The sequence below is a fragment of the Halomonas nitroreducens genome, from assembly GCF_003966155.1.
In the GTDB taxonomy this organism is placed as follows: Bacteria; Pseudomonadota; Gammaproteobacteria; order Pseudomonadales; family Halomonadaceae; genus Halomonas; species Halomonas nitroreducens.
Window position 1 is genome coordinate 55010 of the sequence record NZ_RXNS01000010.1, and the last position, 115343, is coordinate 170352.

The following is a 115343-nucleotide window of genomic DNA, read 5'->3' on the forward strand; positions in this document are numbered from 1 at the left end:
CTGGCGGCACTGGAGAGCGGCGAGACCGGTACCACGGTGGCCAGCGCGGACTCCGAGAGCACCGCGGCCGACGACGAGAGCTGAACTCGCCCTTCCCGGCCATCACGACGACGCCCCGCCCGCGCGGGGCGTCGTCGTGTCGGTCACTCGCCTGAAACGCTCAGGCCTCCTTCTCGCAACTGACCATCCAGGGAATGCCGAAGCGGTCGACCAGCATGCCGAAGCGCTCGGCCCAGAAGGTCTCCTGCAGTGGCATCTGCACCTCGCCGGCCTGCCCCAGGGCGGCGAACACCGCCTCGGCGCGCTCCGGCGACTCGACCGCCAGGTTGAGCCACACCCCGCCGGCGGGCGCCGTGCCGCCGGCGGGGGTATCGGACCCCATCAGCACCCAGTCCGCCACCTCGAGGCGCACGTGCATGACCCGCTCGGGGTCGGCATGCGGCAGCTGCGCGTCCGGTGGGGCCTCGGCGTAGCGCATCAGGGCCCCGATCCGGCCGCCCAGGCAGTCGGCGTAGAAGCGAAAGGCCGACTCGCAGCAACCATCGAGCATCAGGTAGGGGGTCATCGTCATCAGCAGTATCTCCTGGTCGGTCTCGGCCGGCCCGCCAGGGTGCGGGCGCGCCTCCTGAGTTCAGGATAGCCGTCCCCGCCCCCTGTCGGGCCGGCCGTCACCAGTGTTGCCCCCTTGCGCCTGTGCTGCGGCGTCCGTCCCGGTACACTGGCCATGACATCCCGAGACGGAGCCCGCGTTTGACCAGCCGTCATGCCCACGCCGAAACCGCCCCGCCCCGCGAGGGGCGCCTGGCCGCCTTCCTCGGTGTCTTTCGCTACAGCCACCGCGCCCTGGGCCTGGTCTGGCAGACCTCGCGGGGTCTGACCCTGGGGCTGGCCCTGTGCACCCTGGTGGCCGGCGTGCTGCCCGCCGTGGCTGCCTGGGTCGGCCAGCTGATCGTCGACGCGGTGGTCGCCGCCATGGCCCAGCACCGCGATGGCGGGGCGCCGCTCGCCGACCTGCTCGGGCCGGTACTGCGCTACGTGGCGATGGAGGCCGGGGTGGTAGCGCTGATCGCCCTGGCCCAACGTGGCCTGGCGGCCCAGCAATCGCTGCTGCGCGCCCTGCTCGGCCAGAAGGTCAACGTGATGATCCTCGAGAAGGCCGGCACCCTGTCGCTCTCCCAGTTCGAGGACTCCGAGTTCTACGACAAGCTGACCCGGGCGCGGCGGGAGGCCTCGACCCGGCCCCTGGGCCTGGTCAACAAGACCTTCGGCCTGGCCCAGAACGGCATCTCGCTGGTCAGCTTCGGGGTGCTGCTGGTGCAGTTCTCGCCCTGGGCCCTGGGGGTGCTGGTGCTCGGCGCCCTGCCGGTGTTCGTCTCCGAGGCCCGCTTCTCCGGCGACGCCTTCCGCCTGTTCCGCTGGCGCTCGCCCCAGACCCGCATGCAGATGTACCTGGAGACGGTTCTCGCCCGGGAGGACAGCATCAAGGAGGTCAAGCTGTTCGGCCTGGAGCCGTTGCTGCTGGACCGCTACCGGCGCATCTTCGACAGCCTCTATGCCGAGGATCGCCGCCTGACGATTCGCCGCGAGACCTGGGGTTTCCTGCTCGGCCTGCTGGGCACCCTGGCGTTCTACGGCGCCTACGGCTGGGTGGTGGTGGACACCGTGGCGGGCCGGTTGACGCTGGGGGAGATGACCATGTACCTGATGGTCTTCAAGCAGGGCCAGGCGGCCCTCTCGGCAAGCCTCACCGCGATCAGCGGCATGTACGAGGACAACCTCTACCTGTCGAACCTCTACGAGTACCTGGAACAGCCAGTGGCCCGCGAGACCGGCCGGCGCACCCGAGGGGCCCGGCCGGGCGACGGCATCCGCTTCGAGGGGGTGAGCTTCACCTACCCCGGTGCCGAGGCGCCGGCGCTGTCAGGCATCGACCTGCACCTGACGCCGGGCCACAGCCTGGCCCTGGTCGGCGTCAACGGCTCGGGCAAGACCACCCTGATCAAGCTGCTGACCCGCCTCTACGATCCCGGCGAGGGGCGGATCCTGCTCGACGGCAGCGACCTGCGGGAGTGGGACCTGGCTACGCTGCGCCGGCGCATCGGCGTGATCTTCCAGGACTTCGTGCGTTACCAGCTCAAGGTGGGCGAGAACCTCGGCGCCGGCGACGTCGCCGCCTTCGGCGACGAGGCCCGCTGGCAGGAAGCCGCCCGACGCGGCCTGGCGGAGGAGTTCATCGCCACCATGCCGGCGGGCTACCACACTCAGCTGGGCCGCTGGTTCAAGGGTGGTCAGGAACTGTCCGGCGGCCAGTGGCAGAAGATCGCCCTGGCCCGGGCCTACATGCGCGAGGACGCCGATATCCTGGTGCTCGACGAGCCCACCGCGGCGATGGATGCGGCCGCCGAGGCGGCGGTCTACGCCGACTTCCGCGCCCATGCCCGGGACAAGATGACGGTGCTGATCTCCCACCGCTTCTCCACGGTGCGCGCCGCCGACCAGATCCTGGTCATCGACGGCGGGCGTATCCTCGAGCGCGGCGACCACCCGAGCCTGATGGCCGAGGGCGGCCGCTATGCCCGGCTGTTCCGGCTGCAGGCGCAGGGCTACGCCTGATCCTAGCGCACCACCGGCCGGTCCAGGGCGGCGATCAGGGGATCGTCGCGGTCGTAGATGTCCGGCCGGAAGCTCGGCAGGCTGCCCTGCTCCACCCGGGCCGTCCAGTAGTGCAGGGCCAGGGGCACCGGTCGGGCCAGCGACACGTTGCGGGTCTCGCCGCCGGCGATCAGGTCCATGAGATCCCGGGACGTGCCGGTGTCCTCGAACAGCATCCGGGCCAGCTCGATGACGCCCTCGACGCGGATGCACCCGGAGCTCAGCGCCCGCTGCGGCCGCCGGAAGAGTTGCCGGGAGGGCGTGTCGTGGAGGTAGACCAGGTGGTCGTTGGGGAAGCGCAACACCAGCTGGCCCAGGGGATTGGCGGGGCCGGCCCGCTGGCGCAGCATCACGGCTCCGGGCCGCCACCAGTCGATGCGCCAGGGATCCAGCCTCTGTCCCTGGGGGGTGAGAGCCACCATCTCGTGGGCCGCCAGGTAGCCGGGATCGCGACGCAGCTGGGGCAAGATGTCCTCGCGCAGAATGGTCGGCGGCACGGTCCAGGTGGGGTTGAGGGTCAGGTGGGTGATCGAGGAATGCAGCACCGGGGTTGGCCGGCCGGGCTGGCCGACGATGATGCGCGTCCGCCAGGTCTCGCCGTCGGGGCGTCGGTAGCGCAGCCACTGGCCGGGGACATCCACCGTCACGCGATGGTCGGGCAAGGTCCCCGACAACCAGCGCGCCCGCTCGAGGTTGGCGCGGATCGTCGCCAGGCGCTGGGCGGCCGGGACATTGAGCGCCGCCCGGGTACGGGGGCCGACAATACCATCGTCATCGAGCATGTGGCGCCGCTGGAAGCGGCGCACTGCCTCGACCAGCTCAGCATCGTAGTGATGCGGCGCCGGGGCCTCCAGGGCAACATCCGGGTAATGCGCCACGTCCGCGGCCATGACTTCCAGCTCGCCGATCGCCGCCAGGCGCCGGCGCAGCAGGGCCACGTCCGCGTCGACGTCGCCGGGTCTGAGGGCGGTGTCGCGCACCGGCAGCAGTGGCCAGCCACCCAGGCGGACGATGTTGCGATAGCGCGCCAGCGAGCGACGCAGGGCATCGTAGCCGTCGGTGGCAGGCCGCGCCATGGCCAGCACTCTCTGGACCTCGCCGGCCTTCAGGGCCCGGGTGATGGCCATCAGATCCAGCTCGGGCGGCGGCACCGGGATCTCCCAGCCCGGGTAGACCTCGCCGGGATCGAGCCGGCCGCGCTGCAGATGCGTCAGGGCGCGGAGCAGGGTGTCACTGGCCAGCACATCGAAGCGGGCCCGAGCCGCCTCATCGACGCTCGCATCGAGGGCGTCACCCGCCTCGCGTTCCAGCCGGGCGGGGCGATAGTCCGCCGGCGTCAGGCCCTCGTCGTCCAGGGCATGCAGCAGGTCGACCAGCGCGGCCACCTTGTCCCGATCCTGCCAGGCCAATTCGCCCCCACGGCGCACATACAAGGCCGAGACACGCGGCGGCGAGGCGCGGAGGGCGTCCTCCAGGGGAACCGGCAGCGGCTGGGCCAGGCCGACGTCGTCCATGGGGAAGGGCCGCAGCGGCTTGGCAGCCACTCCCGTCCCATCCGCGAAGACGCCCAAGGGAGCCACAAGGACCAAAAATGCCATACTCCAACGGCCTAGCCTCCGTGTTAGAGTGCCCGCTGTTCGCATGAGACCGCCTCCTGCCGCCTGATGGTCGGGAATGGTCTGCCTGGCCGCGATCCTCTTGATACGCGCCTCGAGCCAGCGACTTCCTGACCATCGCCGGGCGTTCATGCGCCAACCCGATTCGAGCAAGCCAATAACTGTGGGACTCCGCATGCCATCGCTGCGTTCGCTTCGCCGAGCGACGGGCCCCCTGCTGGCCGTCGCCCTGATGACCCTGACGCCCCCCGCCCTGTCGGGGAACTTCCTCGCCCAGGCCCATACCCCGGCCGTAGCCCCCTCCTCCCCGCTGGCCCAGCGCCTGACCCGGCTCGCGCCCAACGCCGATCCCGAGGTACTGCGCCTGGCGGCCCGGGCCCTGCACTGTGCCGATCCCGAGGCCGAGCGCCTGGCGGTGATCGACTTCTCCCTGCCCTCCACCGAGGAGCGCCTGTGGGTCTTCGACCTGCGCCGTCAGCGACTGCTGTTCCGCGAGCTGGTCTCCCACGGCCAGGGCTCAGGTGACGCCACGGCGAGCGACTTCTCCAACACCCCCGATAGCCACCAGTCCAGCCTGGGATTGTTTCGCACGATGAACAGCTATCAGGGCAGCAACGGCTACTCGCTGCGCCTGGAGGGCCTGGAGCCCGGCGTCAACGACCTGGCCTTCGAACGGGCCATCGTCATCCACGGTGCCGACTATGTCAGCGAGTCCTTTATCCAGCGTACCGGCCGCCTGGGGCGCAGCCATGGCTGCCCGGCGGTGCGCTCAGAGATTGCCGTGCCGCTGATCGACAGCATCAAGGACAGCCAGTACCTGTTCACCTACTACCCCGACCCCGAGTGGCTCCGCCAATCGGCCTTCCTGAACTGCCCCCGCGACGACCGTCGCCTCGCCATGCAGTGAGGCACCATGGCGGGGCATGGCCCCGCCAGATCTTGCTGCCTTGCACCATCCCCTCTCTGCCGACACCCCGCCCGCCTCACCGGCCATACAATAACCAACTGAAAATATTATAACTTTTTTTAAATGGCAATGCATATGCATGGTCATTGTCAGAGAGTGCCGGACGTGGACCAGGCCCAATCGGGGTACGAGTGCGTCGGACCCGACCTTCAACGGCGAAGGCCCAAGATCGTGTGTTCGAACGTCATTCGACGAGGTATGCCCCATGGAAATCCATAACAAGGCCAACAGGATACGTCTGTTCAACTGGAAGATGCCGCAGATGCGCGCCTTCCACTTCTCCTGGTTCGCCTTTCATATCTGCTTCTTCGGCTGGTTCGGTATCGCTCCCCTGATGGCGGTGGTGCGTGACGACCTCGGCCTGACCAAGACCCAGATCGGCAACACCATCATCGCCTCGGTGGCCATCACCGTGATCGTGCGCCTGGCCATCGGCGTGCTGTGCGACAGGATCGGCCCGCGCCGCGCCTATACCTGGCTGCTGTGCCTGGGCTCCGTGCCGGTGATGTGTATCGGCTTCGCCGACAGCTTCGAGTCCTTCTTCCTGGCTCGCCTGGCCATCGGCGCCATCGGTGCCTCCTTCGTGATCACCCAGTACCACACCTCGGTGATGTTCGCCCCCAACGTGGTGGGTACCGCGAATGCCACCTCGGCCGGCTGGGGCAACCTGGGCGGTGGCACCACCCAGATCCTGATGCCGCTGATCTTCTCCGGCATCCTGATGCTTGGCGTCAACGAGGCCCTCGGCTGGCGCCTGGCCATGGTGGTGCCCGGTATCGTGCTGTTCCTGACCGGTATCGCCTACTACTTCTTCACCCAGGATGCCCCCAACGGGAACTTCGACGCACTGCGCGCCCGCGGTGAACTGCCCGCGGCCGACGGTGAGCACGGCATGGGCGCGAGCTTCGCCGCCGCCGCCAAGGACATCCGTGTCTGGGCCCTGTTCGTGGTCTATGCCGCCTGCTTCGGCGTCGAACTGACCATCAACAACATCGCCGCCATCTACTACTTCGACCATTTCGAGCTCAGCCTGGCCACCGCCGGCATGATCGCTGGCCTGTTCGGCCTGATGAACCTCTTCGCGCGCACCCTGGGCGGCATCTTCTCCGATCTCTTCGCCCGCAACTCGGGCCTCAAGGGCCGGGTGCGCTGGCTGTTCATCGCCATGCTCTGCGAGGGCGTCGCGCTGATGTTCTTCTCGCAGATGCACGTCCTGGCGCTGGCCATCGGCATCATGCTGGTGTTCAGCCTCTTCGTGCAGATGGCCGAGGGTGCCACCTTCGGTGTCGTGCCCTTCATCAACAAGAAGGCGCTGGGCGCCGTGGCCGGCATCGTCGGCGCCGGCGGCAACGCCGGGGCCGTGGCCGCCGGCTTCCTGTTCCGCTCCGAGGCCCTCACCTACCAGGAAGGCCTGTTCTACCTCGGGGTGGCGGTGATCATCGCTTCGCTGTGCGCCCTGCTGGTGCGCTTCTCTCCCGAGGTCGAGGCCGAGGAGAATGCCGCCTATCAGGAGGCGGCCGGCACGCAGCCCTCCGCGGCCCTGTCGTTGCGCTGAGCCACGGCTCGAGGGGGCCTGGAAGGCCCCCACCACTCGCCATGCCACCGTCGCCTCGACGCGTCGGTGGCGTTCGCGTTTGCAGGCAGCCGCGGTTCTGGCCATGCTGGAAGCTGGAAGGGACCTGGCAAAGGAGATGGGCATGGTGAACCGCGTCTTCCTGATCACGGGGGCATCCAGCGGAATCGGCGCGGCCACCGCCCGGGCCGCGTCCCGGGAGGGCTACAAGCTGGTACTGGCGGCCCGCTCCGAGGCACGCCTCACCGGCCTCGCCGAGGAGCTCGGTCCCGAGAACGTGCTGGCCGTCGGCATGGACGTGACCGACATGGCCGCCCAGCAAACCATGGTGGAACAGGCGCTGGAGCGTTTCGGCCGTCTCGATGTGGTCTTCGCCAATGCCGGCCGGGGCGGCTCACCCGGCGGCTTCAGCGGTGCCGACCATACGGCCTGGCGCGACATGATCCTCACCAATATCTATGGCGTTGGCCTCACCGTGCAGGCCACCCTGCCGGCTCTGCGCCATAGCCGCGGCCATGTGCTGCTCACCGGGTCTGCCGCCGGCCGCGCCACCATTCCCGGCTCCATGTACGGGGCCACCAAGTGGGCGGTGACCGGCCTCGGCTACAACCTGCGCGAGGAGTTGCGTGGCAGCGGCATTCGCGTGACCCTGATCGAGCCCGGCATGGTCGATACGCCGTTCTTCGACGAGCCCCCCGAGCATGCCCTGCACGACAGGGACATCGCCGAGGCGGTGCTCTACGCGGTCGGCCAGCCCGAGCACGTGGACGTCAACGAGATCCTGGTGCGCCCCACGCCGCCCCTGAGTGATGACTGACGCCACCGTTTTCCCTACGATCCCCCTACGATCCCCTACGACCACAGGAGCCAAGCCATGACGATCGCCATCGGTGACCGCCTTCCCGACATCACCATCAAGACCAATGGCCCCGAGGGGCCGAAGGACCTGTCCACCGGCGACTTCTTCGCCGGCCGCCGGGTGGTGCTGTTCGCCGTCCCCGGCGCCTTCACCCCGGGCTGTTCCAACACCCACATGCCGGGCTTCGTGGTCCGCGCCGACGACATCCTCGACGCGGGCGCCGATGCCATCGGTTGCCTGGCGGTGAACGATGCCTTCGTGATGGATGCCTGGCAGAAGGACCAGAACGCCGGGCGCTTCACCATGCTGGCCGATGGCAACGCCGAGTTCACCCGAGCCCTCGGCCTGGAGATGGACGCCAGCGCCGGCGGCATGGGCACCCGCAGCAAGCGCTTTGCGCTGATCGCCAACGACGGCGTGGTCGAATACCTCGGCGTCGACACCCAGAAAGGAGTGATCGAGGCCAGCAGCGCCGACACCATCCTCGCCCAACTCAAGGACTGAGGCGCCACGGCCCGCACCGAGGAGACGACCATGCACGATGCCATGACCCTGCGCGGCAGCTGCCTGTGCGGCGCCGTGACCCTGGCGGTACAGGCCGACCGGCAGAACATCGGGGCCTGCCATTGCCGGATGTGTCGCACCTGGGGCGGCGGACCGCTGCTGGCCCTGGAGTCGGTCTCCCGCGTCGAGATCGAGGGCGAGAACAGCGTGACCGTGTTCGCCTCCTCGGACTGGGCCGAACGCGCCTTCTGCCGCCACTGCGGCACCCACCTCTTCTATCGCCTGAGAACCGGCGAGCATTATGCCGTGCCGGCGGGGCTGGTCGATGACGGGGAAGCCTGGACCTTCGATACCCAGATCTTCATCGACGAGAAGCCGCCCTGGTACCACTTCGCCAACGCCACCCGCGACCTGACCGGCCGCGAGGTCTTCGAGGCGTTCGAGGCGCGCAAGGACTGAGCGGCACGCGACATCGGCGGTCCCGGGCACGACATGCCTCCCCCACCGACGGCCCCTTGCCCCCGCGGAGAGGGCCTCGGGTCGTACCCGCCCCGCGACCGCGCCACGACTTCCTTGACCGCAACGGGTTACACCCGCCTTCCAGGCTGGCTATATTAAGAAAGCATGAATGAGCGAAGGCGAGCGACGTCGAGGATGCCCCCCGATCACAGGCAAGGAGACCCCTGATGCGACACCTATTCACCCTGGTATGCCTGGCCGCGGGCCTGATGGCGGGCGCGGCGGGCGTCCAGGCGCAGACCGAGTCCTCGCCCGGCGACGAGCCGGTCACGATCCAGTCCGGGCCACGCGTGGTCGGCGAGGTCTTCGAGTATGCCACCGGCGGCACCAGCTACGAGGGCTACCTGGCGCGCAACGCCAATATCGACCGGCCGCAACCCGCGGTCCTGGTGGTGCACGAATGGTGGGGACTGGATAGCTATGCTCGCGCCCGGGCCGATCAGCTGGCGGCACTGGGCTTCGTGGCCCTGGCGGTGGACATGTATGGCAATGGCCAGTTGGCCGGCCACCCCGGCGAAGCCCAGGAATTCTCCAGTCGGGTGATGCAGGACTGGCCGGCGGCACGCGCCAGGCTCGAGGCGGCGATGGCCCGGCTGGGCGAGCACCCGGCGGTGGCCGATGGCGGCATGGCGGCAATCGGCTACTGCTTCGGCGGCAGCGTGGTGATGAACATGGCACTCTCCGGCATGCCGCTCGAGGCCGCCATCAGCTTCCACGGGGTCCCCACGGTGGCGGTGAACATGCCCCAGGCCTTCGCCGGCAGCGTGCGCATCCACAACGGCGCCGAGGACGGCTTCGTCGCCCGCGAGGACCTGGTGGCGATGGCCGAGGCGCTCACGGGCCAGGGTGCCGACGTCAAGGTGACCAACTATCCCGGGGCCCAGCACGGCTTCACGAATCCCGAGGCCGATGCGTTCGCCGCGCAGCACGACCTGCCGCTGGCCTACAATGCCGCTGCCGATGCCGCCTCCTGGCAGGCGGCGCTGCTGACCCTGGATGCCACCCTCAACGACAACGACTGAACGGACGAGGCCAATCGGGCGTTCCCTCCGTCCGACACGGTTGCGCGGTGATACAGCGCAGCCGCTGGGCGGGGCCGCGGTCGGTCAGCGGAATGCCCATGCCGGCGCAGGCCGCCGCTGCCTCTCGATGCCGTGGTCGAGGAACGCCGCCTTGCCGTCGAGCAAGGGGCCAGTCTGATGACATCAGGCGGCATCGACCCCGAGATGATCGATGATCCAATTGGATTCCTCGAACCGACGCATGGCGTGCTCGGGAGTCCAGCGCTGCTCATCGAGCGTTTCCGGATCCCATTCGCTGCGCTCTGCGGCAAAGAAGTCGCCTCCGTAGATATGAATCGCCGCGGTCAAACGAGGAATCGGGTTGGTCACCGAATGGATGATGTCCGACTTCAGCGGCACGGCGTTACCAGCCGCCAGTGCCTCGGCGCCCACTGCCTCGATGTGCCCGTTCCGGCGTGAAATCCGCCGCCAGAAGATATTGTCTTCGCGACCGGTATAGATGCCGATCACCGCCCACATTCGATGATCGTGCGGCATGAGCGTCATGTAAGGCGCCCACACCATGTTGATGATGGTCAGATCCTCCGAGTGATAGAGCGCGTGGAGCCCACCGCGCTTCGGCTCCCCGAGTTCCTTGAGAATGGCGGCCGGATCGGAAACCGCTCTCGTGACCACTTCGCGCACCAACCGGGGGGATTCGTCGGCGGCAAGCGCGCTGCGACAATCGGCGATGAACTGCTCGGTGTCAAACATGATGGGCGCCCTCCTTTACCGTGCACCTCGACCGCCGGCCCCGGTGCTGCCGCGGGAGACATTCAGGATCCCACGGCTTCCCGGACGGTCGTGAGGCCCTCGTGGAAATACGGGCAATGAAGTGAGAGATCCCGTAACTTCATCATCGGTCGCCTTGATTGATACTTCCAATACCTTCATTTTTTAAGTATGAAAGGTCGTGATGCCCCGTCGCCGCCGCCGGGCTGGGCTGGTCTGGGTCTGGGTCATGCTCACCACGCTGCCCACCACGATCAGGCACGGCGACGGCAGCGGCTCGGCGGCGAGCTTGCCCGGCATATCGGCCAGGGTGCCGGTGAGCGCCGCCTGGTCGGGCAGGCTGGCGTTGGCCACCAGCATGATCGGCCAGTCGTCGGGCAGGCCGGCGCCACGCAGGCCGGCGCAGATGGCCGCGACCTTGGCCAGGCCCATGTAGAACACCAGGGTCTCGTCGCGGCGGGCGAGCGCGGCCCAATCGGGCGTTCCCTCCGTCCGACACAGCTGGGCGGTGATGAAGCGCAGCTGCTGGGCGTGGCCACGGTCGGTGAGCGGGATACCCATGGACGCACAGGCCGCCGAGGCGGCGGTGATGCCGGGGACGATCTCGGCCGGCACGGCGGCCTCGGCGAGCGCGGCGAGCTCCTCGCCCATGCGCCCGAACACCCCGGGATCGCCGCCCTTGAGGCGCACCACCGACTTGCCTTCGCTGGCCAGCTTGACCAGCAGGGCACCGATCTCGGCCTGGGGCACGCTGTGATGGCCGCTGGCCTTGCCCACGTAGTAGCGCTCGCGGCCGGCGGGCACCAGCGCCAGCACCTCGTCGCCGACCAGGCGGTCATAGACCACGGCATCGGCCTGCGTAAGCAACCGCGCCGCCTTGAGCGTCAGCAGCTCCACATCGCCGCTGCCGGCACCCACCAGATAGACACTGCCACGGCGGCACTCGCCGCGCAGCGGCAGGCTCGGTTCGCTGCCGTCCGCCCCGGGCCCCTTCAGCTCGGCCAGGAAGCGGGTGGCGCCCATCCCCAACCGAGCCAGGCCACCCAAGGCGTCAGGCCACTTGCACTGTTTCAGGCTTCTGCTCAGAACGCGCATGAGCACCCTCCTCTTCGATCAGGGACTTGAGTTCGGGGATACAACTGCCGCACTGGGTGCCGCAGGCGAGTCGCGCACCCAGCGCCTCGACGCTGGCATCGCCGGCGCGGATGGCGGCGACGATGGCGGCCTGGCCCACCTGGTGGCAGCTGCAGACCAGCGGCCCGCTGTCGGCGGCGCCGTCATCGCAGCCGGCCAGCAGCCGCCGGCGGCGCTCGCTGGCCAGGGACCGGCCCTCGGCCGCCTCGGCGAAACGCACATCGAGCCAGGCCAGGCCCGGCAGCTCGGCGGGCGGCCCCACCATCAGCCACCAGCGCAAGCGGCCGTCCTCGAGGCCGGCCGCCCGCCAGCGGCCGGTGGCGGGATCGTCGCACCACAGCGAGGCCGGCACCGGCAGGCTCTCGGTGAGGCGCGCCAGGCCCGCCTCGCCCTCGTCCCAGGCCAGCTGCCAGCGATCGGCATGGGCCAGCGGGATCCGCGTCCAGTAGTCGGCGCTCTCGCGCACGGTCCCGGCGACGGCGAGATCCCCCGCCACCACCAGGGTGGCCTCGCAGGCCGCGGCCAGCGGCGTCACCGCCACCGCGCCATGCTTGGCCTCGGGCTGGCCGGACAGCGGGTCGACATGGGCCGCGAGCAGGCGGCCGGCCAGGGCCCGGGCCGAGAAGCGATCGGTCCAGTGGATGGGCACGAACACCTCGCCGCGCCGCTGCCCCCGCGACAGCCGCAGCCGGCCGCGATACTCGCCGGTGGCGCTGGTCACGCGTGCCAGCTGCTGGTCGCCGAGCCCCAGCGCCCGGGCGTCTTCCGGGGCGATCTCGATGAAGGGTTCGGCCCGGTGGTTCATCAGCCGTGGCGACCGGGCGGTGCGGGTCATGGTGTGCCACTGGTCGCGCACGCGTCCGGTGTTGAGCCGCAGCGGATGCGCCGCGTCGAGCGCCTGGACGGGCCCCCGCGGCCGCACCGGCAGCAGCCGGGCGCGCCCGTCGGCGGTGGCGAAGCGACCGTCCTCGAACAGCCGAGCGGTGCCGCGCGGGGCGGCGGCGGTCACCGGCCACTGGATCGGCGCCAGGGCGTCGTAGCCCTGGCGATCCAGCGCCGCCAGCGCCGAGATGTCGAAGACGCGCTCGCCGGCGTTCTCGAAGCCGGACAGGCGCGCGTGCTCGGCGAAGATCTCGCCGGGATGGGCATAGGCGAAGGCCTCGCCGTAGCCCAGCCGCCGGGCGACCTCGCTGATGATCCACCAGTCGTGGCGCGCCTCCCCGGGCGGAGGCAGCAGCCCCCGCTGGCGGGAGATACGCCGCTCGGAATTGGTCACGGTGCCGTCCTTCTCGGACCAGGACGTGGCCGGCAGGACGATATCGGCATAGGGCAGCAGGTCGGTGTCGGCCATGCATTCGGAGACGATCACCAGCGGGCACTTGGCCAGGGCCGCCCGCACCCGGTCGGCGTCCGGCAGGCTGACCACCGGGTTGGTGGCCATGATCCACAGGGCCCGGATCTCGCCCCGCTCGATGGCCTCGAACAGGGCTACCGCCTTGTGCCCGGGGCCCTCGGGCAGGGTCGGCACCAGGTGCTCGGTGCGCCAGAAGCGCGTCACCCGGTCGATCGCTCCCGGCGAGTCGTAGTCCATGTGGGCGGCCAGCTGGTTGGCCAGGCCGCCCACCTCGCGGCCGCCCATGGCGTTGGGCTGCCCGGTGATGGAGAAGGGGCCGGCGCCGGGCAGGCCGATCTTGCCCCCGCCCAGGTGGCAGTTGAGGATCGCCTGGCACTTGTCGGTGCCGCTGCTCGACTGGTTGATGCCCTGGGAATAGAGAGTCACCACGTGCAGCTGGCTGGCGAACCAGTAGAAGAAGGTCTCGAGGCGCTCCGGGTCGATATCGCAGTCGGTGGCGATCGCCTCGATGGACGTCTCGTCCTCCCGGGCCGCGTCCAGGGCCTCGTCGAGGCCCCGGGTATGGCGCTCGAGATACACCCGGTCGAGCTTGCCCCGCTCGGCCATCCAGGCCAGCAGGCCGTTGAACAGCCGGGCATCGCTGCCGGGCTTGAGCCCCAGGTAGAGGTCGGCCAGTTCGCAGGTGTCGGTGACCCGCGGGTCGATGACCACCACGCGCAGCAGGGGGTTGCGGGTCTTGGCCACCCGCAGGCGCTGGAACAGCACCGGATGGTTCCAGGCCAGGTTCGAGCCCACCAGCACCACCAGCTCGGCCTCTTCCAGGTCCTCGTAGCAGCAGGGCACGGCATCGGCCCCCAGCGAGCGCTTGTAGGCGGCCACTGCCGAGGCCATGCACAGCCGGGAGTTGGTATCCAGGTGGGGTGTGCCGAGAAAGCCCTTGAACAGCTTGTTGGCGACGTAGTAGTCCTCGGTGAGCAACTGCCCGGACAGGTAGCCGGCCACCGCCTGGTCGCCGTGGTCGCTCCGGACGTCGCCGAGGCGCCGGGCCACGGTCGACAGGGCGGTGGACCAGTCGACCTCGACCCCGTCCACCCGGGGGCGCGTCAGACGCCCCTGCTCGCCCAGGGTCTCGTGCAATGCCGAGCCCTTGACGCACAGGCGGCCGAAGTTGGCCGGATGCGTGGCGTCGCCCTCGACGCCGACCATGCGGCCGTCGTCGATGTCGGCCAGCACGCCGCAGCCGACACCGCAGTAGGGGCAAGTGGTTCGCGCCTGATCCATAACGCACTCCTCGATCGTGGGTCCCAACGACGACGCCCACCGCCATGCTGATGGCCAGCGCGGCGGTGGGCGTCGTTGCCTGGGGCCACCGTCGTGGCGGCCCGGGAATGATTGTCCAGCATCAAGCAAGCCACGTGCCAACAAGCGCCATCCCCCGCCGTGGCAGGGCATCCCGACCGGCGGCCGACGCATATCCGCGCCAGCCTGCACCAGGCGGGACCGCCGGCGCCCCATCCCGCACCGCTGCGGTGCAACAATCCCCCGGCGGACGCTGGCGATGACGACGAAGCCGGCCTGCGGCGCCGAACCTTCCCGCCTCGCGGCGCCTGGAATGTATCTTGCATTGCCTCCTGCAAACGACCGATGCAACGAGCCACGCCCTATGCCCCAGCCCTTGAAGATCCTGCTGGTCGATGACGAGATCGTGCGCGCCGCCATGGTCGAGGAGGCCCTCGCCCAGGAGGGCCATGAGGTCGTCTGCCGCCTGCAGAGCCCGGCCAGCCTCAACGAGATGGTCGCACGCCACGCCCCCGACGTGGTGATCATCGACATGGAGTCCCCCGATCGCGACACCCTCGACAGCATGTCCCTGCTCAATCGCGAGAACCCCCGCCCGGTGGTGTTCTTCGCCGACCAGCATGAGCCCGACACCATGCAGGCCGCCCTGGAGGCCGGTGTCAGCGCCTATGTGGTGGACGGCCTGGTACCCAGCCGGGTCAAGGCGATCCTCGAGGTCGCCATCGCCCGCTTCGCCTCCTTTCAGTCGATGCGCAGCGAACTCGACAAGGCCCGCGGCCAGCTGGCCGACCGCAAGCGCATCGAGCGCGCCAAGGGGCTGCTGATGAAGCACCAGGACTGCGACGAGGAACAGGCCTACCGCATGCTGCGCAAGCTGGCCATGGACCGCGGCCAGCGCATCGGAGAGGTGGCCGCCAACGTGATCGATATTCTCGAACGACTGGAGAAAGGCCTATGACCGCGAGTCGCACCGCCGACCTCGAGCGCCTGACGCTGGGCTTCATCCCCCTGCTGGATGCCGCCCTGCCGATCATCGCCCGCGAGGGCGGCTTCTTCGCCGCCGAGGGGCTCGACGTCGCGCTGTCACGCGAGAATGCCTGGTCGACCCTGCGCGACAAGCTCGCCGCCGGCTTGCTGGATGGCGCCCACATGCTGGCTCCGCTGCCTCTGGCCATGAGCCTGGGCATCTCCGGCGCCGCCTGCGAGACCCTGGCCCCGCTGGTGCTGGGGCGCAACGGCAACACCCTGGTGCTGTCGAAGCGCTGGAGCGAGGGCATGCCCTTGCCGGATGCCCCCGCCCCGGAGGGAAGCGCCACGGCCCCCGCCGTCAGCGCCCGCGACTTCGCCCGTCGGCTGCGCCACCGGGGCGGACCGCCGCCCTGCCTGGCCATGGTCCATCCCTTCTCGTGCCAGCATTACCAGCTGCGCGAATGGCTGGCCCTCGGCGGCATCGACGCCGACCACGAGGTCAAGCTGGTGGTCCTGCCGCCGCCCCGCATGGCCGAGGCCCTGGAGGAAGGGCGCATCGACGGCTTCTGTGTCGGCGAGCCCTGGGGTAGCCTGGCCCAGCACCGGGGAGGCGGTCGCATCGTCGCCAGCGGCGCCCAGCTCTGGCCGGACCATCCCGAGAAGGTGCTCGGGGTCACCGCGACCTGGGCCGAGCGCCATCCCGAGACCCTCGCCGCCCTGCTCCGTGCCCTGGCCGGGGCCGCCGACTGGCTCGCTGCCTCGCCCGAGCATGCCCGCCAGGCACGCGACTGGCTGGCCCTGCCGCCCTACCTGGACCGGGCCGTCAGCCACCTCGAGACGCTGGCCCCCGGCACGGAGCCGATACGGCAACGGCTCGATGGCGACCTGCGCCCCTCCGCCGAAGCCATGGCCCCCATGGCCAACCATATCGACCAGGCGCTGCGCGCCCAGGGCGGCCGGCTGGCCCCAGAGCGGCTGTCGGCCTGTTACAGCCCCGTGCATTTCGATGCCACCACGCACCAGGACCGTGCATAAGGCACGCCCAAGGGGTGGCGGCAAGGCCGCTGCCGCCCTCTCAGGAATCTTCAAGCGACTGCTTTAAAAGGAATTAACCGCCACCTGGCCTGATTATTGAAAGGGCAGGATGACAGGAGCGGGCCCCGGCCCCTCCCTCGCGGTCAACGGCGATCGCACACCGAATTCCAGACGAAGACGTCTCAGCGCTCCCGCTGCCAGGGGGTGCGGAGGCGTCTTTTTGCGTTTCAGGAGGTTTCGACATGTGCCCCGATGCCCTTACCGGGTCCATCACGACACAGCATCCTATTGAGCACCTGGTGATTGTCGGCAACGGCATGGCCACCCAGCGCCTCGTCGAGACGCTCGTTCGCCAGGTCAATGCGCCGCGCCGCATTACCGTGGTCGGCGAGGAACGCTGCCCGGCCTACAACCGCATCCTGCTTTCCCCCTGGCTCGCGGGCGAGATGACCCATGACGACCTGCGCCTGCCCGAGATCGCCGACCGGGCCGGCATCACCCTGAGCACGCGCCTCGGCGAGCGGGTGACCCGCATCGACCGGGACCGGCGCCGGATCCTGACCGAGGGTGGCGAGGCCATCGCCTATGACCGGCTGGTGCTGGCCACGGGCTCGCGAACCGCCCTGCCCCCCGTGCCGGGGATCGAGTTGGCCGGGGTCAGCGGCTTCCGTGACCTGGACGACGCCGAGGCCCTGGCCGAGGCCGCCGAGCGCGGCGGCCGCGGCCTGGTGGTCGGCGGCGGCCTGCTGGGGCTCGAGGCCGCCGAGGGCCTGCGCCAGCGCGGCATGCAGGTCCGCGTGCTCCAGCGCAGCGACCGTCTGATGAACCGTCAACTCGACGCCACCGCCGCGATGCTGCTGCAACGCGAACTGGAGGGCCGCGGGCTGGAGATCGCCACCGGCGTCGAACTGGCCGCCCTGGAGGACGACGGACGCGGCCATGTCGTCGCGGCGCGCCTGGCCACCGGGGAGCGACTGCCCGCCGAGCGCGTGGTCATTGCCGCCGGCATCACGCCCAATGCCGAGCTCGGCCGGGAGGCCGGCCTGGCCTGTGACCGCGCCATCCGGGTCGATGCCTGGCTGACCACCTCCGACCCGGCCATCCATGCGCTGGGCGAATGCTGCCAGGTCGGGCCCCGCACCTTCGGGCTGGTGGAGCCGATCTGGCAGCAGGTCGAGGTGCTGGCCCGTCACCTGTCCGGGGAAGCGACGGCGGGCTTCGCCGACGCCCCGACCGCGACCAAGCTCAAGGTCGGCGGCGTGTCGCTGTATGCCTTCGGCCCCACCGAGGCCGCGCCGGGCCACGAGGCGCTGACCTATCACGATCCGCAGCAGGGCGAATACCGCCGCCTGCTGCTGCGCGATGGCCGCCTGGAGGGCGCCGTGCTGTATGGCGATACCGCCATGGGGCCCTGGCTGTTCACCCAGGCCCGGGCCGGCACCCGGCTCGATGCCGCCCGCCAGGCCCTGGCCCTCGGCCAGGCCGATGTCGAGGCCCTGCTTGCCGAGCAAGAGAGCCCGCTCAAAGACACCGACAGCCCCGAGAAGGAGGCCGCATGAACACGCCCCAGTCCGAAGCACAACACCTGATCATCATCGGTAACGGCATGGTCGGCCACCATCTGGTCGAACAGCTCGTCGAACGTGGCGCCACCGCGCAGTACCGCATCACGGTCTTCGGCGAGGAGCGTCACCGCGCCTATGATCGCGTCCACCTGTCCGAGTACTTCGCCGGTCGCGACGCCCAGTCCCTGGCCATGTGCCACGCCGACTTCTATGCCGAGCACGGCATCGAGCTGCGTCTCCACGAGGCGGTGACCGCGCTCGATCGCGACAAGGGCGAGGTGGTGACCGACCAGGGCCGCTACGCCTACGACCGGGTCGTGCTGGCCACCGGCTCCTACCCGTTCGTGCCGCCGATCCCCGGCAACGACCGCGAGAACTGCCTGGTCTACCGTACCCTGGACGACCTGGACGCCATCCGCGCCGCGGCCGAGAACGCCACCACCGGCGTGGTGGTCGGCGGCGGCCTGCTGGGCCTGGAGGCGGCCAACGCCCTGCGCGGGCTCGACCTCGACACCGCCGTGGTCGAGTTCGCACCTAGGCTGATGCCGATGCAGGTCGACACCGAGGGGGGCGAGCTGCTGCGCGAGAAGATCGAGGCGCTGGGGGTCCAGGTACTCACCGGCCGCGCCACCCAGCACATCGAGGATGGCCAGGCCAGCTTCCACCGCATGGTCTTCCAGGACGACAAGGTACTGGAGACCGACCTGATCGTGTTCTCCGCCGGCATCCGTCCCCGCGACGAGCTGGCCCGGGAGGCCGCCCTGGAGATGGGCGAGCGCGGCGGCGTGGTGATCGACGACCGCTGCCTGACCAGTGACCCGGCGATCCTGGCCATCGGCGAGGTGGCGCTGTGGAACGACAGCATCTTCGGCCTGGTGGCCCCCGGCTACCAGATGGCCAAGGCGGCCGCCGACACCCTGCTGGGCGGCGAGTTGACCTTCGCGGGCGCCGACATGAGCACCAAGCTCAAGCTGCTCGGCGTCGACGTGGGCGCTATCGGCGATGCCCACGGCAACCAGAACCCCGGCGCGCGGATGTTCCGCTACCTCGACGAGATCAAGCAGGAATACCGCAAGCTGGTGGTCTCCAGCGACGGCAGGAAGCTGCTCGGCGCCATGCTGGTGGGTGACAACGCCTACTACGACACCCTGATGCAGTACTACAGCAACGGCCTGGAACTGCCTGAAGACCCGGCGGCACTGATCCTGCCCTCCACCGAGGGGGCGCCGACCCTGGGCGCCGATGCCCTGCCCGAGGGCGCGACCATCTGTTCCTGTCACAACGTCACCAAGGGATCGATCTGCGCGACCCTCGATGCCGGTGCCACCGACCTGGGCAGCGTCAAGGCCGAGACCAGGGCCAGCACCGGCTGTGGTGGCTGCGCGGCCCTGCTCAAGAGCGTGGTCGACCACGAATTGGAAGCCCGCGGCGTGGAGGTCGACCGGTCGATCTGCGAGCACTTCGCCCACACCCGCCAGGAGCTCTTCGACATCGTCCGCGTCGAGGGCATCAAGACCTTCGGCGAGCTGATCGGCAAGCACGGCCAGGGCCTGGGCTGCGACATCTGCAAGCCGGCGGTGGCCTCGATCCTGGCGTCCTGCTTCAACGAGCCGATCACCGACGCCGCGCATATCCCGCTGCAGGATACCAACGACACCTTCATGGCCAACATGCAGAAGAACGGCACCTACTCGGTGGTGCCGCGTGTCCCCGGCGGCGAGATCACCCCGGACAAGCTGGTGGTGCTCGGCGAGGTGGCCCAGCAGTACGGCCTCTACACCAAGATCACCGGCGGCCAGCGCATCGACCTGTTCGGCGCCCGCCTCGAGGACCTGCCCGACATCTGGGGCGCGCTGATCGAGGCCGGCTTCGAGACCGGTCACGCCTACGGCAAGTCGGTGCGTACCGTGAAGTCCTGCGTGGGCAGCACCTGGTGCCGCTACGGGGTGCAGGACAGCGTGGGCATGGCCATCCAGCTGGAGCACCGCTACAAGGGCCTGCGCTCGCCCCACAAGCTCAAGTTCGCGGTCTCCGGCTGCACCCGCGAGTGCGCCGAGGCCCAGAGCAAGGATGTCGGGGTGATCGCCACCGAGCATGGCTGGAACCTCTACGTGTGCGGCAACGGCGGCATGCGCCCGCGCCACGCCGAGCTGCTGGCCACCGACCTCGACGACGCGCAGCTGATCCGCGCCGTCGACCGCTTCCTGATGTTCTACGTGCGCACCGCCGACCGCCTGCAGCGCACCTCGGTATGGCGCGAGAACCTCGAGGGCGGCCTGGACTACCTCAAGGCGGTGGTGCTGGAGGACAGCCTGGGGATCGGCGACGAACTCGAGGCGCAGATGCAGACCGTCATCGACAACTACGAGTGCGAGTGGGCGGGCGCCATCAACGACCCCGAGAAGCTCAAGCGCTTCCGCAGCTTCGTCAACGACGCGCGCCCCGATCCGGACATTATCGTGACGGAGGAGCGCGGCCAGCTCCTGCCCGCCTAAAGGAAATGGCTGCGCGAGCGAATCGCGTCGTTGCGCGGCACCCCGAAGGCTCGCCTAACAACCCGTTATGTCTCGCCTTCGGTGCGCCGCGCGCCTAGCGCTTCATCTCGCTCGCCGATTTCCCGATACCTTTGCGGGGAAGCTTGTTCACTCCCGATCATCGGGAATTGGTCCCCACAAGCTCCCTGGCGAACGAGAAATGAGAGGAACTTGCCCATGTCCACCGCAACCGCAGAAGCTACGACCATGACCCAGACCTGGCAACCCCTGTGCACCAAGGCCGACCTGGTCGCCTTCTCCGGCGTCGCCGCCTGGATCGAGACGCCCGAGGGACCGGCCCAGGTGGCCCTGTTCTACCTGCCCGGCCATGCCACCGAGCTCTATGCCGTGGACCATCACGATCCCTTCTCGGGCGCCAACGTCATCGCCCGGGGCATCGTCGGCGACCTCTCGGGGGCGCCGGTGGTGGCCTCCCCGATCTACAAGCAGCATTTCCGGCTCGACGACGGCCAGTGCCTGGAAGACGAGGCAGTACGGCTGCGCTGCTGGGCGGTCTGCTTCAAGGGCGACCAGGTGATGCTCCGGGCGTGACCCCGCCCTCGGCCGCCGTCCGCCACGTGCCCGCCCCCTCGCATGCCGGGGGCGGGCGCGCGTCGGCAGGGCCTCCCCGCCGCCCGGCGGCGGCATGGCGTGCCGGTCAGCGGCTGAGCACGCTGCCGTCGTCGTCGTACAGCGGGTAGCTGCCCTGCTCGTCGTGATCCTCGGGGCCGACCAGCGACGGTGTGAAGACGCAGAGCACGGTCATCCCCTCGTCGCTGCTGAGGACATGCTGCTGGTGCTTGTCCAGGGCATAGAGCACGCCGGGGGTCAGCGTCCAGCGGCCGCCTTCGGTGAGGTCCTCGATGGTGCCCTTCCCCTCCAGGCAGAGCACCGTCTCGCGGTGATTCCGGTACCAGATGTGCAATTCCTGGCCCGGCTTGATATAGGTCTCGTGGAAGGAATGGCCCATCCCGTCGGCACGCAACGTGTAACGACGGCTGATGAACTTCTCCTCGTCGATGGCGTTGTTCTCGGCGTCTTCGCGGGTGCGCACGATCATGCGGGAGCTCCTCGAACGGTGTGCGGACGGTGGCCAGTGGCGACTCAGGCGGGCTGGGACGGATCCGGCACCGTGGGAAAGCGCGGCGGATGGGCCGCCATGAAGGCGTGACAGGCCCTCAGCACCCGGCAATCATCGAACTTGCCGCCGGCCAGCTGGAAGCCCACCGGGAGGCCGGCATCGGTGAATCCGCAGGGCACCGAGGCCGCGGGCTGCTGGCTGAGGTTGAAGGGATAGGAGAACGGCGCCCAGTCTTCCCAGTCCTTCATGCCGCTGCCGGGGGGCACCTGCTGGTTGATCTCGAACGGCGAGATGGGCACGGCCGGCGTCATCAACAGGTGGTACTCCTGGTTGAAGTGCTCGAGTCGCTGGGTCAGGAGCGCCCGCTCGGCCAAGGCGCGAAACAGCTCGACGGCCGTCCAGTCCTGCGCCTCCCGGGCATTGGCCACCAGGCCGGGGTCCAGGCGTTCGCGCTGGTGCTCATCGAGCCGCGACCATTGTTCCAGCGATGCCGTGAACCACAGCTTCTTGAAGACATCCAGAGGCGAGGCGAAGCCGGGATGGATCTCCACGATTTCGGCGCCCAGATCTTCGAGCTTGCGTGCGGCCTCGGCCACCCGGTCGGCGATCTGGCGATCGACCCGGGCGTAGCCCAGGGTGGGGGAGTAGGCGATGCGCAGCCCCCGCAGGCCCTTGTCGAGATCCTCCCCCCAGTCGTCCGGCTGCCCCCGGGTGGCATAGGGGTCGCGATAGTCATAGCGGCCCATGACATTGAGCATGCTGACGGCATCGCGCACGTTACGGGTCAGGGGGCCCAGGTGGGAGAGCGTCGGCTCCTTGGCGGGCGGCCACTGCGGCGTCCAACCGAAGGTGGGCTTGAAGCCGAAGACGCCGGTGAAGGCCGCCGGGATGCGGATCGAGCCACCGGAATCGCCGCCCTGGTGGAGAACCCCCAGATTCAGGGCGGCGGCCACGGCGGCACCGCCCGACGAGCCGCCGGGCGTCAGCCGCGTGTCCCAGGGATTGGTGGTGGCGCCAAACACCCGATTGTCGGTGACCGCCTTCCAGCCGAACTCCGGGGTATTGGTCTTGCCCAGGATGACCGCCCCCGCCTCTCGCAACATGCGGGCGGGCGGCGCATCATTGTCACAGGGCGTGTCCGGGACGGTGAGCGACCCCTCGCGACAGGGCATGCCGGCGACCTCGGTCAGGTCCTTGAGCGACACCGGCATCCCGTCGATGGGGCTCAGCGGCGTGCCCTGCCCCCAGCGACGAGCCGAGGCCTTGGCTGCCGCCTCGGCGCCTTCGTGATCCACGTGGACGTAGGCATTTACCTTGTCATTGAAGCGCTCGATGCGCTCGAGCGCTGCCCGCGTGGCCTCCAGTGGCGAGGCCTCGCGCGACCGGAACAGTGACTCGAGACGTGTCGCATCCATCAAGCCCAGATCGGACTCGCTCATGTCGCTCTTCCTCCAATCGGCGCCCCGTGCCTCCCTGCCCACCCTAAAACAGCCATTGGCGTGTTCCAATCGTCGGAGCCCGACGACGCCCCGGCCATGCCGGGCGAGCACGCCGCACGGCTCCCGGTCGGGCGGCAGGCAACCGCCGCAGCGTTGAGGGCGGAAATTGTGCACAGCGGCAAAGATGGGCCATGCTGGAAGCCAAGTGGCAAGTATTGCGGTCATATGACAACGGGAGGTGATCACCACAAGACCGTCAGACCGGCACGTCGCGCCCTGTCACGGAACTGACATCCCGCGCTGACAGTGTCGACATCGAGGCGTCATCTCTGACGTCGATCCGGTGACAATCAGGAGAGCTGCGCCGATGGTACGCATCGACAAGAAGGCCACCCGGCTTTACGTGCTGGACACCAACGTCCTGATCCATGATCCCGCCGCCCTCTATCAGTTCGATGAGCACGAAGTGGTCATTCCCATGACCGTGCTCGAGGAGCTCGACAAGCACAAGAACGGCATTCGCGAAATCGCCCGCACCGCCCGGCAGGTCAGCCGGACCCTCTCGGACCTCACCGCCAACGTCGACATCGGCCAGATCCACGATGGCATCCCCATCAGCCGGCTTACCGGCCCCGAGGGTCGGCTGCGCCTGCTGTGCTACGACAACCTCTCGGTCCCGGACAACCTGGAGGACAGCCCCGACAACCGCCTGCTCGCCGAGACCTGCCGGCTGCGCGACGAGCGCCCCGACGCCTCGGTGGTCCTGGTGACCAAGGACATCAACCTGAGGGTCAAGGCCGCGGCCCTCGGTGTGCCGGTGGAGGACTACCTCACCGATCGCGCCTTCGACGACAGTGATGCCATGCTCGGCGGCGCCCGGGTCTATCCCGAGGCGGGCCACGACGGCAACGGCCTGTGGGAGACGCTCAAGACCGAGGTCAAGGTGAAGCGCGAGGACAGCCGCGTGATCTACCGCCTGACCGGCGATATCCCCACGGACTGGCACCTGGGCATGCTGGTGTCGGACAGCGACGATGAGGCGAGTTTCGAGGCGGTGGTCCGCGACCTGGGCCCACACCATGCCCATCTGGAGCTACTGACCAACTACCGCCATGGCGCCAGCGTGTGGGGCGTGCATGCCCATGACAGCCGCCAGAACTTCACTCTCAACCTGCTGATGGACGACGACATCGACCTGGTGACCATCGCCGGCAGCGCGGGCACCGGCAAGACCTTCATGACCCTGGCCGCGGCGTTCCAGCAGACGCTGGACGGCAAGCGCTTCGAGCGCGTGGTCTTCACCCGGGCCCCGATCTCCATGAGCGAGGACATCGGCTACCTGCCCGGCACCGAGGAAGAGAAGATGTCGCCCTGGATGGGCGCCTTCCATGACAACATGGACAACCTGCTGCGCGACGAGCATGACGGCAGTTCCACCTGGAACCAGGAGGCCACGCGGCAGCTGCTCGGCTCGAGGGTGCAGATCCGCGCCCCCGGCTTCATGCGCGGCCGGACCCTCAACGACACCTTCCTGATCATCGACGAGGCCCAGAACTTCACGCCCAAGCAGCTCAAGTCCCTGATCACCCGGGCCGGACGCAACACCAAGATCGTTTGCCTGGGCAACGTGGGACAGATCGACACGCCCTACCTCACCGCCAACACCTGCGGCATGGCGGCGGTGGTGCAACACTTCCGCGACTGGCCCCATGCCGGCCATGTCACCCTCCAGAGCGTGGAGCGCTCGCGCCTGGCGCTGGCTGGCGAGGAGCTGCTCTGAACGCGGCGGGCCGACGCCACCGGCGTCGGCCCGCCCGACTCTTCGCCCTCAGGGGCCGCGATTCACCGCCTTCTCGATCAAGGCCTCGCTCTTGCTGCCAGGCCCGTGGTGGAGCACCGTCTGGGCCTCGTGATAGAGGCAGACGAAGCGCTGGCAGGAGGCGCAGTGCACCTGGTCGTCGGGGTTCTTGACGCTGGAGACCCGCATCAGGTGGCTACCGCAGTTCGGGCACGCCACTGGCAGGCGGAAATCCTCGGAGAGTGACATCGGCGTCTCCTTTTGCAGGGTAGTGATGACAGTATGCTGCCCCATGGGACAGCGACCTGGCCAGTCAGTGCCTCAGGTCACCGCCTCGGGACCGACGATGCGGTTGCGGCCCGCCCGCTTGGCCCGGTAGAGCGCTCGGTCGGCCCGGCTCAACGCCTCGCCGAGATCGCCGCCGGGCGCGAGGAAGGCCATGCCCAGGCTGACCGTGAAATGCAGCGTCTCGCCGCCCAGCACCAGCTCGCTGTCCGCCACGGCCTGTCGCAGGCGCTCCAGCACGCTGCAGGCCTCCTCCGGCTCGCTATCCACCAGCATGAGCGCGAATTCCTCGCCGCCGACGCGGCCGATCAGGTCATAGGGCCGCAGGCTGTCACGGCAGATCGTGGCGAAGCGCTGCAGGGCGACGTCGCCAGCGGCATGGCCGTGGGTGTCATTGAGCACCTTGAAGTGATCGAGGTCGACCATAGCCACCGGTACCCGGCGACCATGACGGGCGGCATGGGCCAGCACCGCCTCGCCATTGGCGAAGAAAGCCCGCCGGTTGAGCAGGCCAGTCAGCATGTCGGTGCTGATCAGGTGCTCGGTACGCCGCTCCGCCTCCTTGCGCCGGGTGACATCCTGCAGCCATCCCTCCCAGAGCGTGCCCCCCTTGGACTCGCGCCGCGCGCTCGCCGTAGCCTCCAGCCAGCGCACGCCATCGGCAACCTCGATGCGAAAGGCCAGCTGCAACGGCTCGAGGCTCACCGATGACTGGGCCAGGGCATTGCTCAGGGCCTCGCGATCATCGCCGACCAGCCGGTCGAGCAACCGTGAGGGGGAAGCCATCACGGCGTCAGGGGTCAGGCCGCACAGTGCGCTGAGCCCCTCGCTCAGGTAGCCGAAGGACAGCGCCCCCCGCGGGGCCTGGTGCAGCTGGAAGACCACGCCCGGCAAGCCGGCCACGACCGCTTCCAGCCGGCCGAGCCTCGCCCGGTCGGCGATGGCCGGTTCGAGCAGCGGACCGACATCGTGCTGGATGAGCAGCAGACGAAGGGTGTCGTGGGGCCCCTCGACCAGGGGCTGGACAAGGGTATCCAGGTAGAGCCGGTGACCGTCGGCATGGCGGCAATGCAACAGGCCACGCCAGGCGCTGCGCTGCTGGACGCATTCAGCCAGTGCCCGGGACACGGGGCCGCGCAGCGGCTGTTCGTCCAGGATGGTAACGCGTTGCCCCACCAACGACGCGGGGGCATGCCCCGTGGCTTGCGCCACCGACGGGTTGGCATCGAGAACCACTCCATGGGCATCCAGCAGCATCACCGCGCCCGGAAAATGCGCGTAGAGCCGCTCGGGCAGGCTGGCGCCCGGCGGGGTTCGTCGACGACGCCACTTGTCCGGAATCCATGACATGCCCCGCATCCTTGGGGTCTCCGCATCAACAGGGAATGGTGCCGCTATCGCTCTACCCTAGCCCAGTCGTTGCCGGGGCACACGCCCGATCACCGACAAAGGGCCTACAGGCCCAGTCGTGCGGCCACGTAGTCGGCATCCTTGTCGCCTCGTCCTGACAGATTGACGAGGATGTGCTGGTCGGCGGACAGGGTCGGTGCCGTGCGCATGGCCCAGGCCACGGCATGGGCGCTCTCCAGGGCCGGGATGATGCCCTCGACCCGTGACAGGGTCAGGAAGGCCTCCAGACACTCGTCGTCGGTGGCGCTGACGTAGTCGACGCGTCCCTGCTCCTTGAGGTAGCTGTGCTGGGGCCCCACTCCCGGGTAATCGAGCCCCGAGGCGATGGAGTGCACCGGCATGGGCTGGCCCTCGGCATCCTCGAGCACATAGCAGGCCATGCCGTGGATCTCGCCGGGCTTGCCCAGCGTCAGGGTCGCCGAGTGGCGCGGCGTATCCAGGCCCTCGCCAGCCGGCTCGATCCCCACCAGGCGGACCTCGTCGTCCTCGAGAAAGGCGGTGAACATGCCGATGGCATTGGACCCGCCGCCGACGCAGGCGGCCACATGATCGGGCAGGCGGCCATGGCGGGCCTGGAACTGCTCCCGGGCCTCGCGGCCGATGATCGACTGGAAGTCGCGGACCATCTTGGGGAAGGGATGCGGCCCCACCACCGAGCCGATGGCATAGATATACTGCTGCGGGTCCTTGAGGTATTCCTCGAAGGCGCTGTCCACGGCGTCCTTGAGGGTCGCCGTGCCCCGGGTCACCGCCACCAGATCAGCGCCGAGGATCTTCATCTTGGTGACGTTGGGGTGCTCCTTCTCGATGTCCACCTGGCCCATGTGGATCTCGCAGGGGATGCCCACCAGGGCGCAGGCGGTGGCGAGTGCCACCCCATGCTGGCCGGCGCCGGTCTCGGCGATCACCTTGGTCTTGCCCATGAACTTGGCCAGCAGCGCCTCGCCCAGGCAGTGATTGATCTTGTGGGCGCCGGTATGGTTGAGGTCCTCGCGCTTGAGGTGGATCTGGGCGCCGCCCAGCTGCTCGGACAACCGCCGGGCATGGAAGATCGGGCTGGGACGCCCCACGTAGTCGGCGAACAGGTCGGCGAGTTCCTGGCGAAAGTCCTCGCGGACGCGGATCTCCTCGTAGGCGGCGTCGATCTCGTCCATCACCCGCTTGAGCTCGGCGGGAATGCGCTGGCCGCCGAAGCGACCGAAGTGTCCGGTGGTGTCGGGAAGGTCGGCAAAGGGAGACTGGGGCATGCTGGGATCCTGGATAGCCATGGGGACATCATCGAACCTTCATGATGCCCCGCTGCCGGGCCGCCGTCGAGCCGCCACGGGGTCGGGTTCAGCCGGCCAGCCAGAGTCCCAGATTGAGCAGCGCCAGGGTGCCGAGCTGGACAGCCACGTTGGCCCCCAGCCAGGGCACGAGCGCCGCCTCGTCGTCATCGTTCAGCCGCCACAGGCCGCGCACCAGCCAGGCGACCGCCGGCAACAGCAGCCAGGTCAGCCAGGCAGTCGCCGGCAGGAGGCCCACCGCGCCCCCGGCCGGCACCACCAGGAAGGCCGCCAGCACCAGGACGCCCGCCAGCCGCACGGCCCGCCGCCGGCCCAGCAGGATCGCCAGGTGACGCCGGCCGACTCGGCGGTCGGCGTCGATATCCGGCACCTGGTTGAGCAGCAGCAGCGCGCTGACCAGCAGGGTCGGCACCAGGGAAACGGCCATGGCCAGGGACGAGAAGTGTCCGCTCAGCGCCTGGTGCGCCCCCACCACCATCAGGGTGCCGAAGCCCAGGCCCGGCGCCAGCAGGCACAGCAGCGGACGCTGCGTCAGCACTCCGGTGTAGGCCACCACCAGGCCAAGGCCCAGCAGGCCGTAGAGCAGCAGCCACGGTCCCGACCGCCACACGAACCAGCCGCCGATGATCACCACCCCGGCCAGGCAGGCGACGGCGGCGCGCTTCACCAGCGGGGCCGCCACCGGCTGGGCCGGCAGGGCGCCACTGCCCCCGGAGAAGGGGGTGCGTCGGGTGGTGGCATCCAGGCCGCTGACGAAGTCATGGTGCTCGTTGAAGAGGTTCACCGCGGCATGGGCCAGCAGCGCGGCCAGCAACACCAGCAGGGTGTCCAGCCTGGCCACCGGCGCCCCCTCGAGGCGAGCCGTGAGCACCGCCAATCCGGCACACAGTGGCGCCAGCACCAGGAAATTGGGGCGAGCGCTGCGCAGGCAGGCATGCCAGGCTCCCTGCCGCCGGGTGGTGTCATACCGCGATGCGTCCATTCCGTGCCCTTCCCAGCCTCGGCGTCAACGCGCCAGTCGGTCTGACAGCCAGCGGCCGATGTCGGCGACCTGCTGAGGGCAGACCGCATGGGCCATCGGATACTGGCGATAGTGGACCGGGTATCCCATGGCCGAGAGCCGGTCGCGGGCGGCCCGGCCGAGGGCCTCGGGCACCACCGGGTCGAGGCTACCATGATGGATCTCGATGGGCAGGTCGCGATTGGCCGGAGCCGGCTCGAGGCTCTCGGCGGTGGCCAGGTAGGTGGACATGGCCAGCAGGCCCCCGAGGCGCTCGGGGAAGGTCAGGGCCGCCTCGTAGGCTACCGCCCCGCCCTGGGAAAAGCCGGCCAGGATGATGCGCTCGCCGGGGATGCCATGCTGGATCTGCTCGCGGACCAGCGTCTGGATGCACACGGCGGAGTCCTTGAGCTGGGCCTCGTCCACGCGGCGGTCGAGACTCATCTCCTTGATGTCGTACCAGGCCGGCATCACCATGCCGCCATTGATGGTCACCGGCAGGCGCGGGGCATGGGGCAGGATGAAGCGCACGCTGGCCGCCTCGGGCAGCGTGAGCGCCGGCACCAGGGGCTCGAAGTCATGGCCATCGGCGCCGAGACCATGGAGGATGAAGACGCAGGCATCGGCGGGCTTGCCGCCACGGGGCTCGATGATCAACTCGTCGGGTTCGCTCATGGGGTCGTCTTCCTGGGCAAAAGCGCCACCCTAGCGCAAAGCGCTGGCCACGGCGAGGGCCGCCCCTAGAACGGCCAGACGAGGGGAATCAGCACCATTGCCACCACGGCGCTCAGCAGGTTGAGCGGCGCACCGACCCGCAGGTAGTCGCTGACCCGGTAGCCGCCGGGCCCGTAGACCATCAGGTTGGTCTGATAGCCGATCGGCGTCAGGAAGCTCGCCGAGGCGGCGAACATCACCCCCACCACGAAGGGCATGGGACTGACACCCAGGCTCTCGGCGCCGGCCATCACCACCGGGAAGGTGATCACCGCGGCGGCGTTGTTGGTAACCAGCTCGGTGAGCAGGGCCACCACCAGGTAGCTGCCGATCAGCAGCCACCAGGGGTTGCCGTCGACAAGGGCCATCGCCGCCCCGGCCAGGCTGGCGGCCGCTCCCGAGCCTTCCAGGGCCGCCCCCAGGCCAAAGGAGGCGGCGATGGTCAACAGCACCTGAGTATCCAGGCCACGCTTGGCGGCGCTGATCGAACAGCAGCCGGAGAGCACCGAGGCGGCGGCCCCGAGCATGGCGGCATTCATCATGCTCATCGTCCCGGTGGTGGCGAGCAGGACCACCCCTGCCAGGATGCTCCAGGCCAGCCAGGCGCGCTCGTGGGCCGGTCGTGCCGCACCATTGACCTGGCTGATCAGCAGGAAGTCCCGCGACTGGCGGTGACGCTCGATGAACGGCGGCCGGGCCTCGAGCAGCAGCACGTCGGCGGGCTGCAGGCGAATCTGGCCGAGGTTGCCGGCCACCCGCTCGCCGCCCCGGCACACCGCCAGCACCGCCGCGCCATAGAGGGTGCGGAAGTGACCGTCACGGATCCGTCGGCCGATGAACTGGCACTGGTCGGAGACCACCGCCTCGACCAGGCGGCGCTCCTTGAAGTCCTTCTGCAGGCTGGACTCGCCGTGGTGCGAGGGGATCAGCCCGCGGATCTGCTGCAGCTCCACCGCCCCGGCAGAGGTACCCGCGAATACCAGCCGGTCACGTCCCTTGAGGCGCTCCCCCGGGCCGACCACGCTGACCACATTGCCGTCGCGCTCGATCTCCACCAGGAAAAGCTCCTGCAGGTGGCGCAGCCCGGCCTCCTCGACGCTCTTGTCGACCAGGGGGCCGGCCGGGTCGACCTCCATCTCGATAGTGAATTCCCGGGGGTTCTCGAAGACCTCGGCGGCCCCCTGGCGAGGCGGGAGCAGGCGCTGGCCGACCAGCAGCAGGTACGCCAGCCCCGCCACCGCCACCGGCACGCCCACCCAGGCGATGTCGAAGAGCCCCATGGCCAGGTCCGGGTAGCGGTCGATCAGCAGGCCGTGGACCACCAGGTTGGTGCTGGTGCCCAGCAGGGTGATGGTGCCGCCGAGGATGGAGGCGAAGCTCAGCGGCATCAGCAGCCGATGGGCCGGCAGCCGCAGCCGCCGGCTCCAGCTGAGTACGGCCGGAATGAAGGCGGCCACTACCGGCGTGTTGTTGAGGAAGCCACTCAGCGGCGCCACCGGCAGGATAAGACGCGCCAGGGCGCGCCGCTCGCCCTGGGGGCGACCCAGCACGTAGCGGATGATCAGGTCGATACCGCCGGTCTCGCGGATGCTGGCCACCAGCACGTACATGAAGGCCACCGTGAACAGGCCGCTGCTGGAGAAGCCGCCCAGGGCCTGCTGGGGATCGACGATGCCCAGGCTGACCAGCAGGATCAAGGCTCCCAGCAGCACCATGTCGGGGCCGACACGCGTCAGGGCCATCAGCGGAAAGACGGCAACGACGACGATGAGTGAGATCCAGGCGTCCGGGGACATGGGCATTCCAGCAGGAGTCGAAACCGACCCATTGTGACGGCCCGGGCATATTCTAAAAAGTTATTTTTAGAAATTCATTTATGCAAAAAAGCTATTAAGGAGAGGCGCCCACAACGAAACGGGGCCCGCGAATGCGGGCCCCGTCCAGCCGCCCGGAGGCGGCACATCAATGGCGATCGAGCTTAGTCGATGACCTTGATGTTGGAAGCCTGGAGGCCTTTCTTGCCCTGGGTGACGTCGAAGGAGACCTTCTGACCGTCTTGCAGGGACTTGAAGCCTTCGGCCTGGATCTCGGAGAAGTGAGCGAACAGGTCGTCACCGTTGTCGTCCGGAGAAATGAAGCCGAAGCCCTTGGTGTCGTTGAACCACTTGACAGTACCGGTAGCCATTATCGAATTCCTCGAATAGCGTGATGTGTAGCCGGGGAGATACCCGAGTTGCAGTGGGTAAAACAAGAAACTTTCACCGGGCGACCGACGCTATTGAGCTTTCGATGACCACTTGCGATGTGCGACTTGCTAACCAACTGCGGGCAGCATGCGCCCTTGAAGGGCGCAGGTCAAACACTATTTTCGACAGATGACAGCATCATGACGCCCGACCGAGGATCCACCCCGCCGCCTTCTCCGCGATCATCAGGGTCGGGGAGTTGGTGTTGCCACTGGTGATGGTGGGCATGATGCTGGCATCGACGACCCTCAGGCCCTGGATGCCTCTGACGCGAAGCTGGGAGTCCACGACCGCCATGGGATCGTCAGCCCGGCCCATCCGTGCGGTGCCCACCGGGTGGAAGATGGTGGTACCGATGTCACCCGCCAGCCGCACGAGGTCCTCGTCGCTCTGGTACTGCACGCCAGGCTTGACTTCCTCGGGCTGGTACTTGGCGAACGCCGGCTGGCCGGCGATGCGCCGGGTGACCCGCAGCGAGTCAGCGGCCACCTGTCGGTCCTCGGGGGTGCTCAGGTAGTTGGGCGAGATGGCCGGGGCCTGGCGAGGATCGCGGCTCTTGATGCGCACCGTGCCGCGGCTGGTGGGGTTGAGGTTGCAGACGCTCGCGGTGATCGCCGGGAAGTCGTGCAACGGCTGGCCGAAGGCCTCGAGGCTCAGCGGCTGGACGTGGTACTCGAGATTGGGATGCTCGTAGGCCTCGGAGCTGCGCGTGAAGGCACACAGCTGTGACGGTGCCATGCTCATGGGCCCGGATCGCCTCAAGGCATATTCCAGCCCAATCCTGGCCTTGCCCATCAGCGAGCTGGCCATGGTGTTGAGGGTGTTGGCTCCCTTGACCTGGTAGATCGAGCGAATCTGCAGGTGATCCTGCAGATTCTCGCCCACCCCGGGCAGCGCGGCTACCACGGGAATGTCGTGTTCAGCGAGCAATTCCGCCGGACCGACCCCGGAGAGCTGCAGCAGCTGGGGGGAGCCGATCGCGCCCGCGGAGAGGATCACTTCCCGTGCCGCCCTGGCCATCGCCACCTCGCCGGCCCGCTGGACCTTCACGCCGCAACAGCGGGGTTCCCCAGTCTCGCTCTTCTCGAACTCGAGCCCCAGCACCTGGGTCGAGTGCCAGAGGGTCAGGTTGGAGCGTTTTTCCACCCCGCGCAGGAACGCCTTGGACGTGTTCCAGCGCCAGCCGGAGCGCTGGTTGACCTCGAAGTAGTCGACGCCCTCGTTGTCGCCGCGGTTGAAGTCCCGCGTGCGCGGGATGCCCGCTTCCACGGCAGCGGTGGCAAAGTCATCCAGCACCTGCCACTTCAGGCGCTGCTTCTCGATGCGCCACTCACCTCCGTGACCGTGGTAATCGCGGTGGGCGGCATCCGCATCGCCCCCTCGGTCGAGGCGATAGTGATCCTCGTGGCGCATGAAGTCGGGCAGGCAGTTATCCCAGCGCCAGGCGTCGTCGCCGGTCAGCTCGGCCCAGCCGTCGTAGTCGCGGGCCTGGCCGCGCATGTAGAGCATGCCATTGATGCTGGAGCAGCCACCGAGTGTCTTGCCACGTGGAAAGATCAGCGAGCGGCCGTTCAGCCCGGGATCGGCCTCGGTTCGGAACCGCCAGTCGGTGCGCGGATTGTCGATGCAGTAGAGGTAGCCCACGGGAATATGAATCCAGTGGTAGTTGTCGCGCCCCCCCGCCTCGATCAACAGCACCCGATTGGCCGGATCTGCGCTCAGGCGGTTGGCGAGCAGGCAGCCGGCAGTGCCGGCGCCCACCACGATATAGTCGAAGACTTGGCTATTGTTGGTCTGTTCAGCCATGACATGCACTCGTTGGGGATGCCGGCCGTACCGCTGGCGAAGCTGCGGTATTCGGTCAGCGGGCGGCTACCCGCTGACCGGCCAGCATGCCTGTCGGTCGTTGGAGGAGACGTTACTTGGCGGTCGGCATGACGAATTCGGCACCGCCATCGATGGAATCCGACCAGCGCTGCATGATCGACTTCTGCTTGGTGTAGAAGCGTACCCCCTCTTCGCCATAAGCATGGGTATCGCCGAACATCGAGCGCTTCCAGCCGCCGAAGCCGTGCCAGGCCATGGGCACCGGGATCGGCACGTTGATACCCACCATGCCTACCTGGATGCGGCGGCCGAACTCCCGGGCCACACTGCCGCTCTCGGTGAAGCAGCTCACGCCGTTGCCGAACTCATGATCGTTGATCAGCTGGATCGCCGTGGCGATGTCCGGGACCCGCACGCAGGCCAGCACCGGGCCGAAGATCTCCTCCCGGTAGATGGTCATCTCCGGCGTGACGTGATCGAACAGGGAGCCGCCCATCCAGAAGCCCTCGGCGCAGCCGTCCCCGGTCGAGGCCGGGTCGAAGTCACGCCCGTCCACCACCAGCTCAGCCCCCTCGGCCACCCCCTTCTCGATGTAGCCGGTGATGCGCTGGTGGGCCTGCGCGGTCACGATGGGCCCCATCTCGGCATCCAGCTCCAGGCCGTTTTTCACCTTCAGTGCCCGGGCCCGCTCCGCCAGGCGCGGCACGATGGTGTCGGCCACATCGCCGACCAGCACCGCCACGCTGATCGCCATGCAGCGCTCGCCGGCCGAGCCGTAGGCCGCCCCGATCAGGGCGTCGACGGCCTTGTCGAGGTTGGCGTCGGGCATCACCACCATGTGGTTCTTGGCGCCGCCGAGGGCCTGGACGCGCTTGCCGTGGCGCGCACCACGCTCATAGATCAGGTTGGCGATCGGGGTGGAGCCCACGAAGGAGAGCGCCTTGACGTCGGGATGGTCGATCAGCGCCTCCACCGAGTCCTTGTCCCCCTGCACCACATTGAAGACGCCATCCGGCAGGCCCGCTTGCTTGAGCAGGTCGGCGATCAGCAGCGAGGCGCTGGGATCCAGCGGGCTGGGCTTGAGGATGAAACTGTTACCGGCGGCAATGGCCAGCGGGAACATCCACATCGGCACCATGGCCGGGAAGTTGAAGGGGGTGATGCCGGCGACCACGCCCAGCGGCTGGCGCGTGGTCCAGTTGTCGATGCCGGTGCTGACCTGTTCGGTGTAGTCGCCCTTGAGCAGCTGCGGAATGCCACAGGCAAACTCGACGATATCGATGCCACGAGCCACCTCGCCCTGGGCATCGGTGAATACCTTGCCGTGCTCCCGGGTGATCGCTTCGGCCAGCTCGTCCTTGTGGGCATTGAGCAGCTCAAGGAACTTGAACATCACCCGGGCACGGCGGATCGGCGGGGTGTCGGCCCACGCCGGGAAGGCGGACCGCGCAGAGGCCACGGCCGTGTCCACATCCGCCTGGGACGCCAACGCCACCTGGCCCGTCACCTGGCCGGTGGCCGGATTGAACACCTCCTGGGTCGTGTTGGATTCCCCGGCTGTCATTTGCCCATTGATATAATGCTGGATGCTAGCGTTGCTCATGGCCGCCTCGTCTTGTCGTTGATCAGATCATCGCCAGGAGCATGATTGCCTGCCCTGAAACGGATGCCATGGGCACCAAGATAGCGGGATCGTCACCATGATCAATTGAGAAATCCCTAAGCGTGATATAATTTTTACAAATATCTAAAGGGGCAGGAGGGGGTACGCCACCATGCAGGACCTTCAGAACCTGCGCGCCTTCGTCAGCGTGGCGCGGGAAGGCAGCGTCTCCCGTGCCGCCGAGCGCCTGCACCTGACCCAGCCCGCGGTCAGTCTCAAGCTCAAGCAGTTTCAGGAGAACCTTGGCCTGACCCTGTTCCGTCGTCGCCCCCAGGGGCTGTCATTGACCGAGGATGGTCACGCCCTGCTGCCTGCCGCCGAGAAGGCACTGGCCGCCATGGCGGCCTTCGATCAGAACGCCCGGGCGTTGCACAGCACGCTGCGCGGACGCCTGAAGATCGGCACCATCGTGGATCCGGAATTCATTCGCCTGGGGGGCTTCCTGCACCGCCTGGTGGAACGTGCGCCCCAGCTCGAGACCGAGCTGCAACACGGCATGAGCGGCAGCGTGATGGACTGGATCCGCCGCCGCGAGCTGGATGTCGGCTTCTATCTTGCCGCTCCAGGCGAGGGACCGGGCCCCTGGGCGGCGGAGATCGCCCATCGCGAGTTGACCCATTTCCACTATCACGTGATCGCTCCGGCCGGTTGGGGAAACCGCCTGGGGGGAGCCGATTGGAAAAGCCTGGCCCGCCTGCCGTGGATCACCACGCCAGTGAATTCCGTCCACCATCGCCTGCTGCATGGCGCCCTCGATCCCTTGGGAGTGGCCCCCAACGGCGTGGCTCAGGTGGATCAGGAAGCCTGCATGCTGGACCTGGTGCGTGCCGGAGTGGGGCTCAGCCTGGCCAGGGATGCCCTGGCCATGGCCGAGCGCCAGGAGCGAGGCCTGGAAGTGGTCGAAGACATCCGCCTGCCCTGCGCGCTGAGCTTCATCTGGCGCCGGGACCGCGGCGAGGAGGCGGTGATTGCCGAGGCCCTGGAGGTACTCGCCAGCGTCTGGGGCCCTCCGGCGGACTGAAAGCGATCAGAGGTCGTGTCCCAGCACCACGCGGCAGATATCGGCGAAGCTTCGCGCCTCGGGGACGGTCGACATGTCGGTTCCCAGCGCCCGGCCGATATCGGCGGCCGAGATCACGCCGCGGATCTGCAGGCCATGGCGGCGATCCCGCTCGGTGACCAGCAGGTGCTGGTCGCCGAAGCTCTCGAGGTCGCGCATCAGCTGGCCGATGGTCAGGTTGGCCAGCCGCTCCATGGACAGGGCCCGCAGCTCCTGGCACGGAGTCTGTACCATGCCAGCGGTCACCTCGGCGCGCGGCAGGGCGCGGTTCTGCATGGCCTGGGTGGTGCGCCGGCCGCCGATCACCTCGCGGGCGGTGAGCACTCCCAGACAACGTTTCAGGTCGTCGACGACCAGCAGCAGGCGCACACCGCCGTGCTGCATCACCTTGCGGGCATCGAGGATCGGAGTGTCGACCGAGATGGTCAGCGGCGGGGTGAGGGAAAAATCGGTCAGCACCGTCAGCGCCGGGCTGTCGGGGGACAGGCGCGTGCGCACCGGCTTGACGATGAGCGGATGGCCGCTGAGGGCCTCCAGGCGCTCGGGGGAGGAAGTCAGGGTTGTCATGGTCACTACTCCTTTGCGGTGGCGGGCCGGACGTTCTTGGCGGCGTCCGTATCCCGACTCCCATCCTTGGGCCCGCCACCTTAAGGAATCCTTAATGGCGGGCCACGATCCTCGACGGCTCCGGCCACGCCTGAGCGCCCGCGTTTGACAGCCGCCTGGCCGGCACATGCAATGGCAAAGACCCATCCGCAAGGAGTGCGACATGCATCGACTGCCCCGCCGCTATGCTAGCTATGTCCTCAGCCTGCTGGGGCTCGCCGTCAGCCTGACCGGCCTGGCCAGCGCCCCATCCTGGAGCTGGGGCCTGGGGGCGCTGGCCTTCGGCGGGCTGACCGCCCTGGGCACCCACGACCTGTTGCAGCGCCGTCACACGATCAGTCGCAACTATCCGATCACGGCCCACTTGCGCTACCTGCTGGAGTCCTTCGGTCCCGAGATCCGCCAGTACTTCATCCAGCGCGACACCGAAGAGGTGCCCTTCTCCCGGGAACAGCGCAGCCTGGCGTACCGGCGCGCCAAGGGGACCCTCGACAAGCAGCCCTTCGGCTCACTGCGTGACATGCAGGCCCCGGGCTACGAATGGATCAACCACTCCCTGGCCCCGGCGCCCATCGGCGACCACGACTTCCGGGTGACGGTCGGCGCCGGCCGCCTCCGGCCCTATGCCGCCAGCGTCCTCAATATCTCGGCGATGAGCTTCGGCGCCCTCTCGGCCAACGCCATCAGCGCCCTCAACGACGGGGCCCGGCGAGGCGGCTTCTACCACGACACCGGCGAAGGCGGCATCTCCCCCTACCACCGGCGCGGCGGCGACCTGGTCTGGGAGATCGGCTCCGGATACTTCGGCTGCCGGGACAGCGACGGCCGCTTCGACGCCGAACGTTTCCGCGACGCCGCCATTACGGACGCGGTGAAGATGATCGAGATCAAGCTCTCCCAGGGCGCCAAGCCGGGCCATGGCGGCATCCTGCCCGGCGCCAAGGTCACCGCCGAGATCGCCGCGACCCGCGGCGTGCCGACCGGCCAGGATGTGGTCTCCCCCGCGGCCCACAGCGCCTTCGCCACGCCCCGGGAGCTGATCGGCTTCATCCAGCGCCTGCGCGAGCTATCGGGGGGCAAGCCGGTGGGTATCAAGCTGGCCATCGGCCACCCCTGGGAATGGTTCGCCGTGGTCAAGGCCATGCTGGCGGAAGGCGAGCACCCCGACTTCGTGGTGGTGGACGGCGGTCAGGGCGGCACCGGGGCCGCCCCGCTGGAGTTCGTCAACCGCCTGGGCATGCCGCTCACCGATGCCCTGCTGCTGGTCCACAACACCCTGGTGGGCGCCGGCCTGCGCGAGCGGGTCCATGTCGGCGCCTCCGGCAAGGTGATCAGCGCCTTCGATATCGCCCGGACCCTGGCGCTGGGCGCCGACTGGTGCAATTCCGCCCGGGGCTTCATGTTCTCGCTGGGCTGTATCCAGGCCCGAACCTGCCATACCGACCGCTGCCCCAGCGGGGTCGCCACCCAGAACCGCCTGCGCGGCAGCCGGCTGGACATCCCGCTCAAGGCCGAGCGGGTCGCTCGCTTCCATGGCCGCACCCTCGAGGCCCTGGCCGAGATGCTCTCCGCCGCGGGGCTCGCTCACCCCGGCGATCTCGGCCCCGAACACGTCATCCGGCGAGTGTCCCGCCATGAGGTGAGAAGCCTGGCCACGCTGTTCGACTTCCTTGCCCCGAACGAGCTCAACGAGGGCGGCGCCTGCCGCCACGCCGTGTTCAACGACTACTGGGATGACGCCGACGCGGACAGCTTCGCGCCGCCCGCCTCGGTGGTGCGCCTGCGCCAGAGCAAGCTCGTGTAGGCGACCATGACGGGGATGCGTGCGCCCCGCCAAGCTGATAGGCTTTGCCGATCGTTGGCATGGCTCGAGACTATCACCGCGGTCATGCCCACCCTACCCTCGTTGGGGAGTAGCCGGCTCGCACCGCGCGTGCGAGAGCGCCTGTCAACATAGTCGGCCAGATGCCGTGGCAGGGGCGCCTTCGGGTTGGCGAGACCATCGACGGTACGACGCCCGTGGCCGGGCGCGTCGTGCCGTCGTGGTGAATCGCCCGGCCTGGATGCTGAACCGATGACGCTGCTTTCTACCACCCTGCTGGCCTTCTCCATGTCCACCGATGCCTTTGCCGCCGCCATCGGCAAGGGAGCGATGATCGACCACCCGCGCTTTCGCGAGGCCCTGCGCACCGGCCTGATCTTCGGCGTGGTCGAGGGCCTGACCCCGCTGCTCGGGTGGGCCATCGGCCTCGGGGCCTCCCACTATATCCAGGCCTGGGATCACTGGGTGGTGTTCATCCTGCTGCTCGCCCTGGGTGTCCGCATGATCCGGGGGGGACTGTCGGCGCCCGACGTGGAGGAAGAAGCTGCCTCCCCGCGTCGGCATGCCTGGTGGCTGGTCGCCGCCACCGCGGTGATCACCAGCATCGACGCCCTGACCGTGGGCATCGGGCTGGCTTTTCTGGAAACGAACATCCTGCTCACCGCCCTGGCGATCGGCCTGGCGACCACCCTGATGGCAACCCTCGGGGTGATGCTGGGCCGCCGCCTCGGCGTGCTGATCGGCCAGCGGGCGGAGGTGCTGGGCGGGGTGATCCTGATCGGCATCGGCACCACCATCCTCACCCAGCACCTGAGCCTCTGGTAGGCCCGCCTCAGTGGCGGTGGCGAGGCGGCTCGCTGTGCTCGCAGGCGCCCGCGTCGGCACAGCGGTCGCCGGACTCGAGCTGGATGGTGGCGTGCTCGATGTCGAAGCGCTCGAGCAGCACCGCCTTGATCGCCACCAGGGTCTGCTCCCGATCGGCATCTTCCTCGAGGGCGGCATGCAGCGACAGCAGGTGGCGCCCCGGGGTCAGCGACCACGCATGCACGTGGTGGACGTCGCGCACCTCCGCCAGGCGCTCGGGGATCTCCCGTGCGATGCGGCCCACGTCCACCTCGTCCGGCGTGCCTTCCAGGAGGATATGCCCCGACTCCCGGGTCAGCCGCCAGGCGCTGCGCAGGATCAGCGCCGCCACCAGCAGCGAGAGCAGCGGGTCGATGGGCACCCAGCCGGTGGCCAGGATCACCAGGGCGGCGACGATGGCCGCCACCGAGCCCAGCAGGTCGCCGAGCACGTGCAGCGCGGCCCCTCGCACGTTGAGGTTGTCGCGATCCCCCAGGTGGAGGATCAGGAACACCACCAGGTTGACCACCAGCCCCAGGCCGGCGATCACCAGCATGGTGCCCCCCGCCACCGCCAGCGGAGAGACCAGGCGACGGATGGCCTCGACGGTGATCCAGACGACGATGGCGATCAGCGTCAGGCCATTGACGAAGGCCGCCAGGATCTGCACCCGGTGGTAGCCGAAGGTGCGCTGGGCATCGGCGGGACGTCGGCTGATCCGCGCGGCGAACCAGGCCAGCGTCAGGGCCGCGGTGTCGGTGAGCATGTGCCCGGCATCGGCGAGCAGCGCCAGGGAGCCGGACAGGATCCCCCCCACCACCTCGGCCACCATGAAGCCGCCGGTGAGCAGGATGGCCCAGGCCAGGCGTCGCTGGCTGTCTCCTGGATGATGGTGATGGCCGTGACCGTGCCCCACTGGACTCGCTCCCTCTGCCTGACAGGGAATCAGCCTACCACGGCGCCGGGTGCCCCGCGCCAGCCACGGTGGGGAGACGGTGCGACCGGCGGGCCGTTGCAGCGTGGCGCCGACCTTGTCAGAATCCTTATTCCCCTGAAGATATACTAACGATACTTTTTATAATGAAAACGTATTTCGCCAAGATGCGCGGCACCCGCACCCGCCGTGGCACCGTGGACTGGCGCGATGCCAGCTGGTCGTGGCTGGGTGCCTTCACCGGCATGAGCGCCGTGACCTTCCTGGGTGATCACTGGCTTTCCCAGCAACTGCTGATCGTCGGTTCCTTCGGCGCCACCTCGGTGCTGATCTACGCTGCCCCGGAGAGCCCCTTCGCGCAGCCCCGCAACGTCCTGTTCGGCAGTCTGCTCTCGGCCCTGCTGGGCGTGGCCTGCTTCCAGCTGCTGGGGGCGACGGCCCTGGCCGTCGTCCTGGCCGTGTCCCTGGCAGTACTGGTGATGCAGCTGACCCATACGGTGCACCCTCCGGGGGCCGCGGCCGCCCTGATCGCGGTGATCGGTGGCCCCGATATCCATGCCCTGGGCTGGTGGTTCCCGCTGATCCCGGTGGGCCTGGGCTGCGCGGTGATGGTGCTGGTGGCCATCCTGGTCAACAACCTCGCCCGCCACCGCCGCTATCCGCTGCAGTGGTAGCCCGCCAGGGCTCCAGCGGCCGAGCACCTCCGGGGCGACGCCCCCCCATGACAGGGAGGCGGGAACGGCGTCCGGCACTGTCCACTCTGCCCGACCATGACGGCTGGACCACGCATCAGACGGCCCCCTGCCGTCCGGCGCCCGCGGGGCAGCGGGATCGGGATACCCTCGCCGATCCGGCTGTTGCCGGCAGGAGACTCCCGGGCGGGGGGGCATCTCGACTACCATGGCAGGAGGTGGCGGTCGGTCCCCGGCCCATGCCTCGCCTTTTCGCCGGACAACACAAGGACGCTGCAGATCGACAATGACGTCTCCCGACATCCCCAATGAGTCGCTACCCGATGTGCTCGCCGGCCCCCTGCTGCGTCGCCTCTCGCCGGAGCGCCTGCGGATCTGGCTGGTGGCCAGCCGTCCGCTGGCCCTCAAGCTTTTCCTGCACCCCGAGGGCCATGGCCCCCGGCGGCTGACGCTGGGCGGCGATCGCCTGCGCTGCCTGCCGCTCGGCCGGCACGCCCACCTGCACCTGATCGACCTGACCCTGGAAACCCCCTTGCCGCTGGGGGTGCGCATCGACTACGACCTGCGCATCGTCGACGACCAGGGGGACGCCGGCATCGCCGACTGGGCGCCGCACCTGCTGCACGCGGGCGCCCGGCGACCGGCCTTCGTGCTCTGCGACGGGCACCACCGGCTGCTCCACGGCTCCTGCCGGCGCCCCCACCATGACGGCCCTGATGGCCTGGTGCGCGCCGATGCGTGGCTCGCCGAGCGCCGTGATACGCCCGAGGCATGGCCGTCCTGGCTGCTGATGACCGGCGACCAGATCTACGCCGACGATGTCGCCGGCCCCATGCTGGTAGCGATCCACGCGCTGATCCGACGGCTGGGCCTGTTCGACGAGTCCCTGGAGGGGGCCACCGTGGCCGACAGCCAGGCACTCTATGCGGCCGAGGCGACCTACTACCAGCGCGAAGCACTGCTGCCCGACATGACCAGCAGCGCCGACCTGCGCGAACGCTTCTTCGGCGGGGTCAAAAAGCCGGTCTTCACCTCGGCCAACGCCCACAACCACCTGATGACCTTCGGCGAGATCATCGCCATGTACCTGCTGGTGTGGTCACCCACCCCCTGGCGCCTGGTGGAGGTGACGGCGCCCTCCCTGGGCGACGAGAACGCCGCAACCTTCGCGACGGAGCAGGCGGTCATCGAGCGCTTCGTCGAGGGCCTGCCCGCCGCCGCCCGTCTGCTCGCCCACCTGCCGTCGCTGATGATCTTCGACGACCACGACATCACCGATGACTGGAACCTCACCGCGGCCTGGGAGCAGACCGCCTACGACCACCCCTTCTCGCGGCGCATCATCGGCAACGCCCTGCTGGGCTACCTGCTCTGCCAGGGCTGGGGCAACGACCCGGATCGCCTGGCCACGTCGCTGGATGAGGTCGCCGCGCTGCTGGAAGGCGCGATGCCGGGGGGCTGGCTGACCGCCGAGGAACAGGACACCTGCATCCAGCACCTGCTGCGCTTCGAGGGCTGGGAGTTCCAGGTCCCGGGCCCGCCCAAGCTGGTGGTGCTGGACACCCGTACCCGGCGCTGGCGCAGCGAGCGCAACCCGCGCCGCCCCTCCGGGCTGATGGACTGGGAGGCGCTCTCGGACTTCCAGCAGGAGTTGCTGGACGCGCCCTCGGTGATCATCGTCTCGGCGGCACCGATGTTCGGCGTCAAGCTGATCGAGGCCATCCAGAAGCTCTTCACCCTGGCCGGCAAGCCGCTGCTGGTGGATGCCGAAAACTGGATGGCCCACCGCGGCGCGGCCAGCGTGATGCTCAACATCTTCCGCCACTCGCGCACGCCGGGGCATTACGTGATTCTCTCCGGCGACGTACACTACTCCTTCGCCTACGACATCCGCATCCGCCAGCGCCGCCAGGGCCCCCAGCTCTGGCAGATCACCTCGAGCGGCATCAAGAATGCCTTTCCCGACACCCTGCTGGACTGGTTCGATCGAGCCAACCGCTGGCTCTATGCGCCGCGCTCGCCGCTCAACTGGTTCACGAAGCGCCGGCGCATGCGCATCCGCCCGCGCGACCCGGATCGGGCCCGGGCCGGCGAACGCCTCTGGAACGGGGCCGGCATCGGCCTGGTGGAGCTGGATGACCAGGGCCGTCCCAGCCGGATTGCCCAGCTCGATGCCCGCGGCTTCGACGTGGAGTTTCCCCCGCCGCCGCCAGGACGCGACTGACCCCGGGCGCGCCCCGCGACGCGGCGAACTATGCTTGCGCCACCGCCCGGCGCACCGCCGTCAGGCCGGCGGTCGAGACCAGCCCCAGGTCATGGGCATGCGCCGCCATCTCGGCACTGTCGTCGGTGAGCACCAGGTGACAACCGTCCTCGGCGACCTCGCGCGCCAGCCGGGCAATCTCGTCGTCCCGTGCCGACGCGCGGTGCACATGGCGGATGTAGATGGCTTTCACGCGCCCGGGGTGCTCACGCACCACCCGGGCATAGGTCTCCGGGTCATGCTGCCCGCTGTCGCCGATCAGCACCAGCGGCTGTCGTGCATAGAGCGCCAGCATCTGCTCGATCAGCCGGTACTTGTGCTCCCTGGCCCGCCGCGGGAGCGGACGCTGCAACGTGAGTCCCCATTCACGCAGGAAGAGGATGGGGCCGATGGGAATGCGGTTGCGCTGGAAGAACTCCTCCAGCACCTCGTAGAGCCCCCAGGGACCCCGCGAGACATACAGCATGGGCCGATAGCGATGCCCGTCGGCCCCGGCAAACAGGGCCCGGTAGAACTCGGCGACGCCGGCAAAGGCGGTGCGCTGGTGGGCCTGACGAAGGAAGAGCCGATACATCATCTTGAGCTTGTTGGCGACCCCGGTGCGCATGACGGTGTCGTCGATGTCGCTGATCACCACCAGGTCCAGGGTGGGCGGCGGCACGTAGATCTCGGCCTGCGAGCCGACGCTGTGCTCGCCACGGATGACGGCATCGAGTCGTCCCCGGTGCCAGATCCGCTCGGACACCAGGGGGGCCGCCAGCGCCATGTGGATATCGAAGTAGCCATCGCGGTCGGTGGTCACGGTCTGCCGCTGGCCGTGAAGCTCCAGGGTGACGGGAATCCCCTTGATGCCCCAGCGCAGGCCGCGTCGCAGCACGTCCAGCAGGTCCCGGCGGAGGGAGCCTTCCGGGGCCGACACGCCCAGGGGCAGCTGGCGGAATACTCGGCCCATCACCTCGACCCGCGTCGCGGCCCCATAGCCCCGGAAGGCATGGACCACGACGCCGCCCCGCCCCCGGTCACTCTTGACCGGCCGGGCGATGACCTTGAGGGCACGATGCAGCATCCGGCCGAGAGAGCGATGCGGGGCGCGCATGGCAGGGCTCCTGGGACGATTCCACGGGACGTATGCAGGACAGCCTGACAGCACAACGCCCGCGCCGTGAAGGGCAGGCATTGTGCGGCTCGCGCCCTGGGTCGTTCACGCCGCCCGGGGCGGGTGACGCCTCTGGCTCATGAGGTCCATGGTCTACGACGCCTGATCAGCGTGACGACCTTCCAGGATCTCCCCGACCAGGGTGTGGCAGAAGCGATCGAGGTCCCGGGGCTGGCGGCTGGTCACCAGGCCATGGTCGACCACGACCGGCTCGTCGACCCAGGACGCCCCGGCATTCTCGAGGTCCTGCTTCACCGAGGGGTAGGACGTCAGAGTGCGCCCCGTGACGACCCCGGCATTGATCAGGATCCAGGGAGCATGGCAGATGGCGGCCACCGGCTTGCCGGCCTCGACGAAATGGCGCACCAGCGCCAGGGCCCGTTCGTCCTGACGCAGGGCATCCGGGTTGAAGAGCCCGCCGGGCAGCACCAGCGCATGATAGTCGGTGGAGTTGGCCTCATCGAGGGACTTGTCGACCGCGTAGGTCTCCCCCCAGTTATCCTCGGCCCAGGCCCGAATGCCCTTGGCCTCGGGCGCGACGACTTCCACCACGATGCCCGGGGCATCCAGCTTGGCCTTGGGCACGGCCAGTTCCGACTCCTCGAAACCGTGAGTGGCCAGGATGGCGACGCGTTTGCCGTCGACCTGTTGGCTCATGCAGAACTCCTTGCAGTGGTTGTCACCTGACCCACCACGGGTCAGGTGACGCACTCCCCCACCCTTGGGGTCTGCGTCCGGGGCCACAAGCCCCTCTGGCGTAACGAAATGCATCCCGACACCTCAGCCAGGCTGGGGGCGACGCCAGAGGGCCAGGCCACCGGCCACCACCAGCCAGGCCATGGCCGCGGCCACGCTGTCGTCGAGCACGATGCCGACGCCCCCGGGGAGCGCCTCGGCCAGGGCCACTGGCAGCGGCTTGATGATATCGAAGCCCCGATAGACGACGAAGGCACCGAGCAGGGCAGCGGGATGGCGGGCCGCCGACAGCCCCAGGACCGCCAGGGGATAGGCGACGATCTCGTCGAGCACGATGCGTCCGTCGTCCTTGAAGCCCAGCACGACCGCGGCCTGGTGGCAGAGCGGCATCGCCGCCACCAGCAGCCCCGCCGCCAGAGCCAGTTGCGCGCGTCGAGCCCGGCCCAGCAGCCACCAGGCCAGCGGCAGGCCCAGCAACGAGCCGAAGGTCCCCGCGGCCAATGGGGCCAGGCCCAGGCCCAGGCCGGTGGCCAGCCACATCAGTGTCATTTCCATGATCGCGGGCCTCTCAGGCCGGCATCACCGGCACGCCGATCAGCACCCTGTGCAGCCAGAAGGCGAAGACGGCATAGGCGCCAACACCGATCACCAGGCTGGCGAGGGTGGCACTCATCGCGGGAGGCGCGGAAGCCGGCGCCGGCGCCGGACGACGGCGGGCGGCGCGGAAGTCGAGTACCGCCCACAGCAGGAAGGCACCGAAGAAGACGATATCGCCCAGCCGGCCGTTGGCCAGCAGGTGCGCCAGGGCCCACACCTTCACCCCCAGGATCATCGGGTGACCGAGCTTCGCCTTGAAATGGTTGCGCGGCACATAGGCCGCCACCAGCAGGATGAACGCCGGAATCATCAGCAGTGCCACCAGGTGGCGCATGGCCACTGGCGGCGTCCAGACGACCAGCGGGTCGAGGCGCATCAGGCCGAAGCCCCAGATCGCGATCCCCAGCCCCACCAGCGATGCCAGGCCGTAGAGCGCCTTCCAGCGTGCCTCGCCCCATTGGGCGATGCGTTCACGCCGCCAGTCGTCGGCGACGATGCGCACCGAGTGCACGCCGAGGAAGATCACGAGGCCGAGAATCATCACGGTCATGGGGGGAAGCTCCTTGAATCAGGGGGTTGTCGGACTCAAGGCAGCGTAGCCGCCGGGGCGGGTCGACACCAGCCCCGGGGCGAGAGGATCAGCCGCGGGTGACGTACTTGAGGATCTCCACCACCTCGGCCGGGGTGGTCGCCCAGGCCATGGCCGCGGCATCGACCTCCTTGAGCGGATGCACGATCTGTTCGCCGTGAAGGGTCACATAGGGCTTGCCCAGGGCGGCGCAGTAGCCGGCATCGAAGGCCGCATTCCACTGCTTGTACTGGTCGCCGAAGCGCACCACCACCAGGTCGCTTTGCTCGATCAACGTCTTGGTACGGATGGCATTGACCTTGGACGACTTGTGGTCGCGCCAGAAGCCCTCGCTCGACGGTCCCAGGTGGTCACCGGCCGCATCGCTGGCCGCGTGATCGGTGACCGGTGCGGTAAAGACGATATCCAGGCCGGCGGCCTCGGCACCGCGCTGGATCTCCTCACGCCAGTCGGTATGGATCTCGCCGGACAGGTAGACATGAAAGCTCATGGGGGCTCTCCTCGATAACGGTAGGGGCAAGCGTGGAAATCCATCTTACGCCATCCGTTTTTGTATACAAGAGCCGACTCGCCGGCCTGGGCTCGATCACCTTCGACAAGCTCGCCCCGACATCGCATCATGGGCGTTTGCCTGCTCCGACGGGCACGCACCGCCACATGGGCTCGACACATGGTCCTCGACACCACCCAGCGCAACCGACGCATGACCCACTTCGACGATCACGAGGCGATCTGGCTGTTCGGCTACGGCTCGCTGATCTGGAAGGCGGGCTTTGCCTACCTGGAACGCCGCCCGGCCCATATCCACGGCTGGGTCCGTCGTTTCTGGCAGGGCTCCCACGACCACCGCGGCACTCCCGAGGCCCCGGGACGGGTCGCCACCCTGCTGCCGAGGCCCGGTGCCGTCTGCCATGGCATGGCCTATCGCATCACCCCCGAGACCCTGCGCCCGCTGGACGTGCGCGAGAAGAACGGCTATCTGCGCGAGATCACGACCCTGCACTTCGCCGACGGCGACACCGCCCAGGGCCTGACCTATATCGCCACCGAGGACAACGCCGCCTTCCTGGGCGAGGCCGAGCCGGCGGCCATGGCCCGCCAGATCGCCGAGGCCCATGGCCCCAGCGGTCCCAACAGCGACTACCTGCTGCACCTCGCCGATGCCCTCGACGCCCTCGGCGTGGCGGACCCCCATGTGGCCGACCTGGCCCGGCGCGTGCGCGCTCACTCACCGACCGACGACAGGCCCCAGGCGCGTTGACGGCCGTCCCGCCGAAGTGAGCAAGCATCCCGGGGGCAGACTTGTTCCCGATCACCGTAACGCCGGACCGGCGCGGCACCCGGCCCCCCTTCCGGTCAGAGCGTGTAGAATGACAGGTGACTCTCAGGGAGCCCGATGCCGCGACGACGGTGTCGACAGGGCCGAGGTCCGGGCCTCATCCGGATGGTGAGGTCGGCTGACTCCACTAGTGCGATACAGGAAGGAATGATGAGCGACAAGATCAAGGTGGCAGCCCCCCTGGTCATCCTGCATGGCGACGAGATGGCCCAGGTGGCCTTCGAGAGGATCCTCGCGACCTTCGTGACCTCACGGTTGGACATCGACCTGGTCGAGATCGACCTGACCGCGGAGAACCGCCTGGTCACCAACGGCCAGGCGGTGATCGACGCCATCGAGGCTCTCAACCACCATGGGGTGGGCGTGAAGAACGCCGGCATGACGGTCAACCGCGAGCAGCGCGACGCCCTGCTCGCCCGCCACCCCGAGCTGGCGGTCGAGAGCCTGCATCCGCTGGCCACCAAGTCGCCCAACGGCGCGATCCGCAAGGGCATCGGCGGCAACATCACCCGCGAGGACATCGAGTTCCGCAACCTCAAGGTCGACAAGCCGCAGTGGATCGGCCGTGACATCGAGGTCGAGACCATGGACACCGGCGGCATCAAGGACAGCTACAACACCCTGTCCAGCGCCACGGGGGTGGTCAAGCTGGTGTTCGTCGGGGCCAGCGGCGACCCGGTGGAACTGCATCGCCGCGAGGTGAACAAGGGCGATCCCTGGCTGCTGGCCACCAACGACATCGACACCGTCAGGGCCTGGGCGCATCGCTTCTTCCAGCGCGCCATCGACGAGCAGCGCGACATCTACCTGGGGCTCAAGGACACCGTGATCGCCGGCTATGACGGTGTGATGCGCGCCGCCATCGAGGACATCTACCGCGCCCACTACCAGCAGCAGGCCGAGTCGCTGGGACTCGCCTACCACTACGAGCTGATCGATGCCCAGGCCGCCCGTATCGTGGCCAACCCGCCGCAACGGGCCTTGTGGGGCGTGCCGGACAACACCACCGGTCGCAAGCTCTACAAGCTGGTGGAGCAGCTCAAGCGCTACGGCATTCCCGAGCGCAAGGCCCAGGTGTCGATCTCGCGGATGAGCGCAGGGGGCGGCGACCAGTACGGCAGCTACAACATGCCCGCCGCCGAGGACGGTATCCTCAAGGTGATCGTCGATGGCGACGAGAAGCATGCCCGGCACGTCAAGCAGGGCGACCCCATCCTGCTGATGTCCAACGACCGGGCGGCGATCAAGGACTGGGTACTGCAAGTGTTCCGTGACGCCTCGCGCAAGGACAAGGAGGTCTACTTCGGCCTCAAGCGCGAGTACATGGACTACGACGAGGTGTTCAGCGACGTGATCACCGAGGCACGCCGCGAACTGGCCAAGGCCGACACCCCACCGCCCTCCTTCATGATCATGCGACCCTCCAGTCAGCTGATCAAGATGATCACCGACCCGCCCCGCAACGCCCTCTACCCGGCGCAGAACCTGGACGGCGACATCTTCTCGGACATCTCCGCCGCGCTGGGCGGCAGCCTGGCCACCGCCAGCTCGATCATCGAGAGCAAGAACGGCACCATGCTGTTCGAGGCCCCTCACGGCACCGCCCATGACCTCTACGTGACATACCTCGAGAGCGACGGCCGGGAGGCGCACTTCAACTCCTCGGCGCTGATCTACGCCGTGGCCAATGCCCTGGAGACCCTGGCGGAGCGGGAAGACAACACGGCGCTGGGCGACTATGCCGGCCGCCTCAAGGAGGCCCTGATCGGTACCGTCGGCGATGGCATTGTCACCGGTGACCTCAAGGGCAAGACCACCGACCCGACCACGGAGACAGTGGTGGACATGCAGGGCTTCCTCGACGCCGTGGCGGCGCGTCTCTCGGCGTGACCGGCGGCCTCGGCGACGGCGTCCGCCCGGCGTGATGACCGTGCTGCTCTACGTCGCCGCCGCCCTGGCCGAGATCGCCGGCTGCTTCAGCGTCTGGGCCTGGTGGCGGCTCGACAAGTCCGCGGCCTGGCTGGCCCCCGGCCTGGTCAGCCTGGCGCTGTTCGCCTGGCTGCTCAGCCTCTCCGAGGCAGACTATGCCGGCCGTGCCTACGCGGCCTACGGCGGGGTCTATATCGTCACCTCCCTGATGTGGCTGTGGCTAATCGAACAGCGGGCACCGGACCGCTGGGACTGGCTGGGGGCCGCCCTCTGCCTGGTGGGTGCCGGGGTCATCCTGATGGGCCCGAGGGCAAGCTGACGTAGAGGGCAGGTGTCGCGTGGTGCCGGCTTCACCCATTGCCTCGCTGTCCTGCGCGTCAACGGACAGGAATTGGCTGACCGTTTGTTCAACTAATTCCCCGGGGTTGTGGCCGGCAATCGCCTGGCGTTACCCCGAAAAATACCGCCATGAAGGCGGGGTGTTTCGCATCCTCATCATCTTGAAAAACACCCCGTAACCGACAAGAATAGTGGCATCAATTGATGCAAACTCTATGTATATATACTAATTGAATGTGCCCGCCCGATGGACCTTCCCGACCAGCCTTATATTCTCTTCTCTACCGCTCCTCAAGACCATCTGGTGTTGCTGTGTCCCTGTGGCAACAGTGAAGTGTCGAAGCAGCAGGCCACCTGGGCACGCTTCACCCCGGACTTCACCCGACAGGCCTGCCTATGCGGCGAGTGCCAGACAAGCCTCCCTCTTCGAATCAACGATGATTCGCATTTACACTTCAAAAAATACTGATACGCGAGGCCCCTGGAAATCCCGCGCCGTCGTCCCGACGCCTCATCCCGGCAGTCCGGCCAAGGCGCCACGGCCGTGCCTCCCTCGAGACCTCCATGGGCTGGTGAGCCACTCGCATGTTGCTTGCCACCGGCAACACTAGATAACGCCACAGTTCTGCAGCGTCAGGGCCACCAGCAGCAGGGCCGCCAGGCCGATCAGCCGACTGGTCATGTTGGTGCGTTTCTTCTTGTCCATGCTGTCTTCCCTAGCTGATCATCTCGGCCTCAGGCCATGCACACCCTGTCTCGCCCATGGCGCTTGGCCTCGTAGAGCGCCCGGTCGGCGCGGTGAAATACCTCGGCATAGGTCTCGCCATCGGCATGCTCGCTCACGCCGACGCTGATCGTGATCTGCAGCTGCAGATCATCGCGAATGCGGATGGTCCCGGCCCCGGCACTCTCCCGAATGCGCTCCATCACCCGCCGGGCCTCGCCAGCCACGGCATTGCGCACCACCACCACGAACTCCTCGCCACCGATGCGAGCGACGATATCGCCCTCGCGCAGGCAACCGGACACCGTCGACGCCAGCCACTGGATCACGGCATCGCCGGCCTGATGGCCATAGGTATCGTTGACCGCCTTGAAATGATCGATGTCCAGCACGGCGACCGAAAAGACCTCCCGGGAGTCGCCGCTGACCTGGGTCAACGCGTCCACATGCTGCTCGAGAAAGGGACGATTGGGCAGGCCGGTCAGGTAGTCCCGCATGGCCCTGTCGGCCATCTGGTCGCGTTCCCGGCGGATTCTCTGGATTGCGGCGTCGTCGGTGATGACCCGCTCCACGGCGTCGGCGATCAGCCGAACCAGCTCGACCTCCACGTCGCTGAAGGCATGGCGGCGACTGCAGGCGCTGGAGAAATTGAGCGTCCCCCAGACCCGGCCGTCGATGCGAAGCGGCATGCCGATATAGCTCTCCAGGCCGAAGGCCTGGTAGCAGGGGTGACCATTGATCCGCGCATCCTGGCCGGCCGCCACGGTATGGAAGACATCCTCCTCGTCGAGCATCAGCCGGCAGTAGGTGGCGCCCAGAGGAAAGGTATCGCCAGGGGCGACGGGGGCCACCTCCGAGGCGGCCCAGTGCACGATGTACTGATCGCCGATGATGCGGCTGACGATGCCGATATCCAGATCCAGATACTCGAGCGCATCGCGCAGCAGCATGTCGACGGTCGCGCGGGTGCTGATATCGGTGCGGTTGACGCCGGTATGGACATCCCGCAGCAGCTGGATCATGGCCCGATATTCGGAAATGTCCTGAATGATGGCGTAGAACCCCAGCACCTCGCCGTCGAGCACGTCGGGGAGATAGTTGACCTTGAAGAAGATGCGGCGACCGTCCCTGAGGGCCAGCTCCTCCTCGTAGCGAACCTCCTCCCCCGCCAGCGCCCGCTGAAACTTTGGCCAGATCTTGTCGTAGGACGCGGCATCGAGTACCGAGGACACCGGCTGGCCATACAGCGCCTCACGGCTGAGACCGACGAAATCCACATAGGCCTGGTTGTTGAAGCGGAAGCAGGCCTCGCGGTCGACATAGGCCACCATGACGGGCAGTCGGTCGGCGAGACGGTCGGTGACATCCCTGGCAGAAGCCAGATTCCCGGAGAGGCGCGCGACGACACTGCCGTCGGCCAGGCCTTGCAGTTGGCAGGTCCCCTTGGCAAAGGCCTGGGACGCGGCCTGCCCCCCGCCACCCCCTGCAAGCAGTGACGTGATCTTCTCCCCGAAACGGACATGGAGGGCGTGCACGTCTTCTAGCGGCCGACCGACCAGGCGCTCCGCGCTCTTGCCGAGGTAGGGACGGGTATCGCCGACGGCATCGACGATACGCTGGTCAGACGAGATTCTCACGAACGCGGTGCGGCTTTCCCTCAGGGCCTCATCCAACCATGACTGCTGACTCAATCTCTCCCCTCCCGATCTGGCATGAATGGTGCCGGCCGTCTGGCCCCGCACAGCGACGAGCCCGAGCCTGACCGGGCCCTGGGCTGCGGCATTCCCCCGGCTCCGCATGCTCGACGCCGGCGGCCACCGACGCCCCCACGGAGCGCACCCAAGGAATCTTATCGGCCGATGCCGGAAAATCTTTCGTCACCGCATCTCCAGAACCGGCCACGCGGGGCCACGATGAACGCGCCACATCCGGGCGAGCCTGGCTTTCGCGATCTCTAACATAGCGAATTCGACTGCAAGACACACGCGAACGCTGCGGATGGACAGGCAGGCGCCGGTTGGCCCGCCAGGCTGCCACCAGCCGGGCGACCGCCGGCTGACAGGCTTGCATCTCATCATGCCACCGATCTAAGCCAGGCGTTTTCACCATGACTTAGCCACATTGACGGGATAATCCCCCATCGATATAGACGATGCTAGAATGCGGCGCGACCTGCGGGCGCTCCCTGGCCCGGGAGGCGGCGCTGCAGCCGCTCGCCCGGGCCCGCGCCCGGCAGGCGCGGGTGATCGATCGCCCGCGCCGCGACACCCGCCCCCACCCCGTAACCTCGAGAGACGTTCCATGATCGCAACCGTCCACACCCTGTGTCGCCCGCTGCTGCGGCTGGGGCTGATCGCCCAGACCGCCATCGGCATCGTCTGCGGCATCCTGCTCGCCGCCTACTCCCCCGCCATGGCGCAATCGGCTGCGCTGCTGGGACAGGTCTTCATCTCCGCTCTCAAGGCGGTGGCGCCGGTGCTGGTCTTCGTGCTCGTGACCGGGGCAATCGCCAGCCACCGGCGCGGCCAGCCCACTCATGTCCGCTCGGTGCTGATGCTCTACCTGATCGGCACCCTGACCGCCGCGCTGGTGGCCGTGGTGGCGAGCTTCGCCTTCCCTACCACCCTGGCCCTCGATGCGCCCCAGGCCAGTGGCAACCCGCCCGGCGGCGTCGACCAGATCCTCCGCAACCTGCTGCTCAGCGCTGTCGCCAACCCGGTCAGTGCGCTAATGGAGGCCAATTTCATCGCCATCCTGGTCTGGGCCTCGGCCCTGGGCCTGATGCTGCGCCAGGCCAGCGAGACCACGCGCACCCTGCTCTCGGACCTCGCCGAGGCCATCTCGCAGATCATCCGCCTGGTGATCCACATCGCCCCGCTGGGCATCTTCGGCCTGGTGGCCGGCACCATGGCCACCGCCGGCCTGGGGGCCCTGCTCGACTATGCCCACCTGCTGCTGGTGATCGTCGCTTGCATGCTGTTCGTGGCCCTGGTCACCAATCCGCTGATCGTGTTCGCCAAGACCCGGCGCAATCCCTATCCGCTGGTCTTCGCCTGCCTGCGGGGCAGTGCCATCACGGCCTTCTTCACGCGCAGCTCGGCGGCCAACATTCCCGTCAACCTGGAACTGTGCCAGCGCCTGAAGCTCCACGCCGACACCTACTCGATCTCGATCCCCCTGGGGGCAACCATCAACATGTCGGGCGCGGCAATCACCATCACCGTGATCACGCTCTCCGCCGCCCACACGCTGGGCATTGGCGTCGATTTCCCTACCGCCCTGCTGCTGTGCATCGTCTCGGCCCTGGCGGCCTGCGGCGTCTCCGGCGTGGCCGGTGGCTCGCTGCTGATCATCCCCATGGCCAGCAACCTGTTCGGCATCTCCACCGACGTGGCCATGCAGGTGGTGGCGATCGGCTTCGTGATCAGCGTGGTACAGGACGCCACCGAGACAGCGCTCAACTCCTCCACCGACGTGCTGTTCACCGCCGCGGCCTGTCAGGCATGGGACGCCGACGCCTGAGACGGCCGTCCCGGATGATGGTCAGTTAGTCCGGGGCGGGATCGCCCCAGGCGGGATTCGACCGCTTGTCGGTCACGCCCGCCGGGGCATGGACAGGTGCACAGGGCGAGCCGGCTTCGCAACAACCTCGGGCCCTCCCCGCGGGCCACCGGCCAGGCTGTCGCGAGCCATGCCATGTCGACCACCGCGGACCTCGGACACCCGGCGTTGCACGCCCTAGCCCTGCTGGCGTGCCGAGGGCAACAGCCGCCCCATGAGAAGACGCTGCAGGTGCTCGCGGACCCGCAGCACGAAGCGCTCCTGGAACATCACGCAGAACAGCACGGTGACCAGCAGGAAGACCGGATACAGTATCAGCGAGCTGTCACCGGCGGCCTCCAGGCAGCCGCGAACGTCATCGAGACAGCGCGAGGGCTCGCCGGCGAGGACCTGCTCGATCCGGGTGAAGATCACGTAGAGGGGCACGTGCAGCGCGAACATCGGCAAGGAGGCACCGCCCAGGCGCCTGGCCAGCTGTCGCAGCCGCGGATCCGCGGGCGAACGCACCCGGGTCATCAGCAGGATCAGCATCAGCTGCGACGGCAGCAGCAGGCCATTGTGCAGCAGGTAGTACCAGGCGTGTCCCTGGCCCAGCAGCCATACTGCCACGACCACCGAGACCGCCACCCACAGCGCCATCGCCAGGCACAGGCCCCGGCCAGGCCGGTAGCCGGCCCGTCGCCACCGCGAGTAGAGCACGCACAGCAGGATGCCGGCGATGAACTCGGGGAGGCGAATCAGGGGATTGCGGTGCAGGATGCCCGTCTCGGGCATGCCGTAGTCGGTCAGGGCGATGACCACCAGGGGCGGCAGCAGGTAGAGCAGGTTGGTCAGCGCCAGGGCCCGGCCGACATGTCGCACCCGGAACAACCGCGGCGCCGCCCAGGGAAAGACCAGGTAGAAGCCCATCAGCGCCGAGATCGACCAGGACGGTGGGTTGAAGGTCAGGTAGAGGGGATTCCAGGCATGCAACAGGCTGACGTTGAGCGCCAGGTTGACCGCCAGCTCGGAATCGCTCATGTAGTGACGCAGCGCCTCGGGATCGGTCTGTCCCAGGTCGTTGTTGACGTCGTAGATCACGAAACGGATCGAGGCGGCAGCGTCCTCCGGGGTGATGGCCAGCTTGCCCACGGCGGTCGACACCAGCATGGCCAGCAGCAGCGCGCCGATATGGATCGGGTAGAGGTTCGCGAACCGCTTGATCCAGAAGCTGCGCGCCGGCTCGCGCAGCGACTGGTGGTGATCCAGGTAGACGTGCGCCAGCAGGAAGCCCGAGAGCACGAAGAAGGAGCTGGTCGAGAAGAACCCGATATCCGTGATGTAGTGCGACCAGCCCGAGATCGACGGGTAGTTGTGCAGGGTGTGGAAGATGACGATGTACAGCCCCAGCACGAAGCGCAGCCACTCCAGGCCGATGAAGCGCTCCTTGGACGGGGCCTGGACCCGGTCGCGTGACCCGGCGTCACGCGACCGGTCGGCGGCCGAGCCACTCATCCGCTGGCCTCCTGGCCCCACGCCGGCCCCTCCAGGCTCGGCATCCGGGTGCGGCCTGGCTCACCGCTCGCCTCCCGGGCCTTTCCCGGCACCTTCAGGCTCGGCGCCCGGGGCAGGCCCAGCTCACGCCAGGCGGGATGGGCGTCCGGTTCGGCCCACACCCGGAAGTGCAGCATCGACAGCAGCACCGGGTCATCGAGCAGGCGCAGCCGCTCGCCCGGGGAGAGCCGGCGCGGGTCGCTGCTCACCGCCTCGGCCACCCGCTCCTCCCGACGCTGCCGCAGCAGTGCCGAGCGGCCGTGGCGGCTGGTGGCCAGTGCACAGCCCAGCGCATTGGCCACCGGGTCGACCACCGTCTGGGTGAAGGTCGGCGAGGCGGGCCAGCGGGTCATGCGCTTCAGGTGGCGCACCATGCGTCGCAGTACCCGGGGCGGACGGGTCTCCTCGGGGATCCGGAACAGCCGTGCACGCTGGCTGCGCAGGCCCAGCGACACCCGGCTGGAGAACACCGAGACCGGGATGGACACCATCAGCGCGCCGACGATGGGCGCCAGCCACCACAGGAAGGTCGGCTCGAGGGCGTAGACTCCGGCCGCCCAGACGGCGCCGATGACGGTCTGGACGCCATGGTTGCGCACGGCATCGCCCCAGGTCGTGTCGCTGTTGTCGCGGGACGGCGAGCGCCACTGGATTCCTCGCCCCAGCAGGGCCGCAAGCACGAAGCGGGTATGGAAGAGCATGCGCACCGGGGCCATCAGCATGGAGAAGAGCGACTCCACCACCATGCTCAGCCAGACCTTGCCGGCGCCGCCGAACTCCCGGGCCCCTTGCCAGCTGATGAGAATCACGCTGAGCACCTTGGGCAGGAACAGCAGGGTCGCCGTGGCGGTGAACAGGCCCACCGCCAGCCCCGGGTTCCACTGCGGCCAGACCGGGAACATCATCCCCGGCTCGGGGAAGTACTGGGGGGTGCCCAGGGTGTGCACCGCCAGCAGCGCCGTGGAGAGGATCAGGAACAGGCACCACAGCGGCGCGGAGAGGTAGGACATCACCCCGGTGAGAAACACCGCCCGGTGCACGGGGTGGATGCCCCGGGCCAGGAACAGCCGGAAGTTCATCAGGTTGCCGTGACACCAGCGACGGTCCCGGTTGAGCTCGTCGAGCAGGTTGGGGGGCATCTCCTCGTAGCTGCCGGCCAGGTTGTAGGCGATCCACACGCCCCAGCCGGCGCGGCGCATCAGCGCGGCCTCGACGAAGTCGTGGGAGAGGATCTCGCCGGACAGCGAGCCCTTGCCGGGCAGCGGTGCCAGCAGGCAGTGCCGCATGAAGGGCGCCATGCGAATGATGGCGTTGTGCCCCCAGTAGTGGGACTCGCCCAGCTGCCAGAAATGCAGCCCCGCGGTGAACAGCGGCCCGTAGACCCGGGTCGCGAACTGCTGCATCCGCGCGTAGAGGTTGTGCCGGCCTGACGCCTTCGGGGCGGTCTGGATGATGCCGGCCTTGGGGTTGGCCTCCATCAGGCGCACCAGCCGGGTCAGGCAGCTGCCGCTCATCACGCTGTCGGCGTCCAGCACCAGCATGTAGCGATAGTTGCGCCCCCAGCGGCGGCAGAAGTCATCCAGGTTGCCGCTCTTGCGCTTGACGCGGCGCTGACGGCGGCGATAGAAGACCCGATCGAAGGCCCCGAGCTCCCGGCATAGCGCCAGCCAGGCGTGGGTCTCGGCGATCGCCACGTCGGGGTCGTTGGTGTCGCTGAGGATGTAGAGATCGAAGGCCGCCTCCTGCCCGGTATCGCGCAGCGACTCCAGGGTGGCACGCACGCCGGCGAACACCCGGGGCACGTCCTCGTTGCAGATCGGCACGACCAGGGCGGTCCGGGCGCCGGGCTCGAACGGCGCCTCGTCGTCCACCTCGCGGGCATTGATCACATGCTGGTCACGCCCGCGCAGCAGCTGGAAGAAGCCCATCAGGGCCGTCCAGAAGCCCGCCGACACCCAGCTGAACAGCAGCACGAACAGCGCCAGGATGGCGATCTCCAGGGGCCGGGTTCCCTGATAGGGCAGCACCGTGCTCATGTATTGCGCGGCCACCAGGCTCTGTCCGACCGTCAGCACCAGCAGCACCAGCCGCCGCAGCTGGCCGACCCGCCGCCAGCGCGGCGTGCGGCCGTGTCGTGCGGGACCGGTATCGGTACCGGTGCCGGTCATCCCACGCCACAGGCGACGCGACCAGCGCACCAGCGGCCCCTTCGCCCAGGGCTCCGGCGCCAGGGGAGTCCGGGCCAGCGGCGGCATCGTGCACAGCCGGGTGATGCCCCGGGGGTCGGTCGACAGCGGCGGCGACGGGGCCAGCGGCGGCGACGGATAGCCCAGCGCCAGCCGTGGCCCCACCGACACCGCGGCGGGATCCTCTTGCGGCGCCGGCTGCTGGCCGAGGCCCTCGTGCAGGGCCGCCAGGCCCTCGGCATCAAGCTCGCCGGCCATCAGCTCACGACGCGCCTGGTGCGACTCGGCCTCGAAGGCCAGGCGTTCCAGGTACTCGGCGGCCCGGTCGGGGGAGGCGTTGCGCTCAACCATTGGCCGGGAGCCGGTAGTACCAGGTTTCCGACAGGGGCGTGTCGCCGTCCTTCAGGGTCGCGCGGATATCCAGCGGCTGATCCTCATCGCCGCGCTTGACGCGCAGGAAGACGCGCCAGCCGCCTTCGGCCTGGTTGGCAACGGCCCGGCTGGCGACCAGCTCGCCGTTGTCGCCGACGCTGGCCTCCACCTGAAGCCCGTTGTTGCCGCGATAGGCCTCCAGGGCCGGGCCCTGGAAATCGAGCACGAAGGCGATGGAGCCATCCGGCTCGCGCACCAGGTCGTTGCGGCGCACCTCGCCCCGCGACCGGCGCGTCTCCTCGACCCACGACAGATTGGGGTCGAGGAACTTGTCCTCGGTGGTCGTCCAGAACATCCGGTAGTTGAGGTTCAGCGGCTCGCCGGTCGGCGGCAGCGACTCGGGCTTCCAGAACGCCACGATGTTGTCGTTGGTCTCGTTGGGGGTGGGGATCTGGATCAGTTCGACCTGGCCGGCGCCCCAGTCGCCCTGAGGCTCGATCCAGGCGCTGGGACGGCGGTCGTAGCGATCGACCAGGTCCTCGTAGTCGCTGAAGTCGTGGCTGCGTTGCAGCAGGCCGAAGCCCTTGAGGGACTCGACGGGGGCCTCGTCGACCATCAGCTGGGCCGGGTTGGCCAGCGGCCGCCAGGTCCAGCCGTTGCTGGCATCGTGGATCAGCAGGCCGTTCGAGTCGTGGATGGCCGGCCGGTAGTTGAGGTTCTCCGAGGGCTGGCCGGGGCCGAACAGGTACATGCTGGTCAGCGGGGCGATGCCCAGCTTCTCGACCTCGCGGCGCAGGAACAGGCGTGACTTGACGTCCACCACGGTGTCATCCCCCGGGCGCAGCACGAAGCGATAGGCACCGGAAAGGCTCGGCGAATCGAGCAGCGCGAACACCGTCAGGTACTGGCTCTCCGGGGTGGGCTTGACCACCCAGAACTCGCGGAAGGCGGGGAACTCCTCGCCGGTCTGCAGCGCGGTGTCGACGGCCAGGCCCCGGCCCGACAGGCCATACTGCTGGTGACGGCCGAGTGCCCGGAAATAACTGGCTCCCTGGAACACCATGAGCTCGTCCATGGTGTCGTCCCGGTTGAGGGGATTGAGGATCTTGAAGCCGGAAAAGCCCAGGCCCTCGAGCTGTTCCTCGGGAATCGACAGGTCGCCGTAATCGAAGGCCTGGGGATCGAAGCCCACCTCGCGCACCTCGTTGTCGACCACGGTGTTGACCTTGACGGCACTGTCGAAATGCATGCCCTCGTGGAAAAAGGTGAGCTGGAAGGGCAGGTCCTGATCACTCCAGAGGGCCTGGTCGCGACGGTACTGGATCTTGGCGTAGTCCTCGTACTCGAGCTCGCGCAAGGCGTCGGGAAGGTTCGTTTCGGGCGGCTCGTAGGCCTTCTCGGACAGGGATTGCGCCTTCTGCGCCACGTCCTCGAAGCCGAAAGCCATGAGGGTCGGCGAGGCCAGGCCACCCAGGGCGCCGAGCAGGCCCGCCAACAGCCAGGGACGGACGCGTCGGCCGGACCCCGCGGAAGACGGGGACAATCGTACGGATGCTTGCACTTTCACACTCCTTCGCATTGGCCGAGGACTCGACCATCGTCATGCTCGCCGTGCAGACATAACACACCGGCCGAGCTCGCCCTCGGGTGTCCGGCGCAAGGCCGAAACGGGTATCAGGCTGATGAGACGATACGGGAACCTCCGTGCTCCCGGCGGTTATCCTCCAGAACCTCTCCTTGCACAGTCAAGACCATGGCCGCTCGCAGCACCAGAGCTCGACGGGAGAAGCGGGTTCCTGGTGCCCTGCGACTGCGGGGGGGCGGTCAAGGTTCAGCCCTGGAGGCGGCCCCAGGCCATCGGCGACGCTTCCCCGAAGTAGCGCTGTCGCCGCATTACGACGCCCGGCAGCGAAGTGCGGATTCACGAGCCGCGCAACGGCGCCCTCCCCCGTCCGGCGGCCGGCCACCACAGGGCATGATGACGCTCGCCGGCGGCGGCAGCGAGAGGGGATTCCCCAAGGGATATCGATCGTCTTACTTGAATGTAGGAAGAGCCCTACATTGCCCGAGTGCGCCTTGGCCTAGGATGGAGGGCATCAGCGAGGCCACGGCGATGGGTGCCATCATGATGGGGCTGGACTCAGCTAACCGACGGGGGACGGGCTGCCACTGCGGGGCCGAAGGTCGGCTGGAGAGCCCGACGGGACGGCCATCGAGATGAAGGGGCCATGGCTCGCGCTGCTGCTGGCCGGCCTGCCCCTGGCGGCCCCGGGCCAGGTCTACCGCTGTGACCTCGACGGGAGCACCCGCTACCAGGCCTCGCCCTGCCCTCAGGGGGAAAGGCTGCGCGAGGATGGCGCCATCACCACCTACCCGCCCCCCGACCTCTCGGCCTTCCCGAGCCTGCCGGGGGCCGACCCGCCTTCCGACCGGCCGAGCGGCCGCAGCACCCGGGACTATCTCTCGACCCTGGACCGGCGCAACGCCAAGGCCCGCGCCCATGGCAGGGGGCATCTCGTGGCGGGCATGTCGGAAAACCAGGCACTCACCATCCTCGGCGCGCCCGACAGCGTCGGGCGTGTCAGCCATGCCGACGGCGAGACCTGCAAGACGCTGCGCTGGGACGACCCGCCCTTCGTGGACGGTCGCCATCGCGCCACCATCTGCGATGGCAAGGTGGTCCGTCACAACCGCCAATGACCCGCAGCCGACCTGCCGGCCCACCATATCCGCCACTCTCTGCTCCCTGGTCCCCCGCCTGAAGACAGGCGCCAGCCTGGCGCCGCCGCGCGGTCGCGGCCGTCCCCCTCGCCGGGCTTTCCTGCCATCCGGGTCGCCCCTCTCATCCCACGGTCGAGGGCACCCGTGCCGCTGGGCGATGGAGCGACCGCCACATGGTCCAGGGCGGCTGGCCCACCTTGACAGCTCCTTGTTCCTTTTATAGAACGTTCCATATAACGAACACACTTCGCCTCGCAAGGCATGGAGCGCTTCATATGGACCGGCTCTCGCTCGGCACCCTCGGCCAGCACCTGCAGCGGCTGCGGCTGGAGAAGGGGCTATCGCTGTCGCAGCTGGCGGCTGCCGCCGGCATCGCCAAGTCGAATCTCTCGCGCCTCGAGCAGGGCAACGGCAACCCGACGCTGGACACCATCTGGCGGCTGGCAGTGCAGCTGGACGTGCCCTTCGGCACCCTGGTGGCACCTATCAGCGTGCCCCTGGGCGAGGAAGGCGTGCAGGTGCGGCTGCTCGACCAGGGCCAGGACAGTCCCCAGGTGGATGCCTACTGGATGCGCTGCGCTCCCCACACCACCCGCCATGCCGAGGCGCACACGCCGGGCGCCCGGGAATCGCTGACCCTCATCGAGGGTCAGCTGGAGGCGGGCCCGGAGGGCGAGACGCGACACCTGAGCGCCGGCGATACCCACGGCTTCCCGGCCGACCGCCCCCACCTCTACCGCACCGGGGAGAGCTGGGCGACGCTGCTGCTCAGCGTCGTCTACGCCGAGGGAGGCCCCACCTCATGACCCTGCAGGCCACCTCATCGCTGCCTCGCCCCTGGCTGACGGGCATCCGCGAGGCCATCCCCCTGCTGGGCGGCTACGTGCCGGTGGCGATCTCCTTCGGACTGGTCGCCATCCAGGCGGGCTTCAGCACCTGGGAGGCAGTCATCATCTCCACGCTGTTCTACGCCGGCGCCTCTCAGTTCCTGTTCGTCGGCATGATCGCCGGCGGCGCGCCCCTGTGGCTGGTGGTCGTCATGACGCTGCTGATCAACCTGCGCCACGTGGTCTATGCCCCCAACCTGGCGCCCTGGCTGACCGCCAGCCGCTGGTGGCCCTGGCTGATGCACACGCTGACCGATCAGGTCTTTGCCCTGGCCCACCATCGCCTGCCGCAGCTTCCCGAGGCGGCACGGCTTGGCTGGTTCACCGGCGCGGCGCTGCTGGCCTGGGCGAGCTGGGTCGCCGGCACGGCCCTGGGGGCTATCGCCGGCGACTGGCTGATGGCTCAGTGGCCGCTGCTCGGCGAGATCCTGCCCTTCGCCCTCCCGGCCCTGTTCCTGGTGCTGGTGATGCCGCGCTTGACCGGCCGGCGCTGGAGCCTGGCGCTGGGGGTCAGCATCGGCCTGGCCATGCTCGGTACCCTGGCCGGCTTCACCAACCTCGGCATCCCCCTGGCGGCCGCCTGCGGAGCCCTGTGCTTCTATCTGGTGAAGTTCGATGTCGGCAGCAAAGGAGTCCCGCGATGAGTAGTGCACTCTGGCTGGCCGTGCTGGCCGCGGCCCTCGGCACCCTGCTGCTGCGCCTGGTGCCGCTGCTGTGGATGCAGCGGCGGCTCAGGAAACTCGACGGCGAACCGGGTGCCGACGCCATGCCCCAGTGGCTCGGCATACTCGGGCCCTTGATGGTTGCCGCCGTGCTCGGCGTCTCCCTGGTGCCGCGCGATCCCGACGCCACCTCCTGGCTGGCCACGCTGATCGGCGTGCTGGCGACCCTGGCCGTCTGGTACCGGCGGCGCTCGCTCGGCTGGCCGGTGGTCGCCGGCGTGGCGGCCTACGGCGCGGTGGTGATGCTGGCGGGGCTCGGGATGTGAAGTGTCTCTCGCATGCCGTCTGGACCGTGGACAGGGCACAGACCGATCCCGAAGGATGGACGTTGGTCGCGCGCCAGAAGGCGCCATGTGCCTGGCACCCCATTACCCTAGCCTGCCCGCGCACCACGGGCGGCAAGGGGCCATCGGCGATGGCCCCCCCCCCCCCGGGCTTCCTCTCGGCCAGGACAACGGGCCGCTGATAAACGCTGGCGGTGAAAGCCAGGGCCAGCGCATCGCCGGCGCCTCGGGGCGATGGGGATCAGCGGGATCGCGGTCGAGACTGGCGGGCCGTCACGGTGAACGTCATCCCGGGCTCCCATAGCCGCTCGCGCGGGCCAATCCACGCATAGGCCAGCAGGCAGGGGGCCAACTGGCCCGTGGTGATGCGATGCTCGTCGCCGGGACGATTCAGCACCAGCGAGCCCGGGGCGTAAACGGCATTGTCGTTCTCCGACCAGGCACCCGCGATGGAGATATAGCTCTCCTCGATGCCCGCATGGCTGTGCTGCGGATAGGTCGTATTGGGCGCAAACAGCAGGATGAGATCGCTCGCCTGGACGGGACCGCGGGGTCCCAGGATCTCGGCATAGGCGTATTTATTCCCGAGCGTCCGGGAAATCTTCGAATACCCCAGCTCCCAGGTCAGCAGCGGCGCCACGCGCTCCAGGGAACGCCCCATGCTATCCAGCGATCCCCTTCTTGCCAGGTCCAGGGCCCTGCCGAGGTGCGCGACGACGGGCAAGCGGGCAGGCTTTCTCGCCTCGACGGGCGAGTTGGCCTCGATGATCGCGGACAAGGCTTCCCGGACACGGCGTCGGTGGGAGCGAATCACCTTGCTGCCCCCTGCCGAACCGTGGCGGTAGAGGGCATCATACTCCCGAAGCAGGTACAGCCAATCGGGAGCGTCGTGAAGCGGTACCGACATTGCCTAGCCCCATCGCTGCGGTTGAACGTGATCCCGAAGGGGAGCCTTCCGAGAGCGGCAGCCTTGCCGCAACGCCCGCTCCCTCCCGAGCCCCCACGAGCTTCGGGGACCCACCTCCCAACCCCGGCGGAGGCGAGCACGCCACCAACGTCGCGCAGCGATGTCAGGAATTCAAGCACTCACTCATTCGAGCCCGCTTGCCTATGGACGGTGCAAGAGCGGCCAGCGAATCGGCTCTGGTGTCTCGGGGAGCGACAGTGTGAACAGCAAAGGCAATGAGTCGCTCGGGGAGGAATTCGAGAGGAAGCAGTAGATCTGGTGGGCCCAGCAGGACTTGAACCGGAAACCAAAGGATTATGAGTGCAACCAAGTAGCCTTGGGGAACGCGCCCGCAATGCGATTAAACTTAAAAATCAATCAGATGAAGCGTTCCACCATTTACACCCACCACGCCGTTTACTCGCAATAAGCAACCAAACCGCAACCAAGCTGCCCAATCGCTTCAGTCTCCTGGCCATATCGACCGCTCTGAACGATGCATGAGCGCTCATTTCGGAACGGGCAAAGCGCCCCAGGGTGTGTCTACTGTTGCTGGGCAAGATCAATCTGGCACGCCATGCGATTCTGCAGATAGTTCGCTTCCCCCTTGGCATTGCGCGTGCGGAAGAAGGCCGTGAACTGGCCCGGAATTCCCGAAGTTTCCAAATCTTGAGAGGATGGAGTCATGAACACAACAAACCGGTGTTTCCCTGAGGTACTTCAGCGGGCAGTCCGCATGGTCTTCGACCACGAGGCCGACTATCTCTCCCTGTGGGCGGCCATGGGCGCCATTGCCCCCAAGATCGGCTGTACGCTAGAAACTCAGCGGAGCTGAGCCCGGCAGGCCGAGCGTGATGCGGGTCGTCGTGGAGGCACCACGACGTCAGAACGTGAGCGGATCAAGGCGCTGGAGCGCGAGAACCGGGAGTTGAAACAGGCCAACGAGATCCTGAGCAAGGCGGCCGCGTATTTTGCCCAGGCGGAGCTCGACCGCGCCAGAGGTCCGTGTCGATGCGTTCCAGGCGGACGGCTCGTGAAATCAGACCTCCTCGACATCAAGAAGTGGCGGGCGCCCGCCACGGAAAGGCCCCTCCAGAGTGGTATGGTCCACCACCAGTGTATTCCCCCACAGCGGCAGGCAGCGCCCCGAGCCGCCAGTGTGGCGCAACAACGCCGCTGTAGGGTGAAGAGGACTCCATCCCATTGCTTATGCCTGTCGGATTTACGTCATGGCATTCCGTGCAAGTATCGGGCTTCGATGATTGGCGCCATCTCACCCCGCCATACCGCCTCGTATCCGCGTCCTGTTCGTCAGGCCAGCGTTTTGCCTCGAGCTGCGTTGGCCCCCTCGCGGAAGACACCCTTGCCGTCGGCTAGCACTTCCCCTTGCCGGGCGGGCAGGGGACTTTCACCCCCAAGTCACCCCGAGCCCCCGGAACAGCGCCAGTCAGGCGCTGCGCGCCATGCCTGGCGCACACCTTTAAAATTGGCCGGACAAGCGGCCAGAGATAGGTCGTTAGGGGGGCGGTCGATGACCCAAGCCCCATCCGGTAAGGCCTGATTTAGTCCGCGGCCGCCACGTACCAGCTGTCAATCAAGTCACGGTTATCGTGGATCCAACCTCGCGCACCCTCGGCGGGATCACCGACCTCCTCGATGCGGGCCATCAGGCTGCCCAGGCTGTCGTCGTCCATCTTCCAGGCGTTGAGCAGAGAGGTCAGCCAGGGGTCATCCGCATCCAAGTCGGGACGCGCCATCCAGTAAATGTCCTCGTTGTCACCATAGACACCCTGAGGGTCCTCGAGGTACTTGAGGTCGTACTCGGCGAAGGCCCAGTGAGGGCTCCAGAGGGTGACGACCAAAGGCTCACCACTCCGGTAGGCACTGTCCAGCGCCGCCATCATCGCCGGCCCGGAGCTGTTGATCTGATTCATGGGCAGCTCATAGGCCTCGATCGCCTTCTCGGTCAGGCTGGCGATCGCCGAACCTGGATCAATGCCGAGGATCGCCGACCGTCCCTGATACTGGTACCGATCGGCCTGCGCCGCGAGCTCGGGGATGCTGTCGATCTCGGCATAACTCGGCACCACGAGGCCAAGGCCGGTCCCCTCGTACCAGACGTCGTGCACATCGATGCTGTCGCGATGGGGCTCCAGGAAGGGTGCATCGGTGGTCGGCAGCCAGATCTCCAGCGACAGGTCGAAGTCGCCATTGGCGAGGCCACTATAGAGCACGCTCTTGCCGACATCGGACAATTCGACGTCATAGGCATGATCCTCCTCCAGGAGAATCTTCCACATGTTAGCCACGGCGATGTTCTCGGCCCAGTTGTTGGTGCCGATGACCAGTGACTTGTCGCTCGCCTGCGCCGCACCTCCCGAGGCCATCACCCCCAGTGCCAGCAGGGTCAAGGAAGTCTTCTTCATCATCATCCTCCTGATGTGGTGGTCGGAATCATTCATAAAACACAGCCTACCATGGGATTTCGGCGATAATGTCGCCAATTTCTCATGCCCTTGATGAGAAAAATGAATGAGCCTCTCTACGCCGGGCAGGGAGCCGGGGCACCTGGGTCCTACTCCAACAGACGTGCATCGAAGGGGTAGTCGGATAACAGCTCCACCTGGCCGTCTTCCCGAACGTAGAGCTGCTCTTCCAGCTTCACTCCTTCACCGCCCGCTTCATGGCCGATGAAGCTCTCAACACACAACGTCATGTTCGGCGAGATGATCCCGTCGTAGCCCTTATCGTCGATATCCTCGCGGTGCACGATGTAGGGATATTCCCCGTTCATGCCCACCCCATGGGCCAGGGCAAAGTAACGACGCGCCTTGTACGCGGGCGGAATCTCCCAGGCTCGCTCGGCGTATTCCTTGAAACTCACGCCCGGTTTGAGGTTGGCCATGTTGGTCTGGATCTGGTCGTAGGCCATGCGATACAGGTCCTTCTGAGCCCGAGTCGGCTCCTCCCAACCGCACAGGAGGGTCCGCGAAAAGTCGGCATAGTAGCCGTATCGCCCCACCACGTCGGTGTCCAGGGCTACAAGCTCACCTGCCTGAATACGCCGGTCGGAACATTCCTGGAACCAGGGATTGGTCCTGGGCCCCGAGTTCATCAGCCGCGTCTCGACGAAGTCCGCATCGGTGGCAATGATGTGCTGATGGAGCTTCGACCAGACCTCATTCTCGGTCACCCCGGGGCGAATGGCCGCCTCCAGCTGTCGCACGCCATCTTCGACCGCGCGAAGCGAGGAGCGAATCATCTTGATCTCGTTGGGGACCTTGTAGGCCCGCGCCTGCTCGAGGGGCTCCTGGGCATCCAGGACCCGATAGCCGCGCTCCGTCAGGGCAAAGGCTGCCTGGGGGGTGGCGCTCTCCAATGCCACCTTGCCGCCACCACCGCATTGCCGCCAGATCAGATCATCGATCTCGTCGGCCCAGGCCTTCGTCACCGCATGCGTATTACGCTCGTTGAAGTAGTACGAAATGGCCTTGGCCGGTCGAATCTCATCGATGGTCGGCAGGTGTGAAGCGAGGTGCTCACAACCAGAAAACTCGAACAGCACTACCGGCCCTTCCGCCGGCACGAAGGCATAGCGCGCCGGGTTTCGGGAGCTGTAGACCTGCATGTTGCGAGAGCCGGTGGCATAACGCACGTGAGCCGGATCGAACAGCACAGCGGCGGAGATGTCACGAGCCTTGAGTTGCTGTCGCACCCGCGCCAGGCGATCACATAAAATTTGTGTGATCTCCGCCTGGGTCGGTTCGCAATCCTCGGGGCGATGGGTCGGGGCGAGGATGCCCAGAGCTTCCAGATCCATTTTCATCATCAATTCTCCGTGTCGGTCCATTGGCGGAGTGGGGCTCAATCGAGCAGGCCATCGGCACGCTCAGCCCGGTCTTGCTCGGCCTGGATATGCAACTCCGATACCCGTCCATACAGCTGGCGAGTGCGTTCCAGGCGGCCGACCACTCCCGGCGACTGGGAGTAGGCAAAGATCGCCGTAAGCCGGGGCGTAGCTCCCTCGACACGTGTCACGCGATGTAAACTGAAGCGGCCCTTGAACAGTTGGAGATCGCCGGGCCGAAGGTTGAGACGACGAACGCGGTCGCGGTCCTCGTCACGGATCACGGCCCCGACTCCGGCGTAGTTCTCGTCCTGGGGGGTGCGAATGTCCGGGCAGTACTCGAAGACCCCGCCCTCTTCCGGGGCCTGAGTCATCATGGTGACGATGAATTCGTTGGTGTCGTAGTGCCAGGGTTGCTCAGTGCCCTCGGGCAGGACGTTCAGCACCAGCCCGGCGTAGGGATCGGCATACTCGTAGACCTGATCTTCACCCAGACAGCGTGCCACCAGGGACTTCATCGCCGGCGAGACATACAGCCGCTGCATGATGCGGTCTGCTGTGATCATATCTCGGGTAACGAAGCCACTGGTGCGGGTCATGAACAGACGACGCGGATCGCCCTCGGGCAGCGCCGGATCATCGGCAGTGAAGTAGGCGTTGACCTCCCGAGTGTTGTAGAAACTCTTGCTCGCCAGCTCCTGGCACTCCTCGCGCATCTGGGTCAGGCGATCTTCGCGCAGGAAACCGCGCAGGACCGCACAGCCTTCCCGGTCCAGGTCAGCCCGCGCCTCTTCGATCGCCGCCAGCAGTGTCGGATCATCGGGCCGGTCGAGCGGATAACGCTCGGTATCGACCAGGTTGGACAGGTCATGGCGCTCGGCGTCGGCCAGTTGCATGGCAGTCAACATAGGGGGGGGGCTCCTCTCTCGCACGGAACGAAGACGGCCAGCCGCCGCTGGTCTCATCTCGCGATGAGCGGCATAGTGGAGAATCCCGAAGCATCGAGGAAACGATTCGTTCCGATGAATTCCATCGACAACTCCGATTGCCATAACCTGCCGATCCTCGACACCGAACTGCTCAGCGCCTTCGTGGCGGTGGTCGAGAACGGCGGTTTCACGGCGGCAGCGCGCCAGCTGCACAAGACGCAGTCGACGATCAGCCAGCGCATCCGCACCCTGGAGGAGCGGATCGGGGTGTCGCTGCTGCATCGCACCAGCCGGCAGCTTAGCCTGACCCCGGATGGCGAGACCTTCCTCGTCTACGCTCGTCGTCTGCTCCAGCTGCAACGGGAGGCCATCAGCTCGCTGGGACACGGCGACCGAGAGGGTGTGATTCGCTTCGGCTTGCCCGAAAACTACGCGGAGGCCTGGTTGCCGCGCTTGCTCGATCGTTTCGCCCAGCGACACCCGCGTGTCCGGCCGCATATCCACTGCCGGATGTCCAGCGAGCTTATCGAGGCCCTCGAAGGCGGTGAACTCGACCTGGCGCTGACGGTGCGCCACGCCAACCACGGCAATGGTGAAGCCTTGGGGGCCGAGACACTGGTATGGGCCGCCCACCGCGACTTCCGCCAGGACCCGAAGGCGGCGCTACCCTTGGCACTGTTCCCCGATCACTGCCCCTACCGTCAACGCGCGCTGGACAGCCTGACCCGCCAGGGCCGCCGCTGGTCCCTGCAGTACACCAGCCAGAGCCCCACCGGACTGCGTATGGCCGTCAACCAACGCAATGCCGTGACCGTTGTCGATCGCCGCACCCTGCCTGCCGACTGGCGAATCCTGGATGAAACAGACGGCCTGCCCCCCCTGCCGCCGGCCCAGCTGGAACTGCACCGCTCTCCCAGTTGCCAGCACCCCGCCGGAGACGACCTGATCGACCTGCTACGCGACCTGCTCGCCGCCGAGCTGCAGCCGGCCGATGCCGGTCGTCACCTGTGATGCCTGCGAGCCAGTACTAGGCGGGCGGATCGTCGATTTCCTGGCGCAGCCAGCGTCGAAACAGCCCCATGTTGGCAGACTCCTGGTGTCCGCTGCGGGTCACCAGCCAATAGGACTGGTGACCGGTCACCTCCACATCGAGCAACTGCACCAGATCACCGCGCATCAGCTCGCGGGCGATCATGTGCCGATCAGCGATCGTCACACCGACCCCGTTGATGGCCGCCTGAATGGCGAGCTCCAGTACATCGAATGCCATACCACCTGAGGTATCCACCCCCTGGAGACCCGCCGCCTGGAGCCAGTGCTCCCAGGTGTGAAAGCGATAGTCGTCGCGCAGGACGTGCAGCAGGGTATGCCGGGTCAGGTCGACCTCGCGCCCCCGGCGCCCCTCCAAGAGGTGTGGGGCGCACACCGCCACATGGGTCTCCTGGATCAGCAGCTCGGCGTCGACTTCCGGCCACTCGCCAGCACCGAACCGGATGACCCCATCCAGCTCGTTGTTGTCCAGCAGGGCATCCTCGAAGCGCGTGGTGATGGACAGTTCGAGGGACGGATGCAACGACTTCAGTCGACCCAGCCGCGGCACCAACCAGCGGCTGGCGAAGGTCGGCGGCACATTCAACTTCAGGCGTGACAACGTCTCCTGATCCCTCAGTCCTCCGACCGTCCAGGCGATCCTGTCGAAGGACTGACGCAAGACCGGCAGCAGGCGACTCCCGGCCGCCGTCAACTTCAGGTGCCCACCACTCCGATCGAACAGCACCACCCCCAACTGTTCTTCCAGCAACTTGACCTGGCGACTCACCGCACTCTGCGTCACGCAGAGCCGCGTCGCGGCCTGGGTGAAACTCTGGCATTGAGCGGCGGCCTCGAAGGCCTTGAGGGCATTGAGTGGTGGAAGCGAACGTTGCATGAGCACCCCTACAAAAACTCGTGACAAATGATAATAAACCCGGGCAGACACCCTGATCACAGAATGCGCCATGACTTTTAAGAATACCATAGCTGCATAATCATCGTTTGTTGCGCTTCCGGGCTCCCCCTAGGCTGAGCAGCACCGAATACGACCTAGGGAGAACGACACGATGAGCGACCGCTCCTTGAGCGACTGGCAACGCCATGCCGCTGAACTGCCACTGCCGAGCCAGGCCTACCTGGGCGGGACCTTCTGCGATGCCGCCAGTGGCGCCACCTTCCCCGCCGAGAACCCGGCCACCGGCGAGGTGCTGACCCGAGTGGCGGCCTGCCAGGCGGAGGACGTCGATCGCGCCGTCGACATCGCCCGAGCCACCTTCACGGCGGGTACCTGGCGCGAGTTGCTACCTGTCGAACGCAAGGCCAGGATGCTGGCCTGGGCCACCCTGATCGAAGACCACGCACAAGACATCGCCCTGCTCGAAACCCTCGAGACCGGCAAGCCCATCTCCCAGACCACCAGCGTCGACGTCCCGGGGCTGGTCGGCGGACTGCGCTTCTATGCCGAAGCCCTGGACAAGCTCTATGGTGAGACCGCCCCGAATGGTCCCTCCAGCGTCTGCATGATCGACCGGGAGCCGGTGGGCGTGGTCGCCGCCGTGGTGCCCTGGAACTACCCGCTGATCATCGCCGGCTGGAAGATCGGCCCGGCGCTGGGGGCCGGCAACTCGCTAATCCTCAAACCCGCTGAGCAATCCAGCCTGGCCACCCTGCGGGTCGCCAGCCTGGCCCGCAAGGCCGGCATCCCCGAAGGGGCCTTCCAGGTGGTCACCGGGCTTGGCGCCGAGGCCGGCGAAGCCCTGGGCCGGCACATGGACGTGGACGCCATCGGCTTCACCGGTTCCACCGAGGTCGGCAAGCGTTTCCTCGCCTATGCGGCGGAATCCAACATGAAACGGATCGGCCTCGAGTGTGGCGGCAAGAGCCCGCACATCGTCACCCGGGACGTCGAGGACCTGGACAAGATCGCCATGTATGTCGCCTATGGCGTCTGGTACAACCAAGGGCAGACTTGCCATGCCGGCACCCGCCTGATCGTCGACCGCCAGGTCAAGGAAGCGCTGCTGGAACGCCTGGAAGCCTGGGCGGAGAAGCTCCAACCCGGTGATCCCCTCGACCCTGCCAGCCAGATAGGGGCGATGATCGAGGAGTCCCACCTGGAGAAGGTCCGCGGCTATCTGGCCGATGGGCAGCGCGAAGGGGCCCGGCTCCGCTTCGGCGGCGAGCGTGTTCGCCACGAGAGCGGGGGCTACTACCTCACCCCGGCGGTGCTGGATGACGTCACCAACGACATGCGTGTAGCCCGCGAGGAGATCTTCGGGCCGGTGCTGGTGGTTCTCACCTATGACGACCTGGACGACGCCCTGGCCATCGCCAACGACACCGATTACGGCCTCGGAGCCGCCATCTGGACGGACAACCTGAGTGACGGCCACCGCGCTGCCCGGGCACTACGGGCCGGTACCGTGTGGGTCAACTGCTACGACCACTCGTCCATCAACGCCCCCTTCGGTGGCTTCAAGCAGTCCGGCCAGGGCCGCGACAAATCCCTGCATGCCTTCGACAAGTACACCGAACTCAAGACTACCTGGATCGAATTCTGAGGAGCCAAGCATGCATCACGACTATAAGAATGGACGCCAGGCCCCCGTCATCGCCGGACCAGGCTGCTTGGCACGCTTGCCGGCATTGCGCCGGCAGCACGGCGCCGAGCGCTACCTGCTGATTACCGATGCCGGCCTCGAGGCTAGCGGCCTGCTGGCCCCGTACCTGGCCGAGCTGGAGCAGGATGCCGAGGTCATCCGTTTCATCGCCCCCGCCGGCGAGCCCAGGGTGGCAACCGTTGATCAGGGGGCGCAGGTGGTCCGCGAGCTGGAGGCCCCGCTGGTACTGGGCATAGGCGGCGGCACTGCCCTGGACATCGCCAAGCTGGTGGCGGCGCTGGCCGTAAGCCCGGGCCGAATGGAGAATTACCTGCTGGCCCAAGAGTCCTGGGTCGGCAAGGCGCCCGCGGTGATGATCCCGACCACCTCAGGCACGGGCAGTGAGGTCACCCGCACCTCGATCCTGGCCGATGACAGTGGTCGCAAGCTGTGGGCGTGGGGCGATGAACTCCTGCCCGAAGCCGTATTGCTGGACCCGCGACTCACCCGCTCGGTGCCGGCGCCCCTGACGGCCGCCACGGGGCTGGACGCCTTCGTGCATGCCCTGGAAGCCACCACCGGGCGCAGCCGCAATCGTCTGATCGAGAGCCAGGCCCTGGCCGCGATTCGCCTGATCGGCGCGGCCCTTCCGGAGGCGGCCCACACCCCGGATAACCTCGAGGCCCGCCAGCAGTTGCAGGAAGCGGCCTGTCTGGCTGGCATGGCGATCGACAATGGCGGAACCGGTATCGCCCACAACATCGGCCATGCCCTGGGTAGCCTCTACCACCTGCCGCACGGCGTCGCCGTGGCGATCGCCGCGGAGGCCTCGCTGGCCTGGTCGATTGAAGGCCATGAAGCGATCTTCGCTCCCGGCGCTCATGCCTTGATGCCAGGCAGTGCGGCAAGCGAATTGCCAGGGCTGGTAACCGAGCTGACCGATGCCAGCGCCTTCGATCAGTCCTTGGCGCCCTTCGCGACCCTGGAGATGGAAGTCTCGGCCCTGGCCGAGGTGATGCAGGCCGAGGAGAACGCCCCGATGGCCAACAATGCCGCTCGCATCCCCGAGGGCGACGACTGGCAACGCCTGGCCGAGCTCACCGTGGCTACCTTTCAGCGCCGCCGGGCGCGCCTGCAGGCGGCCCAGTCAACGACCGAAGAGGGGGCCATCGCATGACGACTCTGTTGAACGACGAGCGCACCCCGCTCTTCTCGGCCCCCGGCCGACAGAGCCGCATCGCCCGCATCGAGATCAGTCACCACCAGTTCGAGCTCGACCCGCCCTTCCCCGCCGCCTGGGATAGCCAGCCGCGCCGGCAATTTCCCGCGACCCTGGTCAGGGTGATCGACAGCGAGGGGCGTGAGGGGATCGGCTCAGGCGACGTGATGTACGGCTTCGATGACTTCCGTCACCTGTTCATCGGTGAAGATCCGCTGGATCTGGAGCGGCATGCCGGCGTCATCGACAACATCGGCTTCCATGCTGGCCGCTGTTGGCCACTGGAGGTGGCCCTCTGGGATCTCGCCGGAAAGATCCTCGAGAGCCCGGTCTGGCGTTTGATGGGAGGGGTCTCGAACCGCCTGCGCGCCTACGCCTCCAGCGGCACCCATCGTCCGCTGGAGGAAGTCGTGGCCCTGGCCGAACAGGTGCGTGATGCAGGCATCCCAGCCTTGAAGCTCCGCTTCGGGCGTGCGCACCTGGAAGAAGACCTGGCCGTGCTGGGTGCCGTACGACAGGCCGTCGGAAGTCGTCTCGAACTGATGGTCGACTGCAATCAGGGCTGGCGGATGCCCTGGGATGTCAAGACGCCCTGGCAGTATGCCCATGCACTGGAGGTGGCCCGGGAACTCGAGCACCAGGATGTCTACTGGATGGAGGAGCCGCTGTATCGCGGTGACTACGCCGGCATGGCGCGTCTGGCCGAGGAAACGAAGCTACGGATCGCCGGCGGCGAGATGACCCGCGAGCCCTACGAGTTCCGGGAGATGCTGCGCCAGGGTTGCCTCGACGTCTATCAGCCCGATGCCGTCTGCTCGGTGGGCATGCTGGGGCTAGCTCGACTGGCCCGCGAGATCGTCGCCGCCGGCAAGGCCTTCACGCCACACACCTGGGGCAATGGCATCGGGGTGGTCGCCAACCTCCACCTGACCGCCGGTGCCGTCGGGCCAGCGGGGGCGCCCTACCTGGAGTACCCCTTCGACCCGCCCGAGTGGACGCCGGAAAAGCGCGACTTTCCCCTCGCCGCCCCCCTGCTGGCGGATAGCGACGGCTGGCTGACCCTGTCGGAGGCGCCTGGCCTCGGCCTCACACTGGACGAGGATCGCCTGGCTGCCACCCGCGCCACCCAGGCCACCTACCAGTAGCAGTAGCGCGCCACGCAAGTCGGAGGTGATCCGTCGTCCCGGTCGCTTCCGGCTTGCGACTGCCGTCCCCCCTGGGCAGGCACGGCACTCCGAAGCCGCTGCCATGGAGGTAGCCCGCTACGGCCCGCCTTGCCCCACCCCAACAAAGGAATCGCTATGTTCCAACACCTACGACCTCTGGTCTTCTGGCCCCCCTTCATTCTGCTGTTGCTGGCGGTCGGCGCGAGCCTGATCGACCTGGAAGGCTTCCTGGCGATCACCGGCAGGCTCAACTCCGCCATCCTCGAAAACGTCGGCTGGCTGTTCTCTCTCACCTCGCTTGCCATGGTGCTGACCTGCCTGATTGTCTTCCTCTCGCCACTGGGCCGTACCCGCATCGGCGGCGAATCCGCCGAGCCGATCCTTTCGGCCTGGCGCTGGTTTTCCATCACCCTTTGCACAACCGTGGCAGTAGGCATCATGTTCTGGTCCACGGCCGAACCGCTCTATCACCTGCACTCGCCCCCTGCATCACTGGACATCGCCGCCGACAGCCTGGATGCGGCCCGATTCTCCCTGTCGACCATGTTCCTGCACTGGTCGTTCACGCCCTACGCCATCTACACGGTACCGGCGTTGATGTTCGCCATCGCCCACTACAACATGGGCAAGCCCTTCTCGCTGGGCTCCTTGTTCACGCCCATCCTGGGCGATCGTCTCATCGGCCGGCCGGGCCGGCTGCTGGATGCGCTGGCGTTGTTCGCGCTGGTCTGCGGCATGGCGTCATCGCTGGGAACCGGGGTGATGACGCTGGCCGGCGGCGTCGACCGCTTCCTCGGCACCGGCACGGGCCCGCTGGCTCTCGGGGTGGTGACCCTGGCCATCGTGGCGATGTTCACCGCCTCGGCCGCCAGCGGCCTGCAGCGCGGCATCGCCGTGCTCTCCGCCCTGAACGCCCGTGCCTTCTTCGCCTTCATGGCCTTCATCTTCCTGTTCGGGCCGACACGCGACATCCTCGGCTACGGAGTCGAAGCGAGCGGCGCCTACTTCGGACAATTCCTGGAAAAGAGCCTGTTCACCGGCACCCTGGCCGACGACCACTGGCCGCAGAGCTGGAGTATCTTCTACTGGGCCAACTGGATGGCCTGGGCACCGATCACGGCACTCTTCCTCGGAAAAATCTCCCGCGGCTACACGGTACGCCAGTTCATGCTGATCAACCTGGTGGCCCCGGCGCTCTTCGCCATCGCCTATGTCTCGGTGACGAGCGGCAGCATGCTGCACCTGGATCTGACCGGCGACGGCGCCATGTACGGCCTGCTGCAGGAAGCTGGCCCGGGAGCCATGCTCTATGCGCTTCTCGATGAGCTGCCCTTGGGCGGCATCAGCGCCGGGATGTTCCTGGGCATCGCCTTCCTGTCCTACGTGACCGCCGCCGACTCCAACACCGAGGCGATCAGCCAGCTGTGCAGCAATGACAGTCAGGCCGCCCTGGCCGGCGACGGCCAGGACGAGAACGCCGCCCGCCGACTGCCGTTGAAGCTACTCTGGGGAACGACCATCGGCGCCGTGGCCTGGATCATGACCAGTTTCGTCGGCGTGGATGGCATCAAGATGCTCTCGAATCTCGGTGGCTTTCCAGCGCTACTGATCGTGATCCTGGCTACCGCCTCGCTGCTGCGCCTCGTCAGCCTGGGCACGGCTGGCGCCGGCATGGAGCGCACCCCCTCCCGCACCTACTCCGAGGAGGCACACGTGCGATGGCGGCAACGACGGCGCCGAGCCGAGGCATGACAGACCTGATGCATCTGAACGCTGTCCGCCCTATCAGGCGGACAGTTCAGGTGAAACTGATTCGGCCCTACGCGTTGGGCAGCTCGAATTGGCTGTTTGCGGATTCGCTTCGCAATGGCCAACGCGCCGCTAACACATCAGCCTGAGCCGGTCCGCCAAGCTGAATGGCCATGGGCCCTCGCCTACCTGAAAAATGTGCTGGCTCGGCTGTCGAGGCAAACAGCCAGAGCCACGAACTACTGCCCCAACACTGGCAGCGGAGCGACTGAATACTCGCGAAGAGTGATCGGCATTGCTTACGAAAGGTCTGCAACACGGCTGACCGAGGTGGGCCCAGCAGGACTCGAACCTGCGACCAAGGGATTATGAGTGCAATTTTGCTAATATTTAGGACCGCGCCTGCCCCGCGGTTATTCTTTAAAAACAGAGAGTTGAGAATTTCCACTGCTTACACTAACCACACCTATTCCTCGCAATCAGCAACCAACCAGCAACCAACCAGCAACCAACCAGCAACCAACCAGCAACCAACCAGCAACCAGCAACCAGCAACCAGCAACCAGCAACCAGCAACCAGCAACCAACTTAAGCGTCCACCGAACAACGCTGGCGCATAGTTAGGCGTTTTTGCCAGTACTGCGGCATGCGTTCGTGGAGATCGCTGGCCTTGTGAGTCATGAGCCCCTCCAGGACGTCATTCAGGTAGGTGTAAAACTCATGGCCATGCAGGTGTCAGCCATCACGAAGGCCAGGGGCGGCACGAGGTGCGAAGTCGGGCACGGCAGCAGTATGGCGTCAGCCGTGCAGGCTGGGGTTGGCCTGGCGCGTAAGAGCGGGGGCCAAACTCCAAACTAACGACCAAGAGCTGTCAGACATCAGCCCGCCTTATTCATGAGGGCGGTCTGAAAACGAAGATTGAAGTTGACCCGGTTTGGTGGACACCCGACCCTTTGAGGAGGAGGAGTCCACCATGCCCAAGTCCCGAGCCCCTTATCCTGCTGAATTCCGGCAGCAGATCATTGAGCTGGTCCGAACCGGCCGAACCCCGGAAGAACTGGCCAAGGAGTTCGAACCCACCGCTCAGACCATTCATAACTGGGTGATGCAGGCCGACTGTGATGCGGGGCGTCGCCACGAAGGGCCGACCAGCGACGAGCAGGAAGAACTGCGACGCCTGCGCCGTGAGGTCAAGCAGCTCCGCGAAGAACGCGAGATCTTGGCAAACCATTTCGGGTGATCACCCGCTTGTCGGGTATAGATCAACCGGCTACCCAGCGGCCGCACGACGTTGAAGAGGGCCGATACCAGCAACCCCTTGGCTCAACACCCTCATTCGGCACCCTGATGAATGAGGCGGGATATTTGCTTTGGAGGTCGTCATGGCAACCCCAGAGGCTTCGGTGAGAGTGAAGCCACATGCAGGGAAACAGGCTACAGCTCGGTCGTCCTGCATCAGTTCTGCAGACGTTGGAGGGCCGGCAGTTAGCGGTTTTGAGCGCCTGAAAGCTCATGAAAAGCTCCATAAGAAAGCCATGGGGACTGTCTGCCGCCATCGCCAAGCCCTCGGCATCATGTAACGGTAGCGAGCATTTTCCCGCGTCCCTGGTCTGCCTGTCCCAGCCTCGAGGCGTCCATAAACGCCTTCAGTGCCTCGGCCCTCACAGATTGAACCTGCCTATATCACCTATGATCACAGGGCGCTCCATGTCACTCGCAGCCACGTCTCGCGTAGTGAGTACAGGTTTCCTTGGGAGATGATTTGCAGCGGTGATCGACCATTGAAATATTCGTTGTGGTTTATCATCGACATGAACCCGTACACGTTCTTTGGGTTGTCGAGGATCACCCGTAGCGCGGCATGGATGTTCAGGATGTAGCTGATCCGGGTTAGCTGGTCTTCATCTAGATTGACCTTCCATTCAGGATCACGGCGTCTGGCACGCGCATAGGTCTCAGGGGAGACACGCAGTATCGCTACGCCCTGCTCACTGCTGGCCCCCCACTTTCCCAATATCGTGACGGCTACTTGTAGCCCCGTGGTGGCCTTGTCCTTGTTCTCCATAGCCCCCCCCTATACGATTGTTCATCCCCAAACCATGGCACGGCCACCACTGGTTGCGCCATGCCCCCCACCCAGCCAGAGGAACTGAGGGCTTGCACTCGCGAAAAGCGCCCGCTACACGGCCAGCCCTGGCAAAGCGCGACCCAAAGCCCCCACTTGGCCAGGGGTACTGAGGGCATGCACTCGCGAAAAGCGCTCGCTGCACGGCCAGCCCTGGTAAGACGCGACCAAAAGCCCTACTTGGCCAGAGGAACTGGGGGCATACACACACGAAAAGCTTCTGGAGCGTCATGTCGCGACCTGGCACGGCCACTGCTTTGAAGCATGGGGTAAAGAAAACGAATGTTTGTGTTCGCTTTTGGGCGCCCTGATAATACGTGAAGACAGGCCGAACCTGTCAAATGCAGGTGGCCTGTGTAACGCATTGACGAAAAAGGATTATCATATTTTATCAGAAATCCGATAATTGCCGCTAATTGATGTTACCCATCGGCCACCAGATGGCCAGTTCTAGTCCTCGAGGCTCGCCACGAGAGACAACCTGCAACCTGGCCTGCTCGGCGAAATCAGCGATTGCCCACTCGCCCGGTTCGAATCGAATGATCTTCCCCGCCGCGGTCGCCACCATAGCGCCTTTTGCGTGTAGGCTGGATGCGTAATCGAGGAATCGTGAGCCTAGGTTCTGTCTGAAAAGTCCGCACTCAAAAAAAGGTCATCTATTCAGCCCAGGCATACCATCGCCCGGAATCTGCTGTCGAGCTTGTCGCGGCGCGTGAAGCCAGGCGCAGTTCCTTGCTCCGTCCGATACACCGCTCGATGACGTTCCTTGCCCCAGTAGCGCGGTTTGTCAAAACCTCTGGGCGCCCCTGGCAGTGGCTTCGGCGCATCATCCGCCGGGTGATAATCGGCTTCATCCGATGGCTGTCGCAGTATTGGCAGAGGGGATCACTGTCATAGCCCTTGTCTGCCACGATATATCGGAAACGCTTACATGGTCGTCCCTCGGGCCCGGGAGGGTGGAGGTTTTCATGGTGGGCATGCAGTGGGGGGTATCCGAAATCTCCCCCGATGACACGGTAAATCTCAGTGGCCTGCCATGCCGATCGCAGACCATGTGGATCTGAGTGGTCAGCCCACCTCTGCTCCACCCCAGTGCATGGTCTACGGGTTCTTTCGGTGGCGTCATTAATGTCGGTTTTCACGGTGCGTCCAGCAAATGGCAATTGCGTACCACCGTCTGAAGATCGTCCGCCAAGGTCGTGTCGCCATATTGGCCAAGAAGATGGCCAGGCCGGACTCCACCACCTTGGCGATCAGATCTCGTCCCCCTAGATGCAACAACTCGCGCAACGGGTCGAGGTCTCGGATTCTGGCAGTGACAGGGCTCGGAGGGTAGGATCGGCCATGGCGTATCCGCTCTTGTTGATTGAGATCTTGGTCGTAATTGATTGAATCGTCCCTTGGTCTGTGCCCACTTCACGCCGATCTGCGAAACATCTGATACAGCGCTCTAGTCAGCTCAGCCCTCGGTCAAGCGCTGATATATGCAGTCCCGGAGGCGACAGCTTCCGGCCTCCACTCGCAGCACCACCAGGCATTGTTGGGGATTGGCAAAGCCGAGATGAGTCAGCGAGACGCGCCCCTCGTCGAGCAGCACTTCCAGCGACCCATGATCGACCAACCACTCCAGCATCAGACTGTCGCTGACCTGATGGTGGACCACCAGGTCATGGGGATAGTGCACATCGAAGGCCTCGTGCCCGTTGCGGCCCCGGCGATGGTGCTCGACATGCAGTCCATCGTCGTCTCGGGTCACCCGTAGCCACTGCTGCCCCCCCTGCTGCAGGTCCAGTTCAAGGCGAGTGTCCGCTGCGAGTATTAATTGCAGTCGTCCGCGGGTTATCGCCTCATCCGCCTCGACCAACCGATATTCCCCTACGGCTCGCTCGAGTGGGCCTGCAAGCGCGGTTACGGCCCCGCCAGGTACGCCCACCAACTCCCGGGCAAAGGCCTGCCGGAGTCGCACCCCGCCGGGCGTGGCTACCAGCGAAAGCTCGCGTGGGTAGCTCATGGCTCCCCGCCAGCCTGCCTCGGGAATCTGGTTGGCGTAGAGCCAGTTGTTCAGCCAGGCGATGGCCAGTCGCCGCTCATCCGCATCGGGCAGGTCCGACCAGCTCTGGACGGCATAGAAGTCGCGCCCCTCGTCCATCATCAGCACGCGGTCGGCGGGATTGTCGTTGTGGAAGCGCTCGCCGTCGAAGTCACCGACGAAGTACTGGGTGAAGGAGCCGAAGGGATTGTCGTCACTGGCGCCGATGCCCACCACCAGCACCCAGCGCGACGCCGGCTGGTCCTCGCCGTTGCCGGCCACGGGCAGCTCGAAGAGGTCGGGACACTCCCAGGGGTGCCGGGTATGCGCGCCCTGGTCCTCGCCGAAGGTACTCACCAGCCGCCAGCTCAGCAGGTCCTCGGAGACATGGAACTGGATCACCTGGCCGCAGGCCAGCGCCATCACCCAGCGCTGGCTGGGGGCGTGCCAGATCACCTTGGGGTCGCGGAAGTCCCGCCTGCCCGGATTGGCCATGATGGGATTACCCTCGTACCTGTGCCAGCTGCGACCCCGATCGCGGCTGTAGGCCAGGCACTGCTCCTGGACATAGACCTCGGGGTCGTCCGGCGCGGTGCGGTGTGCAGTATAGAAGGCCAGTAGCCCCGGCTCCCCCTCGAACAGGCCGCTGGTGTCGTGCCGATCGACGATGGCGCTGCCCGAGAAGCACATGCCCGCCTCGTCCGGGGCCAGCGCCGGTGCCAGGTGCTGCCAGTGCACCAGATCACGGCTCACCGCATGGCCCCAGTGCATGGGCCCCCACACCCGGTCATGGGGGTAATACTGGTAGAAGAGGTGATACTCGCCCTCGAAGAACACCAGGCCGTTGGGATCGTTCATCCATCCCGCGGGTGGCGTGAAGTGCAGGACGGGACGAGCGGGTGCCGGGCAAACGGCGGCCGGGTGCGAAGCAGCAGGCGGGGACAGGGACGTCATGGCGACTCCAGTGGGCGTGTGTTTGAAAGCCATCTTAATCGTTTAAGTTTCTTTACCAAAGCATCTCGTCAAGCCGAACCCGACCAAGGTGGCGATACCGGGCCGAGTCGGCATGACGCCCGCCCTTGGCGGGCGAGCGTCATGACCGGGTCAGGCCAGATCAGGCAACCATCCGCGATGGGCATCGATCAGCGCATCGGCCAGTGCCGAAAGCTCATCCAGGGGCAGCTCGGCGGCGGCGTGGGGGTCAAGCATGATCGCCTGTCGCACCAGATCACGCTTGCCCTGAGCCAGCGCCTCCAGGGTCAGCTGCTGGACATTGATATTGGTCTGCATCATGGCGGCAAGCTGGACCGGCAAGGCGCCAATCCGCGTCGGCTGGATGCCGTTGTGATCCACCAGGCAGGGCACCTCCACGCAGGCCGATTCGGGCAAGTTAGTGATCAGCCCGCGGTTGGCGACGTTGCCGTTGATCACCGTGGGCGTACCGGTGATCTCCGCCTCGACGATGCGCGAGGCGTACTCGTGGCTGCGTTCGACTTCCAGGCCTTTGCCCGAGAGCAGTTCTCGCTCCTGGCTCGCCCAGTTGGCGAGCTGCTCCTCGCAGCGTCGCGGGTACTCGTCCAGGGGGATATGGAAGCGCTCGAGCAACTCCGGACGATGCGACTTGATGAACCAGGGTACGTACTCGGCGAAGTGCTCGGATGACTCGGTCACGAAGTGACCGAAGTGCTTGAACACCTCGTAGCGCACTCGGTTGGACTCTGGCATGTCGCCCCGTTCCAGCACCTCGCGGATGCGCGGATAGAGGTCCTCCCGGCTGCCGTCGGCGCGCAGGCGCTCGAAACCGAGGTAGAAGGCCATGTGGTTGATGCCGGCGCAGCGGTAGCGAATCTCGCCCACGGGTACCCCGATGTCGGTGGCCAGCTCCTCGGCCGTGCCCTGCACCGAATGGCAAAGGCCTACGCTGCGCACCTCGGGCACCAGGCGGTCCAGCGCCATGCAGTTGATCGCCATGGGATTGACGTACTGCAGCATCAAGGCATTCGGGCAGAGTTCCCGCATGTCACGGGCGATATCCACCAGCACCGGAGCGGTACGCAGGCCGCGCATCACCCCGCCCACTCCCAGGGTATCGGCGATGGTCTGGCGCACCCCGAAGCGATTGGGCACCTCGAAGTCGATGACGGTGCCCGGCTTGTAGCCGGCCACCTGGATCATCACCACCACATAATCGGCGCCGTCCAGGGCACGGCGGCGGTCGCTGGTGGCCTCGATCTCGGGCGAGGCGTCGAGCGCCTCGGCGATCTTGCCGGCCACCAGCCGAGAGCTGGCCAGGCGCTGTTCATCGATATCCATCAACGCGACCCGGGCGTCAGCCAATTGCGGAATCTGCAGCAGGTCGCCCAACAGGTTCTTCATGAAGACGGTGGAACCGGCCCCGATCATGGCGATTTTGTAGCGTCTTGTGGTCATGACATAGACTCCTGTCTGTTGGGCCATGTGTACGGTGTGACGCCATCATCCCGAGCAACGCGCCGCCGCAGTAGACGAGGTTTGTGCCATGAAGGGTAATTTTGTGCTCAATCGGATCCGAACCGGGGGGCCCGCCATGCAGGCCGTCCCACTGCTCCGGGATCGCTATGCATTGCCGGTGCTGCCCAGCGGCGTCGGCTACGATCGGGTCGCCGACGAGCGCTATCGCTGGCACGGCCTGGAGCGCGGCGACACGCCCTTCGCCATCGTCCAGCACACCCTCGCCGGGGAGGGCTGGCTGCGTTTCGAGGGTCGACGCCTGCGGCTCGGTCCCGGTGACTGCATGCTGGTCACGGTGCCCCATGACCACAGCTACTGGTGGCAGGCGGACGGCGCGCCTTGGGAGTTCCTCTTCATGTCGCTGCACGGCCATGAGGCGCTGCGCCTGCAGCGCCTGTTGATCGGCGAGCGCGGCCCGGTGGTGCGCCCCCGCCCCGTGGCGCTGGAGATACTGGCCGCCGGTGTCGCGAGGCTGCTCGCCCCGCCCTTGCCCGACGCCGGCGAGGCCTCGAGCCTGGCCTATCGGCTGCTGATGACCCTGCATGACGCCGCCCCCTCTGCCACCGACCGGCCCACCGCCCCCCCGACTGGGGTGGCCCGAGCCCTGGAACACCTGCAGGCGGCCCTGCATGCCGACCCGCCCGATGCGGCGCGACTGGCCGAGCTAGATGTCAGCGCCCTGGCCCGGCTCGCCGGGCTGAGCCGTGCCCACTTCACCCGCCGCTTCGTGCGGGCGGTTGGGCAGGCGCCTGGCGAGTACCTGCTGCAGGAACGCATGCGCCGCGCCGCCGAACTGCTCGCACGGCGCGAGGTGTCGGTGAAGGCGGTGGCCCTGTCACTGGGTTTTCACGACCCCAATTACTTCGCCAAGGCGTTCCGCCGCAGCTTTGGCGTATCTCCTCGAGAGTTCCGCTCCAGCGGCATGTACTTCGATGCCCGTCGCCAGCCAGCGGATACCGGGTCGCGTCATCCCCTTCTGAATCGCGAATAGCAACATGATCCTCGCGACAGACTTCGGCTTGCTAAAATGTCAGACATTTAATAGGCTACTTCCATCGTCCCTTCCAGGAGCCTCCGTCATGACCCTCGATGGCCTTCCCCCCCACCGCGGTGGTGCCGAAGAGCTGGCCCGACTGCTGGCGAGGGCGCTGCTCGCGGGCCGCTGGCAACCCGGCGCCGCCTTCCCGCGGGAGCTGGACCTCTGCGCCCACTTCGATGTCAGCCGTAACCAGGTGCGCAACGCCCTGGCGAGCCTCACCGCTACCGGCCTGATCGAGCGCACCGCGGGACGCGGCACCGTGGTGCGCGAGATCAACGACTGGCACCTGCTCGACCCGCAGATGAGCGAGTGGATGGTCGGGCTGACCCATCCCGATCCGCAGCTGGTGCGCGAGATCTTCGCCTTCCGCTACTCGGCGGAGCCGGTGGTCGCCCGCCTGGCTGCCCAGGCCGTCGAGACACAGGACCTCGAGCGCTTGGAGAGCGCCTTCCAGGGCATGACCCGTACCGCCACAGATCCCGAGGCACGCAGCCTGCACGTGGAGTACGACGTGGCCTTCCACGACGCCATCTACCTTGCCAGCCACAACCTGGTCTGGCGCCAGATGGGACACTTGCTGCGCCCCTCCATCATCGCCCTCATCCAGGGGTCCCAGGCCCAGGTCCATCAGTTTCAGGCCGGGCTGGAGGACAGCCTGGATCGCCACGGCCAGGTGTTGGAGGCAATCCGCCACCGTGCTCCAGAGGCCGCGGAGAGCGCGGCCCGAGAGGTGCTCAGGCGCACCGCCATCGACCTGGGCATCGTCACCGATAGCCCCCTGCAATCCGCCACCGCCTCGCCGGCCGACGCCGAAGGCTGAACCGAAGGAACCCGCAGATGAAGATCACCCGACTCAAGACCTGGCAGGTCCCGCCCCGCTGGTTGTTCCTCAAGATCGAGACCGATGCCGGCGTCTTTGGCTGGGGCGAGCCGGTCATCGAGGGCCGGGCCGCCACCGTGGAGGCCGCCGTCCATGAGCTCGCCGACTACCTGGTCGGCCAGGACCCGCATCGCATCGAGCACCTGTGGAACACCATGTACCGCGCCGGCTTCTACCGCGGCGGGCCGATCCTGATGAGCGCCATCGCCGGCATCGACCAGGCGCTGTGGGACCTCAAGGGCCGCGACCTGGGCGTGCCGGTGCACCAGCTGCTCGGCGGCGCCGTGCGTGACAAGATGCGCATGTACGCCTGGACCGGCGGCGACCGCCCCAGCGACGTCGGCGCGGGCGCCAGCGCCCTGGTCGAGCAGGGCTTCACCGCCTTCAAGATGAACGGCACCCCGGAACTGCAGATCGTCGACAGCCATCGCAAGGTCGACGAGGCCGTGGCCCGCGTCGCCGAGGCCCGCGACGCCGTGGGCCCCGACGTGGGCATCGGCATCGATTTCCATGGCCGGGTGCACCGACCCATGGCCAATGCGCTGCTGCGCGAGCTGGAGCCCTTCCACCCGATGTTCGTCGAGGAGCCGGTGGCGCCCGAGCACCTGCCCTGCCTCAAGCAGATCGCCGGCGGTCTCGGCTACCCCCTGGCCACCGGCGAGCGGCTGCACACCCGCTTCGCGTTCCGCGACCTGCTCGCCGACGGCATGATCGATATCATCCAGCCCGACCTCTCCCACTGCGGCGGCATCAGCGAGGGTCTCAAGATCGCCGCCCTGGCCTCGGCCCACGACGTGGCGCTGGCCCCCCACTGCCCGCTCGGCCCGCTGACGCTCGCCACCTCGCTGCACGTGGATACAGTCAGCCACAACGCCTTCATCCAGGAACAGAGCATGGGCATCCACTACAACCAGGACAACGACGTCCTCGACTACCTGGTCGACAAGTCGGCGCTGGCCATCGAGGACGGCTTCTGCGCCATTCCCCAGGGCCCGGGGCTGGGCGTGGAGATCGACGAGGCCTTCGTCGAGGAACGCGCCAAGGTGGGCCATCGCTGGCGCAACCCGGTGTGGTCCCACGAGGATGGCTCCATCGCCGAATGGTAAGGCGTGCGCAACGAGGAGAAACGTATGAGTTTCAGCTTCACTGACCTGAGCTTCGGCGACCTGAAGGGCCAGAGCGTGTTCATCACCGGCGGCGGCTCCGGCATCGGCGCTGCGCTGACCGAGGGCTTTTTGTCCCAGGGCGCTAAGGTGACCTTCGTGGGTCTCAGCACTGCCGATGCTTTCTGTGACGCCATGCAGGAGAAATACGGCAACCGACCGCTGTTCATCGAGTGCGACATTCGCGACGTCGAAGCGTTGCAGGATGCCATCGCCCAGGCTCGCGAGGTCCATGGCCCCATCGGCGTACTGGTCAACAATGCCGCCCGGGACACCCGCCACCGCCTCGACGACTGGAGCGTCGAGCAGTGGGACGACTCGCTGGCCACCAACCTGCGCCCGCAGTTCTTCACCGCCCAGGCGGTGGCGCCGGACATGCGTACGCTGGGCGGCGGCGCCATCATCAACCTGTCGTCCAACAGCTACCTGCTGGGGCTCGGCGGCTACCCCAGCTACGTCACCGCCAAGGCCGGGATCATGGGCCTGACCCGGGCCCTGGCCCGCGAGCTGGGCCCCGACGCTATCCGCGTCAACTGCCTGATCCCCGGCTGGGTGATGACCGAGCGCCAGAAGGAGCTGTGGGTCAACGATGCCGATCTCCAGGAGTGCCTCGAACAGCAATGCCTCAAGGAGCCAATCCCGGTGGAGGACATGATCGGCCCCTGCCTGTTCTTGGCCTCGAGGGCCTCGCGGATGATGACCGGCCAGGAGCTGGTGGTGGACGGAGGCCGAGCATGAGCCGAGCCCATGACATTGCCCGCCGCCTGGCCTGGATCGCCGTGGACTGGGGCTCGAGCAACCTGCGCGCCTGGGCGCTGGACGCCGATGGCGAGGTGCTGGCCAGCGCCAGCCGCGACAAGGGCATGCTCTCGCTCACTCCGGCGGACTACGAGCCCACCCTGCTCGAGGCCGTCGGCGACTGGCTGCCCGCCAGCGGTCGCATGCCGGTACGGGTGTGCGGCATGGCCGGGGCCCGCCAGGGCTGGCGGGAGGCCGCCTACCTGCCCGTCCCGACCCGCCTGGATGGCCTCGGCAACGGCGCCGTCTCCCCGGCGGTGCAGGATCCACGCCTGCGGGTCGCCTTGCTGCCGGGGCTCTGCCAGACCGCCGATGGCGCCTTCGACGTGATGCGCGGCGAGGAGACCCAGCTCGCCGGCCTGGTGGCCGACCAGCCGGGCTTCTCGGGGCTGGCCTGCCTGCCCGGTACCCACGCCAAGTGGGCCCGGCTCGAGAACGGCACCCTCGAGCGCTTCACCACCTTCCTGAGCGGCGAGCTGTACCGCCTGCTGGCCAGCCAGTCGGTGCTCAGGCACTCCACCGGTGACGATGACCTGACGACCCCTGGCGACCGTGACGCCTTCCTGTCGGCGGTGCGGGAGGTCAACGACGCCCCCCGCGCCTTCAGTGCCCGCCTGTTCGGGCTGCGCGCCGCCGACTTGCTGGACGACCGCCTGCCGGACGGCGAGGCCCGCGGGGCACGGCTGGCTGCCCGCCTCTCGGGGCTGGTGATCGGCCTGGAACTGGCCGGCATGGGCGAGGCACTGGCCTCCACCCCGATCACCCTGATCGGTAACCAGACCCTTTGCGCCCGCTATGCCCTGGCCCTCGAGGCCCTGGGCCATGAGGCCCACCGGCTAGACGGCGAGGCCGCCGTGCTGGCCGGCCTGGGGCTGGCCAACGCCGCCCTCGGCACCTGACGATTCCCAAGGAGACGCCTAATGACCCTGCCCCTGATCGGTATCCTGCGCGGCGTCACCCCCGGCGAGGCGGTGGCGGTGGGCGAGGCGGTGCTTGCCGCCGGCATCACCCGGCTCGAGGTGCCGCTCAACTCCCCCGACCCGCTGGACAGCATACGCCGCCTGGTCGATGCGCTGGGCGATCGCGCCCAGGTGGGCGCCGGCACCGTGCTGACCGTGGCCCAGGTGCGCGACGTGCATGCCGCCGGGGGCCGGCTGATCGTCTCGCCCAACTGCCGCCCGGCGGTGATCGAGGAAACGCGTCGCCTGGCGATGGCCAGCTGGCCCGGGGTGGTCACCCCCTCCGAGGCGTTCGATGCCCTGGATGCCGGCGCCAGCGGGCTGAAACTGTTCCCCGCCGTGCAGGTGGGCATCGCGGGCATGAAGGCGGTACGCGCCGTGCTGCCCCCGGGCACCCTGATCTACGCGGTGGGCGGCATCGGCACGGACAACTTCGCCGCCTGGCGCGCCGCCGGCGTGGACGGCGCAGGACTCGGCAGCGCCATCTACCAGCCGGGCCAGAGCGCTGAGCAGGTAGGCGACCAGGCACGCACCTTGATCGATGCCTGGCAGTCCGCGGGAGGCGAAACATGAGCCTGCCCACCTGGACGGCCGACCTGGCCGTGGATTGTCGCTGCGAACTGGGCGAGGGTCCCCAGTGGCACGCCAGCCAGGGGCGTCTCTACTGGTGCAATATCCTCCAGGGTCGGATGCACTGGCTGGACGCGGCCAGCGAAGAGACCGGCCGAGTCGACATTGGCCATATGATCTCGCTGCCCGCCCCACTGACAGATGGTGACCTGCTGCTGGTCGGCGAGGATCGCCTGAGCCGGTTCGATCCGCGAAGCAGCTGTAGCGAGACACTCTGCGGCTTCGAGGCCGACAACCCGCTGACCCGCAGCAACGACGCGCGGGTCGACCGCCACGGCAGCCTATGGCTTTCCACGATGGGCAAGGCCGCCGAATCCGGTGCCGGCAGCCTCTACCGCCTGCACCGCGGAGAGCTCACCCGACTGCGCACGGGCCTGACCATCCCCAACGCCCTGTGTTTCTCGCCCGGCGGCGAGCTCGCCTGGTTCACCGATACCGCCACCGGGATGGTGATGCGCTGGGCACTGGACTCCGCGGGCTGGCCGGTGGGCGAGCCCGCTCCCTGGGCGGACTTCTCGGCCCACGATGGCAACCCCGACGGCGCCGTGGTCGACGCCGCCGGCCATCTTTGGCTGGCCCTGTGGGGGGCCGGCAAGGTGGTGCGTCTGGACCACGACGGCCGCATCGTCGCCGAGGTCATCCTTCCGGTCAGCCAGCCCTCCTGCCCCGCCTTCGGCGGCAAGGCCCTCGACCGGCTGTATATTACCACCGCCCGAGAAGGCCTCTCCCCCACCCGCCTCGCGGCCGAGCCCCACGCCGGTTCGCTGTTCGTCGCCGAGGTGGGCGTGCAAGGCCTCGTCGAGCCGCCGCTGCGCCTGAACTGAACGCTTCACCGGTCTTTCAGGCGCTCACACACATCGGCATTCACCATATAAAGATCAACCGCACCAGATAGGCCGCGCTGCTGGCGCGGCTTGTCGCGCTCCTGATGACACGCCAGCCCAAACAACTACAGGGCGCCCTGCTGTTTCCCTCCCCCATTTCCCTTTTCCTTTCCCTATTATTTTCTTCTTCTCCCTTTTCTTCCCATACCTCGACACTCCTTTGCTTTCGTTATTCGCCCCCTTTCGCTCACAACTCCCCTACCCTCCCGCCTAAAACTCTTTCCTTAACGCACTCTTTCTTTCGGCCAACACATCATAGACATTAGTCGCAATCTGGAGAATATCTGACTTTCCCGTAAATATATGACAAAAAGCCAGAAGCGTTAAACACCCCGCATCATTACTCTCTATAAAACACCAAATTAACAAAAAGGATGATGGAATAACGGCAAGGATCTGCCTGAAATCACCGGTAATTTTGCCGCAATAACAATTCAACTGGAGGATGCAACACATGACGTCCATCAAGCGCCACCTGCCCTTTTCCCTGGCACCTCTGTCCATCGCCCTGAGCCTGGCGAGCCCCGTCATGGCAGGCATGACCTACGAGGGTGACAACGGGTCACTGTCCTTCGCGGGTGACGTCGAGCTCGATATCAATGCCTATAACAGCCAGGAAGCGGCCCGAGGCTCGATCTTCTTCGCCGAGGAGATCGAAACCCGCGACGAATACAACCAGACCGGCCGCGTACTGTTCGAGATCGCCGGCGAACGCCGCTCCACTGAGGGCCACTATGCACGCTTCAAGGCTCAGCCCCTGCTGGGTAGCGATGGTGGCGTCGGGGTCGACGACGCCTGGCTGGCCATCGGCAATGGCCAGGGCGGCGAGGTCAAGGTAGGCCGTTTCGAGGGCTATGACCTCTTCCCATTGCAGGACGTATTTATCGAGCACAACGGTGATACGGCCAACAACCTGTACCGGGACGGTAGCGGATACATCTATCAGGTCAAGGAGGGCCGTGGCCGCGGAGCCAGTGCCGGCCAGGTGCTGATTAGCCAGCAGGTTGGCGACCTCTATGCGGAACTAGGAACGCTGTTCGGCGATCGCTCTAACCTCTTTGATTCCGACACCTACCACGGCTTCTCCATCGACCGGGACGACACCAAGAACTCGGCGATCCTGCGCCCGGTGCTGGCCTGGACGCCGGGCCCCTGGACCCTGGCTGCCGGGGCCGAGACCAACGTGGTCAGTGATGCCGTGGTCGACGAGCGCGGTGTGGATATCAGCGACCGAACCGGCTATGGCATCCGACTCTCCTATGCCGCTGGCGACCTGTCGGTCAATCTCAACCTGGCCTACCTGGACGCCCACGAGGAGAGCAATGCCACCGTCGGCGTGAATGCGCTCTGGCGCCGTGTCGGTCTCGGTTATATCCATGCAGACAACGAGATCGGAGAGGTCAACCCCGCCGCGGACCCGGAAGCCGTTACTCCGGAGGGCAACTACACGGCGGATACCATCTACACCTCCTATCACTTCCCCGACGTACTTGGCATCGAGGACTTCCACACCTACCTTGGCGCCTTCTACAGCATGATCGACCACGATGCGAACGGAGATCTGAGCGATGCCGACCGCTATGGTGCCCGACTTCGCCTCAAGTATCACTTCTGACGGGTAACTCAGTCGCGGCATGGTCTGACTTTGGCAAAACTGCGTCGATCCTTTCCCGCGGTTCCATACCGCGGGCTTTTTGCAATGGTGTAAGGAGTTCAACATGCGTACCGACGCCCCCCTTCCTGCCTACCACCCCGACACCCGGCGTTACGACCGTCTTACCTATCGCCGCTGCGGTCGAAGCGGGCTCAAGCTGCCTCCGCTGTCGCTGGGACTATGGCACAATTTCGGCGGGATCGATTCGCTGGAGACAGCCCGAGCCATGCTGCGCCGGGCCTTCGACCTGGGCATCACCCACTTTGACCTGGCCAACAACTACGGCCCGCCTTACGGCAGTGCCGAGACCACCTTCGGCCGACTGCTCAAGGAAGACTTCCGTGCTCACCGTGATGAACTGGTCGTCTCCACCAAGGCGGGATACGACATGTGGCCGGGCCCCTACGGCATCGGCGGCTCACGCAAGCACCTGATGGCTAGTCTCGACCAGAGCCTGTGGAGAATGGGGCTGGAATACGTCGACATCTTCTATCACCACTGCCCGGATCCCGACACGCCGCTGGAGGAGACGGTGGCGACTCTGGATCACATGGTGCGCGCGGGAAAGGCGCGCTACGTGGGCATCTCCTCTTACAGTCCCGAGCGAACCGCCGACACCGCCCGGCTGCTGCGAGACATGGGGACTCCGCTGCTGATTCACCAACCACGCTACAGCATGCTCGATCGCGGCCCGGAGACCTCGGGGCTCTTCAACACCCTGCGCCGCGAGGGTCTGGGTGCCATTGTCTTCTCGCCCCTCGAGCAGGGCATTCTCACAGACAAGTACTTGGCCGGTATTCCCGAGAGGTCACGTGCCGCGCGCCACGAGCAGGTCCATCTGTCATCCGACGACGTAACCGCCAGGATCGAGAAAGCACGCGCCCTCAACGAGATCGCCACCGCACGCGGCCAGCGCCTGGCGCAAATGGCACTAAGCTGGGTAATGCGCGATGAGGTAGTGACCAGCGCCCTGATCGGTGCCAGCCGCCCAGAGCAGATCGAGCAGTGCATCGGCGCGCTGGAAGCCGCCCCCTTCGGGGAGGAAGAGTTGGCCCGCATCGATGCCATACTGGGGAGCTAGGGCACCAGTGCAAGAGCGAGGCAGCGACGGGGCTTCCCCTAAGGCGACCCACCGCTGCCGTGATGCTGCTTGCGGAAAGCGCTCGGTGGCATTGCCAGCTCACGCTGGAACACCTCGTAGAAGCGACTGCTGGAACCGAAACCCACCGCCAGGGCGATATCTAGGATCGGTCGGTCGGTGTCGATCAACAGCGCCTTGGCCTGATTGATACGCAGCCCATTGATGTACTGCTTGATCGAGGTGCGCATCACCTTCTTGAACTGCCCCATGGCGTAATGGGGGTGAAGCTCGGCGGCGGCGGCCACCTCGCCGGCAGTGATCGGCTGGTCGTAGTGGGCGGCGATGAAGGCCAGCATCTGCTGCACCTTGCCCAGTCGCGGGTCATGCACGCCGCCCCCCCATGCGGCGGAAAGCTCCGGTAGCAACAGCGCCTGCCAACCATAGCGGGTCAGACGACGCAGCATCAGCTGCACCTCCTCGGCGATCACCCCACGCAGGGTGGCATCGTCGCCGCGAAAGTCCTGGAGCCAGGTATCGAACTGGTCGACGGCCAACCCATAAGGCTCGCGGGAGGCCAGCACCGCCCCGCCCATCAGGTCGCCGATCAGGGCCTCATCCAGGGGCCAGTTCATGAACATCTGGATGGGCACATACACCAGCAGCATGCGATGACAGTCGCCGCGGCGGATCAGGCGGTGGGGCATGGCGGCCCAAAACAGGCCGAGATGACCGGCCGGGAGATGAAGCTCCCGACCATTGATCAGGTACTCGACCCCGTCGCCCAGCGGCAGGTTGAGTTCCACATGGCTGTGCCAGTGGTGGCAGCGCATGTTGTCCGGTCGCCCCGCCTCCAGGTAGACCTGATCGGGACGATAGTGGAAAAGCGTCGGCCGATCGAGCAACTGCTCATCCAGAGACTCGATCTCCTGGATGCCCCCGCGCTGTGCCATGGACGATCTCCCCAAGGCCCGCCCCGACCGTGGGCTCGGCCGGGTAGTGTCATGGTTCATGCTAGCGGGGTCAGCACGTGCTGCCAACGCCCGCCGCATGGCCCGGTCGACGTTCGGCCAGGGGCGTCGCTCAGACACCCTCGACCTCGATCAGCATGGCAGCTTCCGGATGGAGGACCGGGAGCTGCAGGCCGACGGTCTGCAACAGTTCGCCGGAGAAGACGCCGCCTTCCTCGTCCAGCAAGACGTTGGGCTCGCGCTGAGGCCCGATGGCCCCCTCCGGCAACCAGAAGCCCACCCGGTATTGACGCTGTGGGTCCAACCCCGCCAGTCGCAGGGGCGGAAGCAGGAACTGTTTCGGCAGCGCCAGGGTGGTGGCAGCGAACAGCGCCCGACGGCGGTCTTCGTCCACCACACCGTAGGCCTGCAGGGCGTCGTCGGCGGTGTCGAGTCGCGTGAAATCGCCGCGGTGCAACAGGTCGCGATGCTGCCGGTAAAGCTCGACCAGTCCGCGTACCTCGCGCTGCTCGGCCTCGGTCATTCCACGCACGTCCAGCTCCAGGCCCATATGGCCGAACATGGCGGTGATCAACCGGTAGCCCAGCGAGTGCCGGCGCCCGGTGGTGTGACTGGGGCTGGCGCTGATATGCGAGCCGAGGATCTCCGGGGGCAGGAACAACGAGGCGGCGTACTGCATGCGCTGGCGCTCCAGCGGGTCGATGCAGTCCGACAGCCAGACCCGCTGGGTATGGCGCAGTACCTCGAAGTCGATGCGCCCGCCGCCGGAGGCGCAGGTCTCGATCTCCACCTCGGGGTGGGCGGCGCGCAGACTTGCCACCAGGCGGTAAAAGGCCTGGGTCTGGCGATGCACGCTGGGCACCCCACCACTGCCCGGCTGCACCAGGTCGCGGTTCATGTCCCACTTGATATAGGCGATGTCGTAGGTCGAGAGGAAGTGATCGATCCGCTCGAAGAGGTAGTCGAACACCTCGGGCCTGGCCAGATCGAGGACGTACTGATGGCGCCCCAGTGGCTGATCGTAACCCTCCAACTGGAGGATCCAATCGGGATGGGCGCGGAACAGCTCGGAGTCGGGGTTGACCATCTCCGGCTCGAACCACAGGCCGAATTCCATTCCACACGCCTTGACCGCGTCGATCAGGTAACCGAGCCCGCCGGGATGCTTGCGCTCGTCGACGAACCAGTCACCGAGGCCGGCATGGTCATCGTCCCGCTTGCCGAACCAGCCATCGTCGAGGATGAAACGCTCCACCCCGACTCTAGCAGAGTGCTCCACCAGGTCGAGAAGCTCATCGGGTCGATGGTCGAAGTAGAAGCCTTCCCAGGTGTTGAGGTGTACCGGGCGCGGCTTGCGGGTCACATCCAGCTCCATCAGGCCCCGCAGGCAGCGATGGAACTGCTGGGAGAGGCGGTTGAGGCCCTGGCCGGACCAGCTGGCATAGACCTTGGGCGTGGCGTAGGACTCCCCCTCGGCCAGGCGCAGCTCGCCAGGGTAGAGCCATTCGGCCGCCTGAATATGTCGCGGCCCCTCGACCAGCCGCTCGGCGACCAGGCGATGGTTGCCGCTCCAGGCCAGGTGAATGCCCCAGGCCTCGCCACGTTGTTCCCCGAGGCCGGTCCCGCCGGCAATCAACGCCGGGAAACTGTCGTGCGAGGTCTTGCCTCGACGGTTCTCGCGCACCAGCTTGCTCATCGGCCAGGGTTGGCGCTGGGTGAGGAACTCCTGGATCCAGCGACCGTGGAAGCTGATCAGTTCCGCGGCGCGCGCGGGCAACGGCAGCGTCAGGCCCAGGTGATCCAGGTCGAAGGGTGCCGCGGCCAGATTGGTCAGACGCGCCTTCAGGGTCACCACGTCGCAGCTCGGATCCATGGCTACTTCGATGACCAGTGCCAGGTCTGCGATGTCATCGCGGCAGTGGAAGCGCAGGGCGACGTCGCCGAGTTCTTCGACGTCCATCAGCGTGAACTGGCCACCCCAGCGCTGGCGGTCGGCATGGCCCATCAGCCCCGCCTCACCGTGGAAGCCACGCCCCAACTCGGGCACCAGGCTGAGATGGGGAACCGTGTCCATGACGCTGCCGTTGGGACTCGGCAGGTCGGTCAACCGAGCGAGATGCGCGAGCGGCGTATCGTCGGCCAGGCGGGCGCCCCAGTGCACCACACGAGGCAGCTGACCATCGTCGCTGCCGACTACCAGGCTGCTGTGGGTTCCCTTGAGGTGATACCAGTCTTGCATGTCATGACTCCTCTGGGCTGCGGGTGGGACCCGCGGCCGGTTGAATGCCTGTAAATTGGGTCGGGGAGACGTCAGGCGGCCTCGTCGTCGAGACGGACCTCGAAGGCGGCCTTGATCAGGCGCTGGGTATAGTCCTCCTCTGGACTGACCATCACCTGCTCGGTGGGACCGGCCTCGACCACGCGACCGGCCTGCATGACCATCACCCGCTGGCAGAGCGCCCGCACCACTCGCAGGTCATGGCTGATGAACAGGTAGGAGAGGCCGTACTTCTTCTGCAGGCCCTTGAGCAGCTCGATGATCTGGCGCTGCACGGTGAGATCGAGCGCCGAGGTGGGCTCGTCGAGCAGCAGGAACTCCGGCTCGAGGGCGATGGCGCGGGCGATGGCGATACGCTGACGCTGACCACCGGAGAACTCGTGGGGGAAGCGCTCCAGGGCGAACTCGCCGAGCCCGGCATCGCTCAACGCCTGGGCGGCTAGACGGTGGCGCTCGGCCCGGGTCTCGCCGATGCGGTTGATCTCCATGCCCTCGTGGATGATCTGGCGCACCGTCATGCGCGGGTTGAGGGACGCAAAGGGATCCTGGAAGACGATCTGCATGCGCTTGCGAAGTGGGCGCATCGCCTCACGGCTCAGCGAGTGGATCGGCTGTCCGTCGAAGATCACCTCACCATGACTTTCGGCATCCAGCAGGCCGAGGATGGCCTGGCCCAGGGTGGTCTTGCCCGAGCCGCTCTCGCCGACGATACCCAGGGCCTCGCCCCGCTTGAGCGCCAGCGAGATATCGTCCACCGCCTTGAGACGCGGGCGTGGCTTGGGACTGAAGAGCTTCTTCTTGCCGATGCGGAAGTTGACCTGCATGTTGAGCGCCTCAAGCAGCAACGGGCTGTCTGCCGGAATAGGGTCGGCGCTGCCGCTGGGCTCGGAGGCCAGCAGCATTCGGGTATAGCGATGCTGCGGGCACTCGAAGATGTCATGGGTGGCCCCCTCCTCCACCACCTGCCCCTTCTCCATCACGTAGACCCGGTCGGCATACTGCTGGACGATGGTCAGATCGTGAGTGATCAACAGCACGCTCATGCCGTGGCTCTTCTGCAGGCGGCGAATCAACTGCAGGATCTGCGCCTGGACGGTGACGTCCAGCGCCGTGGTCGGCTCGTCGGCGATCAGCAGCTCGGGCTCGTTGGCCAGGGCCATGGCGATCATCACCCGTTGGCGCTGGCCGCCGGAGAGCTGATGAGGGTACTGGTCGAGGCGCTCCTCGGGCTGGGGAATGCCGACCTCGGTGAGCAGCGCCAGGGTGCGCTCGCGGGCCTCCTGCTTGCTCACCCGCCGATGGGCACGGATCATCTCCCCCACCTGGCTGGCGATGGTGTAGACCGGGTTCAGCGAGGTCATCGGTTCCTGGAAGATCATGGCGATGCGATTGCCGCGCAGCTTCATCATCTGCTTCTCGCCGTAGCGTGAGATCTCCTCGCCGTCGAAATCGACGCGGCTGTCCGCCTCCAGGCGAGCACTCTGGGGCAACAGGCCCATCAGGGTGCGGGCGGTCACCGACTTGCCGGAACCGCTCTCGCCAACCAGGGCCACCAGCTCGCCCTTGCCGAGGGTGAAGGAGACGTCGCGCACGGCGTGGACTCGCCCTCCTTCGGTGCGGAAGGAGACATTGAGGTGGTCAGCAGTCAGAAGCGGTTGAGTCGGGGTGATCATGTCGGTCTCCTCACGCATTGCCGTAGGGGTCGATGGCGTCACGCAGGCCATCGCCGATGGCGTTGAATGCCAGCACGGCCAGCAGGATGAACAGCACCGGGGAGAGCAGCCAGGGATAGGCACCCACCGCCTGAAAGTCGGCTGCGGCATTGAGCAGCTGGCCCAGGCTGATCAGCGGTGCCTGGATGCCCACCCCCAGGAAGCTCAGGAAGCTCTCGGCCAGGATCACGTTGGGGATCAGGATGGTGGAGGCCACGATCACGTGGCTCATCACGTTGGGCAGGATATGGCGCAGGATGATGCGCCTGTCGCTGGCGCCGCAGGCGATGGCCGCCTTGACGTAGTCGAGCTGAGCCAGGCTCAGCGCCTTGCCGCGTACCTCGCGGGCCAGCTGGGCCCACTTGAGCACGCTGAGGATCGCCACCATCAGCAGGAACAGCGTCGATGGCTGGGCGGCCTGGGGCAGGATGGCGATCAGCGCCAGAAACAGCGGAAGCTCCGGGAAGGCCAAGAACAGCTCGGTGACGCGCTGGATGAGGTTATCTTTGCGCCCGCCGAAGTATCCCGAGGTAATGCCCACCAGGGTGCCCACGGTCACCGACAGCGCCACCACCAGCACCCCCAGCAGCAGCGTCAGGCGTGCGCCGAACAGGATGCGGCTGAACAAGTCGCGGCCCAGGGCGTCGCTGCCCATCAGGTACAGCGGCGAGCCGTCCTCCAGCTGGAAGAGGTGGGTCTCCAGGGGAATGCCCAACCAGCGGTACTCCCAGCCCGCGGCGAAGAACTCCACGTAGATCCGTTCGCTGGTGTTCTCCTCGAGGATCGGCTGGTAGGTGACCGGGTCATAGCTCTCCTCGAGGGGATGCACGAAGGGGCGCAGGCTGAAGCCGCCCTCCTCGCTGTACCAGTTCAGGGTCTGGGGCGGGCCGTAGCTGTGGTCGCTGCTGCGCGCGGTGGGATCCATGGGGGCGAAGAAGGGGGCGAAGACCGCCACCGTCACCAGCAGGATCAGCATGGCCAAGCCGATCAGCGCCAGCTTGTTGCGGCGGAAGCGGCGCCACACCAGCGTCGGGTAGCTTTCCCCACCAGCCACGTGATGAGCGTCGAGCGGGGGCTCGGACACCCCCTGAGAGAGTTGTGCCGTTGTCATCTTGTCATTCCTCATTGCTTGCGCAGCCTCGGGTCGATCAACGTCAGCAAGGCATCGGCAATGATGTTGCCGATCACCAGGGTGACGGCCAGCAACAGCATGAAGGTCGACACCACGAAGACGTCCTGGGCGTTCATCGCCGAGACGATCAGCGGCCCCACGGTGGGCAGGGCGAAGACGATGGCGACCTCGAGTTCGCCGGCAATCATGTAGGGCAGCGCCACGCCCTGGTACATCACCAGCGGGTGGGAGGCATTTGGCACGGCGTGCTTGAGCACCACTCGGCGACGGGACAGGCCCTTGGCGCGAGCGGTCTCGACGTACTGGGCCTGCAGCACGTCGAGCATGTTGCTGCGCATTACGCGCAGGTTGTAGGCCATGCCGCCGAACACGGCGATCAACAGCACCGGCCAGATGTGAGTCATCAGGTCGACGAACTTGGCCAGCGACCAGGGCTCGAGGATGAATTCGGGAGAGAACAGGCTGGAGACGTTGGTCAGCCCCAGGCCGAACACGAGCCAGTAGAGCAGCACCAGCGCCATGATGAAGCGTGGGGTCGTCATGCCGATGAAGGAGATCAACCCCGAGACGGTGTCGCCCAGCTTGTACTGCCGTGTGGCGGCATAGATGCCCAGGCCCGCGCCCACCAGGGTGGCCAGCACGTGGCTGAGGCCGGCGATGAGCAGGGTGATCGGCAACCGCTCGGCGACCAGTTCGCTGATCGGCTTGTTCTGGCTGAAGGAGTAGCCGAAATCGCCGTCCAGCAACATGCCTTTCATCCAACTCAGGTACTGCACCACCAGCGGCTGATCGAGACCGTAGCGCTCCCGGTAGGCATCGGCCATGGCCTGGGCGTCTTCGCGGGACAGGCCACCCATCGACATGGCCTGAGACTGCAACTGGTCGGCATAGTCGCCGGGGGGCAACTGGATCAGGGCGAAGGAAATGATGCTCAGCGCGATCAACAGCGGGATGGCGCCGAGCATCCGTCGAATCAAGTAGGTCATGTCCTGGCTCCTGGGCGAGCGGTTCGCGCCGGACACCGCGCAGGGTGTCCGGGCTCGTCGGGTTGGGGATCAGTCCCGGCCTACCGGCAGGGTCTCGGGGCGCAACTCACCGAGCTGCTGATCTTCCGGCGTCCACAGACGCTCACGGATGAGGGCGTCCTCGGCCCACTGGTAGGTGCGGATCGGGGTGCCCGCCGGCACGTTCTTCAGGCGCTTGTTGACGATCAGGGCACCCGGCGCGCTGGTCAGACCGATCTGGTAGAGGTTCTCTGTGAACACCCGGTTGAACTCGCCGATCAGCGCCGCCTGACGCTCGCCGTCGGTCTCGCGCTGATAGGTAGTCATCAGCTCGGCCAGGCGTTGCTCGAAAGGCATCAGCTCGCGCGGGAACTCGTCACTGCCCAGATGCCACACCGGGGTTCCCTCATGGAGGGGCGCGAAGATATCGCCGGTCTGGATCGGCACGATGTGGTCGTCGGCGCGACGGATCAGCATGTCGAACTGGGCGCTGCCCTCGCGGTTGTCGAAGGCGGTACCGCTCATCGGCCGCGGGATCAGGCGAATGCCGATGTCACGGAACATGGCGACCAGCCCCTCGGCCAGGGTCACGTCGGTGGGATACTCGTTGACAATCTGAAGGGTGATCTCCAGGTCCTCGCCGGCCATGGGACCCTCGGTCCAGTTACGCAGTCCGGAGCCGTCGGTATCCTTCAGTCCCAGGTCGTCGAGCAAGGCGTTGGCCAGTTCCGGATCGTAGCCGTAGAAGACCACCGAATCGGCGTCCACCGCGGGGCCTTCCGGGAAGACGCCTCCGGCAAAGGCATGCGTGAAGGGGCCGCGCACCAGCGACTGGCCCAGCGCCTGGCGGTCGATGGCGTGACTGAGTGCCTGGCGGAACGTCAGCTGGCGGTTGAGCTGACGGATGGCACGTTGACGGTCGTCGTCGGTGCCCATCTCCTCGGCCAGGTTGAGGTCAAGGGACCAACCCACGGTGCGGGGGCCGAACTCCAGTCGGGCCGGGGCCTCCTCGGCATGGGCGCGCTGCAGGGCGCTGACGTAGTTGGCCGGATTCTCCATGTTGGAGAAGTCGGCGCTGCCAGCCACCGCCTGCACCGTGCGATCCGACCAAGTGGTCAGCTTAAACTGCATCTCGTCGACATAGGGCAACTGGTTGCCGGCACTGTCGACCTTCCAGTAGTAGGGGTTGCGACGCATCAGCACCAGCTCGTCGCTGCGGTACTCGGTGGGTACCCAAGCGCCCATGGTAGGAATCGGCAACTCGTCGACGGGCAAGGCGTTGACGTAGTCATTGTAGCTGTTTGCCTCGTTGTAGCGCGGGTGGTGTTCCTTGAGCACATGGGCCGGCCCCGGACAGAACGAGAAGAAGGCCATCTGGAACAGCACCTGGGCGGAGGCGGGATCCTGGAAGGTCCAGCGCACGGTATGCTCGTCCACCACCTCGAGGGTCGTGCCCTCACCATAGGTCCCTGGCGAGGCGAAAGTGGCAACATTGGGATCGAGGACGTTGTCTTCCCAGTAAAACCTGACGTCTTCGCTGGTGAAGGGAGCCCCGTCGGACCAGTGCGCCCCCTCGACCAGGTGCATGGTCAGTTGGCGGCCGTCCTCGGACCACTCCCAACGGCGTGCTAGGTTGGGCAGGGGCTCCTGTTCGTCCGGCGGCAACATGAACAGCGGGCCGGTGCGGGTCAGGCATTCGGCGACGGTGTAGCTGATCCCCCCCCAGCCCTGGGTCTGGCCGGCTGCCCAGTTCCAGCCCTCCGGGCGGCCGCCGATCACGTGACGCAACACGCCGCCGTAGACGCCGATGCCGTCGGGCATGCCGGCCTTTTCGAAGACCAGCGGTTCGGCGGGCAATCGCTCCTCCACGGGCGGCAGCACGCCCTTCTCGACCTTCTCGCGGACCCAGGCGGGTTCCTGGTATTGCTCCAGCGCCCGGAAATCGAACAGCCGGTCGCGGGGCAGGGTCTGGACCTGGCCCCGGGCCTCGAACTCGGGGGCAGGCGGCAGGCTGGTTGGGTTGGCATCGGCGGCGATGGCGGCCTGGGAGGCCATCAGCAGGCCAACGGCAAGGGGCGTAAGGCGAAAGACATGAGTCATGGCAGGGTCCTCCTTGTCACCTTATTGTTATGGAGACTGTCGTGCGGGTATCGACGCAGACTAGGTGACCCTGAAAGGGGCGGCTTCTCGCTTTTTGTCTGACAATTCCGGAAAACTCAGAAAACTGACGCGAACGTGACTAAAGTCTAGTACTGATGCTCCGACAATATCGCTGGCTGCACAAGGCCGAAATGACACCTTGAGATGCCATACAGCGAAGCTGTGCTGATGGCCTCACTCACGTAGCGTTGAGCCCGGCTTATCCATGAGACCGGCCTGAAAACGAAGATAGCGGATGGTATTCTCTTGAGAAATCAGAACGTTCCGGCAAGAACCTGATTCCAGAGGACCATCCGCTATGCGTGAAAGCGTATCTCCCTGGATTCCGTCCTGCAACGGGTCCATCCGCGTTGAGCTCGACGGCCAGCGCACCACCAGCGACAGCGGCGCTCTGCTGCTGCGTGAAGCCCTCGACAACAGCGGCGTGATCAATGCGCTGGAGGACAATCTGGTCGATCGGCGCCACCCGCTGCGAATCCGCCATTCGCTGGCTAGTCAGCTGCGCACCCTGGTGCTGCAGCGCTCGATGGGCTGGATCGACCTCAGCGATACCGACACGTTGCGTCGTGACCCGCTCTGGCAGCTGGCCTGCAGCGATGCTCGCGGGACGACGCCATTGGCGCAGGACCGACCGTCTCAAGCCACGCTGTCGCGGCTGCTGACCTGCCTCGGGCGCAACGACAACATCGATGCCGTGCACGAAGGCCTGCTGCGACTGGTGGTCTGGCGTCTGACCTCGTTGAAGCATGGCGAACGCCCCGAGCAGCTGACCCTGGACATTGACGGCCTGCCGATCGAGGTCCATGGACACCAGGGCGGTTCGGCGTTTCATGGTCTTTACGGTGTACGGATCTACTCGCCGCTGGTCGCCTCGCTGGCCGAAACCGGCGACATGGTGGGTGGCCTGCTGCGCGAAGGGAACGCCGGCCCGGCCGAGAACGCCGACACCTGGATCCCGCATCTGGTACGGCGACTCAACGAGAGCACCGGGGCCCAGGTGCGGGTGCGCATCGATGCCGGTTTCACCGACAACGACACGCTGGAAGCCCTGGAAGATCGCAGCATCGAGTATCTGGGCCGGCTGCGCAGTCACTCGGGGCTTCAGAAGCTGGCGGCGCCGTACCTGAAGCGGCCGCGAGGCCGCCCACCCGAGCAGCCTCGGGAGTGGTACCACGACCTTGAGTACCAAGCCGGTTCCTGGCCGGCGCCGCGACGCGTAGTGCTGGTGGTGCAGGAACGCCCCGATGATCTGCTGCTGCATGCCTTCTTCCTGGTCACCAACCTCGGCAAGTTCGACTGGCCGCCGGAGCAGGTCTTGGCGCTCTACCGCAAGCGCGGCAGCGCCGAGGCACACATGGGCGAGGTGAAGTCGGCGCTCGACGTACACCTCTCATCGACGGATCGGGGCGCCTCCACCGTCCAGGACGTGATGGCTCGCAACGAGGTAAGTCTGCTGCTGAGTCTCTACGCCTACCAGGTCCTGCATGGGCTGCGGCGCTTGCTGGAGAGCCGCACGCACCAGGGGTGGAGTCTCATGCGCATGCGTGAGCAGGTGCTCAAGGTGGCGGCGACGTTGTCGGTGCACGCCCCGCGCATCACTGTTCACCTCGGCGATGCCGCCGACAAATGGTGGCGCACCTTACTGAAGGGGCTGCCGGGGTTGACACCCCTGGCCTGATCCCCGGCGTCACCACGACCCACGCAGCAGGCAAGGCGGCCACCACGATGGTCGGCGATCACGGCTGCTCTGATGGCCGGAATCAATTCCTGAGGATTATAAAAACGTGAGGAGAAAGCTCTTTCAGGGTATATGGCAGCAAATTCTCACGTCGCAAATGCTGCTCCTTAGGGCCGGTGCCGGCAACTCGCCTCTTCACGCTGCTCGATCAGCGACCTCATGAATGAAACGGGTTCAAGCTATCGAGATAGAGGGCATCAGGGGGCATAATCTAGCTCCCAGGCTATAACGCCTCAGGCTCTGTGGATGCTCACCCTGATGCCAGAGCCTGCTGGTAGCTAATCAACAGCCCCCGGAGAGACACAAGGATACCAATCTCCCTGCTAATCTAGCGCTGTCTGATGGCCAAGTCATAGTAGGTGTGGGGCTAGTATTATTGGGTCTGGGTCAGCTGTCGGTATCTCATGCCCTGCTTCACTTTGGACGCTAAAGCAGGGGATACCGGCTCTTCCCCTCCTGCTTTCATCGGGTGGTCCAAATCACTGCGGTTATTCTATGAGTCCAGGACACACAAATGATATGTGTACCATCCACCCCCCATTATTCTCCTTAGCTTCATACTTATTTATTCAGAGATTTCAAAATATAATGGTGCACTGCTCTCAATTCGTTGGGCAACAACTTCATGCGCTCCTCTCGCTCGAACAGGTCCATCATGTGGGAAGGCAACTTAATCTGATTGCTTGGTAGAGCACTAGCCACCGCCTCAGGAAATTTCGCTGGATGAGCTGTAGAAAGGCAAACCATCGGCTGCTCCATAGACCTTCGCACCTGGCGAGCGGCCTCAACCCCAATCGCAGTGTGGGGATCAAGCAGATAACTGCAGGAGTCATGCATTCCGCGAATCACCTCCAAAGTTCGCCTGTCATCCACCCTATAAGAGGTAAATACTTCTCTTGCCTTCCCCAAGGCCGTTTCACTTAAGTGCATAGGAGACTTTTGATCCTCTAGCAACTCTGACACAGCACTACCATTCTTACCGTATAGGTCAAATAGCAGTCGCTCGAAGTTACTGGACACCATTATGTCCATGCTTGGTGAAAGGCTGCGCACAAGTGGCCTAGGCGTATGATCATTCTCACTAATGCAGCGGTGCAAAATATCATTGGCGTTAGTAGCAATTACCAATTGGTCAATAGGCAGCCCCATCTCACGCGCCAGGTAGCCAGCGAAGATATCTCCAAAATTTCCAGTGGGCACTGAAAAATTTACCGTTTTAGCTGGTGCACCTAGCCGCAGCGCAGCATAGAAATAGTAGACAATTTGCGCCATAATGCGCGCCCAGTTGATAGAGTTGACTGCTACCAGACGACGCCCATCAGGGAGGAAGGTCTGGTCAGCAAAGCTGGCCTTAACTATATTCTGGCAATCGTCGAAATTTCCCTCCAAAGCTATATTAAATACATTGTCTGACAGCACAGTGGCCATTTGTCGACGCTGGACTTCGGAAATTCGATTGTGTGGATGCAGGATAAATATATCTATATTCTTGCAATGTCGGCACCCCTCAATTGCAGCAGAACCTGTGTCACCAGAAGTAGCCCCCATCACGACCATCCGCTCGTCGCGCTTCTTAAGTAAATGATCGAATAGCTGGCCAAGAAATTGCAAGGCGAAATCCTTGAACGCCACCGTTGGTCCATGAAATAGTTCTAGGATCCACTCATTGGTGCCAGTCTGCACCAATGGTGCCATAGCGCTATGACGAAACCCCGCGTAAGAGCGCTCGATAATGCATTTCAACTCTTCATTAGTTAAAGCATCACCAACAAAGGGACGAATAATACGAAAGGCTAGAGTGCAGTAATCAAGCCCTGCCATTTCTTCAATTTCTTTTCGAGAGAATGAAGGCAGCTGTTCAGGGACATAAAGGCCGCCATCACTAGCAAGGCCAGCCAATACTGTGTCAGTAAAATTTAGAGCTGGTGCGACACCGCGCGTGCTTATGAATTTCATATCATTTCCTCCAAAAGACTTATGGTTTTCAAGCTCATTATTTCAAACGCTTTACTTTGAAACACCTTGACCATAACGACCCAATTTAGAGCTATTGAATAGCAGGGCTCGATATTTAAAGGACCCATCTAAATTATTATAATGAATGGCGAGCCAAGCCTCAAAAAAACTATCAGTCCCGGGCAGCTACCAAAAAACCTAATACCAACATTACAACTCCAGACACCTTGGTAAGCAAACGCCCCGTTGAAACCTTAGAATTACTCACGTTAGCAATATTGCTTGACGCAAAAACGGCGGCAACATCTACCATGCTATTCAGCAAGACATAAATAGTGCCAAGCATGACAAACTGAGGAGCCACAGCATACTGATCAGAGATAAATTGGGGTAGGAATGCCAGAAAAAACATGGCAGTCTTTACATTGAGAAGCTCAACTATAAGACCATCCATCAAAGCACTACGACCACCAAATTTATAAACACAAGACGTCCGCGTAGACTCACCTCTTGACAGCAGGATCTTGATACCAAGATATACCAAGTAAGCGACCCCAAGATACTTCACTATACTAAAAGCCAAGGCAGACTTAGCAATTACCCATGACAAGCCTAATGCTGCAGCCAGCACATGAATTAAGCCACCAACAGCAGCACCCAACGTAGACGTAATACCTTCAACTTTGCCACCAGAAACGGTGCGTGCAATGATATAGACAACGCCAGGACCAGGAGTAATAGCCAACAATGTTGCCGCAACTAAAAATGTAGCGGTTGGAAACATGACCGCATCCTATATCGATGATTGACACTTGAAATCAACCAGCTTCGAGTCGATGGCTGCTGTTGGCATCATGCAACGCAGCCCTTTAACAAGCTGCTCACCAGCATCATGCAGCGATTCAAGCGGCATGGCCGGAAGGCTCTCCAGGATAAACCACATCTTGTCTGCATCAGTACTCAGACGAGTTCTTGTGCCTTGTCGCCAATTCCAGCGCCGACAGGTCACTCCGATATCGTCCCTCCAGACTATCTCTCCCGCTTTTGGAGACTCTTCAACCACTACTCCATTCTTCATGGTATCGAATGATTCCGTGCCATCCGCAATCACCAGTCTGGGCTCACCTACATAGGCCACTATATTTTCGCCCCCCACTGGTACGGCATACTCGATGCTGACAGCGTTATACAGATCAACTATAGGGTCGATGCTCGGCAGGGAGCCATCACGTAAGACTCTCTTGCGTAAGGCGGCGGCAGAGCAGGGTGTGCGCTGCGGCTTAGCACCGAAGGCCCTAAACACCTCAGCCCAAGCTGACAAGTGAGGTTCCGACCAAGCCACATCCCCCGTGGTCAGTGCCCGGCAGGCACGCGACAAGGCTTCAGCTGCAACACCTGTGTCGACAACCTCTGCAGCCTCCACACTGATGCTCAGTGCGCGAAAACCCGGCGCGATACTGGCTATCCTAGGATCCATTGACGGAAGAACAGCAAACATTGGAAAATCTCCTAATGACCATTTCACAACATGATAGTGACCGATGACCAAAAAAGTCAATATACTGACCAGCCCAGGTGCCGATGCGCAATCTGTTAGCCTGGCCATCGCCTCCAAGCTCAAAGCGCATAGGAAAGATCAGAAGCTATCACTTGACGAGCTCGCCCGTCGTGCGGGGATCAGCAAGGGAATGCTGGTTGAAATGGAAAAAGGGCTCGCCAATCCCAGTATCGCAATCTTGTGCAAGGTGGCCACATCACTCGGGATATCAGTGGCCGATGTTGTCAATGTCACCAGTGCTCCTCCAGTGCACCTGATTGAGGACAAGGACATTCCCACCCTGTGGACAGGCCCAAAAGGGGGAATAGCCCGATTGCTTGCAGGAGCGAGCGGCCCCAACATGATTGAGCTTTGGCGCTGGGAAATACAGCCGGGAGAGAAGTTTGAGTCACCTGGCCACCCTAATGGTACCATCGAGCTATTGTATGTGGAGCAAGGAGAGCTGGCCCTCAAAGTGGCTGATGATGAATTAACCATTTCTTCTGGGTGCTCAGCCGTGGCCAGAACGGATGTACCGCACTACTATGCCAACAAAGGGTTACCTAAGCTCATCTTCACGATGACTGTTGTAGAACTACACTAACAATTTCCCGCATCAGTATACTGTATCAGTGCCAGCACAACTATATAATCTTTAAGAACACCATGAGCCGTTAGAGTTACCCCGCCCATAAGGCGGGGCAATCAAGTCAATGGCTTAATCTCAGCCGACGCGAGCACCTAACGGAGTATTCTCAAACCTAGCAGACGGTTTGATACGGACAATACGGATCCCAAAAAAGGCATACGTGATAGCTAAGCCAACATTGATCAGGTTGAAGAAGACGAAGGGTAAGTAGCTCAGGGTTGCCACGCCCAAAGTAGCCGCCATATAGGCTCCACAGCTGTTCCAGGGAATCAAGGGCGAGGTGATTGTGCCACCATCCTCAGTCGCCCGAGACAGATTCACTGAAGCTAGGTTACGGCGCTGGAACTCTGCCTTGTACATACGACCCGGTAAAGTTACTGAGAGATACTGATCGCCAGTGACTAAGTTGGAGACAAAACAGGTCGCTATGCAGCGGATTACCAAGGAGCCTGCAGTGCTAGCACCAGCCACAAGACTGGCCACCAAACGATCAAGCATCCCCAAGCGTTCAATAACACCTCCAAACGCCATAGCCGAAATCACCAGCCACAGCGTGGTCAGCATACTGCTCATGCCTCCCTTGCTCAGCAGTGCATCAATAGAGGCATTACCGGAGTCTGATACATAGCCATCAAACAGCACTGTCCATACGCCTTTGACTAAGGCCTCCAAAGTGGGAATTGAGTCACTTCCAAGGAACTGAAATACTGCTTCCTGCTGATACAGAACAGCAAAGATAACTCCGACACCTGCACCGATTGATACAGCAGGCAAGGCAGGCATCCGAGCCACAGACAATCCGAGCAAGACCAAAACAGGGATCAGCAGATGAGGTCCTAGGTTAAACTGAGAGGCTAAGCCTTCGCGCATGGCTGTAATTTGTTCCGGCGTATGCATGTCAGTGCTACTGTCAAGGCCAAGCACCAGGAAGGCAACTAGGGCCAGACCGATACTCGGTAAGGTCGTCCACATCATTTGGCGAATATGTGCGAACAGATCAGCACCCACCGCTGCAGGTGCGATATTTGTAGTATCGGACAATGGCGACATCTTGTCACCAAAATAGGCGCCAGACACAATAGCCCCTGCAGCAATCGGTAACGAAAGTCCAAAGCCTTCAGCAATACCAATTAAGCCCAAGCCAATGGTACCAGCTACCGACCAAGAGCTGCCAATACTAAGAGATACCAGGGCACACAAAAGACAGCAGGAAGCGTAGAAATAGCTAGGTGACACAAGCTCCAGACCATAGTAGATCATGGCAGGAACAGTGCCCGCGAGGATCCATATCCCAATGAGACTACCAACTGTTAGTAGAATCAGCATGGCAGGAATTGCCACATAGATGCCATCAGCAAGGCCAGCTTCAATGCTCTTCCAGCGATACCCGTTCTTAACGCCAAAGCCAGCAGCCAGCAGAGTACCAACTAGCAACACAATTTGGGCCGGCCCCCAGGCGGCATCAGCACCAAATAGCATAACCGCTGCTATCAATAGCACCACAGTAACCGACACTGGAAAAAGAGAATCAAATACCGATAATGACTTATGAGATTGCTCTATATCTTCAGTCATAAAACAGCCCTCTACATCTTGTTGTTGATTAATGAAGTACTGGGCCAGTCCTCCACCGCACCCCAAACGCCCAGAACAGACAACTTACATGCTTAAATCTTTATTTTTCTCGAACTGACCATCCTACTCTATTTGGCATCCAGACATCCGACCGCCTAGATTTCATAGAGATATTTAAAGATAGAAGTTAATACAACCCTATCGTATTCTCACCTTACCTTATATAGTAAAAGCAATGTATAATAGTGCCACTTAACTGACTATCAGCTTGTAGTAAATCGCCCACATGCGTCATAGACGTGTAGCAGCAATAGATCAAAAACGATTTATGCAGACCACTTTGGTCTGCGTCATGTCTTCAAAGGCAAAATGCACCCCTTCACGGCCAAGACTGCCGTACTTAAACCCGCCAAAAGGCATAGCATCAAAGCGATAGTCTGAACTATCGTTTACCATGACTCCGCCAGCCTCTATCTGTGAAACAGCATCAAGTGCTGTCTCAAGGCTCCCTGTAAATATTCCAGAATGAAGGCTGAAATCAATAGCATTTGCAAGGGCAATTGCCTCATCAAAAGTGTCAAACTTCTCCAGAATCACAACTGGAGCAAATGCCTCCTCACGCCACAAGGATGAATCATGTGGAACATCTATAAGAACAGTAGGAGCATAGAGTGCTGCTTGCCGCCTATGACCGGCAAGTACCCTTGCCCCTTGGTTAACAGCTTCACTGACTCGCGTCTCAGTGCGCTTGGCCGAAGCTTCTGTTATCATCGGCCCTACATCAGTTTCCTCTGAGCTAGGATCACCTAGGACAAGCCCCTCAGTTGCAGCGACGAATCGGTCACGAAAATCAGAAAAGATAGAATGATCAATCAAAATTCTCTGAGTGCCGATACAATTCTGGCCTGCAGCCCAGAAAGCACCCGATATGCAGGCCTCAACAGCTTTATCCATGTCAGAGTCAGCCATGACAATGACTGGAGCATTCCCCCCCAAATCCATAGCTAACTTCTTGAGCCCTGCAGAAGAAGAAATTGCCTCTCCAGTTTGGAACCCTCCAGTGAACGAGATCATTCTCACATCACGTTGAGAAACAAGAGCATGGCCAAGTTCAACCCCACCAACTACAGGAGTTATGACAGTATCAGGCAACCCCGCTGAAACAAGCACCTCGACTAATGATAGCGCAGATAGCGGGGTGAGCTCCGAAGGCTTCAATAAAACAGCATTGCCTCCAGCAATTGCCGGGCCCAACTTGTGTGCCACAAGATTTAGAGGATCATTGAATGGTGTAATAGCAACTATTATCCCCAGAGGCTCCCGAGTGAACCAGCCTTGTCGTTTCTCGGAGCCAGGATATGAATCAAAAGGGATTATTTTCCCCGAAGAGTGGCGAGCCTCATCAGCTGATAACTTCAGGGTATTAATGCAACGAGCCACTTCTTTACGAGCCTGACGAATGGTCTTGCCCGCTTCTTCGACAATTTGCCGGGCGAAATGCTCGGATTCATCCTCGATAATTCTAGCTGCTTGCTCAAGGATCTCAGCTCGTTTACTACGAGAAAGCTCTCGAGCAACTTGCTGGCCAAATCGCGCCCGCCCCATCAGCTCATCAATTTCATCCGCGGTAGTTTCAGAAACTGTGTCAACAAGGTGTCCATCAAAGGGACTCGTAACAGACATCAGGCCATAGCCCAGCTTCGTTTCAGAAAAGGCATTCATTCTGCATCCCCCTTTTCCGTGAAGGAGCAACGATCATGATGTAACGTAATAATGTCTGATAGGAGAGCATAAGCAGTCTCTATGCGACCAGCACCAGGCCCCGTCACTGTCACATCACCCAGTAGTTCAGTACTAAAGGTTACTGCATTTGTGGCACCTGAGATAGAGGCCAAGGGATGGGAACTTGGAAGTCGTGATGCCTTAACCTGTGCACTGACAAATCCATCTTCATCTTTCTCAGCGGAGCCGATCAGCTTCCAACGTTCTCCATGAGACACCGCATCTTCCAAATCAGCAGGTGTCAGGCCTAAAATACCACTGCAAGACACATCGTCTGGCTTCAGGTTGGCACCAAGGATCTCATTAGCCAAAATCACAACCTTCAACCGAATATCTAACCCTTCAACATCTGCCGCTGGATTAGCTTCTGCAAATCCTTTTTCCTGAGCTTCAGCCACTGCTTCGTTAAAGCTCAGCCCCATCTCCATGCGCCCTACAACATAATTGGATGTACCATTCAAGATACCTTGGAAGCCTGTAATATCGGCCCCTGCCATACTTTTTTTCGCCAATCGAATAACTGGGGTGCCACTCATAACAGCACCTTCATATTCAAAGCCGACATTCTTCTGCTGAGCAAGTTTGATCAACTCTCTTGCTGCAAGCGCTACAGGCCCCTTGTTTGTTGTCACAACACTTCGCCCAGCTTCAAAGGCCGTTCTGCAATAAGAAATCGCTGGCTCTGCAGTTTTAGGGTCTGTGAAAGTAGCTTCTACTATAATATCCGCTGGCGCCTGGCGAATTACCTCCATGCTACGGGGATCAGGACAGCCCCCATCTAGACTAGCTAACCCACCTTTCTCCATCTTGATTTTTAGCAGCTCCTCTGCATCAACACCATTCGGAGAGATCAGAGAGCCCAAGTGGAGGTCACTTACACCTACGATGTTCAATCTGAAACCCAGCTTCTTCATCCACTCATCATTGTAGTTGCGAATGAGCGACACAAGAGCACGGTTTACACCGCCAAAGCCAATGAGAGACACATTGTAGACAGCCATACCTTTTCTCCAGTTGTTTTAACTCACCATGACAGTCTACCCAGGCAGATTGCATGCAGATAGAAAGCAAATCGACCAAAAGTCATGGCAATGTGCTCACTCGCCAACTTGTTGCATCAAGTGTTATACCAAACTGGTCACCCTCCATTTTTACTACTGACCTTCAAATGCTTTACAAGGATCTTAAAGAAATGGAAGTTAAGGTATCTCGCACACCATCCATGGACGATACTTCTTTCCATATTTGGCGTATTCGTTCAGTGGATCTGGCCTCAACTCTCAAAACTATGTCAAATTCACCACTCATGACATCACAGGATACTGCCTCTGGGATTTTATTAAGAAAGAGCAGAATGTCGTTACTTCGCATCCGGTCATGTCGATATACAAAGACCAATGCCACAAGTTTCTCATCAGCACCATTGAGACCCTTTCCTTCAATGATGGTGTAACCAGCGATGAGTCCTGACGCTTCAAGACGTTCAATTCGTGTACGCACCGCATTACGGGATAGATTAATACGTGTGGCCAGCTCTGCATGGGGTAACCGAGAGTTTAGGCGCAATTCCTCTAAGATCTGGACGTCAAATTTATCTAATTCCCCCTTCATATTGAGCTCCATCTTGAGTACGACTCACATGCGTCTGAAAACATCTATAAACCAGCATTTTTCTGTGAAGGGCATCCCGAAGCATGCTTACCAACAAATACTGTTTTGAAACTACATCTCCAAAATAGCCCCAGGAACCTCAACAAACTTATTAGATTTGTCAAACTCCCACTTATATAACTGGCGATCATTACCTCCCCTTATATTGAATAACCCTTCCCCGACCAAGAACATAATTCAATAGACGGGGAAGCTTGTTTCTTTTAAAGAGGTAGACCAGATATAGGCCTCACAATTCAATCAGAAACATCTATCAAGGTCAGAACAAATATCCTCAGCATGCTCCAACCCAACAGACAGCCGGAAAACCCCCTTTCCCATCAACTCATGAAACCGTTCTTCAGCCTGCCCAGTGTGTCGAAATGTTGACTTAAGAATATCCTCTGTTCCAATCCAGTAGATCAAGCTTCTATGATGCCCAAGAGACACAGCAAAATGCACATGCTCCAATTTTTCAATCATACGGGATGCAATTTTTTCACCATCCTCGTGAGTCTGAAATGCAATCATCCCTGAAAAGTTATTCATTTGTTGACATGCAAGATCATGCTGCGGATGGGATGGCAACCCAGGGTAATAAACGCGCTTAATTGCAGGGTTTTTCTCCAGCCACTTTGCTACAGCCATGGCTTGCTCTTGGTGAGCCCGCATCCGGATGGGTAGAGTTGCGGCACCCCGCATGATCAACCAAGCGTTAAATGGTGACATGACACCGCCAAAATGCACTGTAGCTTCCAGATTAAGCGCATCAAGATCAGCTTTTCTCCCTAACACTACACCCCCCATGGCATCGCCATGCCCCCCTATATACTTGGTCAGCGAGTGAACAACAAAATCGGCACCAAGCTCAATTGGATGAGTTCCGATTGGTGTAGCAAAGGTTGAATCAACAACAATATCGCGAACACCTTTCCCATGAGCACAACTTGCCAGCTGACGTATATCTGCTAACTGTAAGGTTGGATTACAGGGAGTTTCAAGCCACAACATCTTTGTTTCAGGCCGTATCGCAGCAGAGACAGCCTCCAATGAGGTCGTATCAGCGAAGCTCACTTCTATTCCAAAGCGAGGCAGGCTATCACGCAGGAACTCAGCAGTTCCTGCATAGTTATTTTCAGGAAAAATGGCATGATCACCTGAACTCAGGCGCCCCATGATCAGTGCATGGGAAGCCGCAATACCTGAGGCAAAGCAACGTGCATCCTCAGAACCTTCTAAGGCGCAAAGTTTCTCTTCAAGCTGGCGCACTGTTGGATTGCCAGATCGCGTATAGATGTAACCTGCCGACTCGTCCTCATCAAGAGCGGAAAAACCTGTCAACTCCCGGGGAACAAATGTCGAAGACATCACCAAGTTAGGTGAAGAAGCCTGCGTCTCTGGATCAACAAATTCTCCACCATGGATTGCAAGGGTCTCAACCTGTAAGTTTTCACCATACTTCTCTTTCGTGCTTTGCATCTTATCCTCCTTATTCAATCATACTAAATAAAAATCGAGTTTAGCCCTTCTTCATATTGGTGCTCAGATCATTGTTCAGCTACTGAGTCAGAGTTACCCATTGGTACTGTGGTGCTTTCGACGGATGTAATGGAGCACTTTCCTCCAGACCTAGACAAAATATAGCCCTAGGGAAATTCTCCTTAATTATCTAACAGCTCCACAAAGCTAATCTTAATATCATAAATAAATTTTGATCTTATCAGTCATGAGTATCTCACTGCTCACGTTACTCGCCGGCTGGTAAGTAAGCGCTATGTGGGCCGGCGATTTCAAACGGCCGTATGAATTAGGTGTGGGTGATTGACACCGCATGGGAAGCATTGGACAATCCTCTCATCGACCGTTTCGTACCAATATAGTGACCGATGGGCAGGAATGTCAATATCCCGATCGGCTCTGGCAGAGATGGACCGATCGCAAGCCAGCGGCTTGACGGCAGGCTTAGGGAACATAGGACACAGATGGAGGTGCTCCATCAGCCTGTAGGCAATATCAAGGAGGTGCTGATCGATCATGAAATCAAGACAGAACCACTCCCTGACCTGCAGACAGTACTCAGAGTGCCGGTGCCTAGCATCACGGATGCTTCGTCAGTTTCAAGGTACAGAGCCAAGTGAGCCCCATGATCGAGCTTTGACACTGGGAGATACAGCCGGGAGATCAGTCCAATGCGCCGAATACTAAAAGTTTATTTTAATTTAGAAGAAAGTAAGTAATGGGCTGCCTATTAAATCCAGCCTAGTACTTTACCTTTCTTTTAAAAACCTGGGCACAGCCCAGTAGGCACTAATCTTCCAGGGTTTCCCCTGATTTTTACACAGGAGTCATTTATGAGCACTGCATGGATTATCCTTTTCATTGCTGGCCTTCTAGAAGCAGGGTGGGCACTTGGCCTTAAAGCTTCCAATGGCTTCAGCCGTCCTTTGACTAGTTTATTTACTGTTCTCGCCATGATTTTGAGCTTCTACCTACTAGCTCAAGCGATGAAATCGCTGCCTGTTGGAACTGCCTATGCAATATGGGTTGGCATTGGAGCGATAGGCACTGTACTACTTGGAATCTTTTTTTATGGCGATAGCGCAAACCCTCTCCGATTGGCCAGCTTGACACTTATACTTACTGGATTGGTGGGACTAAAGCTTGCCAGCTAATTTATTATAGGGCCTTAGTTGAGGCCCTCATTATCTAAATTTTTCATAAAAATGATCAAAAATTCATTTTTTCCTCATGTTTATTCACTCCCTTGGATACCTGGGAACCACTCATCAATTCGTCGCTGTGTAGCTGATACGCTCAGCACGGCCAGCTCAATGGAGCAGCGGTCTTTTCCTGACCCGTTCGGGCAACTTGTCTGCCCTGCCAGCCGGATAATCCGGCTGGCAGGGCAGATTCAAGGCGCACTGGCCCCGCCAACTTAGCCCTCACAACGTGTCGCCAGCACCAGATTGGTCAGTACGAACAGGCTGAATAACTTTGCTGCACCT

94 protein-coding genes and 4 pseudogenes (2 of these 98 running past the window's edge) are annotated in these 115343 nt (G+C 65.0%); 47 read left to right on the forward strand and 51 right to left on the reverse strand.

Annotated elements, in window-relative coordinates; all coding sequences use genetic code 11:
• Positions 1–84, forward strand: partial view of a peptidoglycan DD-metalloendopeptidase family protein gene (locus EKG36_RS11425; protein WP_126484164.1) — the 3' end only. 1620 nt of this gene lie to the left of the window's left edge; only the last 84 of its 1704 coding nucleotides appear in the window; its start codon lies beyond the left edge, outside the window; its stop codon occupies positions 82–84.
• 76 nt (positions 85–160) lie between these two features.
• Here the strand turns inward: EKG36_RS11425 and EKG36_RS11430 are convergent, their stop codons facing one another.
• Positions 161–571 carry a VOC family protein gene (locus tag EKG36_RS11430; protein ID WP_126484166.1) on the reverse strand — a complete coding sequence of 137 codons (411 nt, stop codon included), beginning with the start codon at positions 569–571 and terminating at the stop codon, positions 161–163.
• Between the two features lie 179 nt (positions 572–750).
• On the opposite strand from EKG36_RS11430, the gene EKG36_RS11435 reads away from it, so the two are divergent.
• Positions 751–2613, forward strand: coding sequence for an ABC transporter ATP-binding protein (locus tag EKG36_RS11435; protein ID WP_126484168.1), 1863 nt, complete (start codon positions 751–753; stop codon positions 2611–2613).
• A 2-nt stretch (positions 2614–2615) separates the two neighbouring features.
• Here the strand turns inward: EKG36_RS11435 and EKG36_RS11440 are convergent, their stop codons facing one another.
• Positions 2616–4196 (reverse strand): L,D-transpeptidase family protein, encoded by a 1581-nt coding sequence (locus EKG36_RS11440; protein WP_246007495.1) that lies wholly within the window; start codon positions 4194–4196, stop codon positions 2616–2618.
• Between the two features lie 247 nt (positions 4197–4443).
• Between EKG36_RS11440 and EKG36_RS11445 the strand changes: the two genes are divergently transcribed.
• The 6 genes from EKG36_RS11445 (at position 4444) to EKG36_RS11470 (ending at position 9712) form a co-directional block, all read left to right on the forward strand.
• Positions 4444–5175, forward strand: a complete 732-nt coding sequence (locus EKG36_RS11445; protein WP_126484172.1) for a murein L,D-transpeptidase catalytic domain family protein — start codon at positions 4444–4446, stop codon at positions 5173–5175.
• Positions 5176–5440: 265 nt separating this feature from the next.
• The gene (locus EKG36_RS11450; protein WP_126484174.1) at positions 5441–6790 is read left to right on the forward strand and encodes an MFS transporter; all 1350 of its coding nucleotides are present in this window, start codon (positions 5441–5443) and stop codon (positions 6788–6790) included.
• 142 nt (positions 6791–6932) lie between these two features.
• Positions 6933–7625, forward strand: coding sequence for an SDR family oxidoreductase (locus tag EKG36_RS11455; RefSeq protein WP_126484176.1), 693 nt, complete (start codon positions 6933–6935; stop codon positions 7623–7625).
• 57 nt (positions 7626–7682) lie between these two features.
• The gene (locus EKG36_RS11460; RefSeq protein WP_126484178.1) at positions 7683–8171 is read left to right on the forward strand and encodes a peroxiredoxin; all 489 of its coding nucleotides are present in this window, start codon (positions 7683–7685) and stop codon (positions 8169–8171) included.
• 30 nt (positions 8172–8201) lie between these two features.
• On the forward strand, positions 8202–8630 hold the full coding sequence (locus tag EKG36_RS11465) for a GFA family protein (protein WP_126484180.1): 429 nt from the start codon (positions 8202–8204) through the stop codon (positions 8628–8630).
• A gap of 227 nt (positions 8631–8857) precedes the next feature.
• Complete coding sequence (locus EKG36_RS11470; protein WP_126484182.1) at positions 8858–9712, forward strand: dienelactone hydrolase family protein; 855 nt, start codon at positions 8858–8860, stop codon at positions 9710–9712.
• Between the two features lie 10 nt (positions 9713–9722).
• Here the strand turns inward: EKG36_RS11470 and EKG36_RS20795 are convergent.
• From EKG36_RS20795 to EKG36_RS11490, 4 genes and pseudogenes are all read right to left on the reverse strand, one after another.
• Positions 9723–9833, reverse strand: a pseudogene (locus EKG36_RS20795) (uroporphyrinogen-III C-methyltransferase); the annotation flags it as partial.
• A 62-nt stretch (positions 9834–9895) separates the two neighbouring features.
• On the reverse strand, positions 9896–10465 hold the full coding sequence (locus EKG36_RS11480; RefSeq protein WP_126484184.1) for a cysteine dioxygenase family protein: 570 nt from the start codon (positions 10463–10465) through the stop codon (positions 9896–9898).
• A gap of 183 nt (positions 10466–10648) precedes the next feature.
• Positions 10649–11578, reverse strand: coding sequence for a uroporphyrinogen-III C-methyltransferase (gene cobA / locus EKG36_RS11485; protein WP_126484186.1), 930 nt, complete (start codon positions 11576–11578; stop codon positions 10649–10651).
• Entirely contained in the window at positions 11535–14252 is a 2718-nt protein-coding gene (locus EKG36_RS11490; RefSeq protein WP_126484188.1) for a nitrate reductase, read from the reverse strand. The genes cobA and EKG36_RS11490 overlap by 44 nt, the downstream gene beginning before the upstream one ends.
• 382 nt (positions 14253–14634) lie before the next feature.
• On the opposite strand from EKG36_RS11490, the gene EKG36_RS11495 reads away from it, so the two are divergent.
• The 5 genes from EKG36_RS11495 to nirD all read left to right on the forward strand — a co-directional run bounded on the left by EKG36_RS11495 (position 14635) and on the right by nirD (position 20925).
• Positions 14635–15228, forward strand: a complete 594-nt coding sequence (locus EKG36_RS11495; protein ID WP_126484190.1) for an ANTAR domain-containing response regulator — start codon at positions 14635–14637, stop codon at positions 15226–15228.
• A complete protein-coding gene (locus EKG36_RS11500; RefSeq protein ID WP_126484192.1) occupies positions 15225–16274 on the forward strand; it encodes a CmpA/NrtA family ABC transporter substrate-binding protein in 1050 nt (349 codons plus the stop codon). Before EKG36_RS11495 ends, EKG36_RS11500 begins: the two co-directional genes overlap by 4 nt.
• Positions 16275–16516: 242 nt before the next feature.
• Positions 16517–17833 carry an NAD(P)/FAD-dependent oxidoreductase gene (locus EKG36_RS11505; protein WP_126484194.1) on the forward strand — a complete coding sequence of 439 codons (1317 nt, stop codon included), beginning with the start codon at positions 16517–16519 and terminating at the stop codon, positions 17831–17833.
• Positions 17830–20334: a nitrite reductase large subunit NirB gene (gene nirB / locus EKG36_RS11510; RefSeq protein ID WP_126484196.1), complete on the forward strand. Its 2505-nt coding sequence runs from the start codon at positions 17830–17832 to the stop codon at positions 20332–20334. Before EKG36_RS11505 ends, nirB begins: the two co-directional genes overlap by 4 nt.
• 216 nt (positions 20335–20550) lie before the next feature.
• On the forward strand, positions 20551–20925 hold the full coding sequence (gene nirD, locus EKG36_RS11515; RefSeq protein ID WP_126484198.1) for a nitrite reductase small subunit NirD: 375 nt from the start codon (positions 20551–20553) through the stop codon (positions 20923–20925).
• 106 nt (positions 20926–21031) lie between these two features.
• Here nirD and EKG36_RS11520 read toward each other — a convergent pair whose 3' ends face one another.
• Both EKG36_RS11520 and EKG36_RS11525 read right to left on the reverse strand, forming a co-directional pair.
• A complete protein-coding gene (locus tag EKG36_RS11520) occupies positions 21032–21433 on the reverse strand; it encodes an ectoine synthase (protein ID WP_126484200.1) in 402 nt (133 codons plus the stop codon).
• 44 nt (positions 21434–21477) lie between these two features.
• Positions 21478–22893, reverse strand: coding sequence for an amidase (locus tag EKG36_RS11525; RefSeq protein WP_126484203.1), 1416 nt, complete (start codon positions 22891–22893; stop codon positions 21478–21480).
• Between the two features lie 367 nt (positions 22894–23260).
• Between EKG36_RS11525 and EKG36_RS11530 the strand changes: the two genes are divergently transcribed.
• A complete protein-coding gene (locus EKG36_RS11530) occupies positions 23261–24673 on the forward strand; it encodes a PhoH family protein (RefSeq protein ID WP_126484205.1) in 1413 nt (470 codons plus the stop codon).
• A gap of 48 nt (positions 24674–24721) precedes the next feature.
• Here EKG36_RS11530 and EKG36_RS11535 read toward each other — a convergent pair whose 3' ends face one another.
• The 9 genes from EKG36_RS11535 to EKG36_RS11575 all read right to left on the reverse strand — a co-directional run bounded on the left by EKG36_RS11535 (position 24722) and on the right by EKG36_RS11575 (position 35062).
• Positions 24722–24940 carry a hypothetical protein gene (locus EKG36_RS11535; protein WP_126484207.1) on the reverse strand — a complete coding sequence of 73 codons (219 nt, stop codon included), beginning with the start codon at positions 24938–24940 and terminating at the stop codon, positions 24722–24724.
• Between the two features lie 72 nt (positions 24941–25012).
• Positions 25013–26326: a sensor domain-containing diguanylate cyclase gene (locus tag EKG36_RS11540; protein ID WP_185827543.1), complete on the reverse strand. Its 1314-nt coding sequence runs from the start codon at positions 26324–26326 to the stop codon at positions 25013–25015.
• A 104-nt stretch (positions 26327–26430) separates the two neighbouring features.
• Positions 26431–27633, reverse strand: a complete 1203-nt coding sequence (gene trpB / locus EKG36_RS11545; RefSeq protein WP_126484211.1) for a tryptophan synthase subunit beta — start codon at positions 27631–27633, stop codon at positions 26431–26433.
• A gap of 88 nt (positions 27634–27721) precedes the next feature.
• Positions 27722–28654 (reverse strand): prenyltransferase, encoded by a 933-nt coding sequence (locus tag EKG36_RS11550; protein ID WP_126484213.1) that lies wholly within the window; start codon positions 28652–28654, stop codon positions 27722–27724.
• A 24-nt stretch (positions 28655–28678) separates the two neighbouring features.
• Entirely contained in the window at positions 28679–29347 is a 669-nt protein-coding gene (locus tag EKG36_RS11555) for an alpha/beta hydrolase (RefSeq protein WP_126484216.1), read from the reverse strand.
• Between the two features lie 65 nt (positions 29348–29412).
• On the reverse strand, positions 29413–31182 hold the full coding sequence (locus EKG36_RS11560) for an SLC13 family permease (RefSeq protein ID WP_126484218.1): 1770 nt from the start codon (positions 31180–31182) through the stop codon (positions 29413–29415).
• A 182-nt stretch (positions 31183–31364) separates the two neighbouring features.
• Entirely contained in the window at positions 31365–31571 is a 207-nt protein-coding gene (locus EKG36_RS11565) for a cold-shock protein (RefSeq protein ID WP_126484220.1), read from the reverse strand.
• Positions 31572–31770: 199 nt separating this feature from the next.
• A complete protein-coding gene (locus tag EKG36_RS11570; RefSeq protein ID WP_126484222.1) occupies positions 31771–33438 on the reverse strand; it encodes a GMC family oxidoreductase in 1668 nt (555 codons plus the stop codon).
• Positions 33439–33550: 112 nt separating this feature from the next.
• On the reverse strand, positions 33551–35062 hold the full coding sequence (locus tag EKG36_RS11575; protein ID WP_126484224.1) for a CoA-acylating methylmalonate-semialdehyde dehydrogenase: 1512 nt from the start codon (positions 35060–35062) through the stop codon (positions 33551–33553).
• A gap of 172 nt (positions 35063–35234) precedes the next feature.
• On the opposite strand from EKG36_RS11575, the gene EKG36_RS11580 reads away from it, so the two are divergent.
• Positions 35235–36143: a LysR family transcriptional regulator gene (locus EKG36_RS11580; protein WP_126484226.1), complete on the forward strand. Its 909-nt coding sequence runs from the start codon at positions 35235–35237 to the stop codon at positions 36141–36143.
• Positions 36144–36149: 6 nt separating this feature from the next.
• Here EKG36_RS11580 and EKG36_RS11585 read toward each other — a convergent pair whose 3' ends face one another.
• Entirely contained in the window at positions 36150–36749 is a 600-nt protein-coding gene (locus tag EKG36_RS11585) for a CBS domain-containing protein (protein WP_126484228.1), read from the reverse strand.
• A gap of 202 nt (positions 36750–36951) precedes the next feature.
• On the opposite strand from EKG36_RS11585, the gene EKG36_RS11590 reads away from it, so the two are divergent.
• Both EKG36_RS11590 and mntP read left to right on the forward strand, forming a co-directional pair.
• Positions 36952–38592: an FMN-binding glutamate synthase family protein gene (locus tag EKG36_RS11590; protein WP_126484230.1), complete on the forward strand. Its 1641-nt coding sequence runs from the start codon at positions 36952–36954 to the stop codon at positions 38590–38592.
• Between the two features lie 270 nt (positions 38593–38862).
• The gene (mntP, locus tag EKG36_RS11595; protein WP_126484232.1) at positions 38863–39435 is read left to right on the forward strand and encodes a manganese efflux pump MntP; all 573 of its coding nucleotides are present in this window, start codon (positions 38863–38865) and stop codon (positions 39433–39435) included.
• Positions 39436–39442: 7 nt separating this feature from the next.
• Here the strand turns inward: mntP and EKG36_RS11600 are convergent, their stop codons facing one another.
• Complete coding sequence (locus EKG36_RS11600) at positions 39443–40369, reverse strand: cation diffusion facilitator family transporter (protein WP_126484234.1); 927 nt, start codon at positions 40367–40369, stop codon at positions 39443–39445.
• Between the two features lie 164 nt (positions 40370–40533).
• Between EKG36_RS11600 and EKG36_RS11605 the strand changes: the two genes are divergently transcribed.
• Both EKG36_RS11605 and EKG36_RS11610 read left to right on the forward strand, forming a co-directional pair.
• Entirely contained in the window at positions 40534–41061 is a 528-nt protein-coding gene (locus tag EKG36_RS11605; RefSeq protein WP_126484236.1) for an HPP family protein, read from the forward strand.
• 304 nt (positions 41062–41365) lie between these two features.
• Positions 41366–43303 (forward strand): metallophosphoesterase family protein, encoded by a 1938-nt coding sequence (locus tag EKG36_RS11610; RefSeq protein ID WP_126484238.1) that lies wholly within the window; start codon positions 41366–41368, stop codon positions 43301–43303.
• Positions 43304–43331: 28 nt separating this feature from the next.
• On the opposite strand, the gene EKG36_RS11615 is transcribed toward EKG36_RS11610, so the two are convergent.
• The 5 genes from EKG36_RS11615 to EKG36_RS11635 all read right to left on the reverse strand — a co-directional run bounded on the left by EKG36_RS11615 (position 43332) and on the right by EKG36_RS11635 (position 46870).
• The gene (locus EKG36_RS11615; RefSeq protein WP_425459586.1) at positions 43332–44519 is read right to left on the reverse strand and encodes an App1 family protein phosphatidate phosphatase; all 1188 of its coding nucleotides are present in this window, start codon (positions 44517–44519) and stop codon (positions 43332–43334) included.
• Between the two features lie 72 nt (positions 44520–44591).
• Positions 44592–45155 (reverse strand): type 1 glutamine amidotransferase domain-containing protein, encoded by a 564-nt coding sequence (locus EKG36_RS11620; RefSeq protein WP_126484242.1) that lies wholly within the window; start codon positions 45153–45155, stop codon positions 44592–44594.
• A gap of 123 nt (positions 45156–45278) precedes the next feature.
• Positions 45279–45749 (reverse strand): phosphatidylglycerophosphatase A family protein, encoded by a 471-nt coding sequence (locus EKG36_RS11625; RefSeq protein ID WP_126484244.1) that lies wholly within the window; start codon positions 45747–45749, stop codon positions 45279–45281.
• 13 nt (positions 45750–45762) lie between these two features.
• Positions 45763–46341, reverse strand: a complete 579-nt coding sequence (locus EKG36_RS11630; RefSeq protein WP_126484246.1) for an NnrU family protein — start codon at positions 46339–46341, stop codon at positions 45763–45765.
• An 88-nt stretch (positions 46342–46429) separates the two neighbouring features.
• Entirely contained in the window at positions 46430–46870 is a 441-nt protein-coding gene (locus EKG36_RS11635) for a YtoQ family protein (protein ID WP_126484248.1), read from the reverse strand.
• A 180-nt stretch (positions 46871–47050) separates the two neighbouring features.
• On the opposite strand from EKG36_RS11635, the gene EKG36_RS11640 reads away from it, so the two are divergent.
• The 3 genes from EKG36_RS11640 to EKG36_RS11650 all read left to right on the forward strand — a co-directional run bounded on the left by EKG36_RS11640 (position 47051) and on the right by EKG36_RS11650 (position 49967).
• Positions 47051–47641 (forward strand): gamma-glutamylcyclotransferase, encoded by a 591-nt coding sequence (locus tag EKG36_RS11640; RefSeq protein WP_126484250.1) that lies wholly within the window; start codon positions 47051–47053, stop codon positions 47639–47641.
• Between the two features lie 228 nt (positions 47642–47869).
• On the forward strand, positions 47870–49609 hold the full coding sequence (locus EKG36_RS11645; RefSeq protein ID WP_126484252.1) for an isocitrate/isopropylmalate family dehydrogenase: 1740 nt from the start codon (positions 47870–47872) through the stop codon (positions 49607–49609).
• A gap of 34 nt (positions 49610–49643) precedes the next feature.
• On the forward strand, positions 49644–49967 hold the full coding sequence (locus EKG36_RS11650; RefSeq protein WP_126484372.1) for a YnfA family protein: 324 nt from the start codon (positions 49644–49646) through the stop codon (positions 49965–49967).
• Between the two features lie 755 nt (positions 49968–50722).
• Here the strand turns inward: EKG36_RS11650 and EKG36_RS11655 are convergent.
• Entirely contained in the window at positions 50723–52348 is a 1626-nt protein-coding gene (locus EKG36_RS11655; protein ID WP_246007497.1) for a bifunctional diguanylate cyclase/phosphodiesterase, read from the reverse strand.
• A gap of 664 nt (positions 52349–53012) precedes the next feature.
• Here EKG36_RS11655 and sstT point away from each other — a divergent pair.
• Positions 53013–54233, forward strand: coding sequence for a serine/threonine transporter SstT (sstT, locus tag EKG36_RS11660; protein WP_126484256.1), 1221 nt, complete (start codon positions 53013–53015; stop codon positions 54231–54233).
• A 216-nt stretch (positions 54234–54449) separates the two neighbouring features.
• Here the strand turns inward: sstT and EKG36_RS11665 are convergent, their stop codons facing one another.
• From EKG36_RS11665 to EKG36_RS11675, 3 genes are read right to left on the reverse strand one after another with little or no spacing between them, the layout of a single operon-like run.
• Positions 54450–55766: an acyltransferase family protein gene (locus EKG36_RS11665; protein ID WP_126484258.1), complete on the reverse strand. Its 1317-nt coding sequence runs from the start codon at positions 55764–55766 to the stop codon at positions 54450–54452.
• Entirely contained in the window at positions 55763–58342 is a 2580-nt protein-coding gene (mdoH, locus tag EKG36_RS11670; RefSeq protein WP_126484260.1) for a glucans biosynthesis glucosyltransferase MdoH, read from the reverse strand. Before mdoH ends, EKG36_RS11665 begins: the two co-directional genes overlap by 4 nt.
• A complete protein-coding gene (locus tag EKG36_RS11675; protein ID WP_246007498.1) occupies positions 58335–59924 on the reverse strand; it encodes a glucan biosynthesis protein G in 1590 nt (529 codons plus the stop codon). Before EKG36_RS11675 ends, mdoH begins: the two co-directional genes overlap by 8 nt.
• A 656-nt stretch (positions 59925–60580) precedes the next feature.
• Here EKG36_RS11675 and EKG36_RS11680 point away from each other — a divergent pair.
• From EKG36_RS11680 to EKG36_RS11695, 4 genes are all read left to right on the forward strand, one after another.
• Positions 60581–61063, forward strand: coding sequence for a hypothetical protein (locus EKG36_RS11680; RefSeq protein WP_126484262.1), 483 nt, complete (start codon positions 60581–60583; stop codon positions 61061–61063).
• Positions 61064–61359: 296 nt separating this feature from the next.
• Positions 61360–61890 (forward strand): helix-turn-helix domain-containing protein, encoded by a 531-nt coding sequence (locus EKG36_RS11685; RefSeq protein WP_126484264.1) that lies wholly within the window; start codon positions 61360–61362, stop codon positions 61888–61890.
• Positions 61887–62615, forward strand: a complete 729-nt coding sequence (locus EKG36_RS11690; protein WP_126484266.1) for an AzlC family ABC transporter permease — start codon at positions 61887–61889, stop codon at positions 62613–62615. The genes EKG36_RS11685 and EKG36_RS11690 overlap by 4 nt, the downstream gene beginning before the upstream one ends.
• Positions 62612–62959: an AzlD domain-containing protein gene (locus tag EKG36_RS11695; RefSeq protein WP_126484268.1), complete on the forward strand. Its 348-nt coding sequence runs from the start codon at positions 62612–62614 to the stop codon at positions 62957–62959. The genes EKG36_RS11690 and EKG36_RS11695 overlap by 4 nt, the downstream gene beginning before the upstream one ends.
• Before the next feature lie 259 nt (positions 62960–63218).
• Here EKG36_RS11695 and EKG36_RS11700 read toward each other — a convergent pair whose 3' ends face one another.
• Positions 63219–63884, reverse strand: coding sequence for a dimethylsulfonioproprionate lyase family protein (locus EKG36_RS11700; protein WP_126484270.1), 666 nt, complete (start codon positions 63882–63884; stop codon positions 63219–63221).
• Positions 63885–64608: 724 nt separating this feature from the next.
• Here EKG36_RS11700 and EKG36_RS11705 point away from each other — a divergent pair.
• Positions 64609–64916 (forward strand): annotated as a pseudogene (locus tag EKG36_RS11705) (transposase); the annotation flags it as partial.
• A gap of 569 nt (positions 64917–65485) precedes the next feature.
• Here EKG36_RS11705 and EKG36_RS11710 read toward each other — a convergent pair.
• From EKG36_RS11710 to EKG36_RS11720, 3 genes are all read right to left on the reverse strand, one after another.
• Positions 65486–66349 carry a glycine betaine ABC transporter substrate-binding protein gene (locus EKG36_RS11710; RefSeq protein WP_126484272.1) on the reverse strand — a complete coding sequence of 288 codons (864 nt, stop codon included), beginning with the start codon at positions 66347–66349 and terminating at the stop codon, positions 65486–65488.
• A gap of 149 nt (positions 66350–66498) precedes the next feature.
• Positions 66499–67749, reverse strand: coding sequence for a M24 family metallopeptidase (locus EKG36_RS11715; RefSeq protein WP_126484274.1), 1251 nt, complete (start codon positions 67747–67749; stop codon positions 66499–66501).
• 38 nt (positions 67750–67787) lie between these two features.
• The gene (locus EKG36_RS11720) at positions 67788–68678 is read right to left on the reverse strand and encodes a HalD/BesD family halogenase (RefSeq protein ID WP_126484276.1); all 891 of its coding nucleotides are present in this window, start codon (positions 68676–68678) and stop codon (positions 67788–67790) included.
• 114 nt (positions 68679–68792) lie between these two features.
• Here EKG36_RS11720 and EKG36_RS11725 point away from each other — a divergent pair, with 114 nt between their 5' ends.
• Positions 68793–69710, forward strand: a complete 918-nt coding sequence (locus EKG36_RS11725; RefSeq protein ID WP_126484278.1) for a LysR substrate-binding domain-containing protein — start codon at positions 68793–68795, stop codon at positions 69708–69710.
• A 16-nt stretch (positions 69711–69726) separates the two neighbouring features.
• Here the strand turns inward: EKG36_RS11725 and EKG36_RS11730 are convergent, their stop codons facing one another.
• Positions 69727–70626, reverse strand: a complete 900-nt coding sequence (locus tag EKG36_RS11730; RefSeq protein ID WP_126484280.1) for a LysR substrate-binding domain-containing protein — start codon at positions 70624–70626, stop codon at positions 69727–69729.
• Positions 70627–70798: 172 nt separating this feature from the next.
• Between EKG36_RS11730 and EKG36_RS11735 the strand changes: the two genes are divergently transcribed.
• From EKG36_RS11735 to EKG36_RS11760, 6 genes and pseudogenes are all read left to right on the forward strand, one after another.
• Positions 70799–72292, forward strand: coding sequence for an aldehyde dehydrogenase (locus EKG36_RS11735; RefSeq protein ID WP_126484282.1), 1494 nt, complete (start codon positions 70799–70801; stop codon positions 72290–72292).
• Between the two features lie 10 nt (positions 72293–72302).
• Positions 72303–73508 carry an iron-containing alcohol dehydrogenase gene (locus EKG36_RS11740; protein WP_126484284.1) on the forward strand — a complete coding sequence of 402 codons (1206 nt, stop codon included), beginning with the start codon at positions 72303–72305 and terminating at the stop codon, positions 73506–73508.
• The gene (locus EKG36_RS11745; RefSeq protein ID WP_126484286.1) at positions 73505–74695 is read left to right on the forward strand and encodes a mandelate racemase/muconate lactonizing enzyme family protein; all 1191 of its coding nucleotides are present in this window, start codon (positions 73505–73507) and stop codon (positions 74693–74695) included. Before EKG36_RS11740 ends, EKG36_RS11745 begins: the two co-directional genes overlap by 4 nt.
• Before the next feature lie 156 nt (positions 74696–74851).
• Entirely contained in the window at positions 74852–76468 is a 1617-nt protein-coding gene (locus EKG36_RS11750) for a BCCT family transporter (protein ID WP_126484288.1), read from the forward strand.
• A 56-nt stretch (positions 76469–76524) separates the two neighbouring features.
• Positions 76525–76693, forward strand: a pseudogene (locus tag EKG36_RS11755) (IS66 family transposase); the annotation flags it as partial.
• A gap of 745 nt (positions 76694–77438) precedes the next feature.
• Positions 77439–77705 (forward strand): transposase, encoded by a 267-nt coding sequence (locus tag EKG36_RS11760; protein ID WP_126484290.1) that lies wholly within the window; start codon positions 77439–77441, stop codon positions 77703–77705.
• 453 nt (positions 77706–78158) lie between these two features.
• On the opposite strand, the gene EKG36_RS11765 is transcribed toward EKG36_RS11760, so the two are convergent.
• The 3 genes from EKG36_RS11765 to melA all read right to left on the reverse strand — a co-directional run bounded on the left by EKG36_RS11765 (position 78159) and on the right by melA (position 83049).
• Positions 78159–78530, reverse strand: a complete 372-nt coding sequence (locus tag EKG36_RS11765; protein ID WP_126484292.1) for a hypothetical protein — start codon at positions 78528–78530, stop codon at positions 78159–78161.
• A 1519-nt stretch (positions 78531–80049) separates the two neighbouring features.
• Positions 80050–81573 carry a glycoside hydrolase family 32 protein gene (locus tag EKG36_RS11770; protein WP_126484294.1) on the reverse strand — a complete coding sequence of 508 codons (1524 nt, stop codon included), beginning with the start codon at positions 81571–81573 and terminating at the stop codon, positions 80050–80052.
• Between the two features lie 150 nt (positions 81574–81723).
• Positions 81724–83049 (reverse strand): alpha-glucosidase/alpha-galactosidase, encoded by a 1326-nt coding sequence (gene melA, locus EKG36_RS11775; protein WP_126484296.1) that lies wholly within the window; start codon positions 83047–83049, stop codon positions 81724–81726.
• A gap of 136 nt (positions 83050–83185) precedes the next feature.
• Here melA and EKG36_RS11780 point away from each other — a divergent pair, with 136 nt between their 5' ends.
• The 9 genes from EKG36_RS11780 to mgrA all read left to right on the forward strand — a co-directional run bounded on the left by EKG36_RS11780 (position 83186) and on the right by mgrA (position 92197).
• Entirely contained in the window at positions 83186–84100 is a 915-nt protein-coding gene (locus tag EKG36_RS11780; protein ID WP_221766072.1) for a helix-turn-helix transcriptional regulator, read from the forward strand.
• Positions 84101–84188: 88 nt separating this feature from the next.
• A complete protein-coding gene (locus EKG36_RS11785) occupies positions 84189–84968 on the forward strand; it encodes a FadR/GntR family transcriptional regulator (protein WP_126484300.1) in 780 nt (259 codons plus the stop codon).
• A gap of 17 nt (positions 84969–84985) precedes the next feature.
• Positions 84986–86134, forward strand: coding sequence for a galactonate dehydratase (gene dgoD / locus EKG36_RS11790; RefSeq protein ID WP_126484302.1), 1149 nt, complete (start codon positions 84986–84988; stop codon positions 86132–86134).
• A 24-nt stretch (positions 86135–86158) separates the two neighbouring features.
• Positions 86159–86929 (forward strand): SDR family NAD(P)-dependent oxidoreductase, encoded by a 771-nt coding sequence (locus tag EKG36_RS11795; RefSeq protein ID WP_126484303.1) that lies wholly within the window; start codon positions 86159–86161, stop codon positions 86927–86929.
• Complete coding sequence (locus tag EKG36_RS11800; RefSeq protein ID WP_126484305.1) at positions 86926–87888, forward strand: 2-dehydro-3-deoxygalactonokinase; 963 nt, start codon at positions 86926–86928, stop codon at positions 87886–87888. Before EKG36_RS11795 ends, EKG36_RS11800 begins: the two co-directional genes overlap by 4 nt.
• Before the next feature lie 21 nt (positions 87889–87909).
• The gene (locus EKG36_RS11805) at positions 87910–88521 is read left to right on the forward strand and encodes a 2-dehydro-3-deoxy-6-phosphogalactonate aldolase (RefSeq protein ID WP_126484307.1); all 612 of its coding nucleotides are present in this window, start codon (positions 87910–87912) and stop codon (positions 88519–88521) included.
• Positions 88518–89402, forward strand: a complete 885-nt coding sequence (locus EKG36_RS11810) for an SMP-30/gluconolactonase/LRE family protein (RefSeq protein WP_126484309.1) — start codon at positions 88518–88520, stop codon at positions 89400–89402. Before EKG36_RS11805 ends, EKG36_RS11810 begins: the two co-directional genes overlap by 4 nt.
• Before the next feature lie 514 nt (positions 89403–89916).
• Complete coding sequence (locus EKG36_RS11815; protein ID WP_185827544.1) at positions 89917–91077, forward strand: carbohydrate porin; 1161 nt, start codon at positions 89917–89919, stop codon at positions 91075–91077.
• A gap of 103 nt (positions 91078–91180) precedes the next feature.
• The gene (gene mgrA, locus EKG36_RS11820) at positions 91181–92197 is read left to right on the forward strand and encodes an L-glyceraldehyde 3-phosphate reductase (protein ID WP_126484313.1); all 1017 of its coding nucleotides are present in this window, start codon (positions 91181–91183) and stop codon (positions 92195–92197) included.
• Positions 92198–92235: 38 nt separating this feature from the next.
• Here the strand turns inward: mgrA and melR are convergent, their stop codons facing one another.
• From melR to EKG36_RS11850, 6 genes are all read right to left on the reverse strand, one after another.
• Positions 92236–93147, reverse strand: coding sequence for a transcriptional regulator MelR (gene melR, locus EKG36_RS11825; RefSeq protein WP_185827545.1), 912 nt, complete (start codon positions 93145–93147; stop codon positions 92236–92238).
• A 130-nt stretch (positions 93148–93277) separates the two neighbouring features.
• On the reverse strand, positions 93278–95404 hold the full coding sequence (locus EKG36_RS11830; protein ID WP_126484317.1) for an alpha-galactosidase: 2127 nt from the start codon (positions 95402–95404) through the stop codon (positions 93278–93280).
• 71 nt (positions 95405–95475) lie between these two features.
• Positions 95476–97116, reverse strand: coding sequence for an ABC transporter ATP-binding protein (locus EKG36_RS11835; RefSeq protein WP_221766073.1), 1641 nt, complete (start codon positions 97114–97116; stop codon positions 95476–95478).
• Positions 97117–97126: 10 nt separating this feature from the next.
• Positions 97127–98266, reverse strand: a complete 1140-nt coding sequence (locus tag EKG36_RS11840; RefSeq protein ID WP_126484320.1) for an ABC transporter permease — start codon at positions 98264–98266, stop codon at positions 97127–97129.
• 11 nt (positions 98267–98277) lie between these two features.
• Positions 98278–99273 (reverse strand): ABC transporter permease, encoded by a 996-nt coding sequence (locus tag EKG36_RS11845; RefSeq protein ID WP_126484322.1) that lies wholly within the window; start codon positions 99271–99273, stop codon positions 98278–98280.
• Positions 99274–99342: 69 nt separating this feature from the next.
• Positions 99343–101391, reverse strand: a complete 2049-nt coding sequence (locus EKG36_RS11850; RefSeq protein WP_126484324.1) for an ABC transporter substrate-binding protein — start codon at positions 101389–101391, stop codon at positions 99343–99345.
• A gap of 358 nt (positions 101392–101749) precedes the next feature.
• On the opposite strand from EKG36_RS11850, the gene EKG36_RS11855 reads away from it, so the two are divergent.
• Entirely contained in the window at positions 101750–103129 is a 1380-nt protein-coding gene (locus EKG36_RS11855) for an IS1380 family transposase (RefSeq protein WP_126484326.1), read from the forward strand.
• A gap of 621 nt (positions 103130–103750) precedes the next feature.
• On the opposite strand, the gene thrC is transcribed toward EKG36_RS11855, so the two are convergent.
• The 3 genes from thrC to EKG36_RS11870 all read right to left on the reverse strand — a co-directional run bounded on the left by thrC (position 103751) and on the right by EKG36_RS11870 (position 106643).
• On the reverse strand, positions 103751–105145 hold the full coding sequence (gene thrC / locus EKG36_RS11860; protein ID WP_126484328.1) for a threonine synthase: 1395 nt from the start codon (positions 105143–105145) through the stop codon (positions 103751–103753).
• A 172-nt stretch (positions 105146–105317) separates the two neighbouring features.
• On the reverse strand, positions 105318–105929 hold the full coding sequence (locus tag EKG36_RS11865; protein ID WP_126484330.1) for a LysE family translocator: 612 nt from the start codon (positions 105927–105929) through the stop codon (positions 105318–105320).
• A 9-nt stretch (positions 105930–105938) separates the two neighbouring features.
• A complete protein-coding gene (locus EKG36_RS11870) occupies positions 105939–106643 on the reverse strand; it encodes a B3/B4 domain-containing protein (protein WP_126484332.1) in 705 nt (234 codons plus the stop codon).
• A 43-nt stretch (positions 106644–106686) separates the two neighbouring features.
• Between EKG36_RS11870 and EKG36_RS11875 the strand changes: the two genes are divergently transcribed.
• Complete coding sequence (locus EKG36_RS11875; RefSeq protein ID WP_126484334.1) at positions 106687–107286, forward strand: XRE family transcriptional regulator; 600 nt, start codon at positions 106687–106689, stop codon at positions 107284–107286.
• Between the two features lie 120 nt (positions 107287–107406).
• On the opposite strand, the gene nhaC is transcribed toward EKG36_RS11875, so the two are convergent.
• The 5 genes from nhaC to EKG36_RS11900 all read right to left on the reverse strand — a co-directional run bounded on the left by nhaC (position 107407) and on the right by EKG36_RS11900 (position 113817).
• Positions 107407–108906, reverse strand: coding sequence for a Na+/H+ antiporter NhaC (gene nhaC / locus EKG36_RS11880; RefSeq protein WP_126484336.1), 1500 nt, complete (start codon positions 108904–108906; stop codon positions 107407–107409).
• Between the two features lie 315 nt (positions 108907–109221).
• Positions 109222–110628, reverse strand: coding sequence for an aldehyde dehydrogenase family protein (locus tag EKG36_RS11885; protein WP_126484338.1), 1407 nt, complete (start codon positions 110626–110628; stop codon positions 109222–109224).
• The gene (locus EKG36_RS11890) at positions 110625–111689 is read right to left on the reverse strand and encodes a homoserine dehydrogenase (protein WP_126484340.1); all 1065 of its coding nucleotides are present in this window, start codon (positions 111687–111689) and stop codon (positions 110625–110627) included. Before EKG36_RS11890 ends, EKG36_RS11885 begins: the two co-directional genes overlap by 4 nt.
• A 172-nt stretch (positions 111690–111861) precedes the next feature.
• Complete coding sequence (locus EKG36_RS11895; protein ID WP_126484342.1) at positions 111862–112299, reverse strand: Lrp/AsnC family transcriptional regulator; 438 nt, start codon at positions 112297–112299, stop codon at positions 111862–111864.
• A 300-nt stretch (positions 112300–112599) separates the two neighbouring features.
• Positions 112600–113817, reverse strand: coding sequence for a trans-sulfuration enzyme family protein (locus tag EKG36_RS11900; RefSeq protein WP_126484344.1), 1218 nt, complete (start codon positions 113815–113817; stop codon positions 112600–112602).
• 872 nt (positions 113818–114689) lie between these two features.
• On the opposite strand from EKG36_RS11900, the gene sugE reads away from it, so the two are divergent.
• Positions 114690–115010, forward strand: coding sequence for a quaternary ammonium compound efflux SMR transporter SugE (gene sugE / locus EKG36_RS11905; protein ID WP_126484346.1), 321 nt, complete (start codon positions 114690–114692; stop codon positions 115008–115010).
• 263 nt (positions 115011–115273) lie between these two features.
• On the opposite strand, the pseudogene EKG36_RS21095 reads toward sugE, so the two are convergent.
• A pseudogene (locus EKG36_RS21095) lies at positions 115274–115343 on the reverse strand (IS5/IS1182 family transposase) (its annotated part continues 46 nt past the right edge of the window); the annotation flags it as partial.

Bases quoted from the DNA above. Each gene is read 5' to 3' on its own strand.
- EKG36_RS11430 (WP_126484166.1), bottom strand. From the start codon at position 571: ATGACGATGACCCCCTACCTGATGCTCGATGGTTGCTGCGAGTCGGCC.
- EKG36_RS11445 (WP_126484172.1), top strand. From the start codon at position 4,444: ATGCCATCGCTGCGTTCGCTTCGCCGAGCGACGGGCCCCCTGCTGGCC.
- EKG36_RS11450 (WP_126484174.1), top strand. From the start codon at position 5,441: ATGGAAATCCATAACAAGGCCAACAGGATACGTCTGTTCAACTGGAAG.
- EKG36_RS11455 (WP_126484176.1), top strand. From the start codon at position 6,933: ATGGTGAACCGCGTCTTCCTGATCACGGGGGCATCCAGCGGAATCGGC.
- EKG36_RS11460 (WP_126484178.1), top strand. From the start codon at position 7,683: ATGACGATCGCCATCGGTGACCGCCTTCCCGACATCACCATCAAGACC.
- EKG36_RS11465 (WP_126484180.1), top strand. From the start codon at position 8,202: ATGCACGATGCCATGACCCTGCGCGGCAGCTGCCTGTGCGGCGCCGTG.
- EKG36_RS11470 (WP_126484182.1), top strand. From the start codon at position 8,858: ATGCGACACCTATTCACCCTGGTATGCCTGGCCGCGGGCCTGATGGCG.
- EKG36_RS11480 (WP_126484184.1), bottom strand. From the start codon at position 10,465: ATGTTTGACACCGAGCAGTTCATCGCCGATTGTCGCAGCGCGCTTGCC.
- cobA (WP_126484186.1), bottom strand. From the start codon at position 11,578: ATGCGCGTTCTGAGCAGAAGCCTGAAACAGTGCAAGTGGCCTGACGCC.
- EKG36_RS11490 (WP_126484188.1), bottom strand. From the start codon at position 14,252: ATGGATCAGGCGCGAACCACTTGCCCCTACTGCGGTGTCGGCTGCGGC.
- EKG36_RS11495 (WP_126484190.1), top strand. From the start codon at position 14,635: ATGCCCCAGCCCTTGAAGATCCTGCTGGTCGATGACGAGATCGTGCGC.
- EKG36_RS11500 (WP_126484192.1), top strand. From the start codon at position 15,225: ATGACCGCGAGTCGCACCGCCGACCTCGAGCGCCTGACGCTGGGCTTC.
- EKG36_RS11505 (WP_126484194.1), top strand. From the start codon at position 16,517: ATGTGCCCCGATGCCCTTACCGGGTCCATCACGACACAGCATCCTATT.
- nirB (WP_126484196.1), top strand. From the start codon at position 17,830: ATGAACACGCCCCAGTCCGAAGCACAACACCTGATCATCATCGGTAAC.
- nirD (WP_126484198.1), top strand. From the start codon at position 20,551: ATGTCCACCGCAACCGCAGAAGCTACGACCATGACCCAGACCTGGCAA.
- EKG36_RS11520 (WP_126484200.1), bottom strand. From the start codon at position 21,433: ATGATCGTGCGCACCCGCGAAGACGCCGAGAACAACGCCATCGACGAG.
- EKG36_RS11525 (WP_126484203.1), bottom strand. From the start codon at position 22,893: ATGAGCGAGTCCGATCTGGGCTTGATGGATGCGACACGTCTCGAGTCA.
- EKG36_RS11530 (WP_126484205.1), top strand. From the start codon at position 23,261: ATGGTACGCATCGACAAGAAGGCCACCCGGCTTTACGTGCTGGACACC.
- EKG36_RS11535 (WP_126484207.1), bottom strand. From the start codon at position 24,940: ATGTCACTCTCCGAGGATTTCCGCCTGCCAGTGGCGTGCCCGAACTGC.
- EKG36_RS11540 (WP_185827543.1), bottom strand. From the start codon at position 26,326: ATGTCATGGATTCCGGACAAGTGGCGTCGTCGACGAACCCCGCCGGGC.
- trpB (WP_126484211.1), bottom strand. From the start codon at position 27,633: ATGCCCCAGTCTCCCTTTGCCGACCTTCCCGACACCACCGGACACTTC.
- EKG36_RS11550 (WP_126484213.1), bottom strand. From the start codon at position 28,654: ATGGACGCATCGCGGTATGACACCACCCGGCGGCAGGGAGCCTGGCAT.
- EKG36_RS11555 (WP_126484216.1), bottom strand. From the start codon at position 29,347: ATGAGCGAACCCGACGAGTTGATCATCGAGCCCCGTGGCGGCAAGCCC.
- EKG36_RS11560 (WP_126484218.1), bottom strand. From the start codon at position 31,182: ATGTCCCCGGACGCCTGGATCTCACTCATCGTCGTCGTTGCCGTCTTT.
- EKG36_RS11565 (WP_126484220.1), bottom strand. From the start codon at position 31,571: ATGGCTACCGGTACTGTCAAGTGGTTCAACGACACCAAGGGCTTCGGC.
- EKG36_RS11570 (WP_126484222.1), bottom strand. From the start codon at position 33,438: ATGGCTGAACAGACCAACAATAGCCAAGTCTTCGACTATATCGTGGTG.
- EKG36_RS11575 (WP_126484224.1), bottom strand. From the start codon at position 35,062: ATGAGCAACGCTAGCATCCAGCATTATATCAATGGGCAAATGACAGCC.
- EKG36_RS11580 (WP_126484226.1), top strand. From the start codon at position 35,235: ATGCAGGACCTTCAGAACCTGCGCGCCTTCGTCAGCGTGGCGCGGGAA.
- EKG36_RS11585 (WP_126484228.1), bottom strand. From the start codon at position 36,749: ATGACAACCCTGACTTCCTCCCCCGAGCGCCTGGAGGCCCTCAGCGGC.
- EKG36_RS11590 (WP_126484230.1), top strand. From the start codon at position 36,952: ATGCATCGACTGCCCCGCCGCTATGCTAGCTATGTCCTCAGCCTGCTG.
- mntP (WP_126484232.1), top strand. From the start codon at position 38,863: ATGACGCTGCTTTCTACCACCCTGCTGGCCTTCTCCATGTCCACCGAT.
- EKG36_RS11605 (WP_126484236.1), top strand. From the start codon at position 40,534: ATGAAAACGTATTTCGCCAAGATGCGCGGCACCCGCACCCGCCGTGGC.
- EKG36_RS11610 (WP_126484238.1), top strand. From the start codon at position 41,366: ATGACGTCTCCCGACATCCCCAATGAGTCGCTACCCGATGTGCTCGCC.
- EKG36_RS11615 (WP_425459586.1), bottom strand. From the start codon at position 44,519: ATGCCTGCCCTTCACGGCGCGGGCGTTGTGCTGTCAGGCTGTCCTGCA.
- EKG36_RS11620 (WP_126484242.1), bottom strand. From the start codon at position 45,155: ATGAGCCAACAGGTCGACGGCAAACGCGTCGCCATCCTGGCCACTCAC.
- EKG36_RS11625 (WP_126484244.1), bottom strand. From the start codon at position 45,749: ATGGAAATGACACTGATGTGGCTGGCCACCGGCCTGGGCCTGGGCCTG.
- EKG36_RS11630 (WP_126484246.1), bottom strand. From the start codon at position 46,341: ATGACCGTGATGATTCTCGGCCTCGTGATCTTCCTCGGCGTGCACTCG.
- EKG36_RS11635 (WP_126484248.1), bottom strand. From the start codon at position 46,870: ATGAGCTTTCATGTCTACCTGTCCGGCGAGATCCATACCGACTGGCGT.
- EKG36_RS11640 (WP_126484250.1), top strand. From the start codon at position 47,051: ATGGTCCTCGACACCACCCAGCGCAACCGACGCATGACCCACTTCGAC.
- EKG36_RS11645 (WP_126484252.1), top strand. From the start codon at position 47,870: ATGAGCGACAAGATCAAGGTGGCAGCCCCCCTGGTCATCCTGCATGGC.
- EKG36_RS11650 (WP_126484372.1), top strand. From the start codon at position 49,644: ATGACCGTGCTGCTCTACGTCGCCGCCGCCCTGGCCGAGATCGCCGGC.
- sstT (WP_126484256.1), top strand. From the start codon at position 53,013: ATGATCGCAACCGTCCACACCCTGTGTCGCCCGCTGCTGCGGCTGGGG.
- EKG36_RS11665 (WP_126484258.1), bottom strand. From the start codon at position 55,766: ATGAGTGGCTCGGCCGCCGACCGGTCGCGTGACGCCGGGTCACGCGAC.
- mdoH (WP_126484260.1), bottom strand. From the start codon at position 58,342: ATGGTTGAGCGCAACGCCTCCCCCGACCGGGCCGCCGAGTACCTGGAA.
- EKG36_RS11680 (WP_126484262.1), top strand. From the start codon at position 60,581: ATGAAGGGGCCATGGCTCGCGCTGCTGCTGGCCGGCCTGCCCCTGGCG.
- EKG36_RS11685 (WP_126484264.1), top strand. From the start codon at position 61,360: ATGGACCGGCTCTCGCTCGGCACCCTCGGCCAGCACCTGCAGCGGCTG.
- EKG36_RS11690 (WP_126484266.1), top strand. From the start codon at position 61,887: ATGACCCTGCAGGCCACCTCATCGCTGCCTCGCCCCTGGCTGACGGGC.
- EKG36_RS11695 (WP_126484268.1), top strand. From the start codon at position 62,612: ATGAGTAGTGCACTCTGGCTGGCCGTGCTGGCCGCGGCCCTCGGCACC.
- EKG36_RS11700 (WP_126484270.1), bottom strand. From the start codon at position 63,884: ATGTCGGTACCGCTTCACGACGCTCCCGATTGGCTGTACCTGCTTCGG.
- EKG36_RS11710 (WP_126484272.1), bottom strand. From the start codon at position 66,349: ATGAAGAAGACTTCCTTGACCCTGCTGGCACTGGGGGTGATGGCCTCG.
- EKG36_RS11715 (WP_126484274.1), bottom strand. From the start codon at position 67,749: ATGAAAATGGATCTGGAAGCTCTGGGCATCCTCGCCCCGACCCATCGC.
- EKG36_RS11720 (WP_126484276.1), bottom strand. From the start codon at position 68,678: ATGTTGACTGCCATGCAACTGGCCGACGCCGAGCGCCATGACCTGTCC.
- EKG36_RS11725 (WP_126484278.1), top strand. From the start codon at position 68,793: ATGAATTCCATCGACAACTCCGATTGCCATAACCTGCCGATCCTCGAC.
- EKG36_RS11730 (WP_126484280.1), bottom strand. From the start codon at position 70,626: ATGCAACGTTCGCTTCCACCACTCAATGCCCTCAAGGCCTTCGAGGCC.
- EKG36_RS11735 (WP_126484282.1), top strand. From the start codon at position 70,799: ATGAGCGACCGCTCCTTGAGCGACTGGCAACGCCATGCCGCTGAACTG.
- EKG36_RS11740 (WP_126484284.1), top strand. From the start codon at position 72,303: ATGCATCACGACTATAAGAATGGACGCCAGGCCCCCGTCATCGCCGGA.
- EKG36_RS11745 (WP_126484286.1), top strand. From the start codon at position 73,505: ATGACGACTCTGTTGAACGACGAGCGCACCCCGCTCTTCTCGGCCCCC.
- EKG36_RS11750 (WP_126484288.1), top strand. From the start codon at position 74,852: ATGTTCCAACACCTACGACCTCTGGTCTTCTGGCCCCCCTTCATTCTG.
- EKG36_RS11760 (WP_126484290.1), top strand. From the start codon at position 77,439: ATGCCCAAGTCCCGAGCCCCTTATCCTGCTGAATTCCGGCAGCAGATC.
- EKG36_RS11765 (WP_126484292.1), bottom strand. From the start codon at position 78,530: ATGGAGAACAAGGACAAGGCCACCACGGGGCTACAAGTAGCCGTCACG.
- EKG36_RS11770 (WP_126484294.1), bottom strand. From the start codon at position 81,573: ATGACGTCCCTGTCCCCGCCTGCTGCTTCGCACCCGGCCGCCGTTTGC.
- melA (WP_126484296.1), bottom strand. From the start codon at position 83,049: ATGACCACAAGACGCTACAAAATCGCCATGATCGGGGCCGGTTCCACC.
- EKG36_RS11780 (WP_221766072.1), top strand. From the start codon at position 83,186: ATGCAGGCCGTCCCACTGCTCCGGGATCGCTATGCATTGCCGGTGCTG.
- EKG36_RS11785 (WP_126484300.1), top strand. From the start codon at position 84,189: ATGACCCTCGATGGCCTTCCCCCCCACCGCGGTGGTGCCGAAGAGCTG.
- dgoD (WP_126484302.1), top strand. From the start codon at position 84,986: ATGAAGATCACCCGACTCAAGACCTGGCAGGTCCCGCCCCGCTGGTTG.
- EKG36_RS11795 (WP_126484303.1), top strand. From the start codon at position 86,159: ATGAGTTTCAGCTTCACTGACCTGAGCTTCGGCGACCTGAAGGGCCAG.
- EKG36_RS11800 (WP_126484305.1), top strand. From the start codon at position 86,926: ATGAGCCGAGCCCATGACATTGCCCGCCGCCTGGCCTGGATCGCCGTG.
- EKG36_RS11805 (WP_126484307.1), top strand. From the start codon at position 87,910: ATGACCCTGCCCCTGATCGGTATCCTGCGCGGCGTCACCCCCGGCGAG.
- EKG36_RS11810 (WP_126484309.1), top strand. From the start codon at position 88,518: ATGAGCCTGCCCACCTGGACGGCCGACCTGGCCGTGGATTGTCGCTGC.
- EKG36_RS11815 (WP_185827544.1), top strand. From the start codon at position 89,917: ATGACGTCCATCAAGCGCCACCTGCCCTTTTCCCTGGCACCTCTGTCC.
- mgrA (WP_126484313.1), top strand. From the start codon at position 91,181: ATGCGTACCGACGCCCCCCTTCCTGCCTACCACCCCGACACCCGGCGT.
- melR (WP_185827545.1), bottom strand. From the start codon at position 93,147: ATGGCACAGCGCGGGGGCATCCAGGAGATCGAGTCTCTGGATGAGCAG.
- EKG36_RS11830 (WP_126484317.1), bottom strand. From the start codon at position 95,404: ATGCAAGACTGGTATCACCTCAAGGGAACCCACAGCAGCCTGGTAGTC.
- EKG36_RS11835 (WP_221766073.1), bottom strand. From the start codon at position 97,116: ATGATCACCCCGACTCAACCGCTTCTGACTGCTGACCACCTCAATGTC.
- EKG36_RS11840 (WP_126484320.1), bottom strand. From the start codon at position 98,266: ATGACAACGGCACAACTCTCTCAGGGGGTGTCCGAGCCCCCGCTCGAC.
- EKG36_RS11845 (WP_126484322.1), bottom strand. From the start codon at position 99,273: ATGACCTACTTGATTCGACGGATGCTCGGCGCCATCCCGCTGTTGATC.
- EKG36_RS11850 (WP_126484324.1), bottom strand. From the start codon at position 101,391: ATGACTCATGTCTTTCGCCTTACGCCCCTTGCCGTTGGCCTGCTGATG.
- EKG36_RS11855 (WP_126484326.1), top strand. From the start codon at position 101,750: ATGCGTGAAAGCGTATCTCCCTGGATTCCGTCCTGCAACGGGTCCATC.
- thrC (WP_126484328.1), bottom strand. From the start codon at position 105,145: ATGAAATTCATAAGCACGCGCGGTGTCGCACCAGCTCTAAATTTTACT.
- EKG36_RS11865 (WP_126484330.1), bottom strand. From the start codon at position 105,929: ATGTTTCCAACCGCTACATTTTTAGTTGCGGCAACATTGTTGGCTATT.
- EKG36_RS11870 (WP_126484332.1), bottom strand. From the start codon at position 106,643: ATGTTTGCTGTTCTTCCGTCAATGGATCCTAGGATAGCCAGTATCGCG.
- EKG36_RS11875 (WP_126484334.1), top strand. From the start codon at position 106,687: ATGACCAAAAAAGTCAATATACTGACCAGCCCAGGTGCCGATGCGCAA.
- nhaC (WP_126484336.1), bottom strand. From the start codon at position 108,906: ATGACTGAAGATATAGAGCAATCTCATAAGTCATTATCGGTATTTGAT.
- EKG36_RS11885 (WP_126484338.1), bottom strand. From the start codon at position 110,628: ATGAATGCCTTTTCTGAAACGAAGCTGGGCTATGGCCTGATGTCTGTT.
- EKG36_RS11890 (WP_126484340.1), bottom strand. From the start codon at position 111,689: ATGGCTGTCTACAATGTGTCTCTCATTGGCTTTGGCGGTGTAAACCGT.
- EKG36_RS11895 (WP_126484342.1), bottom strand. From the start codon at position 112,299: ATGAAGGGGGAATTAGATAAATTTGACGTCCAGATCTTAGAGGAATTG.
- EKG36_RS11900 (WP_126484344.1), bottom strand. From the start codon at position 113,817: ATGCAAAGCACGAAAGAGAAGTATGGTGAAAACTTACAGGTTGAGACC.
- sugE (WP_126484346.1), top strand. From the start codon at position 114,690: ATGAGCACTGCATGGATTATCCTTTTCATTGCTGGCCTTCTAGAAGCA.